The organism is Pseudomonas sp. NPDC087639, assembly GCF_044743385.1.
Taxonomy (GTDB): Bacteria; Pseudomonadota; Gammaproteobacteria; order Pseudomonadales; family Pseudomonadaceae; genus Aquipseudomonas.
Genome location: NZ_JBIUWI010000001.1, coordinates 196397 through 311739, shown reverse-complemented (window position 1 = coordinate 311739; position 115343 = coordinate 196397). Strand labels below are relative to the sequence as shown.

General features: G+C 58.1%; 90 protein-coding genes, 1 tRNA gene and 1 pseudogene (1 of these 92 cut by a window edge). 52 read left to right on the top strand and 40 right to left on the bottom strand.

Features of this window, described 5'->3' with window-relative positions; genetic code table 11:
• Window positions 1-183: 183 nt before the first annotated feature.
• Both ACIOVB_RS01310 and ACIOVB_RS01305 read right to left on the bottom strand, forming a co-directional pair.
• Window positions 184-813, bottom strand: a complete 630-nt coding sequence (locus ACIOVB_RS01310; protein WP_187680557.1) for a glutathione S-transferase family protein — start codon at window positions 811-813, stop codon at window positions 184-186.
• A 135-nt stretch (window positions 814-948) separates the two neighbouring features.
• Window positions 949-1494: a LysR family transcriptional regulator gene (locus ACIOVB_RS01305; RefSeq protein WP_401264148.1), complete on the bottom strand. Its 546-nt coding sequence runs from the start codon at window positions 1492-1494 to the stop codon at window positions 949-951.
• A 334-nt stretch (window positions 1495-1828) separates the two neighbouring features.
• Between ACIOVB_RS01305 and ACIOVB_RS01300 the strand changes: the two genes are divergently transcribed.
• Window positions 1829-2761: an alpha/beta fold hydrolase gene (locus tag ACIOVB_RS01300; protein WP_401264147.1), complete on the top strand. Its 933-nt coding sequence runs from the start codon at window positions 1829-1831 to the stop codon at window positions 2759-2761.
• Window positions 2762-2786: 25 nt separating this feature from the next.
• Here the strand turns inward: ACIOVB_RS01300 and gorA are convergent, their stop codons facing one another.
• Together gorA and ACIOVB_RS01290 are read right to left on the bottom strand one after the other, a co-directional pair.
• A complete protein-coding gene (gene gorA, locus ACIOVB_RS01295) occupies window positions 2787-4148 on the bottom strand; it encodes a glutathione-disulfide reductase (RefSeq protein ID WP_401264145.1) in 1362 nt (453 codons plus the stop codon).
• 680 nt (window positions 4149-4828) lie between these two features.
• The gene (locus tag ACIOVB_RS01290; RefSeq protein ID WP_401264143.1) at window positions 4829-5299 is read right to left on the bottom strand and encodes a chemotaxis protein; all 471 of its coding nucleotides are present in this window, start codon (window positions 5297-5299) and stop codon (window positions 4829-4831) included.
• 537 nt (window positions 5300-5836) lie between these two features.
• Between ACIOVB_RS01290 and ACIOVB_RS01285 the strand changes: the two genes are divergently transcribed.
• Together ACIOVB_RS01285 and ACIOVB_RS01280 are read left to right on the top strand one after the other, a co-directional pair.
• The gene (locus ACIOVB_RS01285) at window positions 5837-6613 is read left to right on the top strand and encodes an alpha/beta fold hydrolase (RefSeq protein WP_401264141.1); all 777 of its coding nucleotides are present in this window, start codon (window positions 5837-5839) and stop codon (window positions 6611-6613) included.
• 469 nt (window positions 6614-7082) lie between these two features.
• Window positions 7083-7643 (top strand): fasciclin domain-containing protein, encoded by a 561-nt coding sequence (locus ACIOVB_RS01280; RefSeq protein WP_401264139.1) that lies wholly within the window; start codon window positions 7083-7085, stop codon window positions 7641-7643.
• 278 nt (window positions 7644-7921) lie between these two features.
• Here the strand turns inward: ACIOVB_RS01280 and ACIOVB_RS01275 are convergent, their stop codons facing one another.
• The 4 genes and pseudogenes from ACIOVB_RS01275 to ACIOVB_RS01260 all read right to left on the bottom strand — a co-directional run bounded on the left by ACIOVB_RS01275 (window position 7922) and on the right by ACIOVB_RS01260 (window position 10674).
• A complete protein-coding gene (locus tag ACIOVB_RS01275) occupies window positions 7922-9196 on the bottom strand; it encodes an ABC1 kinase family protein (protein ID WP_401264137.1) in 1275 nt (424 codons plus the stop codon).
• A 41-nt stretch (window positions 9197-9237) separates the two neighbouring features.
• Window positions 9238-9702 (bottom strand): DUF3429 domain-containing protein, encoded by a 465-nt coding sequence (locus ACIOVB_RS01270; RefSeq protein WP_401264136.1) that lies wholly within the window; start codon window positions 9700-9702, stop codon window positions 9238-9240.
• 160 nt (window positions 9703-9862) lie between these two features.
• Window positions 9863-10060: pseudogene (locus ACIOVB_RS01265) on the bottom strand (integrase); the annotation flags it as partial.
• 182 nt (window positions 10061-10242) lie between these two features.
• The gene (locus ACIOVB_RS01260; protein ID WP_401264134.1) at window positions 10243-10674 is read right to left on the bottom strand and encodes a hypothetical protein; all 432 of its coding nucleotides are present in this window, start codon (window positions 10672-10674) and stop codon (window positions 10243-10245) included.
• A gap of 451 nt (window positions 10675-11125) precedes the next feature.
• On the opposite strand from ACIOVB_RS01260, the gene ACIOVB_RS01255 reads away from it, so the two are divergent.
• Both ACIOVB_RS01255 and ACIOVB_RS01250 read left to right on the top strand, forming a co-directional pair.
• Entirely contained in the window at window positions 11126-12223 is a 1098-nt protein-coding gene (locus ACIOVB_RS01255; protein ID WP_401264133.1) for a carboxynorspermidine decarboxylase, read from the top strand.
• A gap of 28 nt (window positions 12224-12251) precedes the next feature.
• Window positions 12252-13496 (top strand): saccharopine dehydrogenase family protein, encoded by a 1245-nt coding sequence (locus tag ACIOVB_RS01250; protein ID WP_187679874.1) that lies wholly within the window; start codon window positions 12252-12254, stop codon window positions 13494-13496.
• Between the two features lie 146 nt (window positions 13497-13642).
• On the opposite strand, the gene ACIOVB_RS01245 is transcribed toward ACIOVB_RS01250, so the two are convergent.
• The gene (locus tag ACIOVB_RS01245; protein ID WP_401264131.1) at window positions 13643-14041 is read right to left on the bottom strand and encodes a nuclear transport factor 2 family protein; all 399 of its coding nucleotides are present in this window, start codon (window positions 14039-14041) and stop codon (window positions 13643-13645) included.
• 187 nt (window positions 14042-14228) lie between these two features.
• On the opposite strand from ACIOVB_RS01245, the gene ACIOVB_RS01240 reads away from it, so the two are divergent.
• The 4 genes from ACIOVB_RS01240 to ACIOVB_RS01225 are packed head-to-tail and all read left to right on the top strand — an operon-like array spanning window position 14229 to window position 20008.
• On the top strand, window positions 14229-15416 hold the full coding sequence (locus tag ACIOVB_RS01240; RefSeq protein ID WP_401264129.1) for an ABC transporter substrate-binding protein: 1188 nt from the start codon (window positions 14229-14231) through the stop codon (window positions 15414-15416).
• Window positions 15417-15426: 10 nt separating this feature from the next.
• Window positions 15427-16296 carry a branched-chain amino acid ABC transporter permease gene (locus ACIOVB_RS01235; protein ID WP_187679871.1) on the top strand — a complete coding sequence of 290 codons (870 nt, stop codon included), beginning with the start codon at window positions 15427-15429 and terminating at the stop codon, window positions 16294-16296.
• On the top strand, window positions 16293-18785 hold the full coding sequence (locus tag ACIOVB_RS01230) for an ATP-binding cassette domain-containing protein (RefSeq protein WP_401264127.1): 2493 nt from the start codon (window positions 16293-16295) through the stop codon (window positions 18783-18785). The genes ACIOVB_RS01235 and ACIOVB_RS01230 overlap by 4 nt, the downstream gene beginning before the upstream one ends.
• Window positions 18782-20008, top strand: a complete 1227-nt coding sequence (locus ACIOVB_RS01225) for an amidohydrolase family protein (RefSeq protein WP_401264125.1) — start codon at window positions 18782-18784, stop codon at window positions 20006-20008. The genes ACIOVB_RS01230 and ACIOVB_RS01225 overlap by 4 nt, the downstream gene beginning before the upstream one ends.
• A 19-nt stretch (window positions 20009-20027) precedes the next feature.
• Here the strand turns inward: ACIOVB_RS01225 and ACIOVB_RS01220 are convergent, their stop codons facing one another.
• The 3 genes from ACIOVB_RS01220 to ACIOVB_RS01210 form a co-directional block, all read right to left on the bottom strand.
• Window positions 20028-20720 carry a GntR family transcriptional regulator gene (locus ACIOVB_RS01220; RefSeq protein WP_401264124.1) on the bottom strand — a complete coding sequence of 231 codons (693 nt, stop codon included), beginning with the start codon at window positions 20718-20720 and terminating at the stop codon, window positions 20028-20030.
• A 115-nt stretch (window positions 20721-20835) separates the two neighbouring features.
• Window positions 20836-22407 carry a gamma-glutamyltransferase family protein gene (locus tag ACIOVB_RS01215; protein ID WP_401264122.1) on the bottom strand — a complete coding sequence of 524 codons (1572 nt, stop codon included), beginning with the start codon at window positions 22405-22407 and terminating at the stop codon, window positions 20836-20838.
• 136 nt (window positions 22408-22543) lie between these two features.
• Window positions 22544-23521: an NAD-dependent epimerase gene (locus tag ACIOVB_RS01210; protein WP_401264121.1), complete on the bottom strand. Its 978-nt coding sequence runs from the start codon at window positions 23519-23521 to the stop codon at window positions 22544-22546.
• Between the two features lie 607 nt (window positions 23522-24128).
• Between ACIOVB_RS01210 and rfaH the strand changes: the two genes are divergently transcribed.
• The 17 genes from rfaH to msrA all read left to right on the top strand — a co-directional run bounded on the left by rfaH (window position 24129) and on the right by msrA (window position 43641).
• Window positions 24129-24662, top strand: coding sequence for a transcription/translation regulatory transformer protein RfaH (rfaH, locus tag ACIOVB_RS01205; RefSeq protein WP_187679865.1), 534 nt, complete (start codon window positions 24129-24131; stop codon window positions 24660-24662).
• 39 nt (window positions 24663-24701) lie between these two features.
• Entirely contained in the window at window positions 24702-25862 is a 1161-nt protein-coding gene (locus tag ACIOVB_RS01200) for an outer membrane beta-barrel protein (protein WP_401264119.1), read from the top strand.
• Between the two features lie 12 nt (window positions 25863-25874).
• Window positions 25875-26408: a polysaccharide biosynthesis/export family protein gene (locus tag ACIOVB_RS01195; RefSeq protein WP_401264117.1), complete on the top strand. Its 534-nt coding sequence runs from the start codon at window positions 25875-25877 to the stop codon at window positions 26406-26408.
• A gap of 2 nt (window positions 26409-26410) precedes the next feature.
• Window positions 26411-28720, top strand: a complete 2310-nt coding sequence (locus ACIOVB_RS01190; RefSeq protein WP_401264116.1) for a GumC family protein — start codon at window positions 26411-26413, stop codon at window positions 28718-28720.
• Window positions 28721-28864: 144 nt separating this feature from the next.
• The gene (locus ACIOVB_RS01185) at window positions 28865-30256 is read left to right on the top strand and encodes an undecaprenyl-phosphate glucose phosphotransferase (protein ID WP_401264114.1); all 1392 of its coding nucleotides are present in this window, start codon (window positions 28865-28867) and stop codon (window positions 30254-30256) included.
• Between the two features lie 70 nt (window positions 30257-30326).
• Entirely contained in the window at window positions 30327-31667 is a 1341-nt protein-coding gene (locus ACIOVB_RS01180; RefSeq protein WP_401264113.1) for a UDP-glucose dehydrogenase family protein, read from the top strand.
• Between the two features lie 13 nt (window positions 31668-31680).
• Window positions 31681-32385 (top strand): WecB/TagA/CpsF family glycosyltransferase, encoded by a 705-nt coding sequence (locus tag ACIOVB_RS01175; protein WP_187679860.1) that lies wholly within the window; start codon window positions 31681-31683, stop codon window positions 32383-32385.
• Window positions 32386-32387: 2 nt separating this feature from the next.
• Window positions 32388-33470, top strand: a complete 1083-nt coding sequence (locus ACIOVB_RS01170) for a glycosyltransferase (protein WP_401264112.1) — start codon at window positions 32388-32390, stop codon at window positions 33468-33470.
• Window positions 33467-34579, top strand: coding sequence for a glycosyltransferase (locus ACIOVB_RS01165; protein ID WP_401264111.1), 1113 nt, complete (start codon window positions 33467-33469; stop codon window positions 34577-34579). The genes ACIOVB_RS01170 and ACIOVB_RS01165 overlap by 4 nt, the downstream gene beginning before the upstream one ends.
• Complete coding sequence (locus tag ACIOVB_RS01160) at window positions 34576-35889, top strand: O-antigen ligase (RefSeq protein WP_187679857.1); 1314 nt, start codon at window positions 34576-34578, stop codon at window positions 35887-35889. The genes ACIOVB_RS01165 and ACIOVB_RS01160 overlap by 4 nt, the downstream gene beginning before the upstream one ends.
• Before the next feature lie 17 nt (window positions 35890-35906).
• A complete protein-coding gene (locus ACIOVB_RS01155) occupies window positions 35907-36860 on the top strand; it encodes a glycosyltransferase family 2 protein (RefSeq protein WP_401264109.1) in 954 nt (317 codons plus the stop codon).
• A gap of 13 nt (window positions 36861-36873) precedes the next feature.
• Window positions 36874-38292, top strand: coding sequence for an oligosaccharide flippase family protein (locus tag ACIOVB_RS01150; RefSeq protein ID WP_401264107.1), 1419 nt, complete (start codon window positions 36874-36876; stop codon window positions 38290-38292).
• A 30-nt stretch (window positions 38293-38322) separates the two neighbouring features.
• Window positions 38323-39378 carry a UDP-glucose 4-epimerase GalE gene (gene galE / locus ACIOVB_RS01145; RefSeq protein WP_401264105.1) on the top strand — a complete coding sequence of 352 codons (1056 nt, stop codon included), beginning with the start codon at window positions 38323-38325 and terminating at the stop codon, window positions 39376-39378.
• On the top strand, window positions 39375-40850 hold the full coding sequence (locus ACIOVB_RS01140) for a family 16 glycosylhydrolase (RefSeq protein WP_401264104.1): 1476 nt from the start codon (window positions 39375-39377) through the stop codon (window positions 40848-40850). The genes galE and ACIOVB_RS01140 overlap by 4 nt, the downstream gene beginning before the upstream one ends.
• Window positions 40851-40975: 125 nt before the next feature.
• Window positions 40976-42088 (top strand): acyltransferase family protein, encoded by a 1113-nt coding sequence (locus ACIOVB_RS01135; RefSeq protein WP_401264102.1) that lies wholly within the window; start codon window positions 40976-40978, stop codon window positions 42086-42088.
• Between the two features lie 36 nt (window positions 42089-42124).
• Window positions 42125-43027 (top strand): bestrophin family protein, encoded by a 903-nt coding sequence (locus ACIOVB_RS01130; protein ID WP_401264101.1) that lies wholly within the window; start codon window positions 42125-42127, stop codon window positions 43025-43027.
• Window positions 43028-43134: 107 nt separating this feature from the next.
• Window positions 43135-43641 carry a peptide-methionine (S)-S-oxide reductase MsrA gene (msrA, locus tag ACIOVB_RS01125; protein WP_401264100.1) on the top strand — a complete coding sequence of 169 codons (507 nt, stop codon included), beginning with the start codon at window positions 43135-43137 and terminating at the stop codon, window positions 43639-43641.
• A 111-nt stretch (window positions 43642-43752) separates the two neighbouring features.
• Here the strand turns inward: msrA and ACIOVB_RS01120 are convergent, their stop codons facing one another.
• Together ACIOVB_RS01120 and solA are read right to left on the bottom strand one after the other, a co-directional pair.
• Entirely contained in the window at window positions 43753-44685 is a 933-nt protein-coding gene (locus tag ACIOVB_RS01120; protein ID WP_401264099.1) for a diguanylate cyclase, read from the bottom strand.
• Between the two features lie 211 nt (window positions 44686-44896).
• Window positions 44897-46069, bottom strand: coding sequence for an N-methyl-L-tryptophan oxidase (solA, locus tag ACIOVB_RS01115; RefSeq protein ID WP_401264098.1), 1173 nt, complete (start codon window positions 46067-46069; stop codon window positions 44897-44899).
• 355 nt (window positions 46070-46424) lie between these two features.
• On the opposite strand from solA, the gene ACIOVB_RS01110 reads away from it, so the two are divergent.
• On the top strand, window positions 46425-48830 hold the full coding sequence (locus tag ACIOVB_RS01110; protein ID WP_401264097.1) for a glucose/quinate/shikimate family membrane-bound PQQ-dependent dehydrogenase: 2406 nt from the start codon (window positions 46425-46427) through the stop codon (window positions 48828-48830).
• Window positions 48831-48933: 103 nt separating this feature from the next.
• Window positions 48934-50220, top strand: coding sequence for a carbohydrate porin (locus ACIOVB_RS01105; protein WP_401264095.1), 1287 nt, complete (start codon window positions 48934-48936; stop codon window positions 50218-50220).
• 106 nt (window positions 50221-50326) lie between these two features.
• Here ACIOVB_RS01105 and ACIOVB_RS01100 read toward each other — a convergent pair whose 3' ends face one another.
• From ACIOVB_RS01100 to ACIOVB_RS01090, 3 genes are all read right to left on the bottom strand, one after another.
• The gene (locus ACIOVB_RS01100; protein WP_187679845.1) at window positions 50327-50518 is read right to left on the bottom strand and encodes a hypothetical protein; all 192 of its coding nucleotides are present in this window, start codon (window positions 50516-50518) and stop codon (window positions 50327-50329) included.
• Between the two features lie 250 nt (window positions 50519-50768).
• Entirely contained in the window at window positions 50769-52628 is a 1860-nt protein-coding gene (locus ACIOVB_RS01095; RefSeq protein ID WP_401264093.1) for an ABC transporter ATP-binding protein, read from the bottom strand.
• Window positions 52629-52811: 183 nt separating this feature from the next.
• Window positions 52812-53459 (bottom strand): hydrolase, encoded by a 648-nt coding sequence (locus ACIOVB_RS01090; protein ID WP_401264092.1) that lies wholly within the window; start codon window positions 53457-53459, stop codon window positions 52812-52814.
• A 177-nt stretch (window positions 53460-53636) separates the two neighbouring features.
• Here ACIOVB_RS01090 and ACIOVB_RS01085 point away from each other — a divergent pair, with 177 nt between their 5' ends.
• The gene (locus ACIOVB_RS01085; RefSeq protein WP_401264090.1) at window positions 53637-54557 is read left to right on the top strand and encodes a LysR family transcriptional regulator; all 921 of its coding nucleotides are present in this window, start codon (window positions 53637-53639) and stop codon (window positions 54555-54557) included.
• A complete protein-coding gene (gene alaE, locus ACIOVB_RS01080; RefSeq protein WP_401264387.1) occupies window positions 54532-54723 on the top strand; it encodes an L-alanine exporter AlaE in 192 nt (63 codons plus the stop codon). The genes ACIOVB_RS01085 and alaE overlap by 26 nt, the downstream gene beginning before the upstream one ends.
• Window positions 54724-54761: 38 nt before the next feature.
• Here alaE and ACIOVB_RS01075 read toward each other — a convergent pair whose 3' ends face one another.
• Window positions 54762-55772 (bottom strand): AraC family transcriptional regulator ligand-binding domain-containing protein, encoded by a 1011-nt coding sequence (locus ACIOVB_RS01075; RefSeq protein WP_401264088.1) that lies wholly within the window; start codon window positions 55770-55772, stop codon window positions 54762-54764.
• Window positions 55773-55925: 153 nt separating this feature from the next.
• Here ACIOVB_RS01075 and ACIOVB_RS01070 point away from each other — a divergent pair, with 153 nt between their 5' ends.
• Complete coding sequence (locus ACIOVB_RS01070) at window positions 55926-56603, top strand: glutathione S-transferase family protein (protein WP_401264087.1); 678 nt, start codon at window positions 55926-55928, stop codon at window positions 56601-56603.
• Window positions 56604-56737: 134 nt separating this feature from the next.
• Window positions 56738-57490, top strand: a complete 753-nt coding sequence (locus ACIOVB_RS01065) for a class I SAM-dependent methyltransferase (protein ID WP_401264085.1) — start codon at window positions 56738-56740, stop codon at window positions 57488-57490.
• Between the two features lie 25 nt (window positions 57491-57515).
• Here ACIOVB_RS01065 and ACIOVB_RS01060 read toward each other — a convergent pair whose 3' ends face one another.
• The 5 genes from ACIOVB_RS01060 to ACIOVB_RS01040 all read right to left on the bottom strand — a co-directional run bounded on the left by ACIOVB_RS01060 (window position 57516) and on the right by ACIOVB_RS01040 (window position 62861).
• Window positions 57516-58862 (bottom strand): glutamine synthetase family protein, encoded by a 1347-nt coding sequence (locus ACIOVB_RS01060; RefSeq protein WP_401264084.1) that lies wholly within the window; start codon window positions 58860-58862, stop codon window positions 57516-57518.
• Window positions 58863-58884: 22 nt separating this feature from the next.
• Complete coding sequence (locus ACIOVB_RS01055; protein WP_401264083.1) at window positions 58885-59442, bottom strand: helix-turn-helix domain-containing protein; 558 nt, start codon at window positions 59440-59442, stop codon at window positions 58885-58887.
• 15 nt (window positions 59443-59457) lie between these two features.
• On the bottom strand, window positions 59458-60747 hold the full coding sequence (locus tag ACIOVB_RS01050) for an NAD(P)/FAD-dependent oxidoreductase (protein ID WP_401264081.1): 1290 nt from the start codon (window positions 60745-60747) through the stop codon (window positions 59458-59460).
• 75 nt (window positions 60748-60822) lie between these two features.
• Window positions 60823-62157 (bottom strand): ATP-binding protein, encoded by a 1335-nt coding sequence (locus tag ACIOVB_RS01045; protein WP_401264080.1) that lies wholly within the window; start codon window positions 62155-62157, stop codon window positions 60823-60825.
• Entirely contained in the window at window positions 62154-62861 is a 708-nt protein-coding gene (locus tag ACIOVB_RS01040) for a response regulator (RefSeq protein WP_401264078.1), read from the bottom strand. Before ACIOVB_RS01040 ends, ACIOVB_RS01045 begins: the two co-directional genes overlap by 4 nt.
• 164 nt (window positions 62862-63025) lie before the next feature.
• Between ACIOVB_RS01040 and ACIOVB_RS01035 the strand changes: the two genes are divergently transcribed.
• From ACIOVB_RS01035 to ACIOVB_RS00965, 15 genes are all read left to right on the top strand, one after another.
• Window positions 63026-63340 (top strand): hypothetical protein, encoded by a 315-nt coding sequence (locus ACIOVB_RS01035; RefSeq protein WP_187679835.1) that lies wholly within the window; start codon window positions 63026-63028, stop codon window positions 63338-63340.
• Window positions 63340-63999, top strand: coding sequence for a DUF3313 domain-containing protein (locus ACIOVB_RS01030; RefSeq protein ID WP_401264077.1), 660 nt, complete (start codon window positions 63340-63342; stop codon window positions 63997-63999). Before ACIOVB_RS01035 ends, ACIOVB_RS01030 begins: the two co-directional genes overlap by 1 nt.
• A 63-nt stretch (window positions 64000-64062) precedes the next feature.
• The gene (locus ACIOVB_RS01025) at window positions 64063-64623 is read left to right on the top strand and encodes a hypothetical protein (RefSeq protein ID WP_401264075.1); all 561 of its coding nucleotides are present in this window, start codon (window positions 64063-64065) and stop codon (window positions 64621-64623) included.
• Between the two features lie 366 nt (window positions 64624-64989).
• Window positions 64990-65349, top strand: coding sequence for a DUF6124 family protein (locus ACIOVB_RS01020; protein ID WP_187679832.1), 360 nt, complete (start codon window positions 64990-64992; stop codon window positions 65347-65349).
• 145 nt (window positions 65350-65494) lie between these two features.
• On the top strand, window positions 65495-65683 hold the full coding sequence (locus tag ACIOVB_RS01015; RefSeq protein WP_401264073.1) for a hypothetical protein: 189 nt from the start codon (window positions 65495-65497) through the stop codon (window positions 65681-65683).
• The gene (gene proP, locus ACIOVB_RS01010) at window positions 65680-67185 is read left to right on the top strand and encodes a glycine betaine/L-proline transporter ProP (RefSeq protein WP_187679830.1); all 1506 of its coding nucleotides are present in this window, start codon (window positions 65680-65682) and stop codon (window positions 67183-67185) included. Before ACIOVB_RS01015 ends, proP begins: the two co-directional genes overlap by 4 nt.
• A 305-nt stretch (window positions 67186-67490) precedes the next feature.
• Window positions 67491-69194 (top strand): amidase, encoded by a 1704-nt coding sequence (locus ACIOVB_RS01005; protein ID WP_401264071.1) that lies wholly within the window; start codon window positions 67491-67493, stop codon window positions 69192-69194.
• Window positions 69195-69312: 118 nt separating this feature from the next.
• The gene (locus tag ACIOVB_RS01000) at window positions 69313-70608 is read left to right on the top strand and encodes an OprD family porin (RefSeq protein ID WP_401264069.1); all 1296 of its coding nucleotides are present in this window, start codon (window positions 69313-69315) and stop codon (window positions 70606-70608) included.
• A gap of 97 nt (window positions 70609-70705) precedes the next feature.
• Window positions 70706-73555, top strand: a complete 2850-nt coding sequence (locus tag ACIOVB_RS00995) for an ATP-binding protein (RefSeq protein WP_401264068.1) — start codon at window positions 70706-70708, stop codon at window positions 73553-73555.
• Window positions 73556-73622: 67 nt separating this feature from the next.
• Window positions 73623-76844: a response regulator gene (locus tag ACIOVB_RS00990; protein WP_401264066.1), complete on the top strand. Its 3222-nt coding sequence runs from the start codon at window positions 73623-73625 to the stop codon at window positions 76842-76844.
• Between the two features lie 52 nt (window positions 76845-76896).
• Window positions 76897-77544 carry a response regulator gene (locus tag ACIOVB_RS00985; protein ID WP_401264064.1) on the top strand — a complete coding sequence of 216 codons (648 nt, stop codon included), beginning with the start codon at window positions 76897-76899 and terminating at the stop codon, window positions 77542-77544.
• 120 nt (window positions 77545-77664) lie between these two features.
• Window positions 77665-78264: a fimbrial protein gene (locus ACIOVB_RS00980; RefSeq protein WP_401264063.1), complete on the top strand. Its 600-nt coding sequence runs from the start codon at window positions 77665-77667 to the stop codon at window positions 78262-78264.
• A gap of 71 nt (window positions 78265-78335) precedes the next feature.
• Window positions 78336-79073: a molecular chaperone gene (locus tag ACIOVB_RS00975; RefSeq protein ID WP_401264061.1), complete on the top strand. Its 738-nt coding sequence runs from the start codon at window positions 78336-78338 to the stop codon at window positions 79071-79073.
• An 88-nt stretch (window positions 79074-79161) separates the two neighbouring features.
• Window positions 79162-81732 (top strand): fimbria/pilus outer membrane usher protein, encoded by a 2571-nt coding sequence (locus tag ACIOVB_RS00970; RefSeq protein ID WP_401264059.1) that lies wholly within the window; start codon window positions 79162-79164, stop codon window positions 81730-81732.
• Between the two features lie 118 nt (window positions 81733-81850).
• Entirely contained in the window at window positions 81851-82795 is a 945-nt protein-coding gene (locus ACIOVB_RS00965; RefSeq protein ID WP_401264057.1) for a fimbrial protein, read from the top strand.
• 168 nt (window positions 82796-82963) lie between these two features.
• Here the strand turns inward: ACIOVB_RS00965 and ACIOVB_RS00960 are convergent, their stop codons facing one another.
• From ACIOVB_RS00960 to fdnG, 8 genes are all read right to left on the bottom strand, one after another.
• Window positions 82964-83926 (bottom strand): fimbrial protein, encoded by a 963-nt coding sequence (locus ACIOVB_RS00960; RefSeq protein ID WP_401264055.1) that lies wholly within the window; start codon window positions 83924-83926, stop codon window positions 82964-82966.
• 174 nt (window positions 83927-84100) lie between these two features.
• A tRNA-Sec gene (locus ACIOVB_RS00955) sits at window positions 84101-84196 on the bottom strand.
• Between the two features lie 6 nt (window positions 84197-84202).
• Entirely contained in the window at window positions 84203-86119 is a 1917-nt protein-coding gene (gene selB, locus ACIOVB_RS00950; RefSeq protein WP_401264054.1) for a selenocysteine-specific translation elongation factor, read from the bottom strand.
• The gene (gene selA, locus ACIOVB_RS00945; protein ID WP_401264052.1) at window positions 86116-87528 is read right to left on the bottom strand and encodes an L-seryl-tRNA(Sec) selenium transferase; all 1413 of its coding nucleotides are present in this window, start codon (window positions 87526-87528) and stop codon (window positions 86116-86118) included. Before selA ends, selB begins: the two co-directional genes overlap by 4 nt.
• A gap of 48 nt (window positions 87529-87576) precedes the next feature.
• Window positions 87577-88503 (bottom strand): formate dehydrogenase accessory protein FdhE, encoded by a 927-nt coding sequence (gene fdhE, locus ACIOVB_RS00940; protein ID WP_401264051.1) that lies wholly within the window; start codon window positions 88501-88503, stop codon window positions 87577-87579.
• Window positions 88504-88506: 3 nt separating this feature from the next.
• Window positions 88507-89172, bottom strand: a complete 666-nt coding sequence (locus tag ACIOVB_RS00935) for a formate dehydrogenase subunit gamma (RefSeq protein ID WP_401264049.1) — start codon at window positions 89170-89172, stop codon at window positions 88507-88509.
• On the bottom strand, window positions 89169-90104 hold the full coding sequence (gene fdxH / locus ACIOVB_RS00930; RefSeq protein ID WP_401264047.1) for a formate dehydrogenase subunit beta: 936 nt from the start codon (window positions 90102-90104) through the stop codon (window positions 89169-89171). Before fdxH ends, ACIOVB_RS00935 begins: the two co-directional genes overlap by 4 nt.
• A gap of 14 nt (window positions 90105-90118) precedes the next feature.
• A complete protein-coding gene (gene fdnG, locus ACIOVB_RS00925; protein WP_401264046.1) occupies window positions 90119-93184 on the bottom strand; it encodes a formate dehydrogenase-N subunit alpha in 3066 nt (1021 codons plus the stop codon).
• Between the two features lie 324 nt (window positions 93185-93508).
• Between fdnG and ACIOVB_RS00920 the strand changes: the two genes are divergently transcribed.
• From ACIOVB_RS00920 to ACIOVB_RS00905, 4 genes are all read left to right on the top strand, one after another.
• Window positions 93509-94657: a MalY/PatB family protein gene (locus ACIOVB_RS00920; protein WP_401264045.1), complete on the top strand. Its 1149-nt coding sequence runs from the start codon at window positions 93509-93511 to the stop codon at window positions 94655-94657.
• A 198-nt stretch (window positions 94658-94855) separates the two neighbouring features.
• Window positions 94856-95713: a glucose 1-dehydrogenase gene (locus ACIOVB_RS00915; protein ID WP_401264044.1), complete on the top strand. Its 858-nt coding sequence runs from the start codon at window positions 94856-94858 to the stop codon at window positions 95711-95713.
• A gap of 148 nt (window positions 95714-95861) precedes the next feature.
• Window positions 95862-97205 (top strand): cation:proton antiporter, encoded by a 1344-nt coding sequence (locus ACIOVB_RS00910; RefSeq protein WP_401264042.1) that lies wholly within the window; start codon window positions 95862-95864, stop codon window positions 97203-97205.
• Between the two features lie 153 nt (window positions 97206-97358).
• Complete coding sequence (locus ACIOVB_RS00905; RefSeq protein ID WP_401264041.1) at window positions 97359-97655, top strand: hypothetical protein; 297 nt, start codon at window positions 97359-97361, stop codon at window positions 97653-97655.
• 54 nt (window positions 97656-97709) lie between these two features.
• Here ACIOVB_RS00905 and ACIOVB_RS00900 read toward each other — a convergent pair whose 3' ends face one another.
• From ACIOVB_RS00900 to ACIOVB_RS00885, 4 genes are all read right to left on the bottom strand, one after another.
• Window positions 97710-98246, bottom strand: a complete 537-nt coding sequence (locus ACIOVB_RS00900; protein WP_187681350.1) for a hypothetical protein — start codon at window positions 98244-98246, stop codon at window positions 97710-97712.
• A 65-nt stretch (window positions 98247-98311) separates the two neighbouring features.
• Window positions 98312-100231, bottom strand: a complete 1920-nt coding sequence (locus ACIOVB_RS00895) for a PAS domain S-box protein (RefSeq protein WP_401264039.1) — start codon at window positions 100229-100231, stop codon at window positions 98312-98314.
• A gap of 5 nt (window positions 100232-100236) precedes the next feature.
• Complete coding sequence (locus ACIOVB_RS00890) at window positions 100237-102555, bottom strand: ATP-dependent DNA helicase (RefSeq protein WP_401264037.1); 2319 nt, start codon at window positions 102553-102555, stop codon at window positions 100237-100239.
• Complete coding sequence (locus tag ACIOVB_RS00885; RefSeq protein ID WP_401264035.1) at window positions 102552-104204, bottom strand: VRR-NUC domain-containing protein; 1653 nt, start codon at window positions 104202-104204, stop codon at window positions 102552-102554. Before ACIOVB_RS00885 ends, ACIOVB_RS00890 begins: the two co-directional genes overlap by 4 nt.
• A gap of 194 nt (window positions 104205-104398) precedes the next feature.
• Here ACIOVB_RS00885 and ACIOVB_RS00880 point away from each other — a divergent pair, with 194 nt between their 5' ends.
• Complete coding sequence (locus ACIOVB_RS00880) at window positions 104399-104623, top strand: YgdI/YgdR family lipoprotein (protein WP_187681354.1); 225 nt, start codon at window positions 104399-104401, stop codon at window positions 104621-104623.
• A gap of 99 nt (window positions 104624-104722) precedes the next feature.
• Here the strand turns inward: ACIOVB_RS00880 and ACIOVB_RS00875 are convergent, their stop codons facing one another.
• The 5 genes from ACIOVB_RS00875 to ACIOVB_RS00855 all read right to left on the bottom strand — a co-directional run.
• Window positions 104723-105097, bottom strand: a complete 375-nt coding sequence (locus tag ACIOVB_RS00875) for a hypothetical protein (RefSeq protein WP_401264033.1) — start codon at window positions 105095-105097, stop codon at window positions 104723-104725.
• 275 nt (window positions 105098-105372) lie between these two features.
• Window positions 105373-107226, bottom strand: coding sequence for a polyurethanase (locus tag ACIOVB_RS00870; protein WP_401264385.1), 1854 nt, complete (start codon window positions 107224-107226; stop codon window positions 105373-105375).
• A gap of 209 nt (window positions 107227-107435) precedes the next feature.
• The gene (locus ACIOVB_RS00865; RefSeq protein WP_401264032.1) at window positions 107436-109124 is read right to left on the bottom strand and encodes a polyurethanase; all 1689 of its coding nucleotides are present in this window, start codon (window positions 109122-109124) and stop codon (window positions 107436-107438) included.
• 62 nt (window positions 109125-109186) lie between these two features.
• A complete protein-coding gene (locus tag ACIOVB_RS00860) occupies window positions 109187-112273 on the bottom strand; it encodes an autotransporter domain-containing protein (RefSeq protein WP_401264030.1) in 3087 nt (1028 codons plus the stop codon).
• A gap of 204 nt (window positions 112274-112477) precedes the next feature.
• Window positions 112478-115343, bottom strand: the 3' portion of a protein-coding gene (locus ACIOVB_RS00855; RefSeq protein ID WP_401264029.1) for an autotransporter domain-containing protein. The gene runs 86 nt beyond the window's last position; the window shows 2866 of its 2952 coding nt (coding positions 87-2952); its start codon lies beyond the right edge, outside the window; it ends in the stop codon at window positions 112478-112480.

Here is a 115343-nt window from a genome sequence, read left to right as displayed (position 1 = left end):
GGTGTAGGGACAGCAAGATCTGATCGCGAGAGCGAGCAGACGTAGATGCAAAAAAGTGTCGCCAAGAGCGACTAGTGCAAACCCTATCCAGATGACTAGTACGACAGGCGAAAATTCGAAGAGATCGTAGTTGAATGAGCGAAGACTACCCGGAATTTTTCCCGGATAGCTCCGGCCGCTGGATCAAGCTTGTTGCAAACCCTTGGCAGTACGCTGCATACCTACGAAATTTGGCAATGCCTCGATACTGCTCAACCAGGCCCGAACGTTAGGATAGTCAGTCAGTGCAACATTGCCTTCTGGAGCATGGGAGACGTAGGTGTAGGCTGCGACATCTGCAACGGTCGGTTTGTCGCCAGCCAGGAATTTGCTTTTACCCAACTCTTGCTCCATCACCGTCAGCAGGGTGTGGGACTTGCTGATCGCATCCTCCGCATTGTAACCGGCACCGAACACCGTGATCAGTCGAGCGGTAGCGGGGCCTGAGTTGATCTGCCCGGCGGCAACGGACAGCCAGCGTTGTACTTTTGCTTGCGCTACAGGATCAGTGGGCAGCCACTCACCGTTGCCGTATTTAGCAGCGAGATAGACCAGAATGGCGTTCGAGTCAGCTAGAACGGTGCCGTTATCATCGATCACCGGTACTTGGCCGAAGCTGTTGAGCGCTAGGAATTCGGGCATTTTGTGCGCGCCCTTCATCAGATCCACAAATATCAATTCTGTTGGCTGGCCGAGCAGTGAGAGCATCAATTCGACACGATGCGCGTGGCCAGACAATGGATGACGATAAAGCTTGATTGGTTGTTGGGACATGACGTACTCCGGCTGTTCTGGATTCGACCCGGTGATCGTGTCGATGGAGTCATCTTGCTCTCCCCTACCAAACAGAGGAATTACCATTATTTACAATCCAGCATTTCACTGGGCGTAATGGTCAGCACCCTATTCTCAGTCCACTGCCGCGGATCCAAGCATCAAATTCATGAATGCGACCGACGCGGCACTGTGGTAGTTATTTTTTCGCCTTAGAATCGACACTCCCCGTTGAGGCGCCTTGTCGATCAAGGCTAGCTTGTGCAGAGCGCGATCCTGCGTGGCGATGGGTTCAGGAAGAATGGTGGCGACCGCGGTGTTTCGAATGACTTCAAGCAACGTGTTTACGGAGTTGACCTGAATCGTCACCTTGGGCGTGATTTTCGCTTTGGTGAAGTACTCATCGATACAAATGCGCGTAGCGAAGTCAGGGGTCAGCAAAGCAAAATCCAGTTGAGCTAACTGGCCCGTCGTGAGTGCTTCCTGGCAGTCATAGAACCCAGCATCTGTGGGTCTGACAGTCCGGGATGTTCGGTCAAAAAGGCTGACGCCAAGCGTTTCTTCCAGCTGCCGTATCTGCTGCGACAGTGTCGGCTGAGACACATGAAGGACTTCTGCGGCTCGGGTGAAACCACCGTGGTCAGCTACTGCCAACAGATACCGCAAATGTCTTAGAAGCATTGGATCACCGCAAGATTGGGTTCGTAATGCATTGTATCTCTGACCGTTGCGCAGCGATTGGCAGAGCAGGTATCAGCTTATTTTTCTCAACCGAGTCTCCCAAAATGGAATGGATCTTCCGTGAGCACCGCTGCCGCGCAGATGCCCAGCTCTGTGTCGGGATTAGAGTACTCCCGTCCTCATGATTCTTTCACCAGGGGAAATACCGCATTGTCATTATTAGTCATTCCTCAGATTCAGTGGTTTATCGAGTATTGGATACAGCGCAAAACAACATCAACGCGCAGACCAAACTTCTCCGCAGATTAGCTCTGCAACCACTGGAGTACCGGTGATGCCCTTACTTAAATACCTCTCCTTTCTCGTTTTGACGATGCTTTTGGGCTTCGGACATGCCCAAGCAGAAACGCCAAAAATGAAGTATCGCCAAGTGACAGTCGATGGCGTAAATATTGCCTATCGAGAAATTGGCGATCCCAGCGCCCCCTCCGTATTACTCCTTCATGGAGTGCCCAGCTCGTCTCGCATGTACGATGATCTCATGAAGCAATTGGGTAACCGTTTCCACCTCATTGCTCCGGACTACCCAGGCTTCGGTAACAGCGATGCGCCCCCACCAGACAAGTTCGTCTACACATTTGATCACCTTGCGAAGGTGATTGAGCACTTCACAGATGCAGTCGGGCTCAAACGGTACAGCTTGTTTATGCAAGACTACGGCGCTCCCGTCGGTATGCGATTAGCGATGGCAAGGCCCGAAGCCATAACCTCAATGGTGTTCCAAAATGGCAATGTCTATGCAGAAGGTTTGGGCAAGATGTGGGACAGCCGCAAAGCCTACTGGGCGGATCGTGGTGCTTATGAGGCCAAGTTTCAGGCTGCTCATTTGTCCCTGGACGTAACCCGACAGCGGCATGTCGGCAGCGATCCAGACGTCACAGCGTACAACCCCGATTTATGGCAGGACGAAGTGGCATTCCTCAACCGCCCCGGTGAAGGCGCGATTCAAATGGCACTGATCTACGACTATCGCACCAATATCGATGCCTACCCGGCGTGGCAGAAATGGCTGCGTGAACATCAGCTACCCACACTGGTTATCTGGGGCAAGCATGATTTGGCCTTTACCGTTGCGGGCGCTGAAGCTTTTCGCAGGGACTTGCCCAATGCAGAGATTGCGATTCTCGACGGGGGACATTTCGTTATGGACACCCGGCTGGAAGACGTCGCGAACCTCACTCGAAAATTCCTGATCAAGCAAAAATGAAAAAAGCGCACCCTGACCTGATCAGTCACCGGCTGCTCACCGCCGTACGGAGGGTAACGAACTCTTCTGCGGAGGTCGGATGAACGCCAATAGTGTCATCAAAAAGTCGTTTGGTGGCACCCGCCTTAAGAGCAATCGCTAAGCCTTGAATGATATCCCCCGCGTCCGGACCGACCATGTGGCATCCCAGCACTCGATCAGATTCTGCGTCCACTACCAGCTTCATCAGCGTCTGTTCTGACGACTCGGTGAGAGTCAATTTCATAGGGCGGAACCTGCTCTCGAACACAACTACTTTGTGGCCCAGATCAACGGCTTGCTGTTCGGTAAGCCCCACCGTGCCTATGTTCGGCTGACTGAACACAGCGGTCGGAATGTGCCGATAATCGACCGGACGATATTGCTCAGGTTTGAACAACCGACGGGCGACTGCCATGCCCTCTGCTGTCGCAACGGGTGTCAACTGGACACCGCCAATAACATCACCCAGAGCCAATATGGAAGGCTCGCGAGTTTCAAAGTGCTCATTCACGTCAATATAGCCAGCCTCGGTGAGTTCGACGCGCGTGTTTTCCAGCCCAAGACTATCGAGCATAGGCCTTCGACCAGTGGCGTAGAAGATGCTATCAGTTTCGAGCTGCGTTCCATCCTGAAGCGTCGCTAGCAAACTTCCGTCTGGCTGCTTATCAATTCGGACAACGTCAGTGTTGAAATCTAATCGCAACCCGCGCTTAGTCAACTCCTCTGCCAGATGAGTACGAACCGACTGATCGAATCCTCGCAAAAACATATCGCCTCGGTACAGCAGCCGAGTATCAGCTCCCAGCCCGTTGAAAATGCCGGCGAATTCCACGGCAATGTAACCACCGCCGACCACCAGGATTCGCTTAGGCAACTCTTCCAGGAAGAATGCTTCATTCGAAGTGATCGCATACTCGTGTCCCGGAATGTCCGGGATCCGCGGCCAACCGCCAGTCGCAATCAAAATCCGCTCAGCGCTGAAACGCTGGCCGTTTACATCAACATGGTTCGCATCTGCTAATCGCGCATGGCCTTCGAGCAACGTGACGCCGCTATTAATCAAAAGCTTACGGTAGATGCCATTGAGACGATCGATCTCACGGTTCTTGTTCGCAATAAGCGATGACCAGTCGAAATTCGCCTTGCCCGCTGTCCAGCCGAAGCTTTCGGCCTGTTCGAAGTCGTCAGAAAAATGGGCACTGTAAACCAACAGCTTTTTTGGAACGCAGCCGACATTCACACACGTGCCGCCTAAGTATCGACTTTCGGCAACCGCTACTTTTGCACCAAAACCTGCTGCAAACCTTGCAGCACGCACTCCACCCGAGCCGGCACCAATGACAAATAGATCGAAGTCGTAGCTCATTTCAGTTCTCTGTAGGGAATGCACCCGGCTGTCCAATTTCATTTGAGGAATAACGGCCGGAGCTTCAGCGAATGCATCAGTGAGGTACAAAGCCTCGAAAACAAACCTCTGCCTGATTGCGGTTGGCACAAATCAGTCATGCCTAATCCGCTGATCTCACTTGCCAAGCCTCCCATGAATTGGGGAAGCAAGAAGCCGACTTCGTGCTCACGATGAAGCACCACTGAGGTATCCGGATGGGAGACACCAGGACAGGATTGATGAGTGCCGAACATTGGAATCTCCCATTAATGGAGAACGCTGCGACAACTCCAATAGTTGATCGCTTCTGGGAACAGTTTCACCAACAAATGGGGTTTAGAGAATGAGCAGAGATGTCATGGCTTAATTGTGCAGGATGAAACAATGTTGGTAGAGGCTTCTGAACAGGCAATCAATCTATTCAGGAAGGATTTAGAGCAATACGCAGCTGGAGGTCTCTTCTGAATCGAGTGCCGACAAGCCTGAGGCGGGCCGACCTGCTTGGCTGGTCAGAACTCTCGGAGGAGCGTTACCGTGTCAACGTGGTCGAAAGCGGTGAGTGATACGCCATTCTTAATGACGATGGTCTCTTGAAAGAAGGTCGCACCCCCACCGCTTTCCGGTGACGTTAGTGGAGGCTCCATGTGCGGCGGTGTATGTCAATCTCTAGGAGCTGAAAGGGAGTTCGAAAGCTTTTTCATCGAAGACGAGAGCTTCATCTCGTTTTCTGTGCGGTGCAGATCATTCGTGGTAGTAGTGAGCTGGCTAGTGAGAATACCTAACTCCCCGATAATGCCCTGTACCTTCCCCTCACGCTCTTTTTCGCTCAGAGAGTGATTGTTCTTGATGGCATCCAATTCTTCCATTTTCTTTTGAATTTTCTCTTGAATGTCTCTTATCGCTTTGAGAATTTTTTTCACGCCATCCGGTAGATTGCTAGCGTCGATATCCGCATTTTTGTCGGTCTCACTTGACGCTTTCGCACTCCCCTCGGGGGACAAAGTCACTTTCACACCTTCGGTAACTGCTGGTACGTCGGAGTCGCCTGACGTCTCACTCGGCACTGATTTCGCAGCATTTGAGGGTTCTATGATTTTAATCGAAGCGTGGGCAGCGGCATTGATTTGCATGAGATTCTCCCTTTTTGTCTTTGCTGTATCGACGTTCGCGAAAAGTACTTGAAGGCAGTAGTGAGAAAAAGCCTTTGGGAGTGAGCGGGCTAACGAGTATCGGCATCTGGCCTACAGGGCATCGAGGACTCTAAATTGATTTTGCGCGAACTGATCAAAATCAAAGGATCTTCTCTAGAGGTTGTGCAGGGACGCATTCCGTCGAATTACATCAGTTTTGAATTCAATAACCCCTCAAGCGCAACGCCTCTCCCGACCGAAATAATCGCGGCCATTTCAAAAACCGGAACAGTAGATTGTCTTTTTTGGTCGTTCTCCCGGGTTTGTTTAGGGCAGACCATGGGCCACGCAGTGCATTGATTTGCAACCGGCCGCAGAGGCATCAACTTGATGAAATTCGTTTTTCTTGATGATGCAAAGAAGGTTCTGAATCGTTGCACAGACTTACTACGTGCCCACCCGAAAGGGAGGGCTGATTCTGTACCCGGCACAAATTGATGGAATTGCGTCAACCTTCGTCACACACAGGAACTCTAGATGAACAAGTTATTCTCAGGCCTGGCCTTAGCGGCCGCAATGGTTACAGCCACCGCAGCGATGGCTGCGCCGGTCAAACCGACTGTCGTATTGGTTCATGGCGCTTTCGCCGATTCCAGCAGTTGGAATGGCGTCGTCAAAATTCTGGAAAAAGATGGCTACCCAGTGATCGCAGCGTCGACCCCGTTGCGCTCACTCAAAGGTGATGCGCAGTCGGTCGCCGACGTGCTCGCCAGCATCAAAACGCCCGTTGTGCTGGTCGGGCATTCGTATGGTGGTCCGGTCATCAGCGAAGCGGCTTATGGCAACACCAATGTTAAAGCGCTGGTATTCGTCGCAGCCATTGCACCCGAAGCAGGTGAATCCACCGCAGAATTATCTGGACGTTTCCCAGGCGGTACGCTGGGCCCTACCCTCGCCCCTCCAGTAGCCTTGGCTGACGGCGGTAAGGATCTGTATATCCAACAAGACAAATTTCACGACCAGTTTGCGGCGGACGTCTCAAACGCTGACGCACGCGTCATGGCGGCGACTCAACGTCCCGTCACTGTCGCCGCCCTAAACGAAGCATCGACCGAGCCGGCCTGGAAAACCATTCCTTCTTGGTTCGTTTATGGGACCGCCGACAAGAACATCCCGGCACAAGCTCAGGTGTTCATGGCCGAGCGGGCACATGCCAAGCAAACCGTCGCAGTCAAGGGCGCCTCTCATTTGGTGATGGTATCCAACCCGAAAATCGTTGCCAGCTTGATCGAAAAAGCAGCTAACGCCAAATGACGACAAGTCGCGGCTTAGAGTTGAGCCGCTTCATCATTAAACGAGCATCCGGTCGTACTACGGATGCTTACTTGAAGCCCTAGATGATGCAATCGACAGATTCGCGGAGCCGGAGTAGGAGTGTTGTCAATCATACATAGCCGGAGAGCCGACGAACGTGCAGTCCGCACTCGATCCGCCTATTGGCAGAATAAGAGCGCTCAAGCCGGTCGAAGCTGATGGCAAACCTCGTTCACTGTTTCTACTGTCAGCCGATGCCTACATGGCCTTTGAGATTATCGTCGGAACTTGTAGGCACTCTAATGCCCGCCTTCTCTCTAGAATCTTTGAACGGCTCACCTATCAGGGTGCCGACCAGACCGGTCATCGCCCAAGGGAAAATATTGTCGCCCTGATGCATCCGTTAAGGGACTTGCTCCGTACATTTATCACCTTCATCCGAAGGACCGAAGAATCTAGGAGAAGTACCATGCTTACCCTTGCTCAACGCATCGCCGCGGTCTGCTTCGCTACCCTCTTTTTTGCTGCGTCACCAAGCTTTGCCGCCGAACCCGTCATGGTAGGTGGTGCCCCCATGTATCCGAACAAGACCATTGTCGAGAATGCCGTCAACTCGAAAGACCACACGACCCTAGTGGCGGCGGTCAAGGCTGCCGGCCTCGTGGACACGCTCAACAGTAAAGGTCCATTTACCGTCTTCGCACCAACCAACGAAGCCTTTGCCAAATTGCCCGCCGGAACCGTAGATACACTGGTCAAACCGGAAAACAAGGCAGACTTGACGAAGATACTGACGTATCACGTGGTTGCTGGTACTCACACCGCCAAGCAGTTGATGGCGGACGCCAAGATGAATGGCGGCAAGGTCGTGTTGAAAACCGTGCAGGGGGAGTCATTCACCGTCATGGCGCAAGATGGAAAACTATCGGTGATGGACGCCAAAGGTGGCAAAAGCGCGATCAGCATTGCTGACGTCATGCAGTCCAACGGCGTCATCCATGTGGTCGACACAGTGCTGATGCCTAAGTAATAGCTGAAAACCCGGCGGACATTATCTAATGTCCGCCTGGGATTAACTGCTGACCTGAGCGACCGACAGAAAACTGCGAGTGGCTGACACTCATGGCAGTTAAAAGATCATTTGATTCGGTATCTTGATTAAATGAACTCACAATATAGATTCTCCTGATTTATGAAAATGAGCGTACAGCCTGTCATTGACCACTGCGAGTGACGCATATGACCTCGCCTCCAGCTTGGTTAGCACTAGACGTAAGCCTGCCGGGATATTTTTCGTTCAGGAAGCGCTCAAACTACGTAAGGCTCGAACAGGGATCGCACATTCACCCTCGCCTTAAGCTTCGCAGCCAACATATACAACCCACCTATCTTGCGATGCAGAAGCAGGACATCCACCGGTGGCGTGTGCCAGAAGTCGCGATCGGCACCCAGTTGCCAACCTGCATCGCGCAAGCGTCCTGCGAGGTCGGACATCGCAAAGTCATAGGCGCCTTGATGCCGCAGTGGCTCGCAGGCCTGGGAGATGAGGTCAGTCAGCAATAACCGATGCTTGGGCAGGGTTTCATGCTGAAAGTAGCCGACATCCAGCGCTGCGTCAGTGATGGCGGCGCGGTCTTCACGCAGGCCTGCAACTAACAGTTTCCGAAATGCCTCGGTGCTGTTGCGTCTATAAAGGCGCGTGGCACCGAAGTCGAGCAGCACTATCTGTCCGGTTTCCTGCTGATAACGGTAATTGGCAAAGTTGGGGTCAGTCTGGACGCACTGAAACTCAAAGACCTCGCGCAGAAACAGAGCAAACAGCAATGTGATGATCCGGTCGCGCTCTGTCTGTGGCGCGTGTTCAAGGCTCTCCAATGCGACGCCGTCGGCGAAGGACATCACCAGAATGTTTGACGTACTGAACTCGGCATACCAACGAGGAACCAGAAAGTCCGGACTGTCGGCTAACAGTTGATGGAAGCGCTGTAAGTGCATGGCTTCTTGTAGGTAATCGGCTTCATTATGCAGTTGAAGCTTGGCCTCTTGGAGCAGTGGTGCGACGTCCATGCCGTGAGGCAGCAGCCCGGACATGCGCAGCAAAGTAGCGACGTTATCCACATCGCTGGAAATACTTTCGCGCACACCTGGATATTGCACTTTGATCGCCAGACGCTGGCCGTCTTTGCCTTGCGCAGCATGAACCTGGCCGATGGATGCCGCCGCCAATGGCGTGAAGGAAAACCGTTCGAAGCGCCCTTCCCAGCCCCTCCCCCAGCTTTCGTCAAGAACCGCGGCCAACTGACTCATTGGCATCGGATGCGCGTCGGAACGCAGACGAGAAAGCATGTCGCTAAGCTCGCTCGGTAAGAAGTCACCCGCATCCATTGATAACAACTGTCCGATCTTCATGGCCGCACCACGCAGTTGCGACAGTTGCTCGGCCACCCGTTGCACATTACCCGGCGTCAACAGAAGGTCACTGAACGCCGGACGTTTTCCTTGAGCCAACTGCCGCGCACCTTCGGCCAACATGCCGCCCACCACGCCCGAGGCCAAACTGCCAAAACGCATCAGCCGCGACAAGCGACTGCCCGGCACTGCAGACGATTCGGGTCGACGCGGTTTCACGAATAAATGACTACAGCGATTGCGCCAATAAGCAGGCAAACGCTAGCCACAGCAGTCAGGCGCAATCGCATTGGCAGGTACCAGGCGTGCAGGCTCACAACCCGAACCAACTGTCGGTCTTGCCAGAAGTGGACGACAAATCCGACGATCAAGAGCAAGCACCCCAATGGCACCGGCAGTAACGTGCTGAGCCAAGCGATAAGAGCCGGGATGACGCTCCATATAAGCCGGTCGCGGCGCAGTTCGGCAGTCATGTTTTGCACTGACATGGCGAAGCCCCAGTGCAAGGCGCCGATAAAGCTCAGGATGACAGCGCCATAGTTGACCAGCGCCACAGCCCCAAACGGTCGATATTCTAGAGACGTGAGGATGAGTAGCGCGAGACCAATAAACGGCAGCAAACCGCCATAGCCCAGCAGGACGATATACCTTGGCGGCGAGATCGAAGACGACACGTTCATTTCAATTTCTTCCAGTGCCCGACATACAAGACTGTAGACCCAAAAGCTCCGACCCGATGCCAATGCTTTTCACTTGAACAGTGATTCAGTCCTTTCCTTGATTGACCGGTCCTGTTGGGCCGGATCGCGACGGTTTGCCATCGACCGTCGCAACGGATGGTTAAACTTCCGTCTGTTCCGCAATTTCCAAGGGATCATAGACCTCGATTCCCAGGTATCTGACGGTGCTTTCAAGCTTCGTATGACCAAGCAAGAGTTGAACAGCTCCCGGATTCTTCGTCCTCCGATAAATCAGAGATGCTTTGGTTCTGCGTAGCGTATGAGTTCCGTACATTGTTGGGTCAAGGCCAATGGCTGTGGTGGGTTACCAACGTCCATACGGAATGCAGAACTTCTCGACGTAACGCTTCGATTTTTCACTGATCGGGTACGCGTAGCGCCCTTCACTCTTACTTTCGCGTTAAGCGGTTGCGGACCGATAACGCATCAGGAAGCATCGAAACCTCTACCCGCGGTCCGCTTGAACGCATAGTTAGGCCGCTAGGCACGCAGGATCCGTCTCAACGCGAGCAGCGGAGGGAAAAACACGGCTATGAAGACAACATTCAGGACAGCGTTTTGCCAGAACCCGGACCACAAGGAGTACGCAGTGTCAGGAACGGCCCAGCAGAGGATGGAAACAGTAACGACCCGACTTACTAGCAACGGCTGAAGCTTGTAGAAATAGCGGACCATCAAGAAGAGAGCTACGCCCCACCCCACAAGCACTGCACCAAGTACCACATGTAGCAGATCGATGTAGTTGACTGCTGACTCCTGAAACCTGCTTATGGCCGACGTGTCGCGCATCAGCAGCGCGCCGAAGAATGCTCTCGTTCCAGCTTGCGACAGAATCATGAACGCACCAAAGGCCTGGACCGCAACACAGGCGACTTGTAGCCACCGGAACCAGAATTCGGACTTCTCTGACATAAGAACCAACTCCCTAACGACCTAACTATTAATCAGGCGACATTGCTGTCGCGCAACGCATCTTGAGCTGACTGATAACATCCGTTGTCACGCAGTAAACACCTGATTTGCATAGAAGCGAAAATGGCAAACGCGACTAAGTCAGGTGAAAAAGCGATATGAAAGGCAACACGTACCAAACCAGCAAAGGTAACGTAATGGCTTGACGCTACTGATCGGCCTCAAGACTGTCTAGCTAGGGCTTATCCCCCCCTTCTGTTCTTACTCCGCCATTGGGCAGTCATCACCTGACTACCTTCTTACTAACGGCCGCCGAACGAACCTCATGTGTAGTGAATCGCGCCCTTTAGATTCATTAGCTCAATGAGTCGTACGCTCAGCTCTTTCGATATGGAGTCAGTCCGGGCACAATGCGCATCCTTTTTTGGCTGGCCTTGCCGGAGGCCTCGAAATGATCAAAACACCGTACTACCTCATCGACAAACAGAAACTGCTGACCAACATGCAGAAGATTGCCTATGTGCGCGAACAGTCCGGGGCAAAGGCCCTGCTGGCGCTCAAGTGCTTCGCGACCTGGTCGGTGTTTGATTTGATGCAGCAATACATGGACGGCACCACCTCGTCGTCGCTGTACGAGCTCAAGCTCGGCCGGCAGAAGTTCGAAGGCGAAACCCACGCCTACAGCGTGGCCTGGGCCGACGATGAGATCGAGGAGATGCTCGACAATTGCGACAAGATCATCTTCAACTCCATCAGCCAGCTGCAACGCTTTGCCAGGCGTGCTGAAGGCAAAGTCCGCGGCCTGCGAGTCAACCCGCAAGTCAGCAGTTCCGATTATCTGCTTGCCGACCCGGCGCGTCCGTTCAGCCGTCTCGGTGAATGGGACCCGGTGAAGATCGAAGGCGTTATCGATCAGATATCCGGCTTCATGTTCCACAATAACTGTGAGAACGGCGACTTCGGTCTGTTCGACCAAATGCTCTGCACCATCGAAGAACGCTTCGGTGAGCTGCTGCACAAGGTCAGCTGGGTCAGCCTGGGCGGCGGTATTCACTTCACCGGTGAAGGCTATGCGCTGGATGCTTTCTGTGCGCGGTTGAAGGCGTTTTCGCAAAAGTACGGCGTGCAGGTCTACCTGGAGCCCGGCGAAGCGGCGATCACCAACAGTGCCTCGCTGGAAGTGACGGTGCTCGACACCCTCTACAACGGCAAGCACCTGGCAGTGGTGGACAGCTCCATTGAAGCCCATTTGCTTGACCTGCTGATTTATCGCCTCAACGCCAAACTGGCACCGAGCGACGGTGAACACACCTACATGGTGTGCGGCAAGTCGTGCCTGGCCGGGGACATCTTCGGCGAGTACCAATTTGACCGTCCACTGGCCATCGGCGATCGACTGTCATTCATCGATACCGCGGGTTACACCATGGTCAAGAAAAACTGGTTCAACGGCCTGAAAATGCCATCCATCGTGGTAAAGCAACTCGACGGAACGGTCGAAGTGGTGCGCCAATTTGGTTATGAAGACTACCTGTCCAGCCTTTCGTAAACGGACAGATAAAGGAGAGTAAAAGCAATTGAAAAAGAACGTTCTTATCATTGGTGCAGGAGGTGTCGCTAAGGTGGTGGCCCACAAGTGCGCACAGCATAACGATGAACTCGGTCGTATCGCTATCGCGTCGCGCAACATCTCCAAATGCCAGGCCATCATCGATAGCGTCAAGGCCAAGGGTAGCCTCAAACAACCCGCCGACATCAAAGCCTTCTCGCTGAATGCGCTGGATGTCGAGGCGACCAAGTCGCTGATCCGCGAAACCGGATCACAGATCGTCATCAACGTCGGTTCCGCGTTCCTCAACATGTCGGTACTGCGTGCCTGTATCGATACCGGCGTAGCCTATCTGGACACTGCCATTCACGAGGAGCCGGGCAAAATCTGCGAGACGCCGCCCTGGTACGGCAACTACGAGTGGAATCACCTCGAAGAGTGTAAAGAGAAGAACATCACTGCGATTCTCGGTGTGGGTTTCGACCCAGGCGTGGTCAACGCCTATGCTGCACTTGCGCAGCAACAGTATTTCGACCGAATTGAATCCATCGATATTCTCGACGTCAATGCCGGTTCCCATGGCAAGTATTTCGCCACCAATTTCGATCCGGAAATCAATTTCCGTGAGTTCACCGGACAGGTGTGGAGCTGGCAGAACAGCCAGTGGACCAGTAACACCATGTTCGAAGTCAAGCGCACCGACGACCTGCCAGTCGTAGGGTCGCAGAATCTGTACCTGACCGGTCACGATGAAGTGCACTCGCTGTCGAAGAATCTGGACGTGCCCAACGTGCGCTTCTGGATGAGCTTCGGCGAGCACTACATCAACGTGTTCACCGTACTCAAGAACCTCGGCCTGCTGTCCGAGCAACCGGTCAAGACCGCCGAAGGCCTGGAGGTTGTGCCGCTGAAAGTGGTCAAGGCCGTGCTGCCTGATCCGAGTTCGCTGGCGCCCGGCTACACCGGCAAGACCTGCATCGGTGATCTGGTCAAAGGCACCAAGGATGGCCAGCCGCGTGAAGTGTTCATCTACAACGTGGCCGACCACGAGGAAGCCTTTGCCGAAACCGACAGCCAGGGCATTTCCTATACCGCTGGCGTACCACCAGTCGCTGCTGCCCTGCTGGTCGCCCGCGGCGAGTGGGATGTCCAGCGTATGGCCAACGTCGAGGAGCTGCCGGCTGAGCCGTTCCTCAAGGCACTGGATGTAATGGGTCTGCCGACCCGCATCAAGGACGAGAATGGAGACCGCCCCTGGAACGGCGACGCCTAAGGCTCGCAACATTCAGGGGTGCTTCACTGCCTGCTCCGAAAACGCCGCTCATTGAGCGGCGTTTTTGTATGTATTTCTGAACATTGTTGCGCTGGCTTCTTGTTCCTGACCGGTGACCCGACCTGTCGCCTCAACACTGCGTGAACTCAAGCCTTGGCGATTTCCGGCATCAGAAGCCATTCGGCGCTGTCGTTCCAGACATCCATGTGGGTGATCTTGCCGTTGCGCACTTCGAAGCGATCCAGATAGCGATTACCGGAAAAACTGCGGCCATCGGACCACTCGCCATACAAGGTTCCGTTGGAATACACCACGGTGTGATCACCGCGATCCATCCAGTCGAAGTTGCCCAAGGCTTTTTTTACCCAGGCATAACGGGAACCGTTGAACGCCGTGATGGCCTGTGGGTCGGGCATGACCCGGCCGCCGGTGAAAGTGATCTTCACATCGGCACTCATGAAGGTTGCGGCCCTGACAGGATCGGGCGCCATGGAGGCCTCGAGAAAGCTGCTAACAATCTGCACGTCTGTATTTGCCTGCGACATCGTCGAATCTCCTGACTGACTATTGATAAGCACTGGATCGACGCCTCTGCTTAGTGCAGAGCGCGTTAATTTGGCGCGTTTAGTTCAAGTTGTTTGTGCCCCGTCACCCGGTTTTATTGGGGCGGCTGACTGGCATCCTACTTGCTAGCAATAATTATGCAAATGCTAGCAATCAGGAGAACGATCAATGGCCTTCCCGCTTTTAAACCTGCAGCGTCTTGTGTTTCCCGTGGCTGCCGCAGTCACGCTCAATGTGGCTTTGTTTGGTGGTGCCCAGGCGGCCGAGCCTCCGATCAAGGTTGGTCTGGTCGCAGCCCTTTCGGGTCAGTCGGCGAAATCCGGCGAAGCGCTGACTCGCGGCCTGACCATTGCCATCGAGGAGGTCAATGCCAAGGGTGGCGTGCTCGGCCGACCACTCGAACTGGTGCGTCGCGACGACGAAAGCAATCCGTCCAAAGGCATGCTGGCGGCGCGCGAGTTGGTTCAGCGCGAGAAAGTCACCGTGCTCTTCGGTGGGCTGGACACCCCGGTTTCCCTGGCCATTGTGCCTCTGGCCAACCAGTTGAAAGTGCCCTTCATGGGCATCTGGGCCGCCGGCACGAAAATCACCGAAAACGGTGCTGCGGATAACTATGTGTTCCGCGTCTCTGCCGTCGACGAACTGGTGGACGAAGCGCTGGTGAAATACGGCGCCGAGAAAGGAATGAAGAAGCCGGGGATGATCCTCATCAATAACCCGTGGGGCGAATCCAATGAAGCGGGCTTCAAGCGCGCCCTGGAGAAACGCGGTCTGGCCAATGCCGGCGTCGAGCGTATCCAGGACAGCGATCTCGATGTGGTGCCTCAGCTCACTCGCCTTAAAAACGCCGGCGCCGACACCCTGCTGATGGTCGGCAACGTCGGCCCATCGGCGCAAGTCGTCAAGTCTCTGGATCGCATGGGGTGGGACGTGCCGGTGGTTTCACACTGGGGGCCGGCCGGTGGCCGCTTCGGTGAATTGGCCGGCCCGAACGCTTCGCGGGTCCACTTCGTCCAGACCTACGTGTTCACAGAACACAACAGCGCCAAGGGCGATGCAGTGCTTGCCGCACTGAAAAAAACTTATCCGCAGATCAAAGGTCTGGCCGACGTCACGCCCGCCGTGGGCATTGCCAATGCTTACGACGCTCTGCACTTGAGTGCTCTGGCCATTGAAAAGGCAGGCAATACCGATGGCCCTGCCGTGCGCAACGGCTTCTATGCGATCGAGGGCTATGACGGCCTGATCAAACAGTACCAGCAGCCGTTTACGGCACAAAAACATGACGCATTGGGGCCGGACGACTATCTGTTCACTCATTTCGTCGACGGCCAGATCGTTCCACTCAAGCCCTGAGGAGTTCGCCATGTTCACCGCCGCCATCGTCACCGGCCTTGGGCTAGGTAGTATGTACGCCCTGCTGGCGCTGGGTTTTCACCTGACCTACGTGGTTTCACGCACCGTCAACTTCGCTCAAGGCAGCGCCATGATGGTCGGCGCTGTGCTGGGTTACACCTTTTGCATCACCTGGGGATGGTCGATGTGGCTGGCACTGCCGGCAACGCTGATCCTCAGTGCGCTGTATGGCCTGGTGATCGAGCGCTGGCTGGTGCGGCCGTTTCACAGTCGTGGTTCTCAGGCTTGGCTGATGGCAACGGTGGCAGGCGGCATTCTGGTCGATAACCTGGCGTTGTTCACCTTCGGCAAAGAGCCTCGGCAATTCACCAGCAGTCTGCTCAACGTCAATGTCGAGTTGGCAGGCGCCAGTGTTGGCGCGCTGCAACTGTTGATCCCCTTGGCCGGCGCAACCATCGCGCTCGCGCTATTTCTGGTGCGGCGCTATACCCGGTTGGGCAAGGTGCTGGAGGCCTGCGTGCAAAATCCACGTGCGGCCATGCTGATGGGCATCAACGTCAATCGGGTGGTTGCCATCGCGTTTGCCATCTCAACCGTCTTCGCGGCTCTGGCGGGTCTGCTGATTGCGCCCCTGTTCAGCGTCAATGCCGAGATGGGTTTGCTGTTCGGCCTCAAGGCGTTCGCCGTGGCGATCCTTGGCGGGATTACCAGCGCCGGAGGGGTCTTTGCCGCCGGCTTGATATTCGGTCTCTCGGAAGCGCTGATCACCCTGTATTTCGGCTCGGCCTTCACGCAGATATTGACCTTCGCCCTAGTGATTCTGGCGTTGGCGATCCGTCCAAACGGCCTGTTCGGCAGTCAGGCACTGGTGAAAGTATGAATGACTTCAAAACTCTGCTCGGCCCGGTGTTCATCGCGTTGCTGGCGCTGCTATGCGTTGTCATGGCGTTCACGCTAGACAGCTATTCCCTGTTGGTCTTCACCCTCTGCGCGCTGGCGGCAGTGGTCGGTGTAGGGCTGAATATATTGATTGGCCTGAGTGGCCAGATCTCCTTCGGCCATATCGCGTTTTATGCCATTGGCGCCTATGTTTCGGCGCTGCTGACCATCGCGGGCTGGCCGCTGTGGCTGGCGATGCCGGTGACGGCTGTCGTCACTGGGCTGATCGGCGCCTTGCTGGCGATTCCTGCGTTGCGTGTCAGCGGTCCTTATCTGGCGATGATCACCATCGCTTTTGCCTTCATCGTCCATCACAGCCTGATCGAATGGCGTGACGTTACCGGCGGTTCCAACGGTTTGATGGGCATTCCGTTACCGCAGTTCGCCGGACTCGATCCGGCCATCCTCCTGGCATTGCTGGCCACAGCCTTGATGATCGGCGCCCTTGCGTTTTATCAGCGTCTGCGCCACAGCGGTTGTGGCAAAGCCATGCTCGCCGTCAAGGCATCGGAGATTGCCGCCCGCTCGCTGGGGTTCAATCCGGTTCTGAGCAAGACCCTCGCCTTCGCCCTGTCGGCCGCGCTGACCGGTCTGGCGGGTGCTGTGCTGGCGCCACTGTTGATGTTTATCAACCCCGAATCCTTTCCGTTCTCGCAATCGATCCTGTTCGTGCTGGCCGTCATTGTCGGTGGCAGCGGGACATTGTTCGGCCCTTTACTGGGGGCGTTGCTGATTGTGCTGGTGCCGGAATTACTTTCGGATTTCGCCGAATACCGCCTGTTGATTTTCTCGACCTTGCTTCTGGTGGTGTTGTGGATCGCCCCCAACGGCTTATTGGGTGCGCTCGCTCGTCGCTGGATCAAACCCACGCACTTGGTGCCACCAAACACGATCAATCAAGCGAGGCTGGCCGCGCATCTGCAAAGTCGAGGGGTTTCGAGCGGTTTACGCGTCACAGACATCGGCATTCGCTTCGGCGGCGTCCAGGCCGCGCAGCACGTCAATTTGCATGCCCCCGCCGCCAGCATCACCAGCATTATCGGGCCCAACGGTGCAGGCAAAACCACGGTGCTGAACATGATCAGTGGCTTCTACACGCCTGACAGTGGCCAGATCGAACTGCAAACCGCCCTCGCTGGTTTACCCGCCTGGAAAACAGCTCGCGCCGGGATTGCGCGCACTTACCAAACCACTCAGTTATTCGGCGATATGTCGGTGCTCGACAATCTGCTGGTGGCCATGCAGAAAGGCCGCCTCGGATCACCGTTCAGGCTTTGCAGTACCGAGCAGCGCGACCTTGCGCTGGATCTGCTGGCATTGGTCGGCTATCGCGGCGCGGTCAACATCGCCGCCGAGGACTTGCCCCACGTGGATCGTCGTCTGGTGGAAATTGCCCGGGCATTGGCGACCGCGCCGGCGGTGCTGCTCCTCGACGAACCCGCCGCTGGCCTGAGCCGACGTGACACCGATGAACTGGCGCTGCTGCTGCGCAAACTGGCGGATTTCGGCTTGACGGTCATTCTGGTCGAGCACGACATGGCGTTGGTCATGTCGGTGTCGGAACGCCTGCTGGTGCTGGACGCGGGCAAGCCCATCGCCTTCGGTACACCGGCCGAAATCCGCCAGAACAAACAGGTCATAGCCGCCTATCTGGGTGGGACAGATTACCAGGCGACGCCCCGTGAACAGACTTGGGATGGAAGTCGCGACGCACGCTTGTACGTCAAAGATCTGGTGATCGATTACGGCGCAGCGCCGGTGGTCAACAAGGTCAACCTCGTGGTCAATCCCGGCGAGATGGTGGCGATCCTTGGCGCCAACGGCGCGGGCAAATCGAGCATCTTGCAGTGCCTGGCCGGGCTGCATCGGGCCGCCAGCGGCAGCATCCTGCTGGACAACGAAAACATTGAGATGGTCAGCGCCAGTGGCATCGCCGGTAAAGGTCTGGCACTGGTTCCGGAAGGTCGCCAGGTATTCCCGTACCTGACAGTGCGCGACAACCTGTTGCTGGGTGGTTATTCGCGGCGCGAAGCGTTCGACGCCGATGCCGAAATCGAGGCGATCCTGCGGCGCTTTCCGCGTTTGCGCGACCGCATCGACAGCCCGGCGGGCCTGCTGTCCGGTGGCGAACAGCAGATGGTTGCCGTGGGCCGCGGCTTGATGGCCAAACCCAAAATACTGCTGCTCGACGAACCGTCGCTGGGCCTCTCCCCTGCCATGATCGGTGAACTGTACGACGCCTTGGCAGCCCTGCGCGACGATGGTGTGACCTTGTTGCTGGTGGACCAAATGGCCAACCTCGCCTTGCAAGTCGCCGATCGGGCGTACGTGCTGGAAACCGGCTGCATCGTCAAATCCGGGAGCGCCGCACAGTTGCGCGGCGACGACGAACTGGCCGCCGCGTATCTGGGCGAAGGCGTCAGCGCATGAGTGCCCTGAAAATCATCAATGCACGCGTCGGCGAAAAGACCTCTGCGGACGCGGTGTTGTACATCGAGAATGGCTGTTTCGTCCCGGCCTTTCACCCGGCCACTACCGCATGGGAAACCCTCGACCTGCAGGGCCGCCTGTTGCTACCGGGGCTGGTCGAGACCCATATCCATCTGGACAAGGCGTGCATCATGCAGCGCTGCCATTTGCAGCAAGGCACGCTGGCCGAAGCAATTGCCCAGACTCGGGCGGCGAAAGCCGAATTCACCGAGCAAGACATCTATCTGCGCGGTGCACAGGTGCTGGACAAGGCGATTCTGCAGGGCACCACGTTCATGCGCACCCACGTCGAACTTGACCCGCAAATAGGGCTGATCGGCTTCAATGCGATTCGCCGCCTGCAGACCGATTACGCCTGGGCGATCACGCTCCAGATCTGCGTATTTCCTCAAGAGGGACTGCTCAACAACCCGGGCACCGAAGCCCTGCTCTGCCAGGCGCTGGAGTGTGGCGCAACGGTGCTTGGCGGCTGCCCCTACATGGACAGTGATCCTCTCGGGCAGATTCAGCGCCTGTTCGAACTGGCCGTAACTTACGATTGCGATCTGGATTTGCACCTGGATTTCGATCTGAATCCTGAAGGCATGACCGTCATGGAAGTTGCCCGCTGTACGCAACTGCATGGCTGGGGCGGTCGAGTGACCATCGGCCATGTCACCAAACTGTCGACGTTGCCTCGTGAACAGTTGATGGAGTTGGGCCGGCAGTTGGCGGACGTTGGCGTGCAGGTCACTTGCCTGCCCAGCACCGATCTGTTCCTGATGGGGCGCGATGCCTTTCATAACAAACCACGCGGTCTTGCACCCTTGGCTCAACTGCATGCCTGCGGGGTGACCTGCTCGGTCTCGACCAACAACATCGGCAACCCGTTCACGCCCTATGGTGACGCTTCGCTGATTCGCCAGGCCAATCTGTTCGCCAACGTCAGTCAGATGGGCACTGTGCCGGAGTTGCTGCAATGCCTGTCATGGGTGTCCAGTGAATCGGCGCGCCTGCTCCGCCTGACGGATTACGGCCTTCTACCTGGTTGCCGTGCAGATTTCATCGTCTTCGACGCGCCTTCACCGGCAGCGGTGATTGCCGAGATCAGCGCGCCGCTAATGGGCTACAAGGCTGGGCGCCAAACGTTCAGCAGGCCAGCAGGGGTATTACTCAAGCCATAGCGTGGCTTGCGGCAATATTTCAGTCGCTCAACGCCTGCTTGAGGTTGAACTCTTCAGGCGCTGATTCTTCCAGAGCCAGTTGCCCTTCCAGCTCGTCCAGGTGTTCGATCATGACCTTGACTGCCTTGGCGTTATCGCCCGCTTCCAGCGCCGTGATGATTTCCTGGTGCTCATCGGACGCGCAGGACGGTACGTCGTTACGCTGATACAGCGCGACGATCAACGAACTGCGCACCATCAGGTTGGCGAGGATATCGCTGAGCACGGTATTGCCGCTGAGCTCGCCCAGCATCAAGTGAAACTCACTCAGTTCCCTGACGATGGCGCGGCGGTCGGTGTCGTTGGTGGCTTTGCGTTCGTTGTTCATGTGACTGGCCACGCGCTGGCGCTGTTTGCGCATGACCGCCGGGGTGATCGCTTCGACAATGGCTCGCTCGATGGCCCGCCGAGCGCTGAATATATCCTTCGCCTCGCGCGCGGTAGGCTGTGCAACCATGGCGCCTCGGTTGGCTGCGATGGTCACGACTTTTTGCATGGCCAGACGCTGCAATGCGACCTGCACATGATTGCGGTTGGCTTGCAGCGTTTCGACGATCTGCGCTTCGATCAATCGCGTGCCAGGCGGCAGACGATGCTGGGCGATGGCCTTATACAACGCATCGACGATGCGCTGGACCTCAAGCTGTTTGGCGGTGACTGTGGTCAAGCCCATCCTTTCCTCTTTTTCAAAAAAGGCCTCATGCCGTCGCGCAAAACTGCTGACGGTAAGCAATGGGCGGCATTATCCGCCAGCCGCCCGGGCGGCGGCAAACCTTGTGACCGGCAGCTCAGCTCGATTGACCGAGGCTGACGCCCTCCCCTCGGGGATCGTGCATGGCGCTGCGGTGATCATCGGCGCCAATCGCGATGATCCCGGCGTGGCCGGTCATGGCGCTAAGTGCCGGAATCACTTCCACCTCGTGGCCCAGTGCGGCGAGTCCTGTGATCGTCGACTCGTGGATATCGCCTTCCAGCTTGAGGTTGTCGGTGCTGTCGAAAAAGCTGCGGCCGAGCAGAAAGCGTGGCGTCTGCAGGGCAAGGTCAATGGGTTGCTGATAGTCAATCAACTGCGTCGCCAGGACCATTTGCGTCTGTGGCTGGCCATCGCCTCCTTGCGTCCCGAAAAACCAGCGACGGCCGTCGTCGGCCAGGTAGCAGGAAGGGTTCAGGGTATGCGCCGGCCGCTTGCCCGGCGCCCAGCCGTTGACATGACTGGTATCGGCATTGAACCCGGCGGCGCGGTTCTGCCAGAGCACGCCGGTATCGCCCATAACGCAGCCGGAGCCGAAATCATGAAACAGGCTCTGGATCAGGCATGCAGTCCGCCCTTGCTCATCGGTTGCGGCCATCCAGACGGTGTCGGCGGGACGACCGGGTTCGTTCCAGAGCGCCGCACGCTGATCATCAATCGCCTCCGCATAGGCTTGAATCTGCGCCGCGTGCAGGCTTGAGGTGAAATCCCGCTCAGACGTCAGCGGATCGCACAATTGCGCATTGCGGCGCAGCAGACTTTGTTTGATCGCTTCAACCAGGTAGTGATAGTAGAGCGCGCTGCCATTGCCGACGTCGGCCAGTGGCTTGTGTTGCAGCGCGGCCATGGCTTGCAAGGTATAGAGCCCCTGACAGGGCGGCGCGACGTTGTACAGCGTGCCCTGACGATAACGCACGAAAATCGGTGCGGCTTCAAGGGCTCGGGTCTGAGCCAGGTCGACGGCCGTCAAGCCGCAACCCAAGCGGTCAAATGCAGCGCCGAAGGCTTGCGCGAGTTCGCCGTGATAAAAGTCTTCAACACCGTGCCGCCCGAGATGGCGAAGGGTATTGGCCAGTTCTGGCTGGCGCAGTATGTCGCCCTCGCGCAACCAGCGACCCTCGGTCTTGCACAGGTGATGGAGACCCGGTAGTTGCTCGATCAGCGGCTGGCGCAGGGTCTGCCAGAACAATTGCGATTGTGAGACGGGCGTGCCCTGCCCGGCCATGAATGCCGCGTCCTCCAGCAGATCGGTCCAACCCAGTTTCGAGCCCCACTCATGCCGACTGATAGTCGCCGCTGTCTGCCAGCTGGCCAGGGCACCCGCCGTCGTGGCGACCGAAGCCGGGCCGCGCAGGCTGATCTTGCCTGTCTCTGGCAAGCGCTGCCCGGCCTGCCCGATCCCTACAATGGTGCGTACCCGACGATCATGGATCATCCACAGCGCATCGCCGCCCAGCCCGGTCATGTGCGGAAAAACCGCTGCAAGCATGGCGCTGGCCGACAACATCGCGTCGATCGCGGTGCCTCCCGCGTCGAGAACCCGCATGCCGGAAGCACTGGCTTCAGCATGAGGTGTACAGATAACCGCGCGGCGCGACGTGGCAATCATAATCAAAGGCCTCTCATATTCTGCTAGCTATAAGTCAATTTATTGCTAGAAAAGCAATAAATGTGCCGGCTTAGCGAGCCTGAAAATGATGCAGCCGCCGCGATGTTCAAGCCTGGAACGGTCTTAACCGTCAGACTCAAACCTGATAGTAATCTCGATACCACTTCACAAATTGCGCCACCCCTGCTTCAACCTCTACCTGCGGAGAAAAACCGATCCATTCTGCCAGCGCCGAAACATCGGCCCAGGTATTGATGACATCGCCCGCTTGCATCGGCATAAAGTTGCGCTGAGCCTTTGTACCCAATGCCGTCTCCAGACAATCGACAAAATCCAGCAGCGCTACCGGGCTGCCGCGCCCTATGTTGAAGATCCGGTTGACGCCTTCGCCCTCCTTGTCGGCTACCGGCGGTTTCGGACACAGCCGCACGATGCTTTCAACAATGTCATCGACGTAGGTAAAGTCCCGCGCCATTTGACCATGGTTGTAAATATCGATCGGACGGCCCTGCAGGATCGCTTCGGTGAACTTGAATAGCGCCATGTCCGGTCGGCCCCATGGCCCGTAAACGGTAAAAAAACGCAGCCCGCTGGCCTTCAGTCCGTAGAGATGGCAGTAACTGTGGGCAAGTAATTCATTGGCGCGTTTGGTGGCGGCGTACAGGGAAACCGGTTGCTCGACCGCGTCGTCGACACTGTAAGGCTGCTTGCTGTTGGCACCGTACACCGAACTGCTCGACGCGTAGATCAGATGCGCGGGCTGATAATGTCGACAGGCTTCCAGCACATTCAAAAATCCCACCAGATTCGATTGCGCGTAGGCATCCGGGTTATCCAGTGAGTAGCGAACACCCGCCTGGGCGGCCAGGTGGACGACCTCGGTGAAACCGTGCTCATCGAACAGCGCCATCAAAGCCGGCTTATCGACAATATCCATCGTGTGGAAACGGAAACCTTGCAGCTCGCTCAACTGCTTGAGGCGCGCCTGTTTGAGCGCCACGCTGTAATAATCGTTGAGGTTGTCGATGCCTATTACTGTGTGGCCGTCCAGAGTCAATCGTTTGACCGTGTGATATCCAATAAAGCCCGCAGCACCTGTCACAAGAACGGTCATAGTCCCTGCTCCAATCAACTCAATAGGTGATTACTTATAGCGTTGATCGGGAAATGCAGTCCAGACTTTATAATAATCCCCAACTATGGGGATTCGCCTGTTGATCTTGCCTATTAGCCTTCACCTTGAAAGACGAAAAAATTCCGAGCCATCCGTCAGAAATAAATACTCAATAAAAACAATATGATGTATTCGGCCGAATTCATTATTGGATCAATGGCGTGTTTTTTGACAAGGAACGTTTGACAGACCGTGAAGACTGGCCGATAACTACCAAGGTCTCGTCGAACAAGGCGCGAGCGCTAATTTACTCGACAGCTGACATTTTAGAGACAACTACTTAGCTACCTATCATAAACACTGCGATATGCAGACCGTGCGGTAGCTTTGTCTCTGGAAAAGTTAGACGGTTAATCGCTCCTAGTGCGCTGCACAATATAGCGTCACGCCCTGGCGTCACGCACCTTAATGAAACCTTATGTGATTCATTATTGAAACACCCTTGCGTTACATCATAATAAAAACACTCTTCTGCCAACGGTCTCTTCTTAGCCCACCATTGAGCTACTGCCTGCATAAACTTTCGATCATTACAGAGTTTACCAGCATGCCAGCAACCAGCTCAGATCGACCTAATTGGTACTTATTGCAATGCAAACCACGTCAGGATGAACGTGCCCACCTCAACCTCCTCCAACAGAATTATGTGGTCTACCACCCCCAGCTAGTCAGTGAACGCGTCATTCGCGGGAAACGACAGCGGGTGTTGGAATCCCTCTTCCCCGGATATTTGTTTATCCAACTCAGCCGCAACGACAATTGGGCGCCCTTGCGTTCCACTCGCGGTGTCAGTCGCATTGTCGAATTCAACCATGGTCCTGCGACGGTGGCAGAGCACGTCATCGAGCATTTGCGTGGGCGCTGTCTTGAATCAGAGTCGGACGCGGACGAAGCGCTCAAACCCGGCGAGCATTTACAGATCATCAGCGGCCCACTGTCGCCACTCGAGGGCGTGTTCGTTGCTGCGCACGGTACCGACCGGGTGATGATCCTTCTGCAGTTTCTCAACCGGGAACAATCTGTCTGCTTGCCACTCAGCGTTCTTGAACGTCAACAACCCAGCTATCAAACCTATAACTAGCTGCCTGCCTTTATATGCCTTTTCCTCAGGAGCTATAACATGGCCTTGATGTCACGTTGCCCTGTTGTACTGATGACGGCCTCTCTTTATTCTGGAATGGCCTGGAGTATTGAACCGCAAGCGATAAATGTTTACGGATTCGACTTTACTCCGTCTTTTTTGTTTTCAGAAAGTTATGACGACAACTTTCGCGAGTTGGAAAACAATACGCAGTCTTCCATGATCACCAAGTTGGCGCCCTCCTTCGAACTCAAAGCCGAAGATCGCAACAGCGCCACTCGGCTGATCTGGCAGCCCACTCGCTACATCTATCACGACGAAACGGATGCCTCGAACACGGCGCAACGTGTGCGTGCGGACAGCGTCATGGAGTTCACCGACCGGCATCGGCTGAAACTCGAAGCCGAATATCGGAAATGGGAGCGCACGGAATCGACGGCGGTCGAAGGCGTCAACGACAAGCTCAACAACAAAAAGGTCGGTGGCCTCTACACCTTCGGCGCGAAGAGCGCTGACAATCAACTCGAGTTCGGGGCCAATTACGCCGAACTGCGTTACGACAATGCCGATGGCATCAACGACGACAAAGAACGTAATACCACCGCACTCACCAGCACCTGGTACCACCGCATCGGCAGTAATACCCGAGGCCTGCTGGAATATGACCACACCAACTTTGATTACCAGCAAGCCAACAGTCCGCGCAGCAGTAAATCAGATGCCGTGCTGGCCGGTGCCGTATGGGATTTCACGGCTCGCACCACGGGCAAAGTCCGCCTCGGTTATGAGCGAAAGAACTTCGACAGCGACGAATCCAATGACCTCAACAACCCCACCTGGCAAGTGGATTTGCAATGGAAGCCGCGAACTTACTCGACGTTTACCTTTGTTGCTCGCCAGGCCCTCGCTGAAGGTGACGATGGCGCTGAAGCCGTGAAGTCGACGTTCACCCAGGTGGGTTGGCGTCATGGCTGGACGGAACGCATCACCACGGTGGCACAAGCCGGGGTCGGGCGTTATGTCTACGAAGGTCAAAACCGAACCGACAATCTTCAGGACTACAACCTGGCGGTGGTGTACGCGATGCGCCGATGGCTGGATATCGAACTCGGTTATCGCTTCCGCGACAACGATTCTGATGCCGACAATGAAAGCTTCAGCCGCAACGTGTTTCAGATCAGCTTCAACGTCAGCCTTTAAGAGGGTCTCGACATGAACACACACACCTTAGTCTTGTTGTTTGCGCTGGTTTTTGTCCCTTCTGCGTATGCAGCAGACCCCGGCACTCAATACAAACTGGCGGCTGGTGATGTCTTGCGCATCATCGTGTTCGGTGAGCCGGAGTTGAGCCTGAAAAAGATCCGTCTCAGCGACGCTGGCACCTTTTCCTACCCTTTTCTGGGCGAGATTTCCGCCAAAGGACTCACCCCCGGCCAAGTCGAAAAAATCATTGTGGACGGGCTTAAACAGGGTTACCTGATCGACCCGAAAGTCAGCCTGAGCCAGATCGAATACCGCTCGTTCTACATCAATGGCGAAGTGAAAAAACCCGGCAGCTATCCATTCGTACCCGGACTGACGCTAGAGAAAGCCATCGCATTGGGCGGTGGCTTGACCGAGCGGGCCTCAATCAAGCGCGTGACCATCTTGCGCGGTGACGGTGGTTCGACCCTCACCGATGACGTTACGCGAAACACCACGATTGCCCCCGGCGACACCATTTCCATTGCACAAGGCTTTTTCTAATCATGGACAACAGCCCTAGCACCTACGTCGAACGTCCTCTTCAAGCGCATCTGCATCAGCAGTACAGCGAAGACAAGGACACCATTGATCTTTTAAAGCTCTGGAGGGTGATCTGGCGTGCCAAATGGAGCATCGGATGGCTGGTTCTGGTGAGCGGTCTGCTGGCGGCCGTGGTGGTCTCGACCATCACCCCGCAATACATCGGCAGCACCACGTTGCTGTTCAACGATAAAACGCCTCCGCTGATGTCCTTCCAGCAAGTCAAGGATTCAGGCGGCAACGCCACGGATTACTTGCAGACCCAGCAAGCGCTCCTGCAATCGCGGGATCTTGCCGAACGCGCGGTGAAAAAACTCGGCCTGACGACTCACCCGGTCACCGACCCGCGCCAGCAACCGAAGCCTTGGTTCACACCGCGCCAATGGCTGACCAATCTTGACCTCGAGCAGTGGGTTCCGGGGCTGGGCATGTTGATGCCGCTCAAAGATGTGCTCACCGAAGAAGACGTCTTCAATCAGGTCACGCAGAACCTCATGCTGCACACCAGCGTCAAGTTCGTCGGCAAGAGCCAATTGCTCGAAATCGAGGTCGAGCTGCCCGACCCTGATCTGGCGGCCGCAGCAGCCAATGCGCTGGCCCAGGGTTTTACCGACAGCCAGCTCGACACCAGCGAGAAGTCGTCGCAAACCACCACGGCGTGGATGAACACAAGGCTGGTCAAGCTGCGTGACAACTTGCGTGCGGCCGAGAAAAAACTTCAGGGCTACCGCGAAGAGCAAGGCCTGGTCGACGTTGGCGGGGTTGCGACTATCAGCGCCAACGAACTGGAAATGACCGGTAATCGCATGGTTGACGCCCGTCGTAATCGCGCTGAAGCCGAGAGCGAGTACCGCCAGGCGAAGTCTCTGAGCAATGGCGATCTGAGTCGGCTCTCCAGCGTGCCTGCCGTCTTGAGCAACCCTTTGGTGCAGAAATTTCAGGCGGACCGCGCCTTGGCCCAGGCCAAGGTTGATGAACTGGCGGGACGCTATGGTCCAAAACACCCGAGCCTGGTGTCTGCGCAGTCCGAATTGCGCACCGCCACCACCAGCCTGCAATTGCAAGTCCAGCAAGTGGTGGCCGGTATTGAACGGCAATACCAGCTCGCGACGGCCAGTGAAGCCTCGCTGCGCCAATCCTTCAACAGCAACAAGGCGCAAATCCAGGACATCGCTCGCAAAGAGTTCCAGTTACGCGAGTTCCAACGTGAGGTCGACAGCTCCCGCGCGCTCTATGAAACGTTCGTCACTCGTTTGAAAGAGACCACGGCCACCGCCGACATGGACTCGACCAAAGTGCGCATTGTTGACCCGGCCATTGTTCCAGTTGAAGCGAGCAAGCCCCGTAAAAGTTTGATTGTCGGGATCGTCGGGTTGATCGCTGCGGTGATCGGCGTTGCTTTGGCGCTGCTCTTCGAGAGCCTGAGCAATACCTTCAAAACCGACGAATCGATCGAAAGCGCACTTAACATTCCGCTGCTCAGCGTCGTGCCGTTGGTAACGAAGAAAACTCGCCGGCAACTGGCGCGCTTGTTCGAAGACAACGACAACCCGCGTTTTTCCGAGACCATTCGCAATCTGCGCACCTGGCTGATGTTGCAAAGCAGCGAAATGCCCTCGCAGGTGGTACTGGTGACGTCGACCGTTGCCGGTGAGGGTAAAAGCACCATTGCCAACAACCTGGCCAGTTCACTGAGTTCGCTGGAGCGGGTGCTGTTGATCGATGCTGACATGCGTCAGCCAACCCTGGCGTTGAACTTCGACTTCCCACCGGACAGTCCGGGACTGGCGAACGTCATTGCAGGCACCGCCAGGCTCGAAGACTGCATCGTTTCGGTGGGCAACCTGGACATGCTGCCGGCCGGGAAGGTTCTGCCGCCTTCGCTGGATATGTTCGCCGCGCCGCGCCTGCCTTCCCCTGCCACTTCGCCGAACGCGTTGCAGCCGCCGCCACAGGATTTGCTCAGCTCGCCGCGCATGGCGCGCATGCTTGAGGTACTCAGATCGCGTTACCGCCACATCATCATCGACTCACCCCCTGCGGAGATGATCAGCGACGCGTTGTTGCTGGCCAAGCACTCGGATGCGGTGATCTATGTAGTCAAGGCCGACAGCACGCCCATCAGCCAAGTGCAAAGGGGCCTTGCCATGTTGCAACAGAGCCATGTGCCGGTATTTGGCACCGTGCTCAATCAGGTGGACCTGCGCAAGGCGCGCAAGTATGGCCACCACCACTCCCGGGCGTTCTATAACTACGACTTCGCGCCCAGGTAACGTCGGGCGAACAAGCCTGCCGTTGCCCCCGTTCTGCCATCACACAACCGCTTCACCTCTGCCGAACTACGGAACAGCCTTCAGGAGACACCTCGTGTCTGCCTGATTAGCGCTGATGGATGACTGTTGCCTGAGGTTAAGCCGATGACACCGCTCTATACCGCTCATATGACGCAACGCCGTGGCCTGACATTCTGGGGCCAGTGGCTGTGTGCGCTGTCGCTGGTGACTTCGCTGCTGATGCTGCTCGTGTATTGGCGCGTCGGCAGTCTGACCAGCGAATACCGCATCCTGATCATTCTGACGGTGCTCGGTTCAGTGCCGATTTACAGCCTGATGAGGGTCTACCACAAACGCCATGGCCTGCTGGTCGGGCTCGGCAGATTGCTCGCCGGCTGGTTGATCCTGCTGGCCGTGCTCGCGGCGATTGCCTTCATCACCCAGACCAGTGCGACGTTTTCGCGCCAGGTGATCATTGTCTGGGCGGTGCTGGGTTTCGTGGTGCAGGCGGCGAGTTTTCTGCCCCTTCATTATTTGGCCCGACTGCACTCGCGCAAGGTCTGTAACGAGCGTCGTTCAGTGATCATCGGCACCTGCCCGACGGCCCATGAGTTGGCGAAAAAACTCTCCAGGCCGAATCGCGCGCTGGTACTGGGTTTCATCGCCGCCGCCGATAACAGCGGCCCGGCCCCGAGCATTCTGCCGCTGCTCGGTCACGTTGACGCGATCCGCGAAATCATCACGCGCCTGGAAGTGCGCCGTGTCTACGTCGTGCTGACCATGGCGCATGCCGCCACCATCGAAGCGCTCTACATCGACCTGCTGGACATGAATGTCGACGTGGTGTGGATCCCGGATTTCGGCAGCATGGTGTTGCTCAACCATTCGATCTCGGAAATCGAGCGGATGCCGGCCATCTACCTCAATGAAAGCCTGATCAGCTCGCATCCGGCCAGCCTGTTTTGCAAGGACCTGTTCGAACGCAGCCTGGCCACCGTGGCGATTATTCTGCTCAGCCCCTTGCTGTTGGTGGCGGCGGCAGCGGTCAAACTGACCTCCGCAGGCCCGGTGCTGTTCAAGCAGAACCGCCACGGTTGCAACGGTGAAGTGATCAAGGTCTGGAAGTTTCGCTCGATGCGCGTCCACGACGACCACGAGGTGCGCCAAGCCACCCGTGACGATGATCGCATCACCCCGATCGGACGCTTGCTGCGCCGCAGTTCCATCGACGAATTGCCCCAGTTGTTCAATGTCCTGTCCGGGCAGATGGCCCTGGTCGGCCCGCGCCCGCATGCCGTCACTCACAACATTTATTACACCGGAAAAGTCCGCGCCTACATGGCCCGCCATCGACTCAAGCCGGGCATCACCGGGTTGGCCCAGATCACCGGGCATCGCGGCGAAACCGAGACGGTGGAAAAGATGCAGCTGCGCGTCGCCCAGGACCTCAACTACATCAACCAATGGTCGCTGTGGCTCGACATAAAAATCCTCATCAAGACGCCCTTCACGCTGTTTTCGAAAAACATCTACTGACCCCTGCCCCAGCTCTAAAGCCTCCCCCTTCCCTGCGTTGACAACCGTCACGACGACCTGAGGTTTGACCATGAATGTGAGCGTATTCGGTATTGGTTACGTGGGCCTTGTTCAAGGCGCCGCACTGGCCGAGGTTGGGCATAACGTGCTCTGCGTCGATGTCGACGCTGCCAGGGTCGAGGCGCTGAAGGAAGGCGCGCTGCCCATCTACGAGCCGGGTCTGAAAAACCTTGTGCGGGACAACTATCAAAGTGGCCGGCTGCGCTTCGGCACTGATCTGGCCGAGGCCGTTCACCATGGCGATGTGCTGTTGATTGCCGTCGGCACACCGCCAGACGAAGACGGTTCGGCAGACCTCAAATACGTGTTGAGCGTGGCGCAAACCATCGCGTTGAACATGGATCGGCACCACATCATCGTCAACAAATCCACGGTGCCGGTCGGCACTGGGGACCTGGTGCGTGAGCGTGTCGAGCAGGTACTGGCCGACAACAATCGCAGCGACCTGACGTTCGACGTGGTCTCCAATCCGGAATTTCTCAAGGAAGGCTGCGCGGTCGAAGACTGCATGCGGCCCGACCGGATCATCATCGGCACCGACAGCCCGCGTGCTGAAGAGGTCATGCGCGAGCTGTATGAACCGTTCAATCGCAGCCGCGAAAAAATCATTGTCATGGACGTTCGCAGCGCTGAACTGACCAAGTACGCCGCCAACTGCATGCTGGCGACGAAGATCAGCTTCATGAACGAAATGGCCTGCCTCGCCGAAAAACTCGGTGCCGACATCGAGAATGTCCGCCATGGCATCGGCTCCGACCCACGCATCGGTTATCAATTTATCTACCCCGGCCTCGGCTACGGCGGCTCGTGCTTTCCCAAAGACGTGAAAGCGCTGATACATGCCGCCACCAGCGTCGACATTGATGCTCGGGTACTCAAGGCCGTCGAGGCGCGCAACCAGGAACAGAAAACCAGCCTGTACAGCAAAGTGTTCAATCACTTTGACGGTCACCTTCGCGGCAAGACCTTTGCCCTTTGGGGGCTGAGTTTCAAACCCAACACCGACGACATGCGCGAAGCCCCCAGCCGGGTATTGATGGAGGCCTTGTGGCAGGCCGGCGCCAACGTTCAGGCGTTTGATCCCAAAGCCATGGAAGAAGCCCAGCGCATTTATGGCTCGCGCGATGACCTGACGTTGGCAGGCACCAAGGAAGCGGCACTGAAAAATGCCGACGCGCTGATCATCGTCACCGAGTGGCAATCGTTTCGGGCACCGGACTTCGACCTGCTCAGTCAGCGGCTCAAACAGCCGTTGATCTTCGACGGACGCAATCTGTTCGATCCACAGCGTTTGAGCAAACGCGGCTTCACCTACGTTTCCGTGGGGCGGCAGACCCCCTCAGTCATCTGAAAGGAGCCGCGCCATGTTCAAGCTGGAATTAGTCGGGCAGTACTCACCGAAATTACTGGAGGCCAACCAGGCCTACTCCTTCATCAACTTCGCCTCCATCGGCAGCGTGTTCGGGCAGACCCCAAGCACCATCAACTATTTTTGCGACGGCATGCTGATGTCGACCTTCATGTCTCGCGTAACCGGCAAGACGATCGGCCGGGTCAGCTTTGACTTCACCTCGATTGCCGATCTTGTACTCGGCAGCGCTGAGCAGCTGGGCAAGCGCGTGTATTTCGTCGGCGCTCGGCAAGTTGAACTGGATCTGTTCATCAGCAAGATCAAGAGCCTCTACCCGCAACTGGCCATCGCCGGTTACCACAACGGCTACTTTGATACCTCGCAGGCCGAGGCCATTCAGGCCGACATTTGCCACAGCGAAGCGGACATCCTGATCGTTGGCCTGGGCGCGGGACTGCAAGAACAGTTCGAACAGGATGCGTTGCGCGCAGGTTTTCGCGGTGTCGCCTTCACCTGCGGCGGGTTCATTCGCCAGGAAGCCCTGGCCACGCGGCAGTACTACCCGGCGATGATCAATCGCCTGCACCTGCGCGCGTTTTATCGAATGTATCGCGAGCCTCATACGATCAAACGCTACCTCATCGATTACCCCAGCAACTTTGTGCACCTGTTGACGATGCTCGCTCGGCACAAAGTCGCCATCAGCGTTGGGGAATGACTATGCACATCCTGTTCATTCTCAAAGATTTCAAGACCGGCGGCGGCGTCGAGCGGGTACAGCAACGGTTATCCGAGCAATTTCACAAGGATGGAAAGCGGGTGAGCTTTTTCGTCATGAACGGTGAAACGCCGGACACTGACGGCGATCAACGCCACAACAGCGGCGGTGGCAACGGCATCGTCGGGCTGCTCAAATCAATCGTCCTGTTGCGTCGGCTCATTCGTCGCGAGGGCGTCACTCACCTGATTTCCGCCAAGGAACAGGCCAACGTCTGCACCTGGTTCGCCACCTTGGGCAGTGCCTGCAAAGTCATCTATAGCCGGCACGTCACGCTCGATTGCACTGAGCAGAAAACCAGCCCTTCAAGCCTGCGCCTGCTCTATGCCTTGTACTTGTGTGGCAGCGGAAAAGTGGTGACGGTCTCCACGGCATTGCGCCAGTCTCTGGCCGACTTGCTGCCATGGGGTCAGCAGCGCGTTTGCTATTGCCCCAACGCGGTCATCACCGAGCAACTGTTTCAAGCCTCACGCGCGCCGCTGCCCGCCGGGCTACCAGACGACTACTGGTTGGGTCTGGGCCGGTTGACGGAACAGAAAGGTTTTCACCTGCTGCTCGATGCCTACGCCATGGCGCTGCACCGCCAGGCGCTACCCGATCTGGTGATCGCTGGCGACGGGCCGTTGCGCGGCGCACTGATCGCTCAGGCGCAGCGCCTGGGCATCGCCCACCGGGTGCACTTTACCGGTTTCCTGAGCAACCCCTATTCACTGCTCAGGCAAGCACGCCTGTTCATTCTGAGTTCCCTTCATGAAGGCATGCCGACCGTACTGATCGAGGCGTTGGCGCTGGGGACTCCCGTGCTGGCATGCGACTGCGAGACGGGGCCCAGAGAACTGCTGGACAACGGCCAGCTCGGCCAACTGGTCAAGGTCAACGACATCCCGGCATTGGCCGATGGAATGCTGCGAAGCCTGACATCAACCGATCACGTGGCTCCCAGCGAAAAAATGGTCACTGACGCCCTCCGCCAGTACACCAGCCAGCACGCGGCGCAGGCGTATTACCAGGTGTGGAACCAATGAAAAAATTGCTGATTATCCTGCATGACCTCAGCGCGGGCGGGGCTGAAAAAATGATGACGCGCCTGGCCGGAGCATTGGTCGACGCCGGCAATGACGTGACGCTGTTGATGCTCACCGGCGGAGGTATCAATGCAGCGCACCTCGACCCACGCGTCAAAAAGGTTGAACTGCGCAGCCCGCGCAGCTCTCGTGCGGTGCCGGCGCTCGCGCGATTTCTGCGTGCCAATCGCTTTGACGCGCAACTGGCGGCGCTCACGCACGTCAACGTCGTGGCGATCGCCGCTGCCATGCTGTCCGGCACGCTGGCGCGGCTGCACGTCAGCGAGCGCAATGCCTTTTCCCATGACAAACACGTTAACCCCGACTTCATGGTGCGGGCCGCCTATCTGGTGGCTCCCCTGCTCTATCGGCTTATTCCCAACCCGGTGATTTGCGTGTCGCGCGGTGTCGCCCAGGATCTGGTCGATACCACCATCGCGCGCCGCCAGGACGTGACCATTGCCGACAACCCGGTGCTCGACAACAACTTCCGCGAGAAGCCACCGGGCCTGCCAAATCACCGCTGGCTGCTGGAAAAGTCTGGCGCGGTGATTGTCGCCGTGGGTCGCCTGGCGTCGCAAAAAGGTTTCGACACCTTGATTAAAGCGTTCGCCGCGTTGCCGGATACCGACGTACGCCTGATCATTTTTGGTGAAGGCGCACTCAGACTTCGACTGCTTGAACTCGCACGCACGTTGGGCGTCGCCGATCGCGTCGACCTGCCGGGTTACACCAGTGATCCCCTGGCAGAAGTGGCGGCGGCCGATTGCTTTGTGCTGTCGTCGCGCTTCGAGGGCAGTCCCAATGCGCTGGTAGAAGCCTTGTCCACGGGCACGCCGGTGGTAGCGACCCGCTGCCCCCATGGCCCCCAGGATATTTTGATCGGCGGCCTGGTTGCACCGCTCGTCGCTGTCGACGACCCGCTCGAGCTGGCGCAGGCGATTGCCCTGCAACTCGCCACACCGCGGGATCTACAGCGCCATTCGCGCCTTGAAGCAGCCGCCCGTTTCATGAATGCCAGCGCAGTGCAGACTTACCTCGACGCGTTGCTCGGGAGCCCAACATCATGAGCACACTGGCGATCAGATACTCGACGTTACGCGACGGTTTCACCCTGTTCGGCGTGCTGTTTTACATCCAGGTGATCACGTTTGTCCTTGGGCTGGGCGGCGCATTCAGTTTCGGTGACGTCGATAAAGACCTCGAAGGCAGCGTCGCCAACCAGGTCTGCGGCCTCATCACGCTGCTGGTGCCGTTGTTCTTCTTCATCCGCAACAAGGTCTTCCTCAGCAAAACCTTTTACCGCAGTAACTTCTTTCTGCTGGTGTTCATGGCTTGTGTGATCGCCTCGATTGGCTGGTCCTACGACCCGATGCTGACGTTCAAGCGGGTTATCGCGATGCTCAGCGTGGTCTTTTTTGCCGGTTTCATTGCCTATAACTACCCCCTCGAAAAAATCACCTACATGCTCGGTTGTGCCATCGGCGTGGCGGCGTTGGTCGGTTTGATACTCGCCGTGGTCAGGCCTGACCTCGCATTCTTGTCCGGGGGTATTCGCGACGGCGCCTTCAAGGGGATTTTTGCCGAAAAGAACGCCGGTGCACGGCTCAATGCGATCGCCATCCTGCTGTTGCTGCCGATGATCCGCCAGGGCAACCGCTGGGCCCTCTTCTGCTCGTTTTCTTCGCTGATCGCGATCCTGCTCGCCCAATCGGCGACCGGCGTGGCACTGATAGTGTCTGGCACGGTGAGCTACTGGTACTTCCTCACTCTGATTCGCTTGCGTATCAATCGCTCGCAGTGGCTGTTCTTCGGTTGCACGCTGGTGTTTCTGCTGGTTTGTCTGTTGCTGTACAACCACCTTGCGTGGCTGCTGGAAATCGCCGGTCGCGATCCTTCTCTCACTGATCGCACGTTGATCTGGGAGCTGCTGGCGCCATTTATCGACCAGCAGTGGCTCAAGGGTTACGGCTTCGGCGCCTTCTGGGCCAGCCCCGACGCGGATGCGTTCATCACTCGCTGGGGCTACATCGGCAACGCCCACAGCGGCTACATGGAGACGCTGCTCAACGGTGGTTTTATCCAGTTGACTGCGCTGGTGCTGCTGCTGGGCGAAGCGTTGTTCAAACAATACCGCGCTGTGACGGCGAACCAGTCCGCACAGTTTCGTGCCAGCGCTTTGGTGATCATCGGCTTGTTCGCCGTCACCAATTATGTGGCCTACGTGATCCCCAACTACCGCTCCGCCGAGTTTTTGGTGTTCTGCACCCTGGCGCTGTCCTTCCGACATCACTGCGCGATATTCCCCGAGTTATCACCGGCCACCCTGCGTCAGCGTCCGTCTGGCAGGGCATTACCGCGTGATTCAGCCAAGGCGTAACAGAAGGAGAAACACCCGTGATAAACCAAGCCTCCCCTTCACCGCATACCGTGTGCGTCGTGATCCCGATGTACAACGGCGCCGACAGCATTGAGCAAACGCTGGTATCCCTGGCCGAGCAAACCCGACTGCCCGATCACGTCATCGTTATTGACGATGGTTCCACCGATGATGGACCACAACGGGTCAAAGACTTCGCGGCGCCGTTTCGCCTGACGCTGTTGCAGCAAGCCAACGAAGGTCAGGCCAGCGCCCGCAACCATGGGATTCGGCACTCTCAAGAGACGTTTGTGGCGATGCTCGATGCCGATGACCAATGGCGCCCGCAAAAGCTGGAGCTACAACTGGCGCTGTATGACGAACTCCTTCTTCAGGGACGGCCGGTGGGGCTGATCGACTGCTACTGCCAGGTCAACTACAGCGACGGCAGGCGGCAACTGGACAACATCCGCAAGAGCGGCATGCATTTCTACGATTTCATCCACGCCAACGTCCTCAATGGCGTATCTGCCGCGCTGGTCAAGCGCGACGTGATGATGCAACTCGGCTGCTTCGATGCCGGCCTGCGTTATTGCGAGGATCGCTTCATGTGGACCCGAATCGCTGAACACTGGGAGATCCACACGGTGCCGCAGGTGTTGCTGGAGCGCACGATCAACAGCGGCAACATGACCGCACAACCGAAAAAGCACTACCAGAACAAGATCAAGTTCATCGAAGTCTATCTCGCCCGCTATGGCGCGCAGCTCAGCCAGCAGCAACAGATCGATTTCGTGCTGGGCAACCACACCGACTTTCTCAATACCTTTTCCCGAGGCGGCTGGCATGGCGAGGTGATCGATGTGTACCAGCGAATGCTCAAGCATTCCTGGCAAACGCTGTTCTTCGACCACGGCAAACCAACCCTGCGTTACCTCTATGCCCGCGCCAGATCCTTGCGCAAGCCAACGGTATCAACCACCGCTCATTGAACCGGTATCCGCCATGGCCAATCGACGCCTCATTTCCCTGGGCTGGATCTTCACCGAAAAATTCGGCCTGATTTTCCTGTCGATGATTACCTTTGTCGTGTATGCCAGGCTGCTGTCGCCCGCCGAACTGGGGGTGGGCACGATCATCATTGCCATCGTCGAGTTGGTCGGTCTCATCTACTCCTCAGTGCTGGAAGATCCCCTGGTACGGCTTGAACGACTGGAAGATAAACACATCTCTACCGCGTTCTGGGCCTCGGTACTGGTCAGCCTGGTGTCCATCGTCGTCATCTCGGGCGCGGTGATGCTGTATACGCCCGACCCGATGCTGCAAGCGATGACGGCGGTGGCCTCGGTGAAAATCCTTTTCACCATGATGGCGCGTGTCTATGTGGCGCAAATGCGCCGCAGCGGCAACTTCAAGACGCTGGCGTCGCGCACGTTACTGGGCAAAGTGTTTGGTGGGGTCGGCGGCATCGCTGTCGCGCTTTGGGGATGGGGGGCCTGGGCGGTCATTGCCCAGGTGCTGATCATGGAGTTCGTGTCGATCATCGTATTGATGCGCTCAGACCCGCGGCGCATAGCCTTTTACATTGACGGTCCGTTCTTGCGGGAGCTGTTGAAGGCCGGCACACCGGTTGCCATCAACGCGCTGAGTACACAAACACTTCAGCGCGGGGTCAACGTGGTGCTGGGGATGACGGCCGGCGCGAACGCGGTCGGCATGTTCAACATGGCAATGCGCATCATCGATCTGCCTCGCACTGCGATTTATAACGGCCTGCTGAGCTATGCGCTGCCGGTGTTCGCCCGGCGCAGCGCAGAGCCATCGCGACTGCTCGGGATCATTGGCGACTCCACCGCCGTCAGCGGCTTTCTGTTGACGCCCCTGTTCATCGGGATCGCGCTCACGGCCAACGACCTCATCCTGTTGATATTCGGCGCCAAGTGGGCCGATGCCATTCCCTTGCTGCAAGTGCTGGCCTGCACGGCGGCAATTGGCAACACCGCCATGTACGCCACCACCGCACTGGTTGCGGTCAATCGTAGCCACCTGACGATCAAGGCTGAAGTGGTCACCACCGTGCTGGCGCTGGCGCTGGTCTACGGGTTCGGCAGCCTGTACGGCGGCATGGCCGCGGCCCTCGCGTTGCTGGCCAGGATGCTGTTGATCACACCGCTGCAAATCCGTGGACTCAACGAGGCCATTGGTTACGGCTGGGGTCGGTTCTTCGACTCCAATTACCGCAGCGTGATCGCCTCACTCGTCATGGCCACGACCGTCGTGTACGTGTCACCGCTGCAAGGTTTTCAAGGTTACCTGCACCTGATCTGCAACATCGTGGTTGGCGCGCTGAGCTATGCCGTGGCGTATAGCGTCATGCACCCGCGCTGGCCGCAAGAATTCAAATCGGTTTTCACCTCCCGCTGAATTCAGTCCCTTAGACAGGAAGAGCTCACCATGCGCAAAACTACGTTGATTACTGGCGGGGCCGGTTACATCGGCTCGCATACCGCTTTGGCGCTCATCAATGCCGGACACCATGTGTTGGTGCTCGACAATCTGAGTAACAGCTGTCGAGAGTGCATCGCGCGCTTGGAGCAATTGACCCTGAGCCGGGTCGATTTCATCCATGGCGACATCCGTGATGCGGCCGTGCTGGACGACATTTTCAGCCGCTATGACATCGATGCCGTGGTGCATTTTGCCAGCCTCAAATCCGTTGCAGAAAGCGTGCGCAAACCGCTGGATTACTACGCCAACAATGTCGCCGGCACGCTTGACCTGTGCCGGGCAATGGCTCGCCATAACGTCTTTCGACTGGTGTTCAGCTCATCGGCCACAGTCTACGGCGAGCCCACGCGCACACCGATCGCCGAAGATTTCGGCACCGGCAAACCGGTCAATCCCTATGGCCGCACCAAGCTGATGATCGAAGAGTTGCTCACCGATCTGTGCCATTCCGATCCACGCTGGAGCATCGCGTTGTTGCGCTACTTCAACCCGATTGGCGCTCACGAGAGCGGGATGATCGGCGAAGACCCCCGAGGCCGCCCCAACAATCTGTTGCCGTGCCTGACGCAGGTCGCGATTGGCCGGATTCCCGAACTCACGGTGTACGGCAACGACTATCCCACCGTGGACGGCACCTGCGTGCGCGACTACATCCACGTGGTCGACCTTGCCATCGGCCACCTCAAAGCGCTTCAAGTGTTGCAGTACAACAACGGCATCAATGTCTGGAACCTCGGCACAGGCATCGGCTACAGCGTGCTGCAAATCATCCAGAGTTTCGAAGACATCACCGGCATTACCATTCCCTACCGGTTTGTACCGCGACGCGAAGGTGACATCGCCAAATGCTGGGCCGACCCCGGCAAGGCCGGACGGGAGCTGGGCTGGACCGCGCAACGCGACCTGCAACAGATGATTGTCGATACCTGGCGCTGGCAGTCGTGTAATCCGCAGGGATATCAGTCGTCATTCGAAATTCCAGCGCTGGTTGCCGTTAAATGACGTTCAAAGGATTGCTGCCGGTACTGCTGCTGTCGGTTTCGATGGTGTGCAACGCCGCACCAGCGCCTCCCGGTGCCCCCACCACCGGGCTGGTGCTGTGGCTGGACGCGGACGATGCGTCAACAATGACCCTGGATACGCAGAACCGGATCAAGCGCTGGAATGACAAATCCGGCAAGTCCAATCACGCGACAGTCGACAATGCCGCCTCGCCGCCACAGCGGATGGCAAACGCCCTGAATGGCCATTCCGTCGTGCGTTTCAGTGGCGCGTCGGCGTTTCTGGGCAAAGCCCTGCGCAGCGCCAAAGGCCCGGTGACGGTATTGATCGTGTCTCGTCGATTGCCCGACCAAGCCGAGGTTGATCCCTGGCAACGCTTGTTCAGCTCAGGCCCGCAAATCGCCCAAAACGATAACGTCTTGCCGAATTTCGCCATCAGCCTGCAACAGACAACGGCGTATGCGCCGACCGTTTCCGTCCTGGAGCTTTACGATGTGCCGATCGGTCCGTATGCAATAGGGCGCAGTGCCGTGGGTGAGTCCGATAACTTTCGCGGCGACATCGCCGAAGTGATGGTGTACGACCGTGCGTTTGCCTCACTCGCAGAACGCCAGCGTGCCTTTAAGTACCTGGCGGAAAAATGGTCCGTCGCCATTCCCAAACAAGCCGATACCTGGACCCGAGTCGGGCCACTCGGCGCACTACCGACCCGGACCCGCGCCAATCTGCCGTTGTCCGACCAGGCCAATGCCGGTCAGTGGACGCTCAACAGGAAGCTGTCCGACGACTTCAACGGCAGCACTCTCGACCGCACACGCTGGCACGTCAACAACGCCATCGGGAACGAGTCGCTCGGACGCAAACCGGCGCTTTACACGCCGAACAATGCCTCCGTCAGCAATGGCAATCTGAACATTGTTTTCCGCAAGGAAACCTTGCCGCAGAAGTACGTCAAACTCGGCTTCAAGGACTACACCTCAGCGATGGTGCGGACAACTGAACGCGGTTTTTACGGATACTACGAAGCCCGTGCCAAACCCATGAACTCCGCAGGTTCCAGCGCATTCTGGCTCGCCTGGACAGGCATGCTCGACAACGCCACCGAGATCGACATCTTTGAAATCGCCGGCAAGACCAAAGACGCGGCCCTGGACCGCTCGTATCACATGAATGCCCACCTCTGGGCGACGCCACAAAGCACTGAACATATCGACAATGGCAGCATCTGGGTCAGTCCGTGGCGCCTGGCGGATGCGTTCCATATCTACGGCTTCGACTGGCAGCCCGACACCCTGCGTTGGTACGTCGATGGCGTGCTGGTCAGGGAGTCGAAGAACAACTACTTCTTCTTCCCGATGGAGGTGAACTTTGACAGTGAGGCCATGTGGAAATGGTTCGGGGTGGTCGACGATGCTGACCTGCCCTCCACCTTCGAAGTCGACTACTTCTACATGTGGCAACGCAGTCCATAACCGTCTCACGGAGCCTGGATAGTCCATAAGCAGCCCTTGCTGTAACAGCTTTCGCCTTGGGTCGAATTTCACTCGCCAGAGTCGTCAGTTTTCAATCAGCGCTAACAAGTCTGGAGCGCCTATACATGAACGACCGACGATTGAAGGAATTGGATTTGCTGCGATTCCTTGCTGCGATCGCCGTAGTGTTTTTTCACTATGCTTTTCGCGGCTATGCAAAGGGCGACATGTCTGTAATGCCTTACCCGTTATTGGCTGAGCCCGCCAAGTACGGTTATTTGGGCGTCGAACTTTTTTTCATGATCAGCGGATTCGTCATTCTGATGACCGCGTCGAGCAATAACCTCAAAGTTTTTTTCATCTCCCGCGTCGTTCGGCTCTGCCCGGCGTTCTGGGTGTGCTGCACCCTGACTTTTCTTTTTATCCTGGCCATCGGCCAGCCGCGATTTACGGCCACTCTTTATCAATACCTTATCAACATGACATTGCTTGGCGACTTGATGGGTGTCGAGCAAATAGACGGCGTTTACTGGTCGTTGTTTGTGGAAATCAAGTTCTACCTGATGATCTCCATACTGTTGGGATTCAAGAAAATAGAGAAAATCGAACCCTGCCTCGTGCTTTGGCTACTGGTCTCTGCTACAGCAGAAATACTCGTATTTGAAAAACTGCGTTCGATCTTGATCACCGACTACGCGGCGTATTTCATCGCAGGTGCCACGTTCTACCTCATATGGGCGAAAGGATTCACAATTGCCCGGATTCTCCTCTTGCTGGGGACATTGGCATTGGCCTGTTTCACCGCCATAGCATGGGCCGAATCGATCGAAAGCAAGTATTCGACCGAATACGACCCTCTGATTATCTGCGGCGTGATTTTCCTGTTTTTCATGACGTTTCTTTTGATTGTGAGCAACAAAACAGCGGCCATAGGCAGGTTGAACTGGACCGCATTAGGGGCACTGACTTACCCGCTTTACCTATTACATCAAATGATCGGGTTCATGATTTTCAACATTGCTTATCCGGCTGTGAATCCGCATCTGCTGCTGTGGGGAACCCTCATCCTGATGATTGGTGCGTCGTGGCTCATCCACAAAAAAGTAGAAACGCCGATTGCCAGATTCATGAAAAGATTCCTTTCCTTCTCCCTCAATCGTGTCAGAGCTGATAAGCCAGCCAGTGAAGAACCTGCGCGACTGACCGAACCTTTACCCCGAAAACACCGTCCGAGCTAAGGCATCAATGCTTATCGCTCGCCACGAGGTTTCCGTTTGAAAGCTGCCATCGTCAAAAAATACCGTCTGATCATCAAGACCATGGGCTATGTCGGTTGGGCCTTGTTCTGGCTGTTGCTCTGGGACATCGCCGTCACCGTGGACTTCATGCTGTTTCTGAACGCCAAGATGAACCTGCCGCTGATGCCCCTGACGTTGCTGGGTTCGGCGCTGGTGGTGCTGATCAGTTTTCGTAACAGCAGCGCCTACAACCGTTGGTGGGAAGCGCGGACGCTGTGGGGCACGATGATCAATAACTCGCGCAGTTTTGCCCGCCAGGTCCTGACGTTGCTGGATGACCCCAACAGCGAAGTCAATCCGGTCAAGTCGACCCTGTTGCGCCGCCATGTGGCGTATGTGAACTGCCTCGCGGCGCATCTGCAGGGTCAGCCTTGTCCGGAGGAAGTCCGGGCGTTCATTCCCGCCGATGAATTCGCCCGCAGCGGCACCACCAACAACTTTGCCAACGACATCCTCACCGGTTCCGCCGCCCTGCTCGCCCGGGAATACAAGGCCGGACGCCTGGACAGCATTCGCCTGGCACGGCTGGAGTCGACGCTGGTGGAACTCTCCAACAGCCAGGGCGGCATGGAACGCATCGCCAATACCCCGCTGCCCTACCCCTATGTGTATTTCCCGCGGCTGTTTATTTCGCTGTTCTGCCTGATCGTGCCCGTAGGTCTGGTGGAATCCCTGGGCTGGTTCACTCCGCTGGCTTCCACCGTGGTGGGCTTTATGCTACTGGCCATCGAGCGCATCGGCACTGACCTGCAAAGCCCGTTTTGCCACAGCGAACACCAGATCCAGATGGAAGCCCTGTGCGAAACCATCGAGAAAAACCTGCAATCGATGCAGCGTGACTCTTTGGGTGATGTGCGCAGGTTTGAAGAGCACGCTTGAAGTGGGGAGTGATCAGCAGACTTATTTGTATCGTCCAGACTTGGAATTGCCGGACACGCCCGCATAACAATGGCTACACCCAAAATTCCCGAGAGGAAGCACAGACCATGACTAGCCAAACCGAAACTGCCATCCTCGCTGGCGGCTGCTTCTGGGGCATGCAGGACCTGCTGCGGCGCTATCCCGGCGTGCTGCAAACGCGCGTCGGCTACACTGGCGGCGAGGTGCCGAACGCCACTTATCGCAACCATGGCAACCACGCCGAAGCCATCGAGATCGTCTTCGACCCGGCGGTGATCAGCTATCGGCAGATCCTTGAGTTCTTCTTCCAGATCCATGACCCGAGCACGCCCAACCGTCAGGGCAACGACCTCGGCCCCAGCTACCGCTCGGCGATCTATTACCTGAGCGAACAGCAACGCGACATCGCCGAAGACACCGCCGCCGACGTCGACGCTTCAAAGCTGTGGCCAGGCCGAGTCGTCACCGAAATCGAACCGGCGGGCCCGTTCTGGGAAGCAGAACCTGAGCACCAGGATTATCTGGAACGTATTCCGAATGGCTACACCTGCCACTTCATTCGCCCGAACTGGAAGTTGCCAAAGCGCGGCTGAGAACAGGGTTGCCCACCTCGACGAGTGAGACGTTGAGGTGGGGCAGATTTTTCAAGGAAGATCATGACAGACATGTCGGGTTGGCGATGATTAAGAGGCCGAAAAGCGCGCCTAAAAACCTACACACTGATTCCTTCCTCGCTCTTTCGCTAGATAAAGTGCTTTATCAGCTTGCGCAAGCAGTAAGTTGGACGTGTTTGTCGGGGTGAATTGATGAACAGAAAATCCGATGCTGATAGTTAAATAGCCCGTGCGCGAAGAGGAGTGCGCAATTCTCAAGTCGCGCACACGCTGACACAGAGAGTTCACGTAAACAGATGACTGATCCATCGTCATGCCGCTGGATAAAATCACAAACTCTTCGCCCCCGTACCTGGCAACAAAATCAGAGCCCCTCTGGAATGATTTACTCAAACCATTCGCCACACCTATCAATGCTTCATCACCTGCTTGATGCCCATATATGTCATTGAATGACTTGAAGTCATCAACATCAATCATGATGAGCGTGAGCGCCTCACTGTTCCGACAAGCGATCTTGTATTGAATCTCAAACTGACTATCAAAGAAGCGCCGATTATAAACCCCGGTAAGCCCGTCTTTTATCGATAGCTGCTCGAGATGCGATTTTGTTTTTTCGAGGGAGTGAATTTCGTCACTGAGTTGCTGCTGCAGAATAACTCGCGATGTGACATCTTTTTGTATCCCTATAAAATTGCTGACCGCTCCCGCCTCGTCATGAATTGGCGATATGCTCAATTCATTCCAGAACATTGTTCCGTCCTTCCGGTAGTTTCGCAACACAACCAGACAATACTCCCCGTTTGCAATGGCGTGGTGAACGACCTCTAATTCAGGTTGTTCACGATCATCTCCCTGCAAGTATCTACAGTTAATATTTATGGATTCTTCGAGAGAATAGCCGGTCATGCGTTCAAAGGCGGGATTGACAAAAATCAACGGATTGTCATCTCTGCAGTTGTCGGAGATGGTGATTCCATCGCGCGAATCCATGACAGCCTGTTTAAGGATTTCAATGTCCATATAGGCCTCACCGCCAGCATGAATAAACAACCCGCAGCCAAGATTATTAAAATAGTTTTTGCTTCTTCAGTGTAGTTGAAAACCATCTTGGCGCTTTATTGCTTTGGAAATAGCGCATTTTGACTCAAGTAAATACCCTGCTGAACTGACATCCCATCGTGATGTGTCACCTGGCGATCCATCGGCTCATCTTGAAGCCACAGTAGCGGGCTCAGCAGCCTTCAAAGCGTTTCAGGGAGAAAGACGAGAGGTCCAGGTCGGTCGAACCGCGCATGCACCACTGCGCAAACGCCTCGCCCAGTGCGGCGGAATGTTTGAAGCCGTGGCCGGAGCAGGCGGACACGAACAGGGTGTGTTGCAGTGACGGATGCTGGTCGATGATGAAGTGGCGATCCGGCGTCACCGTGTAGGCGCAGACCGCAGACTTGATCACTTTGGACGTCACGCCGGCGATGCGGCCGTGTACCTGGTGTGCATACATGTCCTGCTCTTCGGCCGTCGAGACGGTGCGGTCGATCGTTTGCGGCAACGAGGCGGTGTGGTACTGGGCGGTGGCGATCTTCATGCAGCCTTCGCCGGACAATGCGGGGAAGCCGTAGTTGATTTTGTCGTCGCCATGGCCGTGGGTGAGGATGAATGTCGGCGAGTGACCGACCAGCCCGGCGTGCTCCTCCAGTTCGAACCAAAACAGCTTTTGCCGGTAGACACTCAGCAGATTTTCAAACGGTTTGCCGAGCAATTCGCCACTCCAGTTGCCTGCATTGATCACCAGTTTTTTGGCCAGCAGCGTGCGCTGGTCGGTGTTGACAGTGACGCCCTGCTCGTCCGATGTGATCCCGGTGACCGTCTCGCCTTTGTACAGGGTCGCGCCGTGTCGTTCGGCCAGTTTGAGCTGCACGTCGATGCAGCGCTCGGGTCGCACAAACCCTCCACCGGGCTCGAAATAGCCGATGGCCGAGTCATGCACGTGGGCGAACTGCGGGAAGCGCTGGCGAATCTGTGCGGCGGACAAGACTTCGTGCTCGATACCGTAGGCCTGCGCCAAACCGATGGTGCGCAGGGTGAAGTCGGTTTTGTCGTTGGGGTCGAACTCGGGGCTTGAGGTCAGTACCAGCAGACCTGATTGCTCGAACAGAGACTCTCCCGTCAGCACTTCAAGTTCGCGCCAAATCCGGTGGGAATTGCGCACGATCGGTACGTATTGCGCACCTTCTCCGACCGAAAGCCGAGTGATGCGCGTATCGCCATGGCTGGAGCCAAGGTTGTGCGGCGGGTGATGGCGGTCAATGCCGACGACATTCACACCGGCCTTCGCCAACTGATACACGGTGGCGGCGCCCATGGCGCCCAGGCCCAATACCACTACGTCACACCGCTCCGACATCATTAGCCACCTATCAAAAAAGCGCCAGTTGAGCGGTAAACCGATCGCGAATCAAAGATTAAAAGAGCATATGCATATGCCTGATCGTGTCACCGAGCCTCTCCGTCAGCTGCCGTACGTCGGCTAATCGAAGGTTTCTGATCGCAATTTTAACACTGTCAAAACTGACGATCCTTCTGACATAAACAACGCTTTCACCGACCTATGGATAATTGCATCGACCCTATGCGGAACGCCCGGCTGCCCTTCTTGGCGCGTGCTCGAGCAGAGAACTACGCTTCACTCAGAAATAGTGATTTAACTAGGTAGTTACCTATCTATATACTGCGCGCCTCATTTCAACGGGACATTCAACGTGAAGCAGAGTCAACGCCTCTCGGGCATATCAAAATTCATTCTGGTCGGGCTGGGCGTGATCATCGCCCTGCTCGGCTTGGCGCTTGCTGCTGGCGGCGTGAAATTGGTCAGCCTGGGAGGCTCCTGGTACTTCCTGGTGGGTGGTCTGGTGATGACAGTCTCCGGCCTGCTGATTGCTCGCTTCAAACCGGCCGGTGCGTGGTTGTTCGCGGTGTTCCTGGTGGGGACAGCGATCTGGGCAGTGAGCGACGCAGGGCTGGTGTTCTGGCCGGTGTTCTCGCGCCTGTTCATGTTCAGCGCAGTGGGTCTGGCCGTCACGCTGGTTTACCCGTTGTTGAAACGTGCCAGCGGTGGCGTTCCGGGGCGCGGTGCTTATGCCCTTGCTGCGGTACTGGCGGTCGGTCTGGCCGTAGCCGCTGGCAACATGTTCGTCGCTCACCCGACTGTTGCTGCTACGGGCACTGGCCCGGGCCTTACGCCGGTCGAGCCGGAAAAAGCCCAGAAAGACTGGGCTCACTACGGCAATACTGAAGGCGGCAGCCGTTTCGCCGCGCTGGACCAGATCAACCGCCACAACGTCGACAAGTTGAAAGTGGCGTGGACCTATCACACCGGTGATGTCGCCGTGAGCGACGGCAACGGTGCCGAAGACCAACTCACCCCGCTGCAGGTCGGCAACAAAGTGTTCATCTGTACCCCGCACAACAACCTGATCGCGCTGGATGCCGACACTGGTAAGGAACTGTGGAAAAACGCCATCAACGCGCAGTCGAAAGTCTGGCAGCGTTGCCGTGGCATGGCCTATTTCGACGCCACTGCCGCAGTCGCCAAGCCGAGCAGCTCGCCAGTCGCAGAGGCTCAAGCCGCGCCGGCCGCCAACTGCCAGCGCCGCTTGCTGACCAACACGATTGATGCGCGCCTGATCGCCGTCGATGCCGACACCGGTGAGTTCTGCCAGGGCTTTGGCAACAATGGCCAGGTGGATCTGAAGGCCGGTCTGGGTGATGTCCCGGACAGCTACTATCAATTGTCGTCCGCACCGTTGATGGCAGGCACCACTGTCGTGGTTGGCGGCCGGGTTGCCGACAACGTGCAAGCCGATATGCCGGGCGGCGTTATTCGTGGTTTTGATGTGATGACCGGCGCCATGCGTTGGGCGTTCGACCCGGGTAATCCGCAGGATAAAAAAGCGCCGGCAGACGGCAGCACCTATGTACGCAGCACGCCGAACAGCTGGGCGCCCATGTCTTACGACGCGGCGACCAACACCGTGTTCCTGCCGATGGGCAGCTCTTCCACCGACATTTATGGTGTAGAACGCAGCAAACTGGATCACACCTACGGCGCTTCTATCCTGGCGCTGGACGCCAACAGCGGCGAAGAAAAGTGGGTATTCCAGACCGTTCACAACGATCTCTGGGACTTCGACCTGCCGATGCAGCCGAGCCTGATCGACTTCACCAAGGACGGTAAATCGGTACCGGCGCTGGTGATCGGTACCAAGGCCGGGCAGATCTACGTACTGGATCGCGCCACCGGCAAACCGTTGACTGACTTGAAAGAAGTGCCGGTCAAAGCGGCGAACATTCCTAACGAGCCTTACTCGCCAACCCAGCCAAAATCGGTGGGCATGCCGCAGATCGGTGCCCAGCACCTGACCGAATCGGACATGTGGGGCGCGACTCCATATGACCAATTGCTGTGCCGTATCGACTTCAAGTCGATGCGTTATGACGGCTTGTACACCGCGCCGGGCACCGACAAATCCCTGAGCTTCCCGGGCTCGCTGGGCGGCATGAACTGGGGCAGCATCTCGACTGATCCGGTGCATGGCTTCATCTTCGTCAACGACATGCGTCTGGGTCTTTGGATTCAGATGATCCCGTCGCAGAACAAGGGCCAGGCCACTTCCGGCGGCGAAGCATTGAACACCGGTATGGGCGCCGTCCCCCTCAAAGGCACACCTTACGCGGTGAACAAAAACCGCTTCCTGTCGGTCGCCGGCATTCCTTGCCAGGCGCCGCCGTTCGGCACGCTGACCGCCATCGACATGAAGACACAAAAAGTCGCCTGGCAGGTTCCGGTCGGCACCGTTGAAGACACCGGTCCGCTGGGTATCCGCATGCACCTGCCGATCAAGATTGGTCTGCCAACTCTGGGCGGCACCCTGTCGACTCAAGGTGGCTTGATCTTTATCGCCGGCACCCAGGACTTCTACCTGCGCGCGTTCAACAGCGGCAACGGTGAGGAAGTCTGGAAGTCCCGTCTGCCGGTCGGCAGCCAGGGCGGCCCGATGACTTATGTTTCGCCAAAAACCGGCAAGCAATACATCGTCATCACCGCCGGTGGCGCTCGTCAGTCGACCGATCGTGGCGACTACGTGATGGCTTACGCCTTGCCGTAAGCCGCCATGCCCATGGTGAACATGGGCATTTCATTTATAGCGCGGCACCTTAGGGTGCCGCGCTGCTTTGCGCTATCGCTAAAATTTCAGCTGGAAGATTCACATGTTTTTGCCTGTTCGCTTTTCTCATGCCGGCTTGCTGTTGGGCCTGACCTGCAGTGCTGCCCTGCCCGCTTTCGCCGATGCCGATTCGAACCTGATGACCCGCAACACCCTGACCGGTGATTGGGGTGGGCTGCGCCACCAGATGGACGAAGACGGCATCAAGTTCACCGGCGACTACACCGGCGAAACGGCCTACAACGCTGACGGTGGCCTGCACCGTTCGGCCCGTTACTCGCAAAACATCAAGCTCGGTGTGCAATTCGATCTGAGCAAACTGTATGGCGTCGACAACGCCGGCAAGGTGCAACTGAGCATCAACGACCGGCGCGGCAACAGCGCTTCCGAGGATCTGGTCGGCAACCGTCTGCCGATTCAGGAAAACTACGGCGGTCTCTACACCCGCCTGACCGAACTCAGCTACGAGCGCACGCTGTTCACTCCGGCGCTGAACGTCAAGCTCGGTTACATGGCCATGGGCAACGACCTCGGCGGCCTCGACAGCGGCATCCTCTGTAACTTCATGAACGCCGGCTTCTGCGGGCACCCGCTGAACATGTCCGGCGGCAGCGGCTGGACCAACTATCCCAACGCCCATCTCGGCGTGCGTGTGAAATACGACCTGTCGCCGTCCTGGCAATTGCGCGTGGCGGCGTTCAACGTCGACCCGGACAGTAACGGCAACTCCAGCCGCGCCTGGCACCTGGGCCCGAAACACACCACTGGCACCGTGGTGCCGATCGAGTTGGTGTACAAGCACGCGGGTGAGCTGCCCGGCGAATACAAGGTCGGCTACTACTACGACAGCTCCGACGTAAAACGCATTGGCAGCGACAAGGAAGTGTCCGGGCGTGGTGGTCACTACTTGTTGGTCGACCAAGCTGTGTGGAGCTCGAAATCGTCCGAAGGACGCAGCCTGCATGCCTTCGGTCAATACTCGGCTGCCAGCGAAGCGGCTTCGCCATTCAGCAAGTGGTACGGCACTGGCGTGGTTCTGTACAAACCTTTCGAAGGTCGCCCGCGTGACACCGTTGCCCTGGGCTACGGCCGCGCCGTGCCCAACCCGCGCAGTCGCGACGTGCTGCAAGACGCTGCGCTGAACAATGGCACGGCGTTCCCGAACCTGGACAGCGCCGAACAGTTGATCGAGCTCGGTTACGGTTATCAGGCCACGCCTTGGCTGACGCTGCGCCCGAATCTGCAATACATCATCGAGCCGGGGGCGTTTTCCGGGCAGGACATCGACAATGCGCTGGTGTTTGGATTGCAGGTGAAGGCTGCGCTCTGAGCATTCCCCCTATCAGTCCCCTCTCTCTCTGGGCGAGGGTCAGGCTGAGGGCCAATAGAAAACCCGGCCTGAACGCCGGGTTTCTTTTGCCTTCGTTTTAACTTGGCTAAGGGTGCTCACTCGACACCGAGTTGTTCGCATCTACATCGCTCATGTCTTCATCGACCGCCGCTTCATCGTCCGCCGGCAACGGGTTCGAAGACTCATCTCGGCGCGGATCATGGCCGGTTTCATTGTCCGTAGTGCGCGTCACTTCCTGCTGAGACGTGTTGCCTGGGGCTTTTTCATCGATTTCCATGCTGGCTCTCCTACCAAGGCGCGGGAAGTCCGTGCTTAAGGTTGAGAGGCGATCAGGCGTGGCGAGTGCCGGCTATTGGACGAATGGTGAACTGCTTTCTGGCGTCCCTCCGTGCACTCACCCCTGGCGTGCGGCAAATATGGCCACCTCAAAAAAATATGAACCGCTTTTAGACGCGCTCGCCTAAACGCTGAATGCACGTGCGAAATTAACGGGCGCCAGGATTGAACTCTCCGTGCGCCCTTCCCGCTCACACCTGATCCATCGCCTCGACCACGCCCTTGTCCTCTCCCAGAAACCCGCCGCTCTGATGCTGCCAAAGCCGCGCATAGACGCCGTTTCTCTCAAGCAATTCGCTGTGAGTGCCCTGTTCAATAATGCGGCCTTCGTCCATGACGATCAGCCGGTCCATGGCCGCAATGGTCGACAGCCGATGGGCGATCGCGATCACGGTCTTGCCTTGCATCATGTCATCGAGGCTTTCCTGAATTGCCACTTCGACTTCCGAGTCCAGCGCGCTGGTGGCCTCGTCCAGCAGCAGGATCGGCGCATTCTTGAGCATCACCCGGGCAATCGCAACCCGTTGGCGCTGGCCGCCCGACAGCTTGATGCCCCGCTCACCTACCAGCGTGTCGTAGCCGCTATGGCCTTGCCGGTCGCTGAGTTGGCTGATGAATTCATCGGCCTGGGCGCTGGCGGCGGCGCTGCGGATTTGCGCGTCGGTTGCATCGGGACGGCCGTAGGCGATGTTGTCGCGAATGGATCGGTGCAGCAGCGACGTATCCTGCGTGACCATACCGATGGCGCTGCGCAGACTGTCTTGCGTTACGTGCGCGATGTTTTGCCCGTCGATGCGGATCTCGCCGCTGTCGACGTCATAGAAGCGCAGCAGCAAGTTGATCAGCGTGGATTTACCGGCACCGGAACGGCCGACCAGACCGATTTTTTCGCCCGGGCGGATGTTCAGGTTCAGGCCATCGAGCACCTGACGTTCGCCGTTGTAGTTGAAATGCACTTTGTCGAAGGTGACCGCGCCGCCATTGGTCACCAGCTCACCGGCATCCGGCGCATCCTGCACCTTGGCGCCTTGGGTCAGGGTCGCCATGCCATCCTGAACGGTGCCGATACTTTCGAAGAGCGAGGTCATTTGCCACATGATCCAGTTCGACATGCCATTGATCCGCAACGCCATGGCGGTGATTGCCGCCACGGCACCGGCGCCGACATCACCCTGGTGCCACAGCCACAACGCGTAACCGCCGGCTGACATGATCAGCCCCACCACCAGTGCCTGATTGACGATCTCAAACATGCTGACCAAGCGCATCTGGCGAAAACCGGTCAGTTTGAAATCCTCCATCGCCGCTCGCGCGAAGTGCGCTTCACGGTTGGAATGGGAGAACAGCTTCACCGTGGTGATGTTGGTGTAAGCGTCCGATATACGCCCGGTCATCATCGACCGCGCATTGGCCTGCTCCTGCCCGACTTTGCCCAAGCGTGGCACGAAGTACCACATGGCCAGCGCGAACAACACCGCCCAGCCAATGAACGGCAGCATCAGTTTCAAAGCGAAGCCGCCGGCCAGCGCGATGATCGCGATGAAATACACACCGATCCCGGGGATGATCTCGATCATGGTGAACAGCACGTCGCGCACTGCCAGTGCTGTCTGCATCACCTTGGTCGTGACCCGGCCGGAAAACTCATCGGAGAAAAACGAAAGGCTTTGCCGCAGCATCAGCCGATGGAAGTCCCAGCGCAGCCGCAACGGCAGGTTAATCGCCAATATCTGGTGCTGCACCATCGTGCGCAGCGCCACCAGCCCGACACTGGTCACCATGACGATGCCCATGCCCCACAGCACGCGGCTCTCCTGCGCCGCGGCTTCACCGCCGGCCTGCCAGGTCGAGAGCAGGTCCACGACCTGCCCGAGGAACGAAAACAACCAGGCCTCGTAGATCGACACGGCGGCACTCAGCAGCGCCAGCACCAGGATGTAACCGCGAGCACCTCGTGTGCAAGCCCAAAGAAAACGCGCCAGACCGTTGGGTGGCGGTGGTACCTCGTCAGGAGGAAAAGGGTCGAGTCTTCGTTCAAACGCACGAAGCATGGTGATCTCCAAAACTTTCAAGTTGAGGGGATTCTGCCATTGAATGGTTAGGGAGAGGGCTTTGTGAAAAAGTGTGCGTTTAAATGGGGACAAGCCACGCTTCTGAATGTGGTCTGTACTTTGAATTGCAAATGAAGATGACGTCCGCTGTTGCGAACGCCACCTTCATCAATTGCGGGTTAATCAGGCTTTCTTGGCCGCCTCCTCCAGAGCTTTTTCAGCGTTGAACCCGTCAAAGTTCTCGAACACACCCAAGAAGCCTGGCACGGTCACTTCTCGCGCCCAGTCGCGCTGGAGTTCGCAGTACATTTGCACCCGGCTGATCAGCTTCGCACCCGCCTGTTCCATCCTGCGCAGCGCCGCCTCGTGTGCGGCGAGCGACGTGCCGCCAACCGCATCGACCGGCACGTAGACTTCATAGCCTTCCTGGATCGCGTCGAGCACCGGGAATGCCAGGCAGGCTTCGGTCCAAAGCGCGGTCATGATGAGCTTCCTGCGCCCGAGTGCCTTGACCGCCTGCTTGAACTCGGTGTCCTCCCAACTGTTGATCGAGGTGCGGTCATAGGTCGGCAGGTGGCCGAGCACGTCTTGCAGTTCTTGAATCGGCGGTTTGTTGCGGCCGGTCGCGACATTGACGGTGGAGTGGATGATCGGCAGGTCGTAGTTGACCGCCGCCTTGGCAACGCTGGTGATGTTGAAGACCAGTTCATCACGGGGCATCGAACGGATCGAGGACACCTGAACGGGCTGATAATCGATGATGATCAACGCCGAATTTTCCGGGGTCAGGAGTGAGTCGGTGTGGGGGTTGCGGAGAGTCTCGCTTGCCATGGGCAAATCCTTTTTTATGGTGAACGCACGTTTGTGAGAGGCCGGAGCCCGTGCGGCTAATGGTTTCCAGGACATGCGCAAATGAAGCCGCGCCTGAAAAACCATTGTGCTGTTCCCATGTTCGAGGCAGTAGTAGCATCGCGAGGCGAGCTGTGTCGCGCAAAGGGGAACGCGGGAATGGATATCGAAGAGCTGCAAACATTCGTGGAAGTGGCAGATGCCGGGGGCATTTCGCAAGCTGCGCTGCGGCTGGGCGTATCGAAGTCGATTGTCAGCCGCCGGCTGGCTCGGCTTGAAGCGCAATTGGGCGTGCAACTGATGGCGCGCTCCACTCGCGGGGCGTCACTTACCGAGGCCGGCTCGACGTTCCGGGATTACGCCGCCAGAGTCTGCACCGAGATCGACATTGCCAGAGAGACGATCCTGCCCGCCGGCGCCCTTCGCGGACGTTTGCGCGTGGCGGTTCCGCTGTCGTTCGGCCCGACGCACTTCGCACCGGTGCTGGCAGAAATGGCGCGCCGCCATCCTCAGTTGCACATGCAAACCTGCTACAGCGATCGCTTCGTTGATCTCATTACCGAGGGCTACGATTGCGCCATCCGCGTGGGTTATCTGCAGGACTCCAACCTCATCGCAAGGCGTATTGGCCCGGTCTACACCAAGCTTGTCGCGAGCCCGGATTACATCAAGGCGCACGGTGCCCCCGAGACGCCGGACGAACTGCACACCCATCAGGCGCTCATGCAGGGCACCGAAGCCTGGCAATTCATGGACGGCGACAAGATCATCACGGTTCGCCCGCAAGGACGCTTCAAGGCCGACAACGGCACCGCCCTCGCCGCCGCCGCAACCGCAGGCCTTGGCCTCGCCTACCTGCCCGATTGCCTCACCCATGAACACATAGCTTGCGGCGCACTCGTACCGATCATGACAAACCATCCGCCGCCCCCGGCCGGCGCCTACCTTCTCCGCCCGCCAGGCCCGCATCCCGCGCGCAAAATACGCGTACTCACCGAACTGTTGATCGAGTACTTCGGCGACTCTCCGCACCTGGCGGTGCTGCCGGTGTCGCATCAAGACGAAGCAGTGGTGTATTGAACGTAATGAACGCGGCGCGTCGGGAGACGGCCTGGTGCGCGGCACACTCGGCGCGGCGTTGATGATGTTGTTTCTGGGACGGCCTTATGGGGCGTTTCTGAACGTGGTGCGCAAGCTGTTTGGCTTGCCGCCGGGTGGCGATAAGCCGATGTCGTTGAATAGTTAAGGGAGCGGCATCGGGTTATCGCCCCCTGGCGGCATACTTCACGTATTGAGGCGTCGCCACTCACTCGGTGAAACCTTCTCCCACTGCCGGAAAGCCCGGTAGTAAGAGTTGACGTCCTCGTAACCGAGCAGATACGCCACTTCTTTCAGTTCAAGGGTCGTATCAGCAAGCAGGTGAAATCCGACTTGGCGCCGGGCCTCGTTGAGCAGCGCGCTGAATGTCGTACCCTCTGAGGCTAATCGTCGTTGCAGCGTCCGCTCGCTCTGCAATAGCTCTTGGGCAAGATACTGCAAACTTGGCCGCCCCGCCGCCAGCGCTCGTTTCAGCACTTCAATGACCTGCTCACAGAATCCAAGGGGCGCTTCGATCTCTCGGATTGCGGCACTAAGGCCGGGCGTCATCATGTGCAGCACTTCCGGATTGTGCTCAAGAAACGGTAGATCGATGTCGGTGGCGCTTACAGTCAACTCGTCACGGGTTGCGCCGTAGTGAATGGGGCAACCGAAGTAACTTGAATGGGTTTCCAGTTTTTGCCTCGGCCGTCTCAGGCTCAATGCAATGGGCTCAATGTGTTTGCCAGTGCCTCGTCGACCCAATTCCAGCACCAAAGCAAAACACGCCTCCACCGAGAGATAAGGCGCCGGCCCCGTGCCAGAAGGCCACACAATCGTGAATGACACATTGCCCTTGTGCTCGTCGATGCAAATTTTGTCGGGACTGCATAAGCGCTGGAAGCGAGACAACCTCGCAAGTCCGTCGCGAAAATCAGCCGCATATAACGCCGCGAGGAACGCCAGTTTGTGTTTCGCACTGGGGGTATCACGGACCATTTTTATCGCAAAGGCAGGGTCTGCAGAAATCGCCTCGATGGCGTTCCAGACGGCAAAGAGCTGATGCGTGCTGACAAAGGCAGATTCGTTCAGGTGAAGGTCATGGGGCAACTGAGCGTGCTGGTGAATCAACGCGGGATCGAGTCCCAATTGCTCTATCGATTGCCAGAATACTCTGGGCAATTTACACCGCTCGGTGCTGGTATGAAGGTGGGACATTTATATGCTCCGAGCCGCAAGTGAGCGGCAGCGCGTAACGCAACGCTCCATTAATGGCGCGTTAAGCAAGTATTCTGGCGCAAACCGCCCAAGGGGTTATGCAGCGTCGCTCTTACCATTGTCGTCAACGAACCGAGCCAAGAGGAGCTCACGATGACAATGACGTTCTATACCAATCCCAACTCTCGCGGCCGCATGGTGCGCTGGATGCTCGAAGAAATCGGCTGCACTTATGAATCGGTCATCTTGGATTACCAGTCGACCAGCGAGTCTGACCGTTGGGGAGGTGCTGCGCTGGCAGCGCCGACGGTGGCCGACCCTGATGATCCACGCGTAGTTTTTTTTCGCGATGTAAACCCGATGGGGAAGATCCCCACACTCGTGCATAACGGGCAAACCATAACAGAAACAGCCGCCATCTGTGCGTATCTGGCTGATGCGTTCCCCGAAGCGAACCTGGCTCCTGCAGCAGCGGAGCGGGCGGCCTACTACCGCTGGATGTTTTTTGCTGCGGGCCCCCTGGAGCAGGCCGTGACCAACCACCGCGCGGGCTTCAACCCAACGCAGGATCAGGAGTTCTTCTTTGGCTATGGAAGCTACGAGCGCACCGTGGACCAACTCGAACGCGCCGTGTTGGCTAATCCGTTCATCGCCGGAGAGCGCTTCTGCGCTGCCGACGTTTATGTTGGTTCCCACATCGGCTGGGGGCTTGGCTTGGGCACCTTGCCACACAGAGCAGCGTTTCTCGCTTACGCCGAGAAGTTAATGAGCCGCGATGCCTACAAACGTGCGGTGGCGAAGGATGAAGCGCTGCTGGGCGCCATGGGCTGATACACAACATGGAGCCTTCCCAAAGGCGTCAATGGTCGGTAGCAGTCAATCGCAGCGGGCAGCTATCGACCCGAGCGGCATGATGGCCGAAGAGTATGCAATAGACTTCCCGGAAAACTCAGCGAGGCTTAGTAATGTCGACCAACCTACCCGACTTCACCACGCGTTTGCTGGTCGACGCGGGAATTGAAAAAGGCATGCGAATTCTGGACGTGGGCTGTGGTTCGGGTGATGTTTCTTTTCTGTTGTGCGATCTGGTGGGAAGAGACGCAGAGGTCATCGGTGTTGATCATGACGCCCACGCCATCGCCACTGCACGCCAGCGCGGCGCAGCACAAAACCACCCTTCACTGACATTTCTCCAGTGCGAGCTTCTAGAGCTGCAGGACTCTATCGGTACGTTTGACGCCATCGTCGGACGGCGCGTGCTGATGTATCAGAAGGATGCGGTGGCAACGATCCGTGCGCTGTCGAAGTATTTGCACCCCAATGGCATCGTGGTCTTTCAAGAACACGATACGACGATGGTGCCTGCAAGCCTGGCCCCTTTCCCTCTGCATAAAAGAGCGCAATCCTGGATACAAGAAATGATTGCTCGTGAAGGGGCCGACCTACACATTGGTTTCAACCTGCATGGCATTTTTACTAAGGCAGGCTTGACCGTCGAAAGCGTTCGGGCCGAATGTCTTATACAAACACCGGATACTCCCTACGGCCTTGGTCACATTGTTCGAGCCTGCTTGCCGCGAATCACTGCATTAGGGGTGGCCAGTGCAGAAGAGGTCGACATTGAAACGCTGCAAGAGCGTCTGGATCAGGAGCGTTCAGCCTCTTCTGGCGTCTACATCGGTGATGTGATGTTCGGAAGCTGGGCGCGAAAAGCATAACTTACCCCCCGCCAATGCCACCCCATCACAAATACCACCGATACTCCCGCGCACTGATCTCCTGCATAAATGCCAGATGATCCTGGCGTTTGTTCTCGCAATACACGTCGACAAACTCTGCGGCCAACCCCTCGCGCAACTGCGGTTGATGCTGCATCGCCCTCACCGCTTCAAACATCTCTGTCGGGAAACCTATCCCGCTGTTGCGATCCTCATTCAGTGGCGCGATCGGTTCTTTTGCCGAAGCCAACCCATGCTCCAAACCCACCAGAATCGCGGCCAACACCAGATACGGATTGGCATCCGCGCCGGCCAGTCGGTACTCAATGCGCAGGTTCTTCTCGTCCGACTCGGGAATGCGCAAACACGCATCACGATCCTCAAAGCCCCAGCTTGCTTTGGTGGCGGTGTTCACCGTACCGCCCAATCGCCGCATCGCATTCTGATTCGGGGCGAAGATCGGCATGCTGTGCGGCAACAGCTCCAGGCACCCCGCAACTGCATGGCGCAGTGGTTGCTGTTGATTCGCCGCCAACAGATTATTGCCGGCCGCGTCATAAAGGCTGACATGCACATGCATGCCGCTGCCCGGATGCTGCAAGTACGGCTTGGCCATGAAACTGGCGCGATAGCCGTGTTTAAGCGCGACGCCACGGGTGCTGCGGCAAAACAAAGCAGCCCAGTCCGCTGCACGTAAGCCATCGTCGAGGTGACCGAAATTGATTTCGAACTGGCCGGGGCCGAGTTCAGCGGTGATGACGGTGGCGTCGATGCCTTGGGCACGAGTGGCTTCAACCATGTCATCAAGCACCGGCGCGAAGCGTGACAGGCGCTCGATGTGCATGTTCGGTTGGTCATCGGCGTCTTCGGTCAGGTCGTCGCGGGGGAATTGCGGCAGGCCGTCGCGCAGTTTTTTGTCGAACAGGTAGAACTCCAGTTCAAACGCTACGACCGGGTGAATGCCTTTGCGTGCCAGTCGGTTCAGCACTTGAGCGAGGACTTCGCGGGGTTCGAATTCGATTGGTTTTTCCGTGCCGTCAGAGGTGATCAGCATCTGCCCAAGCGGCTGCGCTTCCCAGGTCACTGGTTTCAGCGTGCCCGGCACCAGTCGGCGCACGGCGTCCGGGTCGCCGTCGTTGAAGCAGTAATCGCCAATCTTGAACAAGCCGCCCTGCACGCCGAGTAATACGCAGTTTTGCGGCAGTTTGAGCGCGCTGCCGGCGGCGACTTTTTCGAGCATGTCCACAGGATAGCGCTTGCCGTAGAAGTGCCCGGGAATGTCCAGGGAGATCAGGTCGACATAACGCACCTCGGGGTAGCGTTGGCGAAACGCACGCACTTCAGCCAGCAAGTCTGCGCAGACAGCGTCCATCGTGTTCATCCTTTTATTGTTATCAGGTGTAGACCCACAGCACGCGGGTGAGCTGATCGGTGAGGTTGCCGTAGCGGCAACGGGTGTGGCTGTCGAACTGGAAGCTGTCGCCGGCCTTGAGCGTCGCCGGTTCTTGGTCATCGCCCAGCCACAGGGTCAATTCGCCTTCGAGCACGTAACCGCCCTGCTCCGAGCTGTCGCTCAGGTGCCGGTCGCCGCTGCTGGCGCCGGGTTCAAGGTGACTTTCGAGCATGGAGAATGAGGCGCGGATCTGCGGCGACACCAGAATGTCGGTGATGCCGTTGGCGTAATACAGCGTGCGGCGTTCGTCCGGTCGCGTTACCCACGGCAACTCTTTGGCCTTGGGCAGGCTGTAGAAATAAGTGGTCGGCACGCCGAAGGTTTCGCTGATTGCAGTCAGGTCGGCAACGGTCGGCCGCGACAAGCCGCGCTCGACTTGCGACAGAAAACCCACCGAGCGGCCGATCTTGTCTGCCAGTTCCTTCAGGGTCCACTTCTTGTGCTTGCGCAGGTCGTGGATCAGGATCGCCAGCGCGGCGATTTCTTCTTGCTTGTTCATGACAGGGATTCCAAATCAGATGCTGTCGCGCAATCGATACCAGGCCTTGCCAATGGCTTCCAGCGGCGCCGCGAGGTATTTGCCGCCGGGGAAACTGCCATTACTCAAGCCCTGATACAACGCCAATTCATCTGCGTTGCCGAGGATTGCGTCTGACACCGCGCGGGCGGCGGCCAGTGTCGGCAGCACGCCATGCCCCGAATAACCCTGCAGCCAATAACGATTGCCCTCGCCGCCAACATCCGGCGTGCGGTTCAGGGTCAGATCGATGTGCCCGCCCCAGGCGAACTCCACCTCGACACCTTTGAGCTGCGGGAACACTCGCTCGAGAAACGGCCTCGTGGCCGCCGCGATGTCCTTGGGCATGCCGCCCAAGTAAGTGCAGCCGCCGCCGAACAGCAAGCGGTTGTCCGGCGTGCGACGGAAGTAATCGAGGACGAACTGGTTGTCGGTGACGCAGACGTTGCTTGGCAGCAGCGCGGTGGCTTGCTCAGCAGTGAGCGGCGCGGTGGCGACTTGATAGGTGCCCACCGGCAATATGCAACTGGCGAGTTTAGGGTCGAGTTCATCGAGGTAGGCATTGCAGGCGAGCACCAACACATCGGCTCTGATCGACCCGCGCTCGGTGTGTACCCGAAAACCTGCGCCCTCCTCCTGATAACTCAGCGCTTTGCTTTGTTCATGGATACGCCCGCCGGCCCGCTCGATGGCAGCCGCGAGACCCAAGGCGAGTTTCAACGGGTTAAGGTGCGCGCCTTCCGGGTCATAGAGACCGGCCTGATAATGCTCGCTGGCCACCCATTGCGGCAGTTCTTCGCGTGGGATGAATTGCAATGCATCGTGGCCCCACTTATGGCTGGCCTCTTGTTGCCACTCGGTCAACAGGCTCACGCGACGCGGCATCACTGAAGTCCATAGATGCCCCGGCCGATAATCACAGTCGAAACCATGGCGCCCCGGTAATTCGCGCAATTCCCGAGCCGCCCAACGCATGCCGTCCCACAATCGCCTTGCCCGCTCATGCCCCAGCGCGGCTTCCAGCGGCGGCATGTCACACGACCAACCCAGAATCGCCTGGCCGCCATTACGTCCCGATGCCGCCCACGCCACGCGACTGGCTTCCAGCAGCATCACGCGCTTGCCGGCCAACGCCAGGCGCAACGCGGTGTGCAGCCCGCTGAAGCCGGCGCCGATGATCACTACGTCGGTGTCGTGTTGCCCTTCCAGCGCGGGTCGATGGCTCAGAATATCGGCGCAGCTGTGGGCGTAGTAACTGTCGACATGGCGCTGGGATTGCTGAAACATTCACGGCCTCATGAAATTATCTTTTTATAATTTCATGAAAATCTACAGCGTTAATTTCATGCCGACAACCCCCGCCTAACGGATAAAGGGTAGTTCAACCCTTGCCACCAGCCCTGTCCCCTCGCGATTACTCAGCGTCAACTCGCCACCCTGCTCACGCACGATGGCCCGCGCCGCCGACAGTCCGAGGCCGACCCCGCCGGTGTCGCGGTTGCGTGAGGCTTCGAGGCGGAAAAACGGGTCGAACACTTGCTCCAGCGCCTCTTCAGGAATACCCGGCCCCTCATCGTGGACTTCGATGTGTATCGAGTAATCAGTGCAGCTCAAGGCGACGCGCGGGTTGTGTGCATACTTCACCGCGTTTTCCAGCAAGTTGACGATCACCCGCTTGATACCCAGCGGGCGGCCTTTGTACACCAGATGCGCGGGGCCGTTGAAGTCGACGCCGATGTGTTGGTCGCGGTAGTCGTCAACGATGGTTTGCAGCAGCTCGGACAGGTCGAACGCGGTAGCTTGCTCGCGGTGAGTGTCTTCGCGAAAAAACGCCAACGCAGCGTTGATCATCGATTGCATCTCTTCGATGTCGCGAATCAGTTTGCCCTGATGATCGAGGTCTTCCATGAACTCACTGCGTAGGCGCATCCGTGTCAGCGGCGCGCGCAAATCGTGGGAAATGGACGCGAGCATGTGCGTGCGTTCGCCGATGTAGTGCTGGATCTGCGCCTGCATGGTGTTGAAGGCGATGATCGCCTGACGAATCTCGTCCGGGCCTTCAATCTTGATCGGCGGTGCGCGCAGGTCGCCGCCAAAGCGTCGGGCGGCGCTGGCGAAACGCTGCAGAGGTTTGGCCAGTTGGCGTGTGGCAAGCCAGGCCACCAGCACCGTGGCGATCAGGCCCAGGGCGATGATGATCGCGATGCGTGTGCCGATGTCCAGTCCCCAGGAGCGCTCTCGCGAAGAGAATAACAACCAGCTGGCATCCGGCAGTTGAATCAGCGCCGCATATCGGCCCTGCTGACTGCCGCTCGGCCAGTCAGCGGGGTTGAACACCCGAATCTGTCGATCATCGCCCAACAACTGATGCAACACCGATGTCTTGTCTGCCATGAGCGGCTTACCTCCCGGGGGCAAGCCGAGTTCGTCGCGTTGCGAACTCCACATCACCTCCTGTGTCAGGCCGTTTGCCGCTTGCGCCAATTGCGTGCGCAACGGTGCCGGTGCGGCCTCGATCACCTTGACGGTAGCGGCAATCTGCTCCAGCAACCCGGTGCGTTCAATGGGCGGTCGAGCCCAGGTTCCCGCAACCTCCACGAACAGGAAATTGAGCGCCAGCGCCGCAAGCATGGCCGCGACAATGGTCAGCGCGATTCGCCGACTCAGCGGGTCGCGCCGCAGGAATTGACGGATCATGAACGCGTGACCTTGGCGCTGAACATATAGCCGCCGTTGCGCACGGTTCTGATCAAGTCCGGTCGCTTGCAGTCTGGCTCGATCTTGCGCCGCAACCGGCTGACCTGCACGTCGATGCTGCGGTCGAAAGCGTCGTGACCCTGGCCGTGGGTCAAGTCGATCAGTTGCTCACGGGTGAGGATGCGCTGCGGATGATCCAGAAACACCACCAGCAAATCGAACTCGCCGCCGGACAACGGGATCATCACGTTTTCCGGGGAGCGCAATTCGCGGCAGGTGATATCCAGATGCCAACCGGCGAAGGCGATCACCGGCCTTGACGGTTCGAGCGGCGTCTTCTGTTCACCGGCACGCCGCTGCAAGGCGCGCACGCGGGCCAGTAATTCCTGAGGCGCGAACGGTTTGGTCAGGTAGTCGTCCGCGCCGAGTTCCAGACCGACAATGCGATCACTCAGCTCGGCCATCGCCGTCAGCATGATGATCGGAATGCCCATCTGCGCACGCACTTTCTGGCACAGGCTCAGCCCACCTTCACCGGGCATCATCACGTCAAGAATGATCGTGTCCGGGCGCTGCCGCGCGATTGCCGCCCACATCGCCTCGCCATCGGCGGCGACGTCGACTTCGTAGGCGTGCTGGACGAAGAACTTCTTCAGCAGGGCGAGAATTTCCACGTCGTCGTCAACGAACAGCAGTCTGCTCACGGTCACAGGCTCCTCAGACCAGAAAAGAGCGCATCTAAAACCATTCCGACGCTCAGGTCATTTATTTCAATCGAGCAACATTCCTTCACCACGGACATCAACCGGACATCGTCCGGCAAAATCCCTGGGGCACCCTGCACGCCTTCCAACTCAGGGGGCTTTTCATGAAGGTTTTACATAGCCGCTACACCGCCGACGGCCATAACGCCAAGTATCCGTTGATCCTCAGCCAACGCACCACGGCGCCCACGGAGGATACGCCGATCCTCTTTCAAGAGTTCTGCCTCGGGCTGGCCAGCGATCAGAGCCGCATCGTCCTGCGCCGCTATTTCGAACAGTACAGCCCGGCCAACGCGCAATGGGTCGAGTACGCCCATTCGATTCCGACCGCCGAGCTCATCCACTGGATCATGAGCCACGGCCAGTTGCACATCGAGTGTTCGCAAGACACCCCGCCAAAGCACAAGGAATCCCATTGATGAGAAGCCATTGCCTGATGACGGTGTTGTGTACGGCGTCCCTGAGTCTGTCGGCTTGCAGCAGCCAAAAGGTCGAACATACCGGGTTTCTGCACGACTACAGCGTATTGAAGGAGCACAAGTCGCCGTCGGGACAGGATGTAATGGTCTGGGTCAGCCCGGCATTGGCCAGGGCGCGTTACACCCAGGCCTATCTTGCACCAAGCCAGTTTTACCCCAGCGTAGAGCCGACCGCCCGGATTCCAATGAGCACGCTCTCCGGTGTGACTGACTATTACGATGCGGCCCTCAGGCACGAATTGGGCAAGGTGCTGCAACTGGTGTCATTACCCGGCCCGAATACGCTGATCGTCAGGCCGGCTATCACCCGGGTCAGTGCCAGCACCCAAGGCTTGCGGTTTTATGAATGGCTGCCGGTCACGCTGGTCGCGGCCGGGGTAAGCACCGCCGTCGGCATCCGCGATCAGGACAGTGAAATTTTCACGGAAGTGTCGTTCGAGGACGGCTCGACGGGGGAAGTCGTCGCAGAGGTCGTGCGCAAGGGCACCGGCATGCCGCTGGAGAACGACAAACAGGTGCTGACGGCCGATGACGTGAAGGTGGTGCTGGAGGGTTGGGCCAGCGATTTGGGGCAATCGTATTTGGCAATTGGGCGTTAGTGCGCCCGTTTTCTCGTCTACCGTGATGTGCAGCTATCTGCATAACACGGGCCACGACTGATGATGAGCAACTTCCCTATCGTTGCAACGGTGCTCTCGATGATTCTGGGGCTGTCCGTCACTCGGCTGCTGCTTGGCGCGTTGACGGTGTTTCGCATCCGCCGGGCGGCCGCGCCGGATTGGGTGGCGTTGGTCTGGGCCATTACGTTGTTCGCCACCCAACTGGACTTCTGGTGGGCGGTCAATTCGCTGCCGCAGATCAAGTCGACATTTTCGTTCGCGGAGTTTTCGTTGCTGGTGGTATTGGCGCTGTCGCTGTTTGTCTCGTCGGCGCTGTTGCTGCCGAGCCGCAGTGAGGATGAGCAGAACGGCCTGCGGGTCTATTTCGAGCAGGATGGTCGCTACGCCCTGCTCTCGTTGTCGACTTATCTGTTGCTCGGGCTGATCGTCAATGTCTTTCTGTTTCAAGCCTCGCCGATTGCGCTGTGGGGGGTATTGGATGTGTTGATGATCATTCTTCCGCTCTGCGCATTCGCGGCGAAATCACGCAAGACTTATACGACCATTACCCTGATTTACCTGCCGATCTGTGCGCTGGACATCGTCGTTTCGCTGACGAATTAGGCGTTGTTTCAGAAGAAAGATCAAAAGATCGCGACCTTAAACAGCCGCGTTTAAAAGACACCTTCAGACACGCGTCCGAGGCTACACAACCTTGCGTAATTGCCTACAGCTCCGCCAGAATCCGCCGGCTTGTGCGCCTTGGGGGTGGGGCCTATTGTTGAGCCGTCGCTGATTTCTCAGTGATCGGGTTTAGCAGCCCGGCAATTCTCAAGGCACGCAGGTTCCGCTATTACGTTATGGCGGCTTTGCGTGGGGCACTTCGGTGCGCCGGGATCCTTGAGCCTGGTCTGCTAACCCGCGTACAGCCGCCACCTCTTCGTTTAGCAGCGATAGCTGACGGCTCCATTTTTCTCAAGGAGCTTCACCATGATCAAACCAACACCTAACCCGCCCGAAACCGATCCCACCTCCCCCTACGAATCCCTCGATTCGAAAAAGCTCAACGAAGCCGCAGACCGCGCGCTCGATCACTACCTCTGCCCACCCGGTTCCACGCCGCCGCCACGTAAAACCCGCAGGATGTACGCCGTGACCGCGGACTTCAAAAACGAGGAATTGCTGGCCGATGCCTGCGGAACTCTGGCTTCGGCAAGAACCATCGCCAATGACTTCGCTCATCTCGTACCCGCGTCGCAGCGCAGGACGTTGCAGGGCATTGCGCAACTGATCATGTTGGGAGAACTGGCGGTGAATCGGGTGCTGGATAATCTGGAGTTGCCGGGCTGACCTCGATGTGGTGAACAGGGGCTGAGCCTTTCGGTGTCAACTCCGGCCCCTTCGCGAGCAGGCTCGCTCCCACCGTTGACCGCGCTCCAATGTGGGAGCGAGCCTGCTCGCGAAGGCGACCGCACAGTCCCGCCTGTCTTCAGACATGAAAAAAACCCGCCGCCCCGTTCAATCGGGACGGCGGGTTTTGTCGTTTTCAGCAGTTCCGGCAGGGAAAAAAGCAGTTAGCGGTGAATTATTTCGTGTCCGCATGTATCTGAGCCAAAGAGCACGCGCCATCAAAGAGATGGCATCGAAGCGGCAAATGGATCAGCAACAGAGAAAACCCGGATGAAATCACGTAAAAACAGCGTCAAACCGATCGGCCTGAAAGACATCACCATCGTCGACGACGCGAAGATGCGCAAAGCCATCACGGCGGCGGCGCTCGGCAATGCCATGGAATGGTTCGACTTTGGGGTCTACGGCTTTGTTGCCTATGTCCTCGGCAAGGTGTTTTTCCCCGGTGCAGATCCCGGCACGCAAATGATCGCCGCATTGGCGACGTTCTCCGTGCCCTTCCTGATCCGGCCTTTGGGCGGACTGTTCTTCGGTGCATTGGGTGACAAATACGGGCGGCAGAAAGTCCTCGCCGCGACCATCGTCATCATGTCGCTGAGCACCTTCGCCATCGGTTTGATTCCGTCCTATGCCTCGATTGGCATCTGGGCGCCGATCCTGTTGTTGCTGGCGAAAATGGCCCAAGGCTTCTCGGTCGGCGGCGAATACACCGGCGCCTCGATCTTCGTCGCCGAATATGCACCCGACCGCAAACGCGGATTCCTCGGTAGCTGGCTGGACTTCGGCTCGATTGCCGGTTTCGTGCTGGGTGCCGGTGTCGTGGTGCTGATTTCCACGACGCTGGGCGAAGCCAAGTTCGAGGAATGGGGCTGGCGTCTGCCGTTCTTCCTCGCCCTGCCGCTGGGCATGATCGGCCTGTATCTGCGTCACGCCCTCGAAGAAACCCCGGCTTTCCAGCAGCACGTGGAACAACTCGAACAAGGCGACCGCGAAGGTCTGGCCGGCGGCCCGAAAGTGTCGTTCAAGGAAGTCGCCACCAAACACTGGCGCAGCCTGATGACCTGCATTGGCGTGGTGGCCGTGACCAACGTCACCTACTACATGCTGCTCACCTACATGCCGAGTTATCTGTCGCACAACCTGCACTACAGCGAAAACCGTGGCGTGCTGATCATCATCGCGATCATGGTTGGCATGTTGTTCGTGCAGCCGTTGATTGGTTTTGTCAGCGACAAAATCGGCCGCAAGCCTTTCATTGTTGTCGGCAGTATCGGCCTGTTTATCCTCGCCATTCCGGCGTTCATGCTGATCAACAGCGGCAAGATCGGCCTGATCTTCGCAGGCCTGCTGATGCTGGCGGTGCTGCTGAACTTCTTCATCGGCGTGATGGCTTCGACCCTGCCGGCGATGTTCCCCACGCACATTCGCTACAGCGCATTGGCGGCGGCATTCAACGTTTCGGTACTGATCGCGGGTCTGACTCCGACCGTCGTGGCCTGGCTGGTGGAAAGCACCAACGACCTGTACATGCCGGCGTATTACCTGATGGTGATTGCCGTGGTCGGCCTGGTCACTGGCGTGACCATGAAAGAAACCGCGAACAAGCCGTTGCGTGGCGCTGCTCCGGCAGCTTCCGACCTTGAGGAAGCGAAGGAGTTGTTGCAGGAGCATCACGACAACATCGAACAGAAGATCGAAGACATCGACGCCGAGATCGCCGAGTTGGAGGCCAAGCGCAAGAATCTGGTGCAGCAGCATCCGCGGATTAACGAGTAAGACAGTGAACCTGCGGCGGGTGCTACCTCGCCGCAGGCCTCACTGTTCCTTCCCTTCCTCGACCCTGGCCAACGGCCGTGACAGATCAATTCCAGGAAGACACGCTTGTATCGTCCATGCGCCTCTCGAATCGGAGAAGCCTCCGTCGCCAGTCGAATAAACGCTATGTTCGCGATTACTCCGCGCCCGGCTTGGTGTTAAATAGGCGCCAGTCTTAACCTTGTCGCTTAAAGCCGTGCCACGAGAACCGCTATGAACACCTATTCCAAAAAGAACGCCGACCCACTGCAAACGGCGGTGGCCGCATGATCGAAGTCACCGAAGTTTCCATCGCCGACCTGCGCGCTGCGCTTGAATCCGGCCAGACCACCTCGGTTGAATTGGTGCTGGCCTATCTGGCCCGTATTGATGCCTACGATGGCGCCGACACCCCGACTGCGCTGAACGCTGTTGTGGTGCGCAATCCCGAAGCGCTGAACGAAGCGCAAGCCTCCGACGCCCGCCGCGCCAAAGGCGAAACGCTCAGCCCTCTCGATGGCATTCCTTATACCGCCAAGGACAGTTATCTGGTCAAGGGCCTGACCGCAGCGTCTGGCAGCCCGGCCTTCGTCGATCTGGTCGCCTATCGCGACGCCTTCACCATCGAGCGCCTGCGTGGTGCCGGGGCGATTTGCCTGGGCAAGACCAACATGCCGCCGATGGCCAATGGCGGGATGCAGCGCGGGGTTTATGGCCGCGCCGAGAGCCCGTATAACGCCGATTACCTCACGGCTCCATTCGCTTCCGGTTCGTCCAATGGCGCCGGCACTGCCACAGCCGCCAGTTTTGCTGCGTTTGGTCTGGCGGAAGAAACCTGGTCCAGCGGTCGCGGCCCTGCGTCGAACAACGGTTTGTGCGCCTACACGCCTTCGCGCGGGGTGATCTCGGTGCGCGGTAACTGGCCGTTGACCCCGACCATGGACGTCGTGGTGCCATATGCCCGCACCATGGCCGATCTGCTGGAAGTGCTCGACATTGTTGTCGCCGAAGACCCGGACACCCGTGGCGATCTATGGCGTCTGCAACCCTGGGTGCCGATCCCGAGCGTCAGCTCCGTGCGCCCCGCCGCTTACGCCGAACTGGCTGCCGACGCCAAAGCGCTGGCCGGCAAGCGCTTCGCCGTGCCGCGCATGTTCATCAACGCCGACCCTGAGGCTGGCACCAGCGAAGCACCGGGTATCGGCGGCCCGACCGGCCAGCGCATCAACACCCGCGCTTCGGTAATCGACCTTTGGAAACAGGCGCGTCAGGCCCTCGAAGCCGCCGGCGCCGAAGTCATCGAAACCGACTTCCCGCTGGTCTCCAACTGTGAAGGCGACCGTCCCGGTGCGCCGACCGTGTTCACCCGTGGACTGGTCTCGAAAGAGTTCCTCCACCACGAACTTTGGGATCTGACCGCATGGGCGTTCGACGACTTCCTGCAAGCCAACGGTGATCCGAAACTCAATCGTCTGGTGGACGTCGACGGGCCGAAAATCTTCCCGCACGAACCGGGCACGCTGCCCAACCGTGAGGGCGATCTCGTTGCCGGCATGGACGAATACGTGCGCATGGCCGAGCGCGGCATCACGCCTTGGAATGAAATCTCCACCGTGCCCGATGGCCTGCGCGGTCTGGAGCAAACCCGTCGCATCGACCTCGAAGACTGGATGGACAAACTCGGCCTAGACGCCGTGCTGTTCCCGACCGTCGCCGACGTCGGCCCGGCAGATGCGGACGTCAACCCGGCATCGGCCGACATCGCCTGGAGCAACGGCATCTGGGTCGCCAACGGCAACCTCGCGATCCGCCACCTCGGCGTACCGACCGTCACCGTGCCGATGGGCGTGATGGCCGATATCGGCATGCCGGTCGGCCTGACCTTCGCCGGCCGTGCCTACGACGATTCGAGCCTGTTGCGGCTGGCGGCGGCATTTGAATCGACGGGCAGCAAGCGAATGATCCCGCCACGCACGCCACCGTTGTCATAACCCGGTCAAATCTGTGGGGCGGGCTTGCTCGCTCCCACAACACAGCACACAGGCCCAATCCCCTCGCCTACAATCCCTTGATCATCAGTGCCACATTCTTTATTGCTGGCCACAGACCATGATCGATTTCTCGCCATCGCGAATCACCGTCTTATTGCTGCTGTGCGGGCTGACCGAATCGGCTATTGCGAGCGGCTTTTTCGACGATGCCAAGTCTGAAGTACTCCTTCGCAACTTCTATCTGAGCAACGACTACCGCTTACCCTCACCCGCCGGCAAGAACTACAAACAGGAATGGGCACAAGGGTTTATCGGTACTTTCTCATCTGGATTCACACCCGGGACGGTCGGGTTTGGCATCGACGCACATGCTTTTACCGGCCTGAAACTGGACGGCGGCAGAGGCCACTCCGGCACGGGATTACTGCCGGTCGACAGTGATGGTCGCAGCGAAAACAACTATTCCAGCGCCGGTGGCGCCCTCAAATTGAAGGCATCACGCACCACCCTGGCGTTCGGCGAAATGACCGTGGAAACGCCGGTCTTCGACACCTCCGACAAACGCCTGCAACCGGAGTACGCCACGGGTTTTCTGCTCAACAGCCGGGAAATAGACAACGTCAATCTGCAGGCCGGGCATTTCACCGCGTTCAAGAATCAGGACAGTTCTTCCGGCAAAGGCGATTTTTACGGCTACGGTGCCAACACCGAACACGGCTCCATCAGCTTTCTCGGCGCCGACCTGTTCGGCGACAACCCGTTGGGCGGTGCGCTGTACGCGTCTGAATTGACAGACACTTGGCATCAGTACTACGGCAATCTGCACTTCAAGCAGTCGGGCGTGTTCCTCGACGCCAACCTCTATCACACCCGCGATACAGGCCAGGCGCTGGCCGGTGAAATCGATAACACGGCATTCAGCCTGTCCGGCAAATACACCTTCGGCCCACACGCCGTGATGCTCGGCTGGCAGCGGATCAATGGCGACACACCGTTCGATTTCGTCGGTGGCGACTCCATCTATCTGGCCAACTCGATCAAATACGCCGACTTCAACGGCGCCGGTGAGCGCTCCTGGCAAGCACGCTACGACCTTGACCTGGGCGCGTTCGGCATCCCCGGCCTCAACTTCATGACCCGCTACGTTTCTGGCAGCCACATCGACGGCACCCACGCCCCCAAGGGCGGCGCGTACAACCCGTTCGATGCTGAAAGCGATGAATATCAGCCGCAGCAAGGTGATGGTGGCAAGCATTGGGAGCGCGACATTGATTTGAAGTACATCGTCCAGTCGGGTGCCGCGAAGGACTTGTCGGTGCAAGTTTCACATGTTTCGCACCGGGCCAATGAAGCGCAGGCGGGGGATGATATTGACCGGATTTATGTAGTGATTCAGTACCCGCTGGGGTTTTGAAACGGTCGACCGCCAATGTGGGTGAAGAGGCTCACAAAAACGCGACTTTAAGAATCGTCTTATGCCCCGCGGATGGCACAGTCCTTACAGTGGGGTGATGAGACTCAAAAGTTACCTGCATCAGATCAACCCGTTCTTATCCAGTCCCGAAGCAGCCCGCCGGCTGCTTCGTTTGTTTGCGCTGGTGCTGATGGCCGGTATCCTCAGCGCCTCGTACAACTTCTTGCGTTCCACCCTGGCCAACGATATTTCCCAGCGCCGCAGCTACATGAGCAGCGCGGTCGCAGAGGCGCAGACATTTTTTACCAGCCGCGAGTCCCTGCTTGAGAGTCTGGGGCTTTCAGCCGTATGTAAGCCAATGATGGCCACGCCACTCTCCTACTCGCCATCGATTGAGGACCATTCCGTTCAATTGGGCATTCCCGGCGGCGCGCAGTGGACCCTCTGGCTGACACGCAGGATGCTCGATTACATGCAACGTAATCAGCTGAATCTGATTTACGTTTCCGCCGAAGCGAATCCTCAGGTGAATCGGCTGTATACCGCCAGTGCGAATCTTCCGCGGCTTCCCCGGTCGATCCTGGATCAACTTTCCGCATTGAATGACCAATTACCGGAACGGGACCAAGAGTTGTGGTTGACCGATCAAGCGGCTACCGCTTCGCAGTTGTACATCTTCATCCGTCTGGATGATGGCGTGAAAAACTCAGGCTGGCTGGGTCTGGAAATGGACGGTGCAGAAATCTCCGCAGCCCTGAACGATCAAAGTGCCGGCACGTTCATGATGCTCAACTCTCAAGGTTCCCTGCTGTTTGCCAACACGCCAGCGCACCGACTCGGCGAGGCGTTGAGCCGATCCCATGAGAACAACTACTTCGGTTTTGTCGGCAGCGGCTGGCTTCCCGATCATCTGGTGATCCGCAAGCAGTTGAAGTCCACGGACTGGCAATTGGTGTATTCGTTCGACTTATTGGATCTGCTGAAGGCACTGATGCCGCAACTGCTTGCGGCATTCGCGTTCTGCCTAGCAAGCATGATTTTGATCTGGCTATTGATCCGTCGGGTCGAGCACAGGTTTATTGCACCGGCACTCAACCGCTTGCAGGCACTGATCGAGAGCGAAGCATTCAGCCGTGACGTGATTCAAACCGCGCCCGTCGCCCTTTGCGTGCTGCGGCGCACTGACGGCCAGGTGATGCTCGAAAACACCTTGTCCGAGCGATGGCTGGGCAATGGTATTGAGCGCGAAGTGCTCTGCAAAAGCTGGATCGAGCAAGCATTCGATGCGACGCAACCCAATCGCAGTGACTATTTTTCCACCGCCGACGGGCGCCACCTTTATTTGAGCAGCGCACCGACTCGCTACAAAAGTGAAGACGTGTTGTTCTGCGCGTTCAGCGATATCAGTGCGCGCAAGCAGGTCGAGGCGGCGCTTGAAGAGGCGCGGCGATTGGCTGATGCGGCGAATGAAGCCAAAACCCTGTTTCTGGCAACCATGAGCCACGAAATCCGCACCCCACTGTATGGCGTGCTGGGAACACTGGAACTCTTGGGCCGGACTCGGCTGGACACACAACAGAAAGGGTATCTGCGTGCCATCGAAGGTTCCTCCGCGACCTTGCTGCAATTGATCTGCGATGTCCTGGACGTATCGAAGATCGAGGCAGGTCAACTGGCCCTCGAACTGCACGAGTTTGCCCCGACGGAATTGGTATACGAGGCCATTCAGGGGTACGCGGCGGCGGCGCAGAGCAAAGGAGTCCAGTTGTATGCGTGCATGGACCCACAATTGCCCGAGCGATTGATTGGCGACGTTACACGTATCCGGCAGATTTTGAACAATCTGCTGAGCAACGCAGTCAAGTTCACTGATTCAGGGCGGGTGGTTTTGCGGGTCAGGCTACTCGACTGCGCAGACGAACAGGCACAGGTGGCGTGGCAAGTGACAGATACCGGCCGTGGTATTTCCCGGGATGACCAGGCCCATATTTTCGAGCCGTTCTACCAGACTGAAGGCAATACCAACGTCGTTGCCGGAACCGGTTTGGGCCTGCCGATCTGCAAACGCCTGACGCAGTTGATGAATGGCACACTGCGCATGGTGAGCGAAAAGGGACTGGGCAGCAGTTTTACGCTGACGTTGCCACTCGACATCGTCACCCGATCGTTGCCGGCAACCCATTGCCTGCTACCGAACACAATCTACGTGGCGTCTGCGGTGCGAGAGCTGAACGAGTCCATCGCGGGCTGGTTGCGTCGGTGGGGGGCGCGGGCTCAGGTAGCGCCCCTTGGCAACAACACAGCGGCGCGTGGCAGTCTGTTGATCGAGTTGCATGTCGGTGATGTTGAACATCGCCTGGTGCCGAATTGGTGCGGCCCCCTTATAATCGCCACCGCCAACCTGCGCAATACGCCTGCATCGCAGCCCGAATGCCGGTACGTCAACGTCAGCCACCTGTATGCCATTCACCAGGCTGTCAGCCAGGCACAGGGCTTGTGGGTCGACCAGACCACACAAAGCTTGACGACCAGCGCTTTGAAAAAACTCCATCTGCATCTCTTGGTTGCAGAAGACAATGACATCAACCAACTGATTCTTCGTGATCAACTCGAAGAGCTCGGTTGCTCGGTGGAGTTGGCCTGCAACGGTGAAGAAGCCCTGGCACTCTGGAAAACCGGCACCTTCGATGTTGTGCTCAGCGATGTAAACATGCCGAAACTCAACGGTTACGAGTTGGCAAAAGAATTACGACGTCTAGGCTATGTACAGCCCATTATCGGCGCGACGGCCAATGCCATGCGCGGCGAAGAAGCATTGTGCCTTGAGGCAGGAATGGACCACTGCCTGGTCAAGCCGTTTGCATTACGAGCGCTGTTCAATTGCTTGCTGCCCTATGGTCGGGCAGCCCCGCAAAACGCTACGGTGCAGCCGACATCAAGCCAATGAAAAAAGGAGCTTAGAGACAAGATGCCCGTCAACGAGGCACCTGTATGCCCTTTGGAAATGACCGAACATGAAACACAACCCCTCCTTGCTTGAAAACCTTTCTCGAAGTTCCATGCGCCTGAACAAGGGGTTGCTGGTGTTGTTGGGCATTGCCATCCTGTTGGTGGGATTCAGCTCTTGGGCTTTCCAGCGTTTGCTCAGGGAACAAAACGACACCGTGCGATTTCACTTCGCACGATTGATGGAGAACGTGCAGCGCCATGAAGCATTTCTGCGTGAGGTGGCGCAACAAAGTGTACAAGGGGAAATGTTCTACAAGGGCTTGAATGCGCGCTACAGCGCCAGACAGCTGGCAACCGAAGGCCCGAATATTTACGAAGGCTATGAGTTTCCCTATTCCGTTCCTTTCGGCTTGAGTTTCAACCATCAGAAACTCAAGGAAAGTGAACTGCCTAAAGTGTTCACCCTCGGCGTCCACCTTTCGAGTCTGTACAGCGCCTTTTGGTCAACGTCGCACTATCAGTCGCCACAGATCTTTTTGTACAACGACAATGACAATTTCGACATCACCGTTCCATCCAATGGCGTACTGCACGCAGGCACTAAAGAAAGTGAGGAACCGCTCAACACGATAGTCGCCCGCGTGGCTCGACATCTCAAAGTTAAGAACAACGGCGTCGCTGATAATCGCGTGCACTGGGAAGCCTACAACGTGCCCAATGATCACGCGCGCTCAACCGAAATGCTCGCTTACATCAATGTTCATCTTGATCCACGGGATCTGAAAATCAATGGGACCAGTGAGTCTAGCGTGGTGGCGTCGCTATTGAACATGAACCAGGTCAATGATGTTGAACGCATCATGGAATGGTCGATTTACGACAGTTTCACGTTGATAACCCCCGACGGGCGCGCGGTCATTGGCTCAATCAATGCCGATCAAACCCTGCATGAAGGTCTGAACATCAATCGTAATGGCATGGTGTTCAAGGTCGTGGCCAAAGCCGAGCAACCCTGGACAGCCATTTACACCATCAGCTTCAAAAGTTACTTCGGGCAACTGATGTGGCCATTGGTCGGCCTGCTGATGTTGTTACTGGGCGGTGCGGGTGTCAGTTGGATGATCAGTCGCTGGTACAGGATTCGCGTCGTCCAGCCAGCCGAAAAAGCGCATCAAAGCATCACCGAAAGCGAAGCGTTCAGCCGTGCGGTGATCGATACCGCTCCCACTGGGTTGTGTGTGGTGCGGCGCACCGATTTCAAAGTCCTGCTGGAAAACCAGCGCGCCCAACAGTGGCAAGGCACCGCAAAACTGGTGGCGGTACTGGACCGCCATCACGATCTGGCGGATATCGGCGAAACGCGCCTGGACATCGAAGGCCGGCACTTGCATGTGGGCTTCATTTCGACCCGCTATCAAGGGCAGGACGTACTGCTTTGCGCGTTCAATGACATCACGCGCCACGTCGAGGACGCCCTGGCCCTGGAAAAGGCTCGGCGTACCGCCGACTTGGCGAACCAGGCCAAGACCCGGTTCCTGGCGACCATGAGCCACGAAATCCGCACCCCACTCTACGGCGTTCTGGGCACGCTTGAGTTACTTGGCATGACCAGCCTCAGCGCACGTCAAGAGGACTATCTACAGACTATTCAACGCTCATCGACGACGTTGTTTCAGTTGATCAGCGATGTGCTGGACGTTTCCAAGATCGAGTCCGGACAAATGCTGATCGAGTCCATCGGTTTTTGCCCCCTGCAACTGATCGAGGACACGCTGCACACCTATGCCGCATTCGCCCAGCGCAAGGGGCTGTTGCTCTGTGCATGCACCGACCCGGCCCTGCCCAATCGGTTGCAGGGTGACCCGGTGCGCATCCGCCAGATCCTCAACAATCTGGTGAGCAACGCGATCAAATTCACCGATTCAGGCCGGGTTGTCCTGCGCACTCGGGTGCTGGCCAACGACTTGGACCAAGTCTCGGTGCAATGGCAAGTCAGCGACTCCGGAATAGGTATCGCCCAGGCACAACAAACACAGTTGTTCACGCCGTTCTTTCAGGTGCGTGACGCCTCCAGCGAGGCCGGGGCCGGTTTGGGGCTGGCAATCTGTCAAAGACTCTGCGCAATGATGAATGGCGAGTTGACCGTCATCAGCGAGCCGGGGCTTGGCAGCAGTTTTTCGCTGCAGCTGAGGCTCAAGGTACTGCCCGGCGAATTGACCGATTGCATGGATATCACGCCAAGCCCGGCGACTGTCCTTGTTCGCGCCCCAGTACCGGAACTGGCAGAAAACGTCTGCGATTGGCTCAAGCGTTTCGAACTGATGGCCCGCCCATTCAGCGATAACCTGACTGTTGAGCCTGGCGCGGTGCTGGTCGACATTCTTCCATCCGATAACGTCGCGGCCTGGCAGGGCTCGCGGATTGTCTGCCGGATAAATGGACTCACTCAGCCTGAAACGATCACAGACACGCCAGATGTCGATTTGTATGACATCAGAGCGATTGCCCGGGCGGTCAGTCTTGTACAAAAAGGCAAGGCGGTAAACGCAACCGAACTGACACGCCCTGCCCAGACACCGCTTGAGTTGCGGATTCTGGTCGCCGAAGACAATCCGATCAACCAGGCGATCATCAAAGAACAACTGGAAGCACTGGGCTGTAGTGTCTGCGTTGCAGCCAACGGCGAGCAAGCGTTGGAGCAGTGGCGCGAGCAGGCTTTCGATCTGGTGTTGACTGACGTCAACATGCCCGTGATGAACGGTTATGAACTGGCCAAGGCACTGCGGGAACTGGACTTGCGCACCCCCATTATTGGAGTCACGGCTAATGCAATGCGTGAAGAAGGCACGCGCTGCCTTGAGGTCGGGATGAATGCCTGGATAGTAAAACCATTGAGCCTCAAAACATTGCGCGAGCAATTGCTCGGATTTTGCTCGTTACCGGTTGAAGCGGCGTCAGTCACTGAGGTCTCGACTTCTGTTCAACCCGAATTTTTTGATGACAACGTGGTGCTTTCGCCGCGAATGCGCGACATCTTTTCCGTGACCATGCGCGAGGACATGGCTCGGCTCAATTCAGCCCTGGACAGCCTTGACATGCTGGGTGTGGCGCAAAGGCTTCACAGCATTGCAGGTGCCATGGGCGCCGTACAGGCGGGCGAGCTGGCTCATGCTTGCACCGAGTTGGAGTGCCGATTGTCATCAGGCGCAGTCACCGCGACATTGCTGGCAGATGTCCGGCAAATGGTGCTGCGCATTCAGAACCTGCTCGACAAGGTTTCCCCTTGAACGACTCACATGCAGTTCCCTCATTGATACACGTGTCCACGGGTTGGTTTTCATGAAAAAGTTGAACGTAGTCATTGCTGACGATCACCCGATCGTCCTGCTCGGAGTACGCGAACTGGTCGAGCGCGATGGTCGCTTTTGCGTGGTAGGCGAAGCGGTCTGCTCACAAGGATTGATCGACCTGCTCAACCTCCATTCGGTAGACATCATCATCACTGACTACAACATGCCCGCCGACTCGCCCTATGGCGATGGCCTGAAACTGGTCGAATATCTACAGCGACACTTCCCTGCGGTACAAGTGCTGGTACTGACCATGCTGTCCAATCAACTGATACTCACGCGTTTGCATGAGTTGGGTGTGGCCGGCGTGATTCAAAAGAGTCAATTGCACAATGAGATTCAATTGGCCCTCGAAACCATTGCCCGCAACGGCCAATACCTCAGCCAGCAACCCGCACCGCAGTCTGTCATCAAGTCCAACGCCGATATCCAACAGCGATTTTCAATGCTGTCGCCAAAGGAGTTCGAGATTCTGCGGCTGTTTGTGTCAGGAAAAAGCGTCAGTGATATCGCTCGCAGTCAGAATCGCAGTACCAAAACAGTCAGCGCGCAGAAGATATCGGCCATGCGCAAACTGGAAGTTTCAAGCGACCAGGATTTGTTGGCTTACTGTCACGCACTTAATGTTTTTAACTAGAAGGCATTGCAACAGCTGCGATGATTAAGATTCGTCTGATGTCCTCGAAAGTGCTCGCTGACTATCTTGCTCATGCAATTTCATTCAGCACATTTCACTTTCATATAAATGGACATCATGATGAAAAAGTTCTCCCTTACTCTTCTTGCTTGTGCAGTATTGGGTGCTTCGTGCAACGCGCTCGCAGAAGATCCAGTAAAACCAACACAGGGTGGCAGCGGCCAAATCAGCTTTACTGGCGTAATCAACAACGATGCCTGCTCCGTCGACGGCAGCGATGCCAATCGAGTGATCGCCGTCAATATGGGCGATGTCTCGATCAAAGACATGGGCACTGCTGAGAACCCGGCAGCCGGGCGTGTCGCCGGCAACCACTTCAACCTCAACGTCAACTGCAACAAAGGCACCAAAGTCGCGATGGTCTTCGATCCGAGCAGCGGCGGCTCCGGTTTTGTCCCTAACGACAACAAATTGCTGGCACTGACCCCTGGCAACGGCACGGCAACCAACGTCGGTATTGCGTTGCTGGACAGTAACGGCGTGCAAATCAACCTGAGCAACAAAGACGACGCTCGTATCGAAGCCGGCATGCATGGCGCTGGCGAGTTCGGTGGCGACAGCACACTGAGCTTTTCTGCCGCCTACGTCACCACAGGCAAGGGAGAAGCTACTGCCGGTCGTGGCGATGCCACCCTGCCCTTCATTCTCGAATACGAATAAGTCCCTGGCGCCTGCCTGAGTTCGTGCGAGGCCTCGGCCTCGCCTTTTATATTGAAACAGCGGTAACCACTATGTTGCGTCAATTCATTTTCGCCTTCCTGGCACTGCTGGTGAGTGCACAGGCATTGGGTAGTATTTCCTTGAGTGCCACGCGAGTGGTGTTTGATGGGGCTCATAAAGAAGCCAATATCACCGTGCGCAACGGCAACCAGGATGCGCTGATTCAATCCTGGATCGACCGGGAAGACACCAGTGATAAAGCGACCCCGTTCGCCGTAACACCGCCATTGGCCCGTGTATTTGCCAAAGAACAACAACTTCTTCGCATTCTTTACGAAGGCCAAGGCATGCCAACCGATAAAGAATCGGTGGTCTGGCTTAATGTCCAGGAGATCCCGCAAGCGTCCAAAACTGCCAATACCTTGCAATTGGCCGTGCGCCAACGGATCAAGGTTTTTTTCCGTCCCCCTGGCCTGCCCGGCGACCCAATCCTGGCGCCGACCCAATTGCAGTGGCAAGTCACACAAGAAAACGGCAATGCCGTTCTTATTGTAAAAAACCCCGGTGCGTACCACGTATCAATGGCGGATCTGGCACTTCGGGATTCGAAAGGAAGTGAATTTGCACTGGAAACGAAGATGGTCGGACCGGGAACGGAAGCCAGGTTTTCGCTGAGCCGCTTCCCATCCGCCACTCCCCCGGTGCGCCTGACTTTTTCCAGCATCAATGACTACGGGGCGATGAGTCATTACCAGGCGTCGCTGATCAACGGCCAAGCCGTCAACGCCGAACCGACTGAATCCAAGTAACACGTCCTTGCGCAAGCACCTTTAAACCAGGTGCTCGCTTGCGCTCGGCCAGCGATTGAGTTGTGAGCGCCGATACAGGTTTTATTGCATGCCATTTTCCACTCTAAACAAAACCGGAAGTTGTTCAGGGAAGCCCGCGTGCAATTCATATGCGCTCAAGGCATTTGATTCGACAGCATTCAATGCGCTGGCATTGGCCATTTTCATTGGCCTGCCCACTCTCGTGCTGGGCGCGGATGAAGATTTGCAACTGGACGATTACAACACCACGTTCCTGCAAGGTGCGCAGTCCAATGTCGACCTCAAGCTGCTATTGGCAGCCGACAGCGTGGTGCCTGGCAATTATCGGGTCGATCTTTACAGCAATGAAGTGCTGGTCGGTCGGCGCGATATCGATTTCATGCGCAACGCTATCAATGGTCGGGTTGAACCGTGCCTGACGTTCGATCTGCTCAAACAACTGGGCATCGATCTGAATAAACTTCAGGCGCAGGGCACGTTCAACCCGGACGAGCCGCAAGCCTGCTATGACTTACCCGGCATGATTGATCAGGCCAGCGTGCGTTACGACGCGAGTCATCTGCGCCTGGCCGTCAGCGTGCCGCAGATGTCGATGGAGAAAGGCCTTCGCGGTTATGTCGCTCCCGAGTTGTGGGACGAAGGCGTGTCAGCGGCGTTCATCAACTACCAACTCAACACCAATCGCAATGCTGGCGATTACGGCGTCAAGATTTCCAACAACCTGGGGCTGCGCAACGGCATCAACCTCGCTGGCTGGCGCCTGCGCAATGAATCCAACTTCAGCACCGGCACCGGACGCCCGAATACCTTCACCAGCAATCGCACCTACCTGCAGCATGACGTCACGGCGATCAAGGGCCAGTTCAGTGCGGGCGATATCTTTTCTGATCCTGATCTGTTCGACAGCGTGCGCTATCGTGGCCTGAAACTGGCGTCAGACGAAGGCATGCGTGCTGACAGCGAACGCGGCTACGCCCCGGTCATTCGGGGTGTAGCGCAGACGAGTGCGAAGGTGGAAATCCGCCAGAACGACTACATCCTTTACACCAGTAACGTACCGCCGGGGCCGTTCGAGATCAGCGACATTTACCCCAGTGGCTCCAACGGCGATCTGGAAATCACCGTCATCGAAGCCGACGGTAGCCGTCACGTCACCCGCCAGGCGTTCTCCGCACTACCGATCATGGTGCGTGAAGGTCAATTGAAGTACAGCGTCTCGGCCGGTGAATACACCAGCCACACCGAGGGTGAGAAAAACCCGCAACTGGTCAGCGGCACACTGGCGTACGGCCTCACCAGCAATTTGACCGGCATCGCCGGTGTTCAGGTCAGTGATGGCTACAAAGCGCTGGGCTTGGGTATGGGCAAAAACACCTCATTGGGCGCGGTTTCACTGGATATGACCCACTCCACCAGCGAGGTTGGCGGCGTAACCACCCAAGGTGACAGCGTGCGTGCCCTCTATGCGAAAACGTTCACGGGCACCAACACCAGCTTCACCCTGGCGGCCTACCGCTATTCAACCGAGGGTTTTCGTACCCTGACCGAACACGTACAGGCCATCAGTGATGACGGCGCGCGCAGCAGCGGCAGCTCGAAAACCCGCACCGACTTGACCATCAACCAGAGCCTTGACCGGGATCAACAGCTAGGCAACCTCTATCTGACGGCGAGCGATCAACGCTATTGGAATCGTGGCGGTTCGAGGAGCATTTCTGCGGGCTACAGCAATAACTGGGGCGACCTGAATTACAACTTCGGCGTCACGCATACCCAAGATCAGGGCTATTACGGTTCGACCAGCAATGACACCCAAATGAGCCTGTCAATCTCGTTTCCGCTGGGTAGAAAAATTCGCGCGCCTCGCGCTTTCATGACCACTACCCGTCAGAAAAACAACAGCAGCACGCAGGCCGGTATCAACGGTTATGTCTCGGAAACCGGTGATACCTTCTACTCCGTACAGGCCGGGAATAGCTCCAGTGGCGGCAATTCAGGATCGTTCAATCTCAACACCCGCACATCAGTGGGCGACTTGAGCCTGGGCTATAGCGAGGGCCGTGGTTATAAATCACAAAGCCTTAATGCATCAGGATCGGTTGTGGCCCATGCCGGCGGCATAAACCTTGGCCAGACGGTGGGCGAAACCTTCGCCCTGGTTGAAGTGCCGGGGGTCAAGGACGCCAAAATCAGCAGCTACAGCGGTGTGACCACCGGCCGAAATGGCTATGCGGTGATCCCCAGTGCGCAACCCTATCGGGTCAACTGGATCACCCTGGACACCCGCGACCTCGGTGCCGATCTCGAAATCGACAACGCCAGCCAACAACGCGTGCCGCGCCGTGGTGCGGTGGTCAAGGCACGTTATGCCGGCAAGACCGGCCGGCGCGTGCAATTTGAACTGTTCGACGCGCAGAAACAGCCGTTACCGTTTGGCGCAGTACTTGAGGACAGCGAAGGTAAACAACTGTCGCTCAGTGATCCGAGTGGGAAAGCGTTGGCATTGATGGAGAAAGAGCAAGGCGTGATCAATATAAAATGGGGCGAAAAACAATGCCAGGCGCCTTATGTATTACCAGCGCAGGATAAAAACCGAAACTACGAAACTTACCGGCTAGTCTGTCTGCCTGGGAAGTAGCGCGCACCGTCAGCCAACAGCACTAAAAAACAACAATCACCCCCCCCCAAAGTATCACGACCCCCGGTGAAAGGTTCTTTCAGTAAAAAATCAATTGACCTATTCGAAAGGATTTAGCATGACCCACAAAAAAATACTTACTTTATTCATTCCGATGGCTGCATTAATCTGTTGGAATACTTCTAATGCCAGCTGTCGATTCAAGGAAGGTACAGGCTCTGCAGTTGTAATGTTCGCAGGAACTGGGCGTTGGCAAGCTATCGAACCCGGTCTTCCAATAAATACCGTATTATTTTCGACATCTGCTTCAGTGAGCCGTTACCCAGTAGTAATATGCAGCGGCAATAGTCCCTCAGGAGTTATTCCCCGGTACAGCAATCCGGCTGCAGGCGAAAGGCTATTTCGATTGGGCACCACCGGACTTTCTTTTAGCATCGAAGGCACTGATGGTAATCTATTGACATCCTACGGCACCACGTCCCTGGGCGAAGGCATGTGGGGTTACACCCACACCCGTTTTACCCTGCGAGTCATTAAAACCGGAAAAATTGACTCAGTCCACCAGTTGCCCTCTGGACAGATCGCTACGCAAAGTGACGGTGGCGTAGATTCATATATATTCAAAACCACTACCAATAGCGGATTTTATGAACGCGCTTGTGAGGTGCAACCCGTAGTGGTCGACATGGGTAGCCATTATATTCATGAAGTTTATGATTCGAGTGGCGACAGCCTATCGAAAAGCTTCTCTGTATCTATTACGGAATGCCCAAAAAGCACCAAAGGAATGACCTTTAGCCTGAAACCTCTCACTCAGGTGATAGATGGGTCCAGCGGAGTTATTTCATTGAATAAAGCTTCTAATGCAAAAAATATCGGCATACAAATCACCGACGATTCGGGTAAGGCCATCACTTTCGACAAGGACTACCCTCTATCCTCAAGAGATAGCCAGGGTACCTTTATCCAAACGCTTTCCGCTAAATATATAAACCTGGGAACCGGGCCCATCAAGGCAGGAACCGCGAACTCTGAAATCATGTTCCTGATAAACTACCTGTAACTTTGGCTGCGATGATTAATGATACCTTGGCATGAAACCAAACGAGACAAAAACGGGCTGCTGCAATGCAACCCTTCCCCTACTCTCGAAAAAGAATCAACCCAGGCTCCTGCAATTGAGAAGCAAGAGTCTAGTGATTTTTCGGTGTCTTGCGTAAGGTTCAAATACTCATTGATAACTCATGATGAACGTCAGAGAAGTGTCAGCGATTCCTGCCTCTATTGATGCATCGGTTTGAATGTACGATGCACTGAAAGGGATATTGAAATCGCCGCCCGCGCGATCATATCCAGCAAAGTTGTATTCTGTTCCAATCACCACTGGCTGATCATCCCCCCTTGATACCTGCAGTCCTATACCCTTCGCGGTAGAAGAAGCATCCAGTGAAACAACACCCTTATTTGCGTCAATAATTTTCGTGTTTGCCTTAATTGAATACTTGACTGTCTTCAGAAAGTTGGGGCATTCGACCAATTGAATATTGAATGCAACAGGATTGGTCTTGCTCCCGACTTTCTTGAATGAACTGGTTTTGTTGTCCCGTGTCATGTCGACACTGACATTAGGTGTCTTGCAGGCTCCTGCAACAATATAGACAGGGTTCGACAAATTGAACGTTGCAAACGTTTGGTCGTCACTGGATACCAATGAGGCGAGCAGTCCCGCCGGGATCACAGCCCCTTCCTTGATCGGCCCGGTTTGTACCACACGCAATTGAGGAGCCGGCGTGGGGATCTTCGTGCGTAACCACATAGACGTATCGCTAAATTGGAGGGGGATCAGTGCGGCAGCGTTGCTATCAAGGAAGAACTGAAGTGCAATCCCGGTGTCTTTCAATCGGAAAAGCGAAGTGCTGAAGTTGGGCTGCGCACCAATGGCAGGATTTAGTCTCAGGCCCAAGGTCTCTTTGAATGGGCATGTAATTATCATTTTGCTGCCCACGACTGGCAACGATTCAGTGTAAATCACCGGCAAACCGGTAGCATCTCTAGGTGTATTAATAAACTGCGAGCCTGGTCCGTGAGCACCATAATCTCGAATCTTTTCCAAGTCGTCGCTTAAAGCAAAGACACAATAACCCCATGCATTCGGAACGATAAACCACGCCAAAAGCGCAATCCATAACTTCATAAAATCCTCGATCGTAGCCGCTCGTGACTCTTGAACAGATCACTTGACCGAGCATTTAAACCACTAATCTCAAAGGCGTGAATAAGAGCAATCTTAAATGCCACCCGCGAGCACGTGATGGCCGCCCTGCACATGAATGAGCAGCAGAAATCTCAAGGGGAACGATTCTCGAAATGGCGGAAGGCAGCCGGAGTCGAACCTGCCCGGGAACGGATGCCGTCCCCAACCGGGTTTGAAGCCCGGCCGCGCCACCGGGCGCGATTGCCTTCCTTGAACTCAAGTCGCGCCGGGGTTGGCCAGTGCGTTGTCTTGGCGGATCTGCCGGGCCTCGTCGATGCGTCGGGTCAGGCCGAGGCGGTCGAAGTATTCGAGGTACTGGATAGAGCGCTTGCGTCCCAAGCCTAGCGCATCGCGGAAGGTTGTCACCTGGATCTGCGGATTTTCCCTGGCCAGCGTTAACAACACCTCCACCATTTGGCGCAATTGCTCGTCACACAAAAACAGATCACGCACCACTTGGTGCATCAAGCCCAACCGCGCCAGTTTGCGCAGCAGCAGGCGCACTCCGGCATCGTCCTGCCCGACAGCTTTGGCCACATCACGCACCCACGGCGGATCAAATCCGGCCTGTTCGAACAGCGGTTGCAGTTGCTGCCAAAGGGTTTCGTCTTCGGCATTCAAGCGCACCTGATGATCCGGCAGATGCAGCCACGGCCCACTGGCATTGATCGAGCCAGCGTCGCGCAATTCATCGAGCAAACTGGCGAACGTCGAACGCTCCAGCGCCAGCCCGCTGAAGCGCCGCAAGCGGTCGCGATCCGGCCCCATCTGGTCGGGTTCCAGTTCATGAAACTTCGCCAGTTGCTCAAGTAGCGTGAACTTCAACTGCCCCCAGCGCTGGACGTTGAACAGCACCGGGCCTTGGCGGGTGTCGATAAGACGGACGTTTTCCGGCAACGCCCAATCCGTGCGGAGTCTATTGAACTGGCGCTCCAGTCGCTGCGGATCGAGGCCGCCAGCGCTGTGATCAAGCAACACCGACAGTGCCTGTTCAAGTCTTTCATTGCGAGCCAAAGCTTCAAGTTGTGCCAGTCGTTCGGGGCTCCGCCGCTGGCGAGCCGGGGCGAATGGATCAAGCACCTGACCGCCGCCGAGCGTGCGTTGCGCGCTCTGATCACGCAGGATCAGCCGATCACCCTTCACCGCATGCACCGGCGTATTGATCAGCAGTTGCGCGAACATCCGCGCGCCGGGATTCAGGCGTGAACCTTCGAGCAAAGCGACTCGAGCAATCACGTCTTGTGTGCCGAGGTGCAGATGCACCGGGTGGAAGTGTTCGAAGGCGCGCTCGCCCGGCAACAGGCGAAATTCGATGTCGACTCGTTGCGTCGGCGCGTGCAGCCACTCGCTCAGCAGCCATTGGCCGCGATGGATCTGTTCCAGCGCCAAACGCTCGCCACTGATGTTCAAGGCTACCCGTTGCCCGGCGAACGCCTGCTCGGCCGGCTGATTCTGCGCGTGCAGGCCGCGAACCCGAACGGTTTTACCCAGAGGGCCCAACACCAATCTATCTTCCACCGAGACCACGCCCGACAACGCCGTGCCCGTGACAACAATCCCCGCCCCCGCAACGCTGAAGGCGCGGTCGATGGCCAGTCGAAATCCGCCTTCACGACTGCGCGCCTGCACTGCGCTTTGTGATTCCAATAAAACCTGACGCAACTCATCGACACCCTGCCCGCTCACGCTTGACACGGGTACTATCGGCGCCTCGGCAAACCGCCCGGCCTCCAGCAGATCCAGAACCTGCCGCTGCACCTCTTCCACCCTGCCCGCCTCGACCCGGTCGCACTTGGTGATTGCCACTAACGCCCGGGGAATCCCCAGCAACTCGACAATCGCCAGATGCTCGCGGGTTTGCGGCATCACACCGTCATCCGCCGCGACCACCAACAAGACCAGATCAATGCCCTGTGCGCCGGCCAACATGTTGTGGGTGAATTTTTCATGGCCCGGCACGTCGATAAAACCGGTCAGCCCGGCGCCGGGTTGCAGTTCGGCGTAGAGATAACCGAGGTCGATGGTCATGCCGCGTTCGCGTTCCTGCGGGCGGCGGTCGCCGGTCTGCCCGGTCAGCGCTTGCAGCAGCGACGTCTTGCCATGGTCGATGTGCCCGGCTGTGCCGACGATCACTGGTCGACCTGCAGTTGCGGCAGCTGCGCCAGCCACGCTGGCTCATCGTCGAGTTGGCGCAGATCCAGCCACAGCGCATCGTCGTCGATGCGCCCGAGCACCGGGATTGGCAACGCACGCAACGCGGCTTCCAGATTGAGCAGGAAGCGCCCGCGCAAACGCTTGGAGACGTGCGGGCGCAAACAGAGCGCCGCACTCGGCAACCGCGCCACCGGTTGGCTGCCACTGCCGATCATGCCCAAGGCCTGAACGGCGCTGACTTGCCACGGTTCACCCAAGACTTCAGCCATCGCCGGTTGCAAACGAGAGGCCTGGGCGAAGATGTCTGCTTGCGGGCGAGTCAGCAGGCGCAAACTCGGTAAGCGCTCGGCGAGACGATCCGGGTCGCGATACAAACCGAGCACCGCTTCCAGCGCCGCCAAGGTCAGTTTGTCGACCCTTAACGCGCGCTTCAGCGGGTTTTTCTTGATCTTCGCGATCAGCTCTTTACGCCCAACGATCAATCCAGCCTGCGGCCCGCCGAGCAATTTGTCGCCGCTGAACGTGACGATATCCGCGCCATCCAGCAACGCCTGCCGCACCGTCGGCTCCGCTGGCAAACCCCACCTCGTCAGATCCAGCAAACTGCCGCTGCCCAGATCCTCCAGCAACGGCAAGCCATGCCGATGGGCCAACTCAGCCAGTTCTGCTGTGGGCACGCTGGCGGTAAACCCTTCGATGCTGTAGTTGCTCGCATGCACACGCATGATCAAACCGCTACGCGGACTGATCGCCGCTTCGTAGTCGCGGGCATGGGTGCGATTGGTGGTGCCGACTTCGTGCAGGCGCACGCTGGCGCGGGCCATGATGTCGGGGATGCGGAAGGCGCCGCCGATCTCGATCAGCTCGCCACGGGAGATGATGCCTTCCTTGCGCGCCCCAAGGCTGTTAAGTGTCAGCAGGACGGCGGCGGCATTGTTGTTGACCACGGTGACGGCTTCGGCGCCGGTCAATTCGCGGATCAAGCCTTCGATCAAATCGTCACGATCGCCGCGCTTGCCGCTGGCCAGATCGAATTCCAGATTGAGCGGATAACGCGCAGCCATCTGCACGGCTTCGATGGCTTCATCCGGCAACAAGGCGCGACCGAGATTGGTGTGCAGCACCGTGCCGGTCAGGTTGAACACTCGGCGCACGTTGCTGCATTGCTGCCGCGCCAAGCGCTCGCCGACGCGGCCCGCAAGTACTTCAGGACTGATTTCAACGGCCGACAATTGCCCGTTCAACACGTCTGAACGCAGTTCATCCAGCAACTGCCGCAAACACGCCAGCAGCGCCTCACGCCCATGACGCTCGGTCAGCGGCAGACACGCCGGGTGACGCAACAAACCATCAATGGAAGGCAACCGCAGAGCAACACTCGAAGACATCAGCCACTCCCGAAAACAGATCACTGCGCCAGAGTGTAGACGCTGTGGTCATTCGTCTCCCGGGGCCAGCAACAGATTCGGGGCCAGACGTTGATAGCCGTCCTGGGCCAGACGCATGTCGAGCAACAGGCTGGTGAGATCCGCCGACAGCGCTTCGCCGTCGGCATCGTTCTCCAGATAAAGCAATTTCAGATACGTGTTGCAGCTCGGGCAGACTTCGGCGCGCAGCGGCGCCTGATTGGCGGCGTGGCGATCGTCCTCAAGGCTCAGGTAGTCGAGGCCTTTGCTCGATTCGCAATACACGCATTTGACCCGCACCACATGCCATTCACAGGCGCACAACGAACACACCAGATAGCGCAAACCGTTGTGTTTGCCGCGATGACGGATAACCCCGGCCATGGCGGGCGATCCACAGGCCGGGCATTGGCTGAGGCTGTTGCCTGGCGTCAGTTGCAGGTTGGGGACGCTGAGCAGCCAATGGCTCCATGCCGCTTGTAACGCCGCACCGAGAAACGGCACCAGCGCCGCCGGCACCAACGAATACTGGCCGCTGACCAGCGCCACGGCCCAGGCGCGCAGTTGCCCGGGACTGGCGCTGCGCAACGTGGTGAGCGCATCGATCACGGCGGGTTGCTCGGGCGGCGTATAGCGTTGCAGCAAAGCGTCAAGCCAGACTTGCCAGTCATCTTCGCGGATCAAGGTATCAGCCGCGAACGGCGGCAAGCCGTGCTGCTGGCACAGCTCAAGCCGTTGCTGATCGACCGGTTCTGTCGCAGGTGGATCATCCAGCACTTGCTGCTGCGCCCGGCACAAACCGGCGATCAGCCGCAGGTACTCGGCCAGCGGATGCCCTTCGGCCAATTGCTCCAGACGCTCTGCGCGCAAGGTAAACAGGTTGTGCGGTGGCAGATACAGAAACGGCGGCGAACTGGCCGCTGCTTCGATTTGTCCGGGTTCGAGAATGGTTGGCAAAGGTCAGCCCTTTTTGGTGATCGGTCGCTCCGGCACGTCCGGATCGCGTTCATCGCGGGTGATGTCGCGATACCAGAGTGCGTGGTGTTTTTTCGCCCAGGCGCGGCTGACCCAACCGTGCATCATCGCGTCGACCGAACCCTTGATCCACAGCCCGGCGTAGATGTGAACGATGATGCTCAGAATCAGCACAAACCCGGCCAGCGCATGCAGGAGCATGGCCCAGCGGATCGCGGTGATGCCGAAAAACGCACTGAAATACGCGCGCCAGATCACCAGCCCGGTGAACAACAAAGCGAGCATGCACAGCAGTAAAGTCCAGAACAGCAGCTTTTGCCCGGCGTTGTACTTGCCCACCGCCGGCACGCTTTCTTCGTCGCTGACCAGCACCCGGTCGATGCGCCGCAGCCACTGCCGGTCGTTGGCGATGAAGAAGTTGGCACGCCAGAAATTGAACACCAGACCAAGAAACAACACGAACATCGCCACACCCATGAACGGGTGCAGAATCCGCGTCCACGGCCCGCCGCCAAACAGGTGAGTCAGCCAGAACATCGACGGATGAAACAACGCCAGCCCCGATAGCCCGGCCATGAAGAACAGAATCGCCACCAGCCAGTGATTGGTGCGCTGGTTGGCGGTATATCGCAGGATCGTCTTGTTGCTCATGGCCGGTCCTCCCCGCGTGGATCGAAGGTGTGCACCGCTGGATCGACGACATGCACCGAGGTGTCGGGGGGCGTCGGCAGGTCATCCTCTTCGACCCGGTTCGGCCCGATACGCACGTAGTGGAAGAATCCGGCCAGCACCGCGGCGCCCATGGCCAGCAGACCCAGCGGTTTGCTGATGCCTTTCCACAGGCCCACCAATGGACTGATCGCCGGATCCTGCGGCAGATTGGCGTAGATTTTCGGTGTGTCGGCGTGGTGCAGCACGTACATCACGTGGGTGCCGCCGACGCCTTCCGGGTCGTACAGCCCGGCGTTGTCGAAGCCGCGGCTTTTCAGGTCGACGATGCGTTCGGCGGCGTGTTCCTTCATGTCTTCCTTGCTGCCGAAGACGATGGCCCCGGTCGGGCATGTTTTCACACAGGCCGGCTCCAGCCCTACCGCAACGCGGTCGGAACACAAGGTGCACTTGTAGGCCTTGTGATCCTTCTGCGAAATCCGCGGAATGTTGAACGGGCAACCGGTGATGCAGTAGCCGCAGCCTATGCAGTGGTCCTGATCGAAATCGACGATGCCGTTGGCGTGCTTGATGATCGCCCCGGGACTTGGGCATGCCGCGAGGCAACCCGGCTCCGCACAATGCATGCAGCCGTCCTTGCGGATCAGCCACTCGAGGTTGCCGGCGTCGGTTTCGTGCTCGGTGAAGCGCATCAGCGTCCAGGTTTCTGCGCTCAAATCCTGCGGATTGTCGTAGGTGCCGTGGTTGTGGCCAACCTCGTCGCGCAGCTCGTTCCATTCCGAGCACGCGACCTGGCAGGCCTTGCAGCCGATGCATTTGGTGGTGTCGATGAGTTTCGCCACCGCCTCCTGATTCCTCACCGACGGCGGCACTGTGGTGGTGGCCGAGCGGGCAATAATGTCTTGGCTGGCCATTTAAAGATTCTCCATCAGAGCTTCTCCACGTTGACCAGGAATGACTTGGATTCCGGGGTCTGTGTATTGCCATCGCCGAGGAACGGCACCAGGGTGTTGGTCAGGTAACCGTGGCGCGTCAGGCCGGTGAACCCCCAGTGCAGCGGGATGCCGATCTGATGCACGACCTGGCCGTTGACCTGCAACGGCCGGATCCTTTTCGTCACCACCGCCACCGCCTCAATGAACCCGCGTTTGCAGCTGACCCGCACCTTGTCGCCGGCGGCAATGCCCTTCTCTTTCGCCAGCACTTCGCCGATCTCGACAAACTGCTCAGGCTGAGCAATCGCGTTCAACTTGCAGTGCTTGCTCCAGAAGTGGAAATGCTCGGTCAGCCGGTAACTGGTACCGGCGTACGGGAAGTCCTTGGCTTCGCCGAGGCTTTCCCAGACCGAATCGAAGATCCGCGCCGCCGGGTTGCTGGTGGCTTTCTTGTTCTGCGGGTGCAGCGGGTTGATGCCGATCGGCGTTTCGAACGGCTCGTAGTGCTCGGGGAATGGCCCCTCGTTCATTTTGTCGACGGCGAAGAACCGCGCCACGCCTTCGGGGTTCATGATGAACGGGTTCATCCCGGCTTCAGGCGGCACGTCGGCCTTGTAGTCCGGCACGTCCGTGCCGCCCCAGGCCTTGCCGTTCCACCACACGAGACGCTTTTTCGGATCCCACGGTTTGCCTGAGACGTCCGCCGAAGCGCGGTTGTAGAGAATCCGCCGGTTGGCCGGCCACGCCCACGCCCAGCCCAGATGCTGGTGCATGCCATACGGATCGGAGTTGTCGCGCCGCGCCATCTGGTTACCGGCCTCGGTCCAACTGCCGGCGAAGATCCAGCAACCGGACGCGGTGCTGCCGTCATCCTTGAGCTGACCAAACCCGGCCAGTTGCGTGCCGCCCTTGATTGTCGCGCCGGTGGCATCGGTGATGTCAGTGGTGGCGCTGCCGTTGAGTTCCTTGGCCAGTTCTTCCGGCGAAGGTTCGTCCGGGATCTTGTACGGCCACGACAGTTTCAACAGCGGATCGGGGAACTTGCCGCCCTCGGCCTGATAACGCTTGCGCAGGCGCAGGAACAGTTCACTCATGATGCGAATGTCAGTCTGCGCTTCGCCCGGGCCATCGGCGCCTTTCCAGTGCCATTGCAACCAGCGACTGCTGTTGACCAGCGAGCCGTCCTCCTCGGCAAAACAGGTGGTCGGCAGGCGGATGACTTCGGTCTGGATCTCCTCGCTTTTAACGTCGTTGTACGGCCCGACGTTTTGCCAGAACTCCGAAGTTTCGGTGGCCAGCGGGTCCATCACCACCAGCCACTTGAGTTTGGCCAGCGCGCCCATCACCCGGTTCTTGTCCGGCAACGCGGCAATCGGGTTAAACCCCTGACACACGTAACCGTTGACCTTGCCCTGGCTCATCAGGTCGAACATTTTCAGGATGTCGTAGTTGGGGATGTCCAGTTTCGGCAGGTAGTCGTAATTCCAATTGTTCTCGACGGTGGCGTTGGCGCCGTACCAGGATTTCATCAGGCTGACGTGGAACTTGCTGTAGTTCTGCCAGTAAGACAATTGCCCCGGACGCAGCGGTACTTGCGTGCGTTTATTGATGAAGGCGTTGTAGTCCTGCTCGGTGTCGGTGCCCAACGTCAGATAACCCGGCAGCGCATTGGACAGCAGGCCAAGGTCGGTCAGCCCCTGGATATTGGAGTGACCGCGCAAGGCATTGACGCCCCCGCCCGGCATGCCGACGTTGCCCAACAGCAGTTGCACCATCGCCGCACTGCGGATGATCTGCGCGCCGATGGAATGCTGCGTCCAACCGAGGGCGTAGAGAATCGTCATGGTCTTGCCCGGTGTCGAGCAGGTGGCGATTTCGTCCCAGATTTTCTGCATGGCGTCGACCGGCATGCCGCAGATCTGGCTCGCCAGTTCGATGTTGTAGCGGCTGTAATGCTGCTTCATCAGTTGATAGACACAGCGCGGGTCCTGCAAAGTCGGATCGACTCTGACAAAGCCGTCCTCGCCCAACTCGTAGCCCCAGCCGGACTTGTCGGTGTAGCTGCGTTTGGCTGCGTCGTAGCCACTGAAAATCCCGTCTTCGAAGCCGTAGCCGGCTTTGACGATGAACGAGACGTCGGTGTAATTGCGCACGTATTCGTGCTGGATCTTGTCCTCGGTCAGCAGGTAATTGATCAAGCCGCCCATAAAGGCGATGTCGGTGCCGGTACGGATCGGCGCGTAATAGTCGGCCACCGAAGCAGTCCGGGTAAAACGCGGATCGACCACGATCAGCCGCGCGGCGTTGTGCGCTTTGGCCTCGGTCACCCATTTGAAGCCGCACGGATGCGCTTCTGCTGCGTTGCCACCCATTACCAGGATCAGATTCGCGTTGGCGATATCGGTCCAGGTGTTGGTCATGGCACCACGGCCGTACGTCGGGGCAAGACTTGCCACCGTCGGGCCGTGTCAGACACGCGCCTGGTTATCGAACCCCAGCATGCCGAGGCTGCGAATCACCTTCTGAGTGATGTAGCCCGCTTCGTTGGACGCCGCCGAGGCCGCGAGGAACCCGCTGGAGACCCAGCGGTTCACCGTTTGCCCGTTGGCATTTTTCTCGATGAAGTTGGCGTCGCGGTCAGCCTTCATCAGGTCGGCGACGCGATCCAGCGCTTCATCCCAACTGATCCGCGTCCATTCGCTGCTGCCGGGTTTGCGCGTTTGCGGATACAGCAAGCGGCCCGGGCTGTGAATGAAGTCCAGCAGGCCCGCGCCTTTTGGACACAGGGTGCCGCGATTGACCGGATGGTCGGCGTCGCCCTCGATGTGGATGATATTTTGCGCGACGTTCTTCGAGGTATCGCCCTGGCTGTACATGATCAAGCCGCAACCGACCGAGCAATACGGGCAGGTGTTGCGGGTTTCATGGGTGTGGGCAAGCTTGAAGTGACGCACCTGCTCGGCGAAGGCCTGCGTCGGGGCCATGCCCAACGCGCCCAGGCTAGAGCCTGCAAGGCCGATACCGGCGACCTTGAAGAATTGACGACGGCTGAGATCCATCGTGCACTCCTGATCAGGTGGAACCCGGTACTTGAGCCGGGCTTTTTCTGGACAATCACGGGTGCGGCAGAAAGCCTGCCGACTTTTTCACTGTAGACAAAGACCATACGATCTGTGTGAAAACCGACCGTCGGCGACAATCGGTCAAGCGCTGAGAAACCGTGGGAGCGAGCCTGCTCGCGAAGAGGCCCTGTCAGTTAAAACAAATATTGACTGACACACCTCCTTCGCGAGCAGGCTCGCTCCCACAGGTTTTGTGTGCTCCCACCTGGCCATGGGCTTAGAATGGCCGGCAGGACCAATCCCGCCTTCACGAGACCGCGCATGACTTTCGATTTTGATCAGGTATTCGACCGCCACGACACCGGCAGCACCAAGTGGAGCCGCTATCCGGCCGACGTGCTGCCCATGTGGGTCGCTGACATGGATTTCGCCGCGCCACCGGTGGTGATCGAAGCTTTGCAACAACGCTTGCTGCATCCACTGGTGGGTTACAGCGTCGCCCAGGACAACCTGCGCGAGGCCATCGTCGCCGACCTTTGGAACAAATTCGCCTGGAAGGTCAAACCGCAAGAGCTGATCTTCCTGCCGGGCGTCGAGTCGGGCTTCAACATGGCTTTGAAAGCACTGGTGCAGCCACAGCAGAACGTCGTGGTGCAGGTACCGAATTACCCGCCGCTGCGCCACGCGCCGGGCCATTGGGGCATGAACAAGGTTGAGCTGGAATTCGTCGCCCAGGCCGACGGCACTTACGCCACGCCGCTGGACGTGCTGCGTGAATCGCTGACCGGCGGCGGCGCGTTGCTGCTGAGCAACCCGCACAACCCGATCGGCAAAGTGTTCGGCCGCGAAGAGCTGCAAGCCGTGGCCGACATCTGTGTGGCGCAGGACGCCTGGATCATCTCCGACGAAATCCACGCCGAGCTGTGCTTCGACGGTCGCGTACATATTCCGACCGCGTCCCTGAGCCCGGAAATCGCCCAGCGCACCATCACCCTGATGTCGGCGAGTAAGGCTTACAACATCGCCGGTCTGAAAACCTCGTTCATGATCATTCAGGACGCCGCCCTGCGCGAACGCGTCAATCACGCCCGTTGCGGCATGGTCGACAGCGTCAACCCGCTGGGCATGGAAGCCACCCGCGTCGCTTATAGCGAAGCCGGGCCTTGGCTGGCCGAGCTGAAAACCTATCTGCAGGCCAACCGCGATTATCTGGTTGACGCGGTGCGCAGCCGTTTGCCGGGCGTGACCATCAATGTACCGCAGGGCACCTATCTGGCCTGGCTCGATTGCTCGGCCCTGGATCTGCCCAACCCGCAGCAGTTTTTCCTTGAACAGGGCAAGGTAGGCCTCAGTGCCGGTCTGGATTTTGGCGATCAAAACCAGCAGTTCGTGCGCCTGAATTTCGGCTGCCCGCGTGCGCTGCTCGAAGAAGGCATTGCGCGGATGGAGCGGGCTCTGGCCAACCGCTAACCCGCCCCCCCATGTAGGAGCTGCCGAAGGCTGCGATCTTTTGATCTTGTCTGTTAAAAACAAAATCAAAAGATCGCAGCCTTCGGCAGCTCCTACATTGAGTCAGCGTTCACAAAAAACCATCGCAAATCCGATCGAACTCACGGCAAACACCCCGGGTCAACCGCCCATACCTGCCATGTGACTCGGAGACTGACGATGACCGATTACCCAAAACCACCCTTCCCCGCGCAGGCGCAAACCGTTCCCGGTTCGCAACGCAAGATGGAGCCCTATCCAGACTGTGGCGAGCAGAGCTACGTCGGTTCCGGGCGGCTGGCCGGCAAGATCGCCTTGATCACCGGCGGTGACAGCGGCATCGGCCGTGCCGTGGCGATCGCTTTTGCCCGTGAAGGCGCTGACGTTGCGGTCGCTTATCTCAACGAACACGAAGACGCCAAAGAAACCGCACGCTGGGTCGAACAGGCCGGGCGCCAATGCCTGTTGCTGCCAGGCGATATCGCGCAGAAGGCCCAGTGCCAGGCGCTGGTCGATCAAACCGTTGAACGCTTTGGTCGCATCGATGTGCTGGTCAACAACGCCGCGTTCCAGATGACCCACGAAAACTTCGAAGACATTCCCGATGACGAATGGGTGATGACCTTCGATGTCAACATCACCGCCATTTTCCGGCTGTGTCAGGCAGCGATCAAACACATGCGCCCCGGCGCGTCGATCATCAACACCAGTTCGGTCAACTCGGACATGCCCAAACCGAGCCTGCTCGCCTACGCGACCACCAAGTGCGCGATTGCCAACTTCACCGGCGGCCTGGCGCAAATGCTCGGGCCGAAGGAGATCCGCGTGAACTGTGTCGCGCCAGGGCCGATCTGGACGCCGCTGATCGTCTCGACCATGCCCGATGAAGAGGTACAGAACTTCGGCGGCAACACCCCGCTCGGTCGGCCCGGCCAACCGGTGGAAGTGGCACCGATCTATGTGCTGCTGGCCTCGGACGAAGCCAGTTACATCACCGGCCAGCGCTATGGCGTGACCGGCGGTAAACCGATGCTGTGACGGCACGCGAGAAAAACTGAACCCGCCGGCATGACGCCTCTCAATACTTTAAGAGTCACGATCAGGAGGCTATCATGTCCGCGCCTATCACCAAACGTCTCAACCTCCTCGCCCTCGCTTCGACAGGTATCCGTCGCGACAATGCATCGTGACATTCATTGTATGGGTCGCCGTGCTCGGCGCAGTGCTGCTGACTCTGGCCCTCACCTCGTCGTACCTGCGCTGGATGCCGGTCACTACCTCGGCCGTGTGCCTTCTGCTGGGGATCGGCATTGGCCCCAGTGGCCTTGATCTGCTGAAACTGTCGGTCGATAACGCCTCGCAGTGGATGGAGCACCTGACAGAAGTCGCGGTGCTCTTTTCGCTGTTTGTCTGCGGGCTGAAACTACGTTTGCCCCTGCGCGACAAGCGCTGGCGAATCGCATTCGGCCTGGCCGGGCCGGTGATGGTGCTGACCATCGCCGGCGTATGCGCGTTGTTGCACTGGGGGTTGCAATTGCCGTGGGGGCCGTCGTTGTTGATTGGCGCAATTCTGGCGCCGACCGATCCGGTACTCGCGGCTCTGGTGCAGGTCAACGATGCGCGGGATGTCGACAGTGTGCGCTTCGGCCTGTCCGGCGAGGCAGGACTCAATGACGGCATTGCCTTCCCCTTTGTATTGCTTGGCATGTTGCTGCTGGACGGCTCCGGGCATCCCGACGAGTGGCCGAACTGGATTTTGCACAGCCTCTTGTGGGCGGTGCCGGCCGGGCTGCTGACCGGGTACTGGATGGGTCGCGGCATCGGACGCCTGACGCTGTCCATGCGCTTGCACAACGACGACAGCACCCTGAGCCCCAATGATTATCTGGCCTTGGCGTTGATCGCTCTGGCCTACGTGGTGGCTGAATCCATCGGTGGCTACGGGTTCCTGTCGGTATTCGCCGCAGGGCTTGGCTTGCGTCAGGAGGAAGTGAAGTCGACGGGCGCCAGCCAGCCGCCCGCAGAACATCTGGTGCAGCCGGTGGTCGGCCACCAGAACGTTGAGCCGCAACACGCGGTACATGGCGACACTGAGCAACTACAGAACAGCCAGGTCGCTGCCGGCATCATGATGGGCGACATGTTGTCGTTCGGCAGTCTGGTCGAACGGGCTATGGAGGTGTTTCTGGTAACGCTGCTCGGCGTGGTGCTGGTGACACATTGGGACTGGCGGGCCTTGCTGGTCGGCGGCGTGTTGTTCTGCGTGATTCGCCCGGTGTGCGTAGCGCTGATGCCATGGGGCTCGTTGCTGGAGGGGCGACAGCGGTTGTTGATCGGCTGGTTCGGTATCCGCGGAATCGGCAGTCTTTTCTATTTGTTTTATGCCTTGAATCATGGCCTGAGTGACTCGGTTGCGGCGCTGTGTACCGACATCACGCTGTCTGTCGTGGCGCTCAGCATTCTGCTCCACGGGATCAGCACCCAACCGATCCTTGCTCGATATGAACAACGCAAGCATCAAAAGCCCTAGAAAATCTTCTGCAAAAAAATGGATCTCTGCGTAAGGGTCGATGGTCACAACCATAACCCCCCGCCGGCCCCGTCCGACGGGGTCCGGCAGGTTCGGTTCCCCTGCGGCGACAAGCCTATGAAAAGGAATCCTTGAAAACATAAGGTCACGGTCATGAAAGAATGCTCGACTCCTGCGCAAATCAAGGCTTGCAGAGCGTTGGCTCTGGAGCGCAATCGTCAATTGTTCGAAGAAGCGCAGGCGCTGAATAGGGCGGCTCATGAGTTACTCGAAACCGGGCATTTGGATGTCGAACAGTTTGAGCAGTACCGGGCGTTACGCCGAAAAGCCGATGTGAAGTTTGCCGATGCAATTGAGCATCTGTGCGTGTTGAACGAGGATTTCCCACCGATTCCGATGTCGGTGCAGAACTCGCAGGGGTTGCGGCGGCAGCTTGAGACTACCGAGTGACTGAAGTGAAGAAAAAGCCCGGCTGTTGAAAACCGGGCTTTTTCTATCCGGCACTCATCCCCCCGGATTGGTCACCTGAATAAACACCGCATAACTCCCCAACACCACCCAGAACGTCGCAAAGATCCACGGCGTACGCACCGAGAACAGCAGCGACTTGCGATACCCCTTGTGGCTCGATTCCGTCTCGCTGAACAGCGGCGACTCGTCATAGGCCAGCCCCATTAACGGCTCGCTGAGCAGCAAATGACTCTGTTTGAAGTGCCAGTGATCGATGATGTCATACGCTGCGCGAATCCCCGGCCAGGCGTTGAGCGAGCTGAGCAGACCGAGCAGCGCCAGGAACGGTGGCACCACCAGCGTAAACAACTTGCCCCACTCCGGGTTGAGGTTGGACATGCACGATGCAAAGGCAATCACCAGAAACGACTGCGCCGCCAGATAGGCATCGGTGCGATTGGCGAGGATGCTGGTTTCGTACTGAATCTCACGGCGATAGAAATCCAGTCGTTCCTTGGGTGAGCCGAACATCTTGGCGTCATGTTCGGTCAGTGTTTCTTCAGCGGTGGGCTGAGTCAATATGCGAGGCACGGGACGCACGCTCCGAAGCAGGAAAACGTTTAGAAGCGCTCTGCCACGGACAAGTTCAGCCGGATTCATTTCATCGACTGGGCAATGATCTCCACCAGATTCAATTGCGTGAACGGCTTGGACAGACGCGGTAATTGCGCCGAAAAACCCTCCAGACGTTCGGCGTAACCCGTGGCGAGGATGATCGGCAGATCCGGTTTGAGCAGACGCACCGCATGCGCCAGTTGCGCCCCGCTCATGTGCGGCATGGCCATGTCTGTGATCATCAGGTCAATGACCTCGCCTTGATCGAACAACGCCAGGGCCTGGGTGCCGGACGTGGCGCTGACCACGCGATGGCCGAGGTCTTCGAGCAGCAGACTGGTGCTGGTCAACACCAGTGAATCGTCGTCCACCACCAATACGCTCAGGCGTGGCACCGCGATAAGTTCGGTCGACGGATACACCGGCTTGGCCGTTTCGCCCTCAACGGCCACGGGTATCCACAGTTCAGCCGTGGTGCCCTGCGTTTTCTCGCTCTTGAGGATAAAGCGGCCACCGAGTTGCTCGATAAAACCATAGACCATCGACAACCCCAATCCGGTGCCCTTGCCCACGCCCTTGGTGGTGAAAAACGGATCCTTGGCCATGGCCAGCGTGTGCTCATCCATCCCTTCACCAGTGTCGGTCAGGCTCAGGCAGACATATCGACCCGCCGCCAAGTCAGAATGACCGAGTTCAAACACGACTTCCGGCTGCGCCTTGATGATGACACTGCCACCCTCAGGCATGGCATCGCGGGCGTTGGTCGCCAGGTTGAGCAAGGCGAGCTCCAATTGATTGGTGTCCGCCAGTACCGGTTCAAGGTTTGCGGGAAACTGCGTCTCGATGCGAATACCCGGCCCCAGGGAGCTGCGCAACAGCCCGGTGATGCCTTGCACCAACAGTGGAATGTCGACCGATTCGGTCTTGAGTTCCTGACGGCGGGCGAACGCCAGCATGCGCTGGGTCAGCGACACACCGCGCAAAGCGCCTTGCGTGGCGTTTTCCAGCAAGCGTCTGATCTTCGCGTCGTCGCCGACGCGCTTCTGAACGATCTCAAGGTTGCCGAGAATGACCGTCAGCAGATTATTGAAGTCGTGGGCAATACCGCCGCTGAGCTGGCCGATGGCTTGCATCTTCTGCGCCTGGGCCAGCGCCTCGCGAGTCTTTTCCAGGGCGACTTGCGCCTCATGGGCCTCGGTGACGTCACGGGTAATCTTGGCAAACCCGAGCAACGTACCGGTTTCTCCGCGAATCGCATCGACCACCACATGCGCCAGAAACCGCGTGCCGTCCTTGCGCACGCGCCAGCTCTTGTTCTCGAAGCGCCCCTCTCGTGTAGCGATCTCCAGCGCCCGCAGCGGCTCGCCGCGCTCACGATCTTCGGGGGTATAGAAAATCGAAAAATGCTGACCGATGATTTCCTCCGGCAGGTAACCCTTGATCCGCTGCGCGCCCTGATTCCAGTTACTGACTCGCCCTTCAGGGCTGAGCATGTAGATCGCATAGTCGGTGACGCCCTGCACCAGCAGGCGGAACTGTTGCTCGCTCTGCTTGAGGGTTTCTTCCGCCATCTTGCGGTCGGTCAGGTCGCGAGTGATCTTGGCGAAACCCAGGAGTTTGCCGCTCGGGTCAATGATCGGATCAATGACCACGTGTGACCAGAAGTTCGTGCCGTCCTTGCGCACCCGCCAGCCCTCGCCTTCGAAGCGTCCTTCGCGGATCGCCGTGTCGAGCGCCCGTTGCGGCAGGCCGGCCGCGCGATCATCAGCGGTATAGAACCGCGAAAAATGCTCGCCGAGGATTTCCGCCTCCTCGTAACCCTTGAAGCGCTTGGCGCCGGAGTTCCAACTGGTGATGATGCCGTCCGGGTCGATCATGTAGATCGCGTAGTCGACCACCGCGTCGATCAACAGCCGAAAGCGCATCTCTTCGATCGCCACGGACTTGTTCTTTTCGCTCATTACATTCACCGCACAAAGTCATGGGCAGGAGTATGCGGCAATCCGGACATTTGGGAAGCGACCGGTTCATGCTGGATGGCCCACCAACGCGGCAACAGTTGTTTGATCCGGCTCGCGGCGAAGCGATCGTCGATCAGCATCACCACGCCGCGATCCTCGCGGGTGCGGATAACGCGCCCTGCGGCCTGCACCACTTTCTGCACGCCGGGGAACAGGTAGGTGTAGTCGTAACCGGCACCGAAGATCGCCGCCATCCGCCGTTTCAACTGTTCATTGACCGGGTTGAGCTGCGCCAGCCCCAGCGTGGCGATGAAGGCGCCGATCAACCGCGCGCCGGGTAAATCGATGCCCTCACCGAAGGCGCCGCCCAATACGGCAAAGCCGACGCCCTGGCTATCGGCGGTGAATTGATCGAGAAAGGCCTGCCGCGCGCCCTCGACCATGCCGCGCGATTGCTGCCACAGGGTGATGTGCGGATGCCGCTCGGCCAACAAGGTCGCCACCTGTTGCAGGTAATCGAAACTGCTGAAGAACGCCAGATAATTGCCCGGCCGTTCACTGAACTGACGGGCGATCAGTTCAACGATGGGAGCCAGAGACGCCTTCCGATGATTGAATCGCGTGGAGATGCGGCTGACGATCTGCACCTGTAATTGCTCGGCGCTGAACGGCGACTCGACGTCGATCCACACGGTGTCGGCCGGCGTGCCGAGCAAGTCGGCGTAATAATTGCGCGGGCTGAGCGTGGCGGAAAACAGTACGCTGCTACGCGCAGATTTCAGGCGCGGGCCAATAAATGCCGCGGGCACCACGTTGCGCAGGCACAGCTGAGACAGCGGACGTTTGCGGTCGAGGTCGCGTTTACTGATGTCGAACAGGTAATGCTCGTCGTACAGCTCCGCCACCCGGCCAAATTGCAGCAGGTCGAAGTAGAAGTTCTGCAAGCCACTGTCCAGCCCTTGCGGATGATCATTGAGGTAATCGCCGATGGCTGAGCAACACAGGGAAATCGCCTGAAGCAGTTTTTCCGGCGCCTTGTCGTAGGCCTGATACGCCGCCAGTTGCGGCGCATGCAGCGCATTCCATTCGCGGTTGACCCGTTGCAGGGACTTTTTCAGCGCTTCGGGGGCGGTTTTGCGCACACCGCCCAGCGTCGCCTGATCAAGACTGGCGCTGTACATCTGCCGGCCGCGCTCGACCAGGTTGTGCGCCTCGTCCGCCAACACCGCGACCTTCCACTGATTGAGCTGCGCCAGACCGTACAGCAGCGCGCTGAAATCAAAGTAATAGTTGTAATCGGCGATCACCACATCAGCCCAACGAGCCATTTCCTGGCTCAGGTAATACGGACACACCGTATGCTGCGCGGCGACTTCGCGCATCGCGGCCTGATCGAGCAGCTTGATGCGACTGGCCGCTTCCCGGGCGGCGGGCAGACGATCATAGAAGCCTTGGGCCAAGGGGCAGGATTCACCGTGGCAGGCCTTGTCCGGGTGTTCACAGGCCTTGTCCCGGGCGACCATTTCCAATACTCGCAGCGGCAAGGTCTCGGATTGATCGAACAACACCTGACTGGCATCCAGCGCCAGTTTGCGCCCGGGCGTCTTGGCGGTCAGAAAGAACACCTTGTCCAGTTGCTGCGGCGCCAGCGCCTTGAGCATCGGGAACAGCGTGCCGAGGGTTTTGCCGATGCCGGTTGGCGCCTGCGCCATCAGACAACGGCCGGTACTCACCGCTTTGAACACCGATTCAGCCAGATGCCGTTGGCCGGGACGAAAGTCCGGGTGAGGAAAGGCCAGATGCTGCGCGGCCAGATTGCGGGCGTCGCGGTGGGCCATTTCCTGCTCGGCCCAATAAAGGAACAAGCTGCATTGCTGCTCGAAAAAGACCTGCAAGGCCTCGGCGCTGAAGGCTTCGACCAGGCAGGTTTCCTTCTCGCTGACGATGTCGAAATACACCAGCGCCACGTTGATCTGCGCAAGATCGAGTTTGCGACACATCAGCCAGCCGTAGACCTTCGCTTGCGCCCAGTGCAACTGGCGGTGATTGGGCGGTTGCTTGCTCAGGTCGCCGCGATAGGTTTTGACTTCTTCCAGGCAGTTCTGCGCCGGATCGTAGCCGTCCGCCCTGCCCTTGACCTTCAACTGGCGAAACTCACCTTCGAGCGCCACTTCGCTCTGGTACTGGTCATTACGCCGTGAGGCCACGGTGCGATGGCCGGCAATGCCCTCCAGCGCCGTGGGTGATGGGGTGAAACGCAGGTCGAGGTCGCCGGTCTTGGCAGTGAACTCGCACAGCGCCCGCACCGCAATGCTGTAGCTCAAGCGCTCTGCTCCGCCCATTGCACGTAACACACGGCCACCGGCATCTGGTGCTCGTGACAGAACTCCAGCCAGCGCAGTTGATTGTCCTGCAAACGGTCGCCCGGGCCTTTGACTTCGATCATCCGGTAGGTTTTGTGCTGTGGCCAGAACTGGATCAGGTCGGGCATCCCGGCGCGGTTGGCCTTGATGTCGAGCAGCAAACGGTTGAACCAGTGTTTGAGGTGTTCGGCGGGCAGGCAGGCCAGCGCTTGCTCAAGCAGCGCTTCATTCAAGGCGCCCCAGAACACGAACGGCGACTGCACGCCCCACTTGGCGACAAACCGCGCGCGGATGGTCTCGGCATAACGGCCGTCATCGAGTTCGGCGAGGCAAGCGTCGAACAGATCGGCACGACGCTGCTGGAAATCTTCATTGAGCAGATCCACAGGGCCACGCTGGAACGGGTGAAAAAACGCCCCCGGCAGCGGCGCAAAAATTGCCGGCCAGCACAACAGACCGAACAATGAGTTGATCAGGCTGTTTTCCACGTAATGCACCGGGCCGTCGTCGTCATGCAGATGCGCCTGCACGTAAAACTCCACCGACAGCGCCGGATCAGTGCGCGGCAAGTGCAGATCGAGACGTTCTACCGGTCGAGGCGCCAGCCGTTTGAGTGGCGGGCCACCGAGCTTGCGGCGCAGTCGCGGCACCATGCGCTGCAAGCCTTGCTGCTCGGTGGCGCTTTGCGGTGCCTGCTCGGCGAGCGTGGCGATTTCCAGCGCCAAAGCGAATTCACTGCAACGCTCAAGGACGCGGATCATCCGCAATCGGGCGCCGGGATAGGCGCAATTGCGGTAAATGTCCAGGGCCAGGGCGAACTCGGTGATGCGCTCACAGTACTGACCGATCTGGAAAAGTACCTTGTTGCGCCGACGCTGCAGCCAAGGGTTGTCGAAGTGCAAGGCACTGACTTGTTCGACAATGGTTGCCAGCGGTTCGCCAGCTTCGAAACGTAATTGGCAGTTGTGCAGAAACAGGCAGGCGTCGACGTCCTCACGGCTGCGCAAGCCTCGGGAATCGCCGCTGAACTCGACTTTCTCGTAGGTGAAGATGCCGAGGTCAGCCAGCACGAACTCGGACCAATCCTGATACAGGTTGCCGAAGAACATCAGGCGCAAGCGATCGCAAAGGTCCATGATGGCCAGGCTGAACAATCGATCTGCAAGCGCCGGTGCCCATTCGCGCAAACTGCGCGGTTCGGCGAATTGCTCGGCAAGCATCGGCAGCCAGTCGTCCTTGCGCCCCTTGGGTTGTTCGATAACGTCGCCGAAGGCTTGCAGAATTTCGGCCTTGAGCAATACGTCGAAGAGTTCGGCAATCGCCAGTGGGGCGTGTTCATCGATCCAGCCCTGATCCAGCAATGGCTGCGCCGCGTGGGCGATATCGCCGATTTCCACATAGTTGAGCTTGCTCGCGCGAAAATGCACACCCTTGCGCATCACCATTCGCACCAGCAAGCCCTGCGAGGCTTTGGGCAACGCTTTGAAATCGTGAATAAATGCCAGCTCGTGTTCGCTCATCAAATCGGCGTAGCGAAGCTCAAGCCAATCAAGCACTTGCCGGAAGTTGTTGAGGTAATAGAACGGATCATCGAGGGGATTGGCAGTCACGGGGATTCAGGGCCATGGCGAGCGAGTACTGGTTATGCGTACAGATAACAGCTCTGCCCGCCCCGGCGCAAACGGAAAAAGATCAATGGCATTTTTTCACCGGCCTATCGAACTTTTTCCGGCGCTATGGCACCAACCGCGTTAGAACACCGACAATGCTCGGTATCACAGCGAATGAGGAATTAGACGTGGGTATCAAAATCAAGACTCTGGGCATCCCGCTGGCGGTAGCTGCCCTGCTGGCATTGGGCGGTTGCTCGACCCAGACCGTGGTCACCTTGCAGAACGGCACCCAGTATTTGACCAAGGACATGCCGAAGACCAAAACCGACGACGGCTTCTATGAGTTCGAGGATATTTCCGGCGCCAAGGTGAAAGTGCGGGCCGATGAAGTGGCCACGGTGCGCAAGGAAGACTGACGAAGCAATACCCCTGTAGGAGCTGCCGAAGGCTGCGATCTTTTGATTTGCAAGTTCAAGATCAAAAGATCGCAGCCTTCGGCAGCTCCTACAAAAACATCATTGATCGACAGTCATGCCCGGGATGCTGTTGTCGCAGTTCAAGTACGTTCCGCCACGCTTGGCCAGTTCACCCTGCAAACGCTGGCAACGTTCCAGATCCTGCTGCGCCATGCGATCGATGCTCAGGTTGCCGGTGGTTTGTGGCTGCTTGCCGTCACCCAGACGAATCGTCACGAACGGTTGTTCGGGCTGGATCTGAAAGCGGCTTTTCTCTTCAACCGGTTCAACCACCTCGGTTTTCGCCGGGCTCGGCAACTGATCGGTGGTGACGCCATAACGGCTCAGAATCGAGCTTTGAGGCAGATCGGCCCAGGCATTGGCCGCTAACAGCGCCAGTCCCGCTACACCAACATACCCCTTGAAACCTTTCACGATTGAATCTCCTGTGCTCAATGGCGGCTAGCTATAGAACGTGTGTGCACGTGCTGGCTTTAGGCCGCATTTTCTGTTTGCACAGGGTTTGAGTCGGAGAGTGGCTGACAAGTCACGTCAAATACACTTTGTGGCGAGGGGATTTATCCCCGATCGTCTGCGCAGCAGTCGTAAAATCCGGGCAGGCGGTGTTTCAGGCCTGCCACGGTCGGCGCAATTGGGGTTGCTACGCAACCCATCGGGGATGAATCCCCTCGCCACAGGTTATCGATGTGTCAGGCGATCACGATGCCATCGCCACTCAGGCTATTCAGCGCAACCCCAACCAATGTCACAGAGTCGCCGCCAAACTTCAGCACCGTATCCTGCCCGACCGCCGTGGCGTGGGCGCGGAAGTCGTCGTTCGGCAACACACCCTGCACGCCAAGGAACACCAGTTTGTCGTTGGCGGTAAAGCCGACCACCCGATCCTGGCCGAACGCGCCGTTGAACAGGAACGTGTCCGCCCCGCCCCCCGACTCCATCAGGTCATTGCCGGCGCCACCGACAAACACATCGTTGCCCGCGCCACCAATCAAGTGATCGTTGCCATCGAGTCCAAACAACCAGTCGCCGCTGGCATTAGCCTTGAGTGTGTCAGCGCCGTTGCTGCCCTTCACGCTCGACTCATAGGCCGTGACATTGTTGCCAACCTTCAAGCCGCTGGCCGTGACGCTGTGGGTCACATCATCCTTGAACAACCCCCAGAGAAAACCCGGTTCCTTGGTGACAATGGCGCCGATGTCGCGGGTGATGCTGAACCCGCCGCCGGCATCGCGAATGTACAGATTGCCCGCGCCGTCATTGGCAAAGTCGAAGGTGTTCACCGACTTCTGCAAGTCCAGCGTATTGCTGCCCTGCCCGCCAAGGATCATGTTGTAGCCGCCGCCATCACGGAAGGTGTCGTTGCCGGCGCGGCCTTCCAGATAGTCGTTGCCGCTGCCGCCCTGGATCAGGTCATTGCCGTCGCTGCCGATGACGAAAGTGCTGCCCTTGTGGGTCTCGGCGTTGCGGTTCAGATCCTGCACCCAGGTGTTGGCCCGCGCCGGGTCTGACAGGTTGGCGACGATGATCGTCGAGTCCTTGCTGGTCAGGTCATAGAACTTTGACTCGACGATCCGGTTCATGCCGTCGCCATAAGCCGTCGGCAAGTGCGAGATCCACGTCGGAATATTCAAGATCGAAAACGGCAGCACATTCCACGCGTTCGAAGCGTAGTGATCGTTGAAGCTGACGATGTTGTCGGTGGCCGATTCCTTCGGTGCATCGTGAACGCCAACCGAGGCGCCAGTGAAGGTCGAGCCGTCGAGAGCGCGGAATACCGGGTCGTTTTCGTAGCCGACGTTGAGCACCTTGTCGGTGCTGCTCTGGGTTGGCGAGGCGTAAGCGATGTAGTTGGAGTCGGCAAAGAACCCGCCCCACTTGCCGCCGCTCAAGTCCGCCATGCTGTTGACCGCCAGCCCGCCGAGGCTGTGGCCGCTGACCAGCACATCTTTACCGGTGAGGCCGTTGGCCTTGGCGAACGCCATCACGTCATTGAGCAGATTGCCGAACGCTTCACCAACGTAATTCTTGGCGTAGTCCTTGGGGCCGAATGCCGCAAGCAGGTCGTTGATCACGTCGCCAATCGAATCGCCGATGAGGATTTCTCGCGGGCCGCTGGTGCCACGAAAGGCAATGCCCAGTTCGGTGAGATGGCCCTGGGCGTCGTATTTGCCGAGGATTTCCACCTGAGCGCTGGTGTATCCGGCCTTCTCGCCGAAGAAGGTTCCGCGCGCGTCGGTCTTGCCGTCGTAACCCAATTGCGAGGCGGTGATCGGCGTCCAGCCGGCCTTTTTCACGGCCTCAAGGGCGAGTTTTTCCGAATCGGGATTCCACGGAATGCCGGGGATAACGCCTTGTGAATCGGTGCCACCAATCAGTGCGGTGACCAGCGTGGCCGGCAGGCCCAGGCCGAAGCCGTTGTGCTGATAACCGGCGGCAAAGCCGTTATCGAGGTTGTGGTAGGAATACAGCGTGATGGCCATGGCGTCGCTGAACAACGCCTTGGAATCGGCTGTACCGAAGTTTTTGTAGTCATACACACCCATTGCCATTGCCTCTCTTTTGTTGGAATTGTCAGAGATAGCTCACAGCCAGGGCGCCCCTCGCGGGACGCCCCGGAGCATTTCGATACAACACTTCTTAACGCGGACACTGTAGGAGCTGCCGAAGGCTGCGATTTTTTGACTTTGCTCTTTAAAGCAAGATCAAAAGATCGCAGCCTCGTTTCACTCGACAGCTCCTACAGGATTACTGTTCAGGCGAACACGAAACTTGCGTCCGACAGGTTAGCCACTCCAACCCCCACAAGGGTCACGGCAAACTCGCCAATCTTCAGCACGGTATCGCCGCCCGACTGCGAAGCATGCTGCTTGTAGTCGTAGCCCTGCCCCGCGCCTTCGACGCCCATGAACACCAGTTTGTCGCTGCCCTGATAGCCGTTGATGGCATCAAAGCCGAACGCACCGCTGAACAGGAAGGTGTTGTTGCCTCCCACCGCCGTCATCACATCATTGCCGGCGCCGCCGACGAAGGTCACATGGCCCTTGTCGCTGATCAGCTTGTCGTCGCCGCCCAGCCCGAACAACCAGTCGCCGTCATTGGTGGCGTGCAGCGCATTGCCGTAGCCATCGCCGCTAAGCGAATGGTTGTACTGGGTCAGCTCGCTGCCATTGGTCAAACCCTTGGCCGTGACGCCCCAAGTGATCTCCTTGCTGCCCCACCACGACCCCGACTCCTTGCTCACCAGCGCACCGATGTCGCGGGTCATGCTGATGCCGCCATAGGCATCTCGCACGTACAGCGTGCCGTCACCGTCGTTGGCGAAGCTGAAGTTCTGCAACGGTTTCTGCAACTCGAAGGTGTTGTGGCCCTGGCCGCCTAGGAGGATGTTGAAGCCGCCGTCATCACGGAAACGATCATCACCGCCCAGACCTTCAAGGAAGTCGTTACCCGCCCCACCCTTGAGCCAGTCGTTGCTTTGCGTACCGATGATGAACGTGCTGCCGGTGTGTGCCTCACCGCTGCGACCCAAGTCTTCGACCCAGGTTTTACCCCGTGACGCGTCCTCAAGGTTGGAGACGATGATGGTCGAGTCCTTGTGGGTCAGGCCGTAGAACCTGGAGTCGATCACTCGGTTCAAGCCGTCGGCATATCCCAGCGAACTGTGGGCCGACCAGTTCAGCGGATTGACGATGCTGAACGGCACCAGGTTTTGCGCGGTAGACGCGTAGTTGTCGTTGAAGTTGACGATGTTGTCGGTGGTCGAATCATGCGGCTTGTCGTGCTTGCCCATCGACGCAGTGCTGAACGTGGTGCCATCGAGCACGCGGAACACCGGATCGTTCTCGTAACCGATGTTCAGCACGTTGTTGCCGGTGCTGCTCTGGGTCGGCGAGGCAAAAGACACATAGTTGGCGTCTTTGAAGAAACCACCCCAGTTGCTCGCGCTCAACTCCGCAACGCTGTTAACCCCGAGCCCGCCGAGGCTGTGGCCGCTGATCAGCACGTCTTTGGCGGCGATGCCATTGACGATGGCGAAAGCCGCAACAGCCTTGAGCAAATTGTCGAAGGCGTTTTTTGCGTATTGCGTGGCGTAATCCGACGGCCCGACGGCGGCCAACAGGTTGTTTTTCATGTCGCCGAAGGTGTCGCTGTAACCCAGCCCGCCGGTGCCACGAAAGGCAATGCCAATACCGATCAACTTGCCGGCAGCGTCGTACTTGCCGAGCACTTCGGCTTCGGCGCTGGTGAAACCGTCCTTCTCGCCGAAGAACGTGCCCTGCGCACCGACCTTGCCTTGGTATCCCAGGGCTGTCGCGCTGACCGGCTTCCAGGCAGTCCCCGGCAAGGCTTGCCCGGTCGGCGTGTAGGCATACAGCGTCAGGGCGATGGCATCACTGTACAACGCTTTGCCATCGGCATTTTTGTAATCAAAAAGTCCCATGTTGTGCTCTCTCTTCCTTCAAACAAGTGCTGGCAGTTCCCTCTGGAACGGCCAGCCCTCCTTTAGAACTGCCAGTCGAGGGTCAGACCCACACCGTGGTCTTTCTCGTTGCTACCGATCAACCCGTTGTAATCAAGGTTCACCCGCACATCGCGATTGAGCGCCAGCCCGGCGCGCACGCCGACCACCGCCGCATCACGATCCAGCGACACGCTCTGCACGTTGAACGCGCTGTTGCCGTTGGCGAATGCCAGATGGTTTTCAGAGTCGACGCTGCTCAGGTTGTGCTGCCAGCCCAGCGTCGCGCCCAGTTCCAGTTGATGCTTGTCCGACAGGGCAAACGTGCGCTTGGCGCGGACACCGAGGGTCGACAACACCGCATCGCGATTGTCTTCACCGCCCTTCAGTGCGGCGGCATCACCCTTCTCGGTGAAGCTGTCGCTGTTCAGGTGCACGTAAGCCAGATTGGCGAACGGCTCCAGGTTCATCGGTTGCAGACCCAAGTCATAGGCCGCTTCGGTGAACAGTTGCGCCGTGGTCGCATCGCGTTTGACCTTCTGCTTGCCGCTGACGTCGCCGAATTGCAGATCACGCTTCACGTCGATGCGATGCCAGCTATAAGCGCCACCAACCGTCAGACGCAGTGCATCGATTTCATGGCCCAGATACGCACCCAAGTGGTAGCTGTCGACGGATGCCGACGAATGCGTGCCACTGCCCATGCTCAACGAGCTGTCGCTATAACCGGTAACGAAACCGAGGCGAGTATCTTCAGCGATCAAGCCGTCGACACCGGCCAGCAAGCCGCCGATGGAACTGTTGGAATCGGCATAGTCATGCCCGCCATCGCTTTTGCCCCAGGCACCGAGCACCTTGACCCAGGCGTTGCTGCGATCGTCAGTCGGCGCATTGGCGTCGAACAGATCACGCTCGCGCAGACGTTCGCCCACGGCATCGCGCAGGTAACGGCTGTCGTTGATCAACATCGTGCCGATGGCCGGATGAATCTCGCCGGACAACTGCTGGAAGGCTTGCTGCGCCGAAGCGGCATTGGGCGACAACAGCAGGGTTTCGAACAGCGCATTGCCCGCGCCCAAGCGCTCGGCAGCGGCACCGACAGCACGCTGGTTAGGCGTCAGGCCGACGCTGGCGAACGCCGCGTCGTTACGCCCCACGGCCAGTTGAATGCCGCCCGCCGAATAATCGAGCGTGCCGCCGAGGAACGCATAATCCGGCAGCACCTGACCGAAGCGTCCTTCAATGCCGCCGGCCGCTTGCAGGATGTTGTATTGCGTACCGAGCAAGCTTTTGACTTCGCCGGTGGTCAGCAAGGTCGGGCTGTTTTCCAGCGACATGGTCACGGTGGCGCCTTCGATTACTGCTTTGCCAGTGGCGACGATCTGGTCGCTGCTGGTCGGCGACAGCTCTACCGCGTAGGTCGAACCCGGCGCGAAAGTCACGTCACCCGCCACGTTCAGGGTGCCGATCGAATTGCCCGGCGCCACAGTGCCGCCGCTGTTCACCGACAACGTGCCGATGCGGCCATTACCGCCAAGGATGCCGCCGTCATTGACGGTGACCGCCGATTGCAGCGAACCGTTGATGGCCAGTCGGCCCTGATTGACCAGGGTCGGGCCGCTGTAGGTGTTGTTGCCAGTCAGCACCAGAGTGCCGATACCTTGCTTGGTCAAACCGCCGTGGCCGGAAATGTCGTTGCGCCAGGTGTCGAGGCCGCAAGTGATGTCGGTGCACACACGCTCGGTGGGTTTGCCCTGATCGATGATCGCGCCGATGCCCGGCAGATCCGCAACGAACTGGCCGGAACCGTACGCCCCCTGAATACGAAACTCTTCAGGAATGTCCTGCTCGGTGACGAACATCGACGGGCCATCAATGCCCTTGCGCAGGTTGATCATGCCCCAGCCATACAAGGCGTCGATGCCCGGTGCGCCGAGGTCGGTGGCGGTGGTACGCAATACCGTGGCGACCTGATCGCCGGTCATGTACGGGAAGCGCTCCATCAGCACCGCCATGGAGCCGGCCACGTGTGGCGCAGCCATCGAGGTGCCGTTGTAATTTTTGTAGCCGGTGGTCAGGTTGTCGGCGTTGGTGCCTTCGATGATCGCGCTGTAGATTTTCGTACCCGGCGCCGAGACGCAGAAGCTCGCGGTATAACCGCAGCGCGAAGAGAACGTACTCATGATGTACGGATTGGCGCTGGCCAGATCCGGATTCTGTTGTAGCGCGGCGACGGTGATCCAGTTCGGTGCGATATCCGGGACGAAATAGCCGAGGCCGGCGATGGCGTCCGGGTTATTGAGGTTGTAGTCGTTGCCGGCGGCGAAAATCGTCACGATCCCGCTGCGCGCCGCGGCGATGGCGCCGTCATAGGCGCCGCCGGGTTTGGTGCCGAGCAACGTGCGGATCTCGTTGAACTGCACCTGCGCGTCGTTGACGGTGAAGTGCGGGTACGCCGGGTCGCGGCCACCGAGGTCGAAACGGTCGGTGATGCCGATACCCCAACTGTTGTTGATGATCCGCGCGCCGCTGGCGATCAGCGCGTCCCAACCGGCCTTGTACACCGCGCCATCGTTACCGCGAACGATGCCATCTTCCGGGCCCGGATCGCCGTTGTCAGCGCTGATGATCTGCGCGCCGAACGCCACGCCGTGCATCGGCCCGCCGTCACGGCTGCCCGCCGCAATACCGCCGACGTGAGTGCCGTGGGCGCCGAGCTTGCCGTCGGAGCCAACCGAGGGTGAACCGTCATAGCGGAACGCATCCCCGGCTTTCACCGGAATGTACGGGTCGGTGTATTCGCGAATGCCGCTGGTGACCAGGGTGATGACTTTGTTACTGCCGGAAAACTCCGGATGCGCGGCGTAAACCGGCTGGTCGAAAATGCCCAGTTTGACGCCTTTGCCGGTGTAGCCAGCAGCGTAGGCATGATCGGCACCGATGGCGCCCAAACCCCAGTCAGCCTGGAATTCGGCGCTGCGCCAACTCGACGGATCGCCCGTGCGACCACTTTCCACATAGGACGCAGCGTGCGCGGAGCCCATGGTGGTGAGTGCGTACAACACGGCGCAAGTCAGCGTTTTCAGGGCAAAGCGGCCACCCGTTTGCGCGGGGGTATTGTTGTTGTTCATCCAGCGACCTTCCTTAGTGATGTTGCGAAAAATCCGTCTATCTCAAATGCTGAGAATATCTTCCTGTGGCGAGGGGATTTATCCCCGATCGGCTGCGCAGCAGCCGCAAAACCTGCATCCGCGATTCCACTGGAAAATGCAGGGGCCGCTTCGCGCCCCAGCGGGAGCAAGCTCCCTCGCCACAGGTATGTGATCAACGGTGGTTCAGAACTGCCAGTTCAAGCTCAAACCAACGCCGTGGCTCTTCTCGCGACTGGCCAGTTGTCCGTTGTAATCCAGGTTCACCCGCACGTCCTTGCTCAATGCCAGACTGGCTTGCACGCCGACCAGCGCGGCATCGCGGACCAGCGCCGAACTCTCCACCGAGTACGGCGTGCCACCGCTGGCAAAGCGCAGATGCTGCTCGGAATCGATATCGCTCAGGCTGTGCTGCCAGCCGAGATGGCCGCTGACATCCAGTGTCTGCTGCGCCGACAGGTTGAAGGTCTTGATCGCCCGCACACCGAGGGTGCTGAGCACCGCATCACGCTGATCGCCGGAGCTGTTCAGCGCGGCTGCGTCGCCCTTCTCAGTGAAGCCTTCGGTGTCCAGATGCACGTAAGCGAGATTGGCGAACGGTTCCAGCGCCAACGGTTGCAGGTGCAATCGATAAGCCGCCTCGCCGAACACTTGAGTGGTCGCCGCATCAACCTTGGCTTTCTGTTTGGCGCTGACGTTGCCGTATTGCAGATCGCGCTTCACATCGGCGCGATGCCAGCTGTAGGCCGCGCCGGTGCTCAGACGCCAGGCGCCGATCTCGCGTCCGGCGTAAGCGCCGAGGTGATAGCTGTCGACTTTGGCTGACGAGTGCGTGCCCGAGCCCATGCTCAACGAGCTGTCGCTGTAACCGGTGACCAGACCGATGCGGGTCTGTTCGTCCAGTGCGCCGTCGACACCGGCCAACAACCCACCCAATGAGGTGCTGTAACCCGCCGTGTCATGGTTTGAATCAGTCGAGCCCCACGCCCCGAGTGCCTTGATCCAGCCGTTGTTTTGTTTGGCCGAGGCATCGTGCAGGCGTTCGCCCACGGTATCGCGCAACTGGCGGCTGTCGTTGATCAGCATCGTGCCCATCGCTGGGTAGATTTCGCCGCTCAGTTGCTGGAAGGCTTGTTGTGCGGAAGCTGCGTCCGCCGACAGCAGCAGGCTTTCGTAGACTGAGTTGCCCGCGCCCAAACCTTCGACGGCAGCGGCCACCGAACGCTGGTTCGGGGTTTGGCCGACGCTGGCGAAGGACGTCGCGTTGCGTTCGATATCGAGTTGAATACCGTTGGCCGCGTAATCGAGACTGCCGCCGATGAACAGGTAATCCGGCAGCACCGCACCGAACTGCCCCTGTATGCCACCGCCTGCTTGCAAGATGTCGTACTGACGGCCGAGCAGGCTTTGCGCCTCGGCGGTGCTGAGCAAGGTCGGGCTGTTTTCCAGCGACAGGCTGACCGTGGCGCCGCTGATAGTCGCTGTGCCACCGGCGACGATGCGATCGCTGCTGGTCGGCGACAATTCAACGGCGTAGGTAGAGCCCGGCGCGAAGGTGACGTCACCGGCGACGTTCAAGGTACCGATGGAGTTGCCGGGCGCAACACGGCCGCCGCTGTTGGCGGTCAGCGAGCCGATCTGTCCGGAGCCACCCAGGGTGCCGCCGTTATTGACGGTAACCGCCGAAACCAGCGAGCCATTGACGCTTAACAGGCCGCCGTTGATCGTGGTCGGGCCGCGATAGGTGTTTTCCCCGGTAAGCAGCAAACGCCCTGCTCCGGACTTGATCAGGCTGCCCTGATAAACCCGGGTTGACGCAGCAGCATCGCGGGCCATACCGACGGCATAATCCGTCTGATCCTGCTGACTGGCACCGGCGGCAACACCGTTCTGCCAACCTTTGTCTTGCAAGGTCTGCTGCCAGGCGCTGTGTTCGGCGAGGTCTTCGCTCTGACGCTGGATCAGCGCCTTGTCGGAGATGTCATTGCTCCAGACATCGCTTTGCCCGGCCGCGAGATTGGCGTCAAACGCCCCGAGCAATTGCCCCGGCCCGCGCATCGCCCGGTTCAGGTTGGCCACGCCCCAGCCGACCCGCTCGCTGGGTGCATCGGTCACTGAGCCATCGAGTTGCGTGGCGGTGGTCAGCAGCACTTCGAGTGCCTGCTGATTGCTCATGTACGGGTAACGTTCCATCACCAACGCCAGTGCGCCAGTGGCGTGCGGCGCCGACATCGACGTGCCGGACTTGATCGCATAACCGCCGCCAGGAATCGTGCTGTCGATCTTCGCCCCGGGGGTGGTGATGCACCAGTACTTGGCGATACCGCACTGGTTGTACTTCTGCTGATTGCTCTGATCCAACCCGGAGACCGCCAGCCAGTGGCCTTCAAGATCCGGCTGAAAGTACGGCAGCGCCGAGCGTACGCTGGCGTTCGGATAACCACTGTTGCCGGCGCTGAACACGTTGATCACGCCGCGACGGGAAACATCGGCAGCCGCGTCGAGCCAGGTGCCTTTGTTGAAGTGCTGGGCGTAAGCGGCGTGCAGGTCGGCCAGTGTGCGGTAGCTGACATCCGGCGGCTGGCTGCCCCAACTGTTGTTGATCGCGCGCACGCCGGCATCGGCCAGTGCGTCGTACACCGCTTTGAAATAACGCGGATCTGGGTTGGGGCCGAACAGGAAACTGTCGTTCTTGTTGGTGTTGCCGACGTAGATCTGCGCGTTGTAAGCCACGCCGTGCATGCCCGTGCCGTCACGGGACGCGCCCATGGTGCCGACCACGTGAGTGCCGTGGGAATCGTTGTTGGGGTTGAGGGTGCCGTCGACGTTGAACAGTGAGCCGTCAATGTAACTGCCGCTGGCCAGTACCGGGTGATAACGGTCAGTGGCGAACTCGGGATGGGCGGCATCGAAGCCGGAATCGAGAGCGCCGATTTTCACGCCTTTGCCGGTGATGCCCGCCGCGTAAGCCTGATCGGCCTGCATGCGCTGAAGGCCCCAGTCGCGCAGGAACTCGGCGCTGCGCCAACTGGCGGGATCGCCGGGTTTACCG

What these genes read in the sequence shown, in the direction of transcription:
- ACIOVB_RS00975 (WP_401264061.1), top strand. Translation starts at nt 78,336, where the DNA reads ATGTTGCGTCAATTCATTTTCGCCTTCCTGGCACTGCTGGTGAGTGCA.
- ACIOVB_RS01135 (WP_401264102.1), top strand. Translation starts at nt 40,976, where the DNA reads ATGAACGACCGACGATTGAAGGAATTGGATTTGCTGCGATTCCTTGCT.
- ACIOVB_RS01170 (WP_401264112.1), top strand. Translation starts at nt 32,388, where the DNA reads ATGCACATCCTGTTCATTCTCAAAGATTTCAAGACCGGCGGCGGCGTC.
- ACIOVB_RS01000 (WP_401264069.1), top strand. Translation starts at nt 69,313, where the DNA reads ATGATCGATTTCTCGCCATCGCGAATCACCGTCTTATTGCTGCTGTGC.
- ACIOVB_RS01025 (WP_401264075.1), top strand. Translation starts at nt 64,063, where the DNA reads ATGAGCAACTTCCCTATCGTTGCAACGGTGCTCTCGATGATTCTGGGG.
- ACIOVB_RS01150 (WP_401264107.1), top strand. Translation starts at nt 36,874, where the DNA reads ATGGCCAATCGACGCCTCATTTCCCTGGGCTGGATCTTCACCGAAAAA.
- ACIOVB_RS01220 (WP_401264124.1), bottom strand. Translation starts at nt 20,720, where the DNA reads ATGGGCTTGACCACAGTCACCGCCAAACAGCTTGAGGTCCAGCGCATC.
- ACIOVB_RS01185 (WP_401264114.1), top strand. Translation starts at nt 28,865, where the DNA reads ATGACACCGCTCTATACCGCTCATATGACGCAACGCCGTGGCCTGACA.
- ACIOVB_RS00865 (WP_401264032.1), bottom strand. Translation starts at nt 109,124, where the DNA reads ATGGGACTTTTTGATTACAAAAATGCCGATGGCAAAGCGTTGTACAGT.
- ACIOVB_RS00905 (WP_401264041.1), top strand. Translation starts at nt 97,359, where the DNA reads ATGAAAGAATGCTCGACTCCTGCGCAAATCAAGGCTTGCAGAGCGTTG.
- ACIOVB_RS01165 (WP_401264111.1), top strand. Translation starts at nt 33,467, where the DNA reads ATGAAAAAATTGCTGATTATCCTGCATGACCTCAGCGCGGGCGGGGCT.
- ACIOVB_RS01140 (WP_401264104.1), top strand. Translation starts at nt 39,375, where the DNA reads ATGACGTTCAAAGGATTGCTGCCGGTACTGCTGCTGTCGGTTTCGATG.
- rfaH (WP_187679865.1), top strand. Translation starts at nt 24,129, where the DNA reads ATGCCAGCAACCAGCTCAGATCGACCTAATTGGTACTTATTGCAATGC.
- ACIOVB_RS01120 (WP_401264099.1), bottom strand. Translation starts at nt 44,685, where the DNA reads ATGGACATTGAAATCCTTAAACAGGCTGTCATGGATTCGCGCGATGGA.
- ACIOVB_RS01035 (WP_187679835.1), top strand. Translation starts at nt 63,026, where the DNA reads ATGAAGGTTTTACATAGCCGCTACACCGCCGACGGCCATAACGCCAAG.
- ACIOVB_RS00915 (WP_401264044.1), top strand. Translation starts at nt 94,856, where the DNA reads ATGACCGATTACCCAAAACCACCCTTCCCCGCGCAGGCGCAAACCGTT.
- ACIOVB_RS01045 (WP_401264080.1), bottom strand. Translation starts at nt 62,157, where the DNA reads ATGATCCGTCAATTCCTGCGGCGCGACCCGCTGAGTCGGCGAATCGCG.
- selA (WP_401264052.1), bottom strand. Translation starts at nt 87,528, where the DNA reads ATGTCTTCGAGTGTTGCTCTGCGGTTGCCTTCCATTGATGGTTTGTTG.
- msrA (WP_401264100.1), top strand. Translation starts at nt 43,135, where the DNA reads ATGACTAGCCAAACCGAAACTGCCATCCTCGCTGGCGGCTGCTTCTGG.
- ACIOVB_RS01235 (WP_187679871.1), top strand. Translation starts at nt 15,427, where the DNA reads ATGTTCACCGCCGCCATCGTCACCGGCCTTGGGCTAGGTAGTATGTAC.
- ACIOVB_RS01050 (WP_401264081.1), bottom strand. Translation starts at nt 60,747, where the DNA reads ATGTTTCAGCAATCCCAGCGCCATGTCGACAGTTACTACGCCCACAGC.
- ACIOVB_RS01290 (WP_401264143.1), bottom strand. Translation starts at nt 5,299, where the DNA reads ATGCAAATCAATGCCGCTGCCCACGCTTCGATTAAAATCATAGAACCC.
- ACIOVB_RS01215 (WP_401264122.1), bottom strand. Translation starts at nt 22,407, where the DNA reads ATGATTGCCACGTCGCGCCGCGCGGTTATCTGTACACCTCATGCTGAA.
- ACIOVB_RS01100 (WP_187679845.1), bottom strand. Translation starts at nt 50,518, where the DNA reads ATGGAAATCGATGAAAAAGCCCCAGGCAACACGTCTCAGCAGGAAGTG.
- ACIOVB_RS01245 (WP_401264131.1), bottom strand. Translation starts at nt 14,041, where the DNA reads ATGTCGCAGGCAAATACAGACGTGCAGATTGTTAGCAGCTTTCTCGAG.
- ACIOVB_RS00995 (WP_401264068.1), top strand. Translation starts at nt 70,706, where the DNA reads ATGAGACTCAAAAGTTACCTGCATCAGATCAACCCGTTCTTATCCAGT.
- ACIOVB_RS01075 (WP_401264088.1), bottom strand. Translation starts at nt 55,772, where the DNA reads ATGTCCCACCTTCATACCAGCACCGAGCGGTGTAAATTGCCCAGAGTA.
- ACIOVB_RS00980 (WP_401264063.1), top strand. Translation starts at nt 77,665, where the DNA reads ATGAAAAAGTTCTCCCTTACTCTTCTTGCTTGTGCAGTATTGGGTGCT.
- ACIOVB_RS01305 (WP_401264148.1), bottom strand. Translation starts at nt 1,494, where the DNA reads ATGCTTCTAAGACATTTGCGGTATCTGTTGGCAGTAGCTGACCACGGT.
- ACIOVB_RS00990 (WP_401264066.1), top strand. Translation starts at nt 73,623, where the DNA reads ATGAAACACAACCCCTCCTTGCTTGAAAACCTTTCTCGAAGTTCCATG.
- ACIOVB_RS01015 (WP_401264073.1), top strand. Translation starts at nt 65,495, where the DNA reads ATGAAAAAAACCCGCCGCCCCGTTCAATCGGGACGGCGGGTTTTGTCG.
- ACIOVB_RS01225 (WP_401264125.1), top strand. Translation starts at nt 18,782, where the DNA reads ATGAGTGCCCTGAAAATCATCAATGCACGCGTCGGCGAAAAGACCTCT.
- ACIOVB_RS01260 (WP_401264134.1), bottom strand. Translation starts at nt 10,674, where the DNA reads ATGTCAGAGAAGTCCGAATTCTGGTTCCGGTGGCTACAAGTCGCCTGT.
- ACIOVB_RS00960 (WP_401264055.1), bottom strand. Translation starts at nt 83,926, where the DNA reads ATGAAGTTATGGATTGCGCTTTTGGCGTGGTTTATCGTTCCGAATGCA.
- ACIOVB_RS01060 (WP_401264084.1), bottom strand. Translation starts at nt 58,862, where the DNA reads ATGGACGCTGTCTGCGCAGACTTGCTGGCTGAAGTGCGTGCGTTTCGC.
- ACIOVB_RS00985 (WP_401264064.1), top strand. Translation starts at nt 76,897, where the DNA reads ATGAAAAAGTTGAACGTAGTCATTGCTGACGATCACCCGATCGTCCTG.
- ACIOVB_RS01175 (WP_187679860.1), top strand. Translation starts at nt 31,681, where the DNA reads ATGTTCAAGCTGGAATTAGTCGGGCAGTACTCACCGAAATTACTGGAG.
- ACIOVB_RS01065 (WP_401264085.1), top strand. Translation starts at nt 56,738, where the DNA reads ATGTCGACCAACCTACCCGACTTCACCACGCGTTTGCTGGTCGACGCG.
- ACIOVB_RS01070 (WP_401264087.1), top strand. Translation starts at nt 55,926, where the DNA reads ATGACAATGACGTTCTATACCAATCCCAACTCTCGCGGCCGCATGGTG.
- ACIOVB_RS00860 (WP_401264030.1), bottom strand. Translation starts at nt 112,273, where the DNA reads ATGAACAACAACAATACCCCCGCGCAAACGGGTGGCCGCTTTGCCCTG.
- ACIOVB_RS01310 (WP_187680557.1), bottom strand. Translation starts at nt 813, where the DNA reads ATGTCCCAACAACCAATCAAGCTTTATCGTCATCCATTGTCTGGCCAC.
- ACIOVB_RS01200 (WP_401264119.1), top strand. Translation starts at nt 24,702, where the DNA reads ATGGCCTTGATGTCACGTTGCCCTGTTGTACTGATGACGGCCTCTCTT.
- fdxH (WP_401264047.1), bottom strand. Translation starts at nt 90,104, where the DNA reads ATGGCCAGCCAAGACATTATTGCCCGCTCGGCCACCACCACAGTGCCG.
- ACIOVB_RS01160 (WP_187679857.1), top strand. Translation starts at nt 34,576, where the DNA reads ATGAGCACACTGGCGATCAGATACTCGACGTTACGCGACGGTTTCACC.
- ACIOVB_RS01285 (WP_401264141.1), top strand. Translation starts at nt 5,837, where the DNA reads ATGAACAAGTTATTCTCAGGCCTGGCCTTAGCGGCCGCAATGGTTACA.
- ACIOVB_RS01105 (WP_401264095.1), top strand. Translation starts at nt 48,934, where the DNA reads ATGTTTTTGCCTGTTCGCTTTTCTCATGCCGGCTTGCTGTTGGGCCTG.
- ACIOVB_RS01090 (WP_401264092.1), bottom strand. Translation starts at nt 53,459, where the DNA reads ATGGCAAGCGAGACTCTCCGCAACCCCCACACCGACTCACTCCTGACC.
- ACIOVB_RS01270 (WP_401264136.1), bottom strand. Translation starts at nt 9,702, where the DNA reads ATGAACGTGTCGTCTTCGATCTCGCCGCCAAGGTATATCGTCCTGCTG.
- ACIOVB_RS01195 (WP_401264117.1), top strand. Translation starts at nt 25,875, where the DNA reads ATGAACACACACACCTTAGTCTTGTTGTTTGCGCTGGTTTTTGTCCCT.
- ACIOVB_RS00970 (WP_401264059.1), top strand. Translation starts at nt 79,162, where the DNA reads ATGCCATTTTCCACTCTAAACAAAACCGGAAGTTGTTCAGGGAAGCCC.
- ACIOVB_RS00870 (WP_401264385.1), bottom strand. Translation starts at nt 107,226, where the DNA reads ATGGGTGTGTATGACTACAAAAACTTCGGTACAGCCGATTCCAAGGCG.
- ACIOVB_RS01280 (WP_401264139.1), top strand. Translation starts at nt 7,083, where the DNA reads ATGCTTACCCTTGCTCAACGCATCGCCGCGGTCTGCTTCGCTACCCTC.
- ACIOVB_RS00895 (WP_401264039.1), bottom strand. Translation starts at nt 100,231, where the DNA reads ATGAGCGAAAAGAACAAGTCCGTGGCGATCGAAGAGATGCGCTTTCGG.
- gorA (WP_401264145.1), bottom strand. Translation starts at nt 4,148, where the DNA reads ATGAGCTACGACTTCGATCTATTTGTCATTGGTGCCGGCTCGGGTGGA.
- ACIOVB_RS01055 (WP_401264083.1), bottom strand. Translation starts at nt 59,442, where the DNA reads ATGAACAAGCAAGAAGAAATCGCCGCGCTGGCGATCCTGATCCACGAC.
- ACIOVB_RS00935 (WP_401264049.1), bottom strand. Translation starts at nt 89,172, where the DNA reads ATGAGCAACAAGACGATCCTGCGATATACCGCCAACCAGCGCACCAAT.
- galE (WP_401264105.1), top strand. Translation starts at nt 38,323, where the DNA reads ATGCGCAAAACTACGTTGATTACTGGCGGGGCCGGTTACATCGGCTCG.
- ACIOVB_RS01190 (WP_401264116.1), top strand. Translation starts at nt 26,411, where the DNA reads ATGGACAACAGCCCTAGCACCTACGTCGAACGTCCTCTTCAAGCGCAT.
- ACIOVB_RS01255 (WP_401264133.1), top strand. Translation starts at nt 11,126, where the DNA reads ATGATCAAAACACCGTACTACCTCATCGACAAACAGAAACTGCTGACC.
- ACIOVB_RS01095 (WP_401264093.1), bottom strand. Translation starts at nt 52,628, where the DNA reads ATGCTTCGTGCGTTTGAACGAAGACTCGACCCTTTTCCTCCTGACGAG.
- ACIOVB_RS01180 (WP_401264113.1), top strand. Translation starts at nt 30,327, where the DNA reads ATGAATGTGAGCGTATTCGGTATTGGTTACGTGGGCCTTGTTCAAGGC.
- ACIOVB_RS00920 (WP_401264045.1), top strand. Translation starts at nt 93,509, where the DNA reads ATGACTTTCGATTTTGATCAGGTATTCGACCGCCACGACACCGGCAGC.
- ACIOVB_RS01210 (WP_401264121.1), bottom strand. Translation starts at nt 23,521, where the DNA reads ATGACCGTTCTTGTGACAGGTGCTGCGGGCTTTATTGGATATCACACG.
- ACIOVB_RS01020 (WP_187679832.1), top strand. Translation starts at nt 64,990, where the DNA reads ATGATCAAACCAACACCTAACCCGCCCGAAACCGATCCCACCTCCCCC.
- solA (WP_401264098.1), bottom strand. Translation starts at nt 46,069, where the DNA reads ATGTCGGAGCGGTGTGACGTAGTGGTATTGGGCCTGGGCGCCATGGGC.
- ACIOVB_RS01085 (WP_401264090.1), top strand. Translation starts at nt 53,637, where the DNA reads ATGGATATCGAAGAGCTGCAAACATTCGTGGAAGTGGCAGATGCCGGG.
- ACIOVB_RS01030 (WP_401264077.1), top strand. Translation starts at nt 63,340, where the DNA reads ATGAGAAGCCATTGCCTGATGACGGTGTTGTGTACGGCGTCCCTGAGT.
- ACIOVB_RS01005 (WP_401264071.1), top strand. Translation starts at nt 67,491, where the DNA reads ATGATCGAAGTCACCGAAGTTTCCATCGCCGACCTGCGCGCTGCGCTT.
- proP (WP_187679830.1), top strand. Translation starts at nt 65,680, where the DNA reads ATGAAATCACGTAAAAACAGCGTCAAACCGATCGGCCTGAAAGACATC.
- ACIOVB_RS00965 (WP_401264057.1), top strand. Translation starts at nt 81,851, where the DNA reads ATGACCCACAAAAAAATACTTACTTTATTCATTCCGATGGCTGCATTA.
- ACIOVB_RS01300 (WP_401264147.1), top strand. Translation starts at nt 1,829, where the DNA reads ATGCCCTTACTTAAATACCTCTCCTTTCTCGTTTTGACGATGCTTTTG.
- ACIOVB_RS01230 (WP_401264127.1), top strand. Translation starts at nt 16,293, where the DNA reads ATGAATGACTTCAAAACTCTGCTCGGCCCGGTGTTCATCGCGTTGCTG.
- ACIOVB_RS01240 (WP_401264129.1), top strand. Translation starts at nt 14,229, where the DNA reads ATGGCCTTCCCGCTTTTAAACCTGCAGCGTCTTGTGTTTCCCGTGGCT.